At 39.9% G+C, this 115343-nt stretch carries 100 protein-coding genes and 1 tRNA gene (2 of these 101 running past the window's edge); 44 read left to right on the forward strand and 57 right to left on the reverse strand.

The annotated features are described in order from the left end of the window. A protein-coding gene (locus tag B2107_RS18300; RefSeq protein ID WP_293957182.1) for a SusC/RagA family TonB-linked outer membrane protein crosses the window boundary here: on the forward strand, positions 1-1611 show its 3' portion. Its footprint begins 1449 nt before the window's first position; 1611 of the gene's 3060 nt are visible here — the last part of the coding sequence; its start codon lies off the left edge, out of view; the stop codon is at positions 1609-1611. A 10-nt stretch (positions 1612-1621) separates the two neighbouring features. Further along, positions 1622-3292, forward strand: a complete 1671-nt coding sequence (locus tag B2107_RS18305; protein ID WP_293957183.1) for a RagB/SusD family nutrient uptake outer membrane protein — start codon at positions 1622-1624, stop codon at positions 3290-3292. 135 nt (positions 3293-3427) lie between these two features. Here B2107_RS18305 and B2107_RS18310 read toward each other — a convergent pair whose 3' ends face one another. Then, positions 3428-4621, reverse strand: coding sequence for an ATP-binding protein (locus B2107_RS18310; protein ID WP_293957184.1), 1194 nt, complete (start codon positions 4619-4621; stop codon positions 3428-3430). Positions 4622-4829: 208 nt separating this feature from the next. On the opposite strand from B2107_RS18310, the gene B2107_RS18315 reads away from it, so the two are divergent. The 4 genes from B2107_RS18315 to lipB all read left to right on the forward strand — a co-directional run bounded on the left by B2107_RS18315 (position 4830) and on the right by lipB (position 10148). Further along, on the forward strand, positions 4830-5543 hold the full coding sequence (locus tag B2107_RS18315; RefSeq protein WP_293957185.1) for a hypothetical protein: 714 nt from the start codon (positions 4830-4832) through the stop codon (positions 5541-5543). Between the two features lie 36 nt (positions 5544-5579). Then, on the forward strand, positions 5580-7685 hold the full coding sequence (gene recG / locus B2107_RS18320) for an ATP-dependent DNA helicase RecG (RefSeq protein WP_293957186.1): 2106 nt from the start codon (positions 5580-5582) through the stop codon (positions 7683-7685). A 516-nt stretch (positions 7686-8201) separates the two neighbouring features. Continuing rightward, positions 8202-9392 carry a GTPase HflX gene (gene hflX / locus B2107_RS18325; protein WP_293957187.1) on the forward strand — a complete coding sequence of 397 codons (1191 nt, stop codon included), beginning with the start codon at positions 8202-8204 and terminating at the stop codon, positions 9390-9392. 60 nt (positions 9393-9452) lie between these two features. Then, positions 9453-10148, forward strand: a complete 696-nt coding sequence (gene lipB / locus B2107_RS18330; RefSeq protein ID WP_293957188.1) for a lipoyl(octanoyl) transferase LipB — start codon at positions 9453-9455, stop codon at positions 10146-10148. 180 nt (positions 10149-10328) lie between these two features. Here lipB and B2107_RS18335 read toward each other — a convergent pair whose 3' ends face one another. From B2107_RS18335 to B2107_RS18345, 3 genes are all read right to left on the reverse strand, one after another. After that, positions 10329-11549: a hypothetical protein gene (locus B2107_RS18335; RefSeq protein WP_293957189.1), complete on the reverse strand. Its 1221-nt coding sequence runs from the start codon at positions 11547-11549 to the stop codon at positions 10329-10331. A 215-nt stretch (positions 11550-11764) separates the two neighbouring features. After that, positions 11765-12145: a hypothetical protein gene (locus B2107_RS18340; RefSeq protein ID WP_293957190.1), complete on the reverse strand. Its 381-nt coding sequence runs from the start codon at positions 12143-12145 to the stop codon at positions 11765-11767. Positions 12146-12173: 28 nt separating this feature from the next. Next, entirely contained in the window at positions 12174-12590 is a 417-nt protein-coding gene (locus B2107_RS18345; RefSeq protein WP_293957191.1) for a hypothetical protein, read from the reverse strand. 188 nt (positions 12591-12778) lie between these two features. Here B2107_RS18345 and B2107_RS18350 point away from each other — a divergent pair, with 188 nt between their 5' ends. Beyond that, positions 12779-13555, forward strand: coding sequence for a hypothetical protein (locus tag B2107_RS18350; RefSeq protein ID WP_293957192.1), 777 nt, complete (start codon positions 12779-12781; stop codon positions 13553-13555). Between the two features lie 127 nt (positions 13556-13682). Next, entirely contained in the window at positions 13683-15374 is a 1692-nt protein-coding gene (locus B2107_RS18355) for a HEPN domain-containing protein (protein WP_293957193.1), read from the forward strand. A gap of 45 nt (positions 15375-15419) precedes the next feature. On the opposite strand, the gene B2107_RS18360 is transcribed toward B2107_RS18355, so the two are convergent. The 3 genes from B2107_RS18360 to B2107_RS18370 form a co-directional block, all read right to left on the reverse strand. Beyond that, the gene (locus tag B2107_RS18360) at positions 15420-15839 is read right to left on the reverse strand and encodes a DUF4143 domain-containing protein (protein ID WP_409529645.1); all 420 of its coding nucleotides are present in this window, start codon (positions 15837-15839) and stop codon (positions 15420-15422) included. A 300-nt stretch (positions 15840-16139) separates the two neighbouring features. Continuing rightward, on the reverse strand, positions 16140-16322 hold the full coding sequence (locus tag B2107_RS18365) for an AAA family ATPase (protein WP_294185161.1): 183 nt from the start codon (positions 16320-16322) through the stop codon (positions 16140-16142). 22 nt (positions 16323-16344) lie between these two features. Beyond that, positions 16345-16542 (reverse strand): AAA family ATPase, encoded by a 198-nt coding sequence (locus B2107_RS18370; protein ID WP_293957194.1) that lies wholly within the window; start codon positions 16540-16542, stop codon positions 16345-16347. Positions 16543-17030: 488 nt separating this feature from the next. On the opposite strand from B2107_RS18370, the gene B2107_RS18375 reads away from it, so the two are divergent. Next, positions 17031-17402, forward strand: coding sequence for a hypothetical protein (locus B2107_RS18375; RefSeq protein ID WP_293957195.1), 372 nt, complete (start codon positions 17031-17033; stop codon positions 17400-17402). 2 nt (positions 17403-17404) lie between these two features. Then, positions 17405-18820: a PLP-dependent aminotransferase family protein gene (locus B2107_RS18380; protein WP_293957196.1), complete on the forward strand. Its 1416-nt coding sequence runs from the start codon at positions 17405-17407 to the stop codon at positions 18818-18820. Positions 18821-19077: 257 nt separating this feature from the next. Here the strand turns inward: B2107_RS18380 and B2107_RS18385 are convergent, their stop codons facing one another. The 6 genes from B2107_RS18385 to B2107_RS18410 all read right to left on the reverse strand — a co-directional run bounded on the left by B2107_RS18385 (position 19078) and on the right by B2107_RS18410 (position 27326). Beyond that, positions 19078-20721, reverse strand: a complete 1644-nt coding sequence (locus tag B2107_RS18385) for a PepSY-associated TM helix domain-containing protein (RefSeq protein WP_293957197.1) — start codon at positions 20719-20721, stop codon at positions 19078-19080. Positions 20722-20727: 6 nt separating this feature from the next. Continuing rightward, positions 20728-21006 carry a hypothetical protein gene (locus tag B2107_RS18390; RefSeq protein ID WP_293957198.1) on the reverse strand — a complete coding sequence of 93 codons (279 nt, stop codon included), beginning with the start codon at positions 21004-21006 and terminating at the stop codon, positions 20728-20730. 372 nt (positions 21007-21378) lie between these two features. After that, the gene (locus B2107_RS18395) at positions 21379-23805 is read right to left on the reverse strand and encodes a TonB-dependent receptor (protein ID WP_293957199.1); all 2427 of its coding nucleotides are present in this window, start codon (positions 23803-23805) and stop codon (positions 21379-21381) included. 113 nt (positions 23806-23918) lie between these two features. Continuing rightward, the gene (locus B2107_RS18400; protein WP_293957200.1) at positions 23919-24635 is read right to left on the reverse strand and encodes a DUF4198 domain-containing protein; all 717 of its coding nucleotides are present in this window, start codon (positions 24633-24635) and stop codon (positions 23919-23921) included. Between the two features lie 378 nt (positions 24636-25013). Continuing rightward, entirely contained in the window at positions 25014-25826 is an 813-nt protein-coding gene (locus B2107_RS18405; RefSeq protein ID WP_293957201.1) for an MBL fold metallo-hydrolase, read from the reverse strand. A gap of 72 nt (positions 25827-25898) precedes the next feature. Further along, positions 25899-27326, reverse strand: a complete 1428-nt coding sequence (locus B2107_RS18410; protein ID WP_293957202.1) for an L-serine ammonia-lyase — start codon at positions 27324-27326, stop codon at positions 25899-25901. A 214-nt stretch (positions 27327-27540) separates the two neighbouring features. On the opposite strand from B2107_RS18410, the gene B2107_RS18415 reads away from it, so the two are divergent. Continuing rightward, positions 27541-29088, forward strand: coding sequence for a glycoside hydrolase family 10 protein (locus tag B2107_RS18415; RefSeq protein ID WP_293957203.1), 1548 nt, complete (start codon positions 27541-27543; stop codon positions 29086-29088). A gap of 94 nt (positions 29089-29182) precedes the next feature. Here the strand turns inward: B2107_RS18415 and B2107_RS18420 are convergent, their stop codons facing one another. Together B2107_RS18420 and B2107_RS18425 are read right to left on the reverse strand one after the other, a co-directional pair. Further along, a complete protein-coding gene (locus B2107_RS18420; protein WP_293957204.1) occupies positions 29183-30889 on the reverse strand; it encodes a glycoside hydrolase family 3 protein in 1707 nt (568 codons plus the stop codon). Between the two features lie 265 nt (positions 30890-31154). Then, positions 31155-31697: a TetR/AcrR family transcriptional regulator gene (locus B2107_RS18425; RefSeq protein ID WP_201669739.1), complete on the reverse strand. Its 543-nt coding sequence runs from the start codon at positions 31695-31697 to the stop codon at positions 31155-31157. Between the two features lie 217 nt (positions 31698-31914). On the opposite strand from B2107_RS18425, the gene B2107_RS18430 reads away from it, so the two are divergent. Next, a complete protein-coding gene (locus B2107_RS18430) occupies positions 31915-34656 on the forward strand; it encodes a TonB-dependent receptor (protein ID WP_293957205.1) in 2742 nt (913 codons plus the stop codon). A 40-nt stretch (positions 34657-34696) separates the two neighbouring features. Here the strand turns inward: B2107_RS18430 and B2107_RS18435 are convergent, their stop codons facing one another. Both B2107_RS18435 and B2107_RS18440 read right to left on the reverse strand, forming a co-directional pair. After that, complete coding sequence (locus B2107_RS18435; RefSeq protein WP_293957206.1) at positions 34697-35371, reverse strand: response regulator transcription factor; 675 nt, start codon at positions 35369-35371, stop codon at positions 34697-34699. Positions 35372-35493: 122 nt separating this feature from the next. Then, positions 35494-36927, reverse strand: coding sequence for a sensor histidine kinase (locus tag B2107_RS18440; protein ID WP_293957207.1), 1434 nt, complete (start codon positions 36925-36927; stop codon positions 35494-35496). 119 nt (positions 36928-37046) lie between these two features. On the opposite strand from B2107_RS18440, the gene B2107_RS18445 reads away from it, so the two are divergent. Beyond that, positions 37047-38408, forward strand: a complete 1362-nt coding sequence (locus tag B2107_RS18445; RefSeq protein WP_293957208.1) for a DUF4270 family protein — start codon at positions 37047-37049, stop codon at positions 38406-38408. 3 nt (positions 38409-38411) lie between these two features. Then, positions 38412-39434 carry a Kelch repeat-containing protein gene (locus B2107_RS18450; RefSeq protein ID WP_293957209.1) on the forward strand — a complete coding sequence of 341 codons (1023 nt, stop codon included), beginning with the start codon at positions 38412-38414 and terminating at the stop codon, positions 39432-39434. 282 nt (positions 39435-39716) lie between these two features. Here B2107_RS18450 and B2107_RS18455 read toward each other — a convergent pair whose 3' ends face one another. The 5 genes from B2107_RS18455 to B2107_RS18475 form a co-directional block, all read right to left on the reverse strand. Then, complete coding sequence (locus B2107_RS18455) at positions 39717-40745, reverse strand: glutaminyl-peptide cyclotransferase (protein ID WP_293957210.1); 1029 nt, start codon at positions 40743-40745, stop codon at positions 39717-39719. 30 nt (positions 40746-40775) lie between these two features. Continuing rightward, positions 40776-41132: a YraN family protein gene (locus tag B2107_RS18460; RefSeq protein WP_293957211.1), complete on the reverse strand. Its 357-nt coding sequence runs from the start codon at positions 41130-41132 to the stop codon at positions 40776-40778. 9 nt (positions 41133-41141) lie between these two features. Next, positions 41142-43145, reverse strand: a complete 2004-nt coding sequence (gene dnaG, locus B2107_RS18465; RefSeq protein ID WP_293957212.1) for a DNA primase — start codon at positions 43143-43145, stop codon at positions 41142-41144. 251 nt (positions 43146-43396) lie between these two features. After that, positions 43397-43582 (reverse strand): hypothetical protein, encoded by a 186-nt coding sequence (locus B2107_RS18470; RefSeq protein WP_293957213.1) that lies wholly within the window; start codon positions 43580-43582, stop codon positions 43397-43399. A gap of 254 nt (positions 43583-43836) precedes the next feature. Continuing rightward, complete coding sequence (locus B2107_RS18475) at positions 43837-45948, reverse strand: M3 family metallopeptidase (protein WP_293957214.1); 2112 nt, start codon at positions 45946-45948, stop codon at positions 43837-43839. A 168-nt stretch (positions 45949-46116) separates the two neighbouring features. On the opposite strand from B2107_RS18475, the gene B2107_RS18480 reads away from it, so the two are divergent. Then, the gene (locus B2107_RS18480; RefSeq protein WP_293957215.1) at positions 46117-47193 is read left to right on the forward strand and encodes a DUF4407 domain-containing protein; all 1077 of its coding nucleotides are present in this window, start codon (positions 46117-46119) and stop codon (positions 47191-47193) included. Between the two features lie 90 nt (positions 47194-47283). Here B2107_RS18480 and rmuC read toward each other — a convergent pair whose 3' ends face one another. Continuing rightward, the gene (gene rmuC / locus B2107_RS18485) at positions 47284-48606 is read right to left on the reverse strand and encodes a DNA recombination protein RmuC (protein ID WP_293957216.1); all 1323 of its coding nucleotides are present in this window, start codon (positions 48604-48606) and stop codon (positions 47284-47286) included. A gap of 213 nt (positions 48607-48819) precedes the next feature. Continuing rightward, positions 48820-50007 carry a formimidoylglutamase gene (locus B2107_RS18490; RefSeq protein WP_293957217.1) on the reverse strand — a complete coding sequence of 396 codons (1188 nt, stop codon included), beginning with the start codon at positions 50005-50007 and terminating at the stop codon, positions 48820-48822. Positions 50008-50112: 105 nt separating this feature from the next. Here B2107_RS18490 and B2107_RS18495 point away from each other — a divergent pair, with 105 nt between their 5' ends. The 5 genes from B2107_RS18495 (at position 50113) to B2107_RS18515 (ending at position 58234) form a co-directional block, all read left to right on the forward strand. Next, a complete protein-coding gene (locus B2107_RS18495) occupies positions 50113-51084 on the forward strand; it encodes an NAD-dependent epimerase/dehydratase family protein (RefSeq protein WP_293957218.1) in 972 nt (323 codons plus the stop codon). A 172-nt stretch (positions 51085-51256) separates the two neighbouring features. Next, positions 51257-52549, forward strand: coding sequence for an HAD-IB family phosphatase (locus B2107_RS18500; protein WP_293957219.1), 1293 nt, complete (start codon positions 51257-51259; stop codon positions 52547-52549). 83 nt (positions 52550-52632) lie between these two features. Then, positions 52633-53217: a hypothetical protein gene (locus B2107_RS18505; RefSeq protein WP_293957220.1), complete on the forward strand. Its 585-nt coding sequence runs from the start codon at positions 52633-52635 to the stop codon at positions 53215-53217. A 291-nt stretch (positions 53218-53508) separates the two neighbouring features. Continuing rightward, complete coding sequence (gene mfd, locus B2107_RS18510) at positions 53509-56844, forward strand: transcription-repair coupling factor (protein ID WP_293957221.1); 3336 nt, start codon at positions 53509-53511, stop codon at positions 56842-56844. Positions 56845-57043: 199 nt separating this feature from the next. Continuing rightward, complete coding sequence (locus B2107_RS18515) at positions 57044-58234, forward strand: trans-sulfuration enzyme family protein (protein ID WP_293957222.1); 1191 nt, start codon at positions 57044-57046, stop codon at positions 58232-58234. 84 nt (positions 58235-58318) lie between these two features. Here the strand turns inward: B2107_RS18515 and galK are convergent, their stop codons facing one another. The 5 genes from galK to B2107_RS18540 form a co-directional block, all read right to left on the reverse strand. After that, complete coding sequence (galK, locus tag B2107_RS18520) at positions 58319-59470, reverse strand: galactokinase (RefSeq protein WP_293957223.1); 1152 nt, start codon at positions 59468-59470, stop codon at positions 58319-58321. Position 59471: 1 nt separating this feature from the next. Further along, on the reverse strand, positions 59472-60521 hold the full coding sequence (locus tag B2107_RS18525) for a UDP-glucose--hexose-1-phosphate uridylyltransferase (protein ID WP_293957224.1): 1050 nt from the start codon (positions 60519-60521) through the stop codon (positions 59472-59474). Between the two features lie 68 nt (positions 60522-60589). Next, positions 60590-61864, reverse strand: coding sequence for a metallophosphoesterase (locus tag B2107_RS18530; RefSeq protein WP_293957225.1), 1275 nt, complete (start codon positions 61862-61864; stop codon positions 60590-60592). A 12-nt stretch (positions 61865-61876) separates the two neighbouring features. Next, a complete protein-coding gene (hemH, locus tag B2107_RS18535) occupies positions 61877-62911 on the reverse strand; it encodes a ferrochelatase (protein WP_293957226.1) in 1035 nt (344 codons plus the stop codon). 91 nt (positions 62912-63002) lie between these two features. Further along, complete coding sequence (locus B2107_RS18540) at positions 63003-63851, reverse strand: 4-hydroxy-3-methylbut-2-enyl diphosphate reductase (RefSeq protein ID WP_293957227.1); 849 nt, start codon at positions 63849-63851, stop codon at positions 63003-63005. A gap of 279 nt (positions 63852-64130) precedes the next feature. Between B2107_RS18540 and B2107_RS18545 the strand changes: the two genes are divergently transcribed. Further along, complete coding sequence (locus B2107_RS18545; RefSeq protein ID WP_209578426.1) at positions 64131-64550, forward strand: nucleoside-diphosphate kinase; 420 nt, start codon at positions 64131-64133, stop codon at positions 64548-64550. Between the two features lie 138 nt (positions 64551-64688). Here B2107_RS18545 and ybeY read toward each other — a convergent pair whose 3' ends face one another. Both ybeY and ruvX read right to left on the reverse strand, forming a co-directional pair. Next, entirely contained in the window at positions 64689-65117 is a 429-nt protein-coding gene (ybeY, locus tag B2107_RS18550; protein WP_046671590.1) for an rRNA maturation RNase YbeY, read from the reverse strand. A 48-nt stretch (positions 65118-65165) separates the two neighbouring features. Then, entirely contained in the window at positions 65166-65579 is a 414-nt protein-coding gene (gene ruvX, locus B2107_RS18555; protein ID WP_209578422.1) for a Holliday junction resolvase RuvX, read from the reverse strand. A gap of 630 nt (positions 65580-66209) precedes the next feature. On the opposite strand from ruvX, the gene def reads away from it, so the two are divergent. Continuing rightward, entirely contained in the window at positions 66210-67436 is a 1227-nt protein-coding gene (def, locus tag B2107_RS18560; RefSeq protein WP_293957228.1) for a peptide deformylase, read from the forward strand. Positions 67437-67556: 120 nt separating this feature from the next. On the opposite strand, the gene B2107_RS18565 is transcribed toward def, so the two are convergent. Further along, a complete protein-coding gene (locus B2107_RS18565) occupies positions 67557-68546 on the reverse strand; it encodes an aspartate-semialdehyde dehydrogenase (RefSeq protein WP_209578418.1) in 990 nt (329 codons plus the stop codon). Positions 68547-69120: 574 nt separating this feature from the next. Here B2107_RS18565 and B2107_RS18570 point away from each other — a divergent pair. The 10 genes from B2107_RS18570 (at position 69121) to B2107_RS18615 (ending at position 78095) form a co-directional block, all read left to right on the forward strand. Continuing rightward, the gene (locus B2107_RS18570; RefSeq protein ID WP_209578416.1) at positions 69121-70068 is read left to right on the forward strand and encodes an NAD-dependent epimerase/dehydratase family protein; all 948 of its coding nucleotides are present in this window, start codon (positions 69121-69123) and stop codon (positions 70066-70068) included. A gap of 2 nt (positions 70069-70070) precedes the next feature. After that, positions 70071-70796, forward strand: a complete 726-nt coding sequence (locus B2107_RS18575; protein ID WP_293957229.1) for a YebC/PmpR family DNA-binding transcriptional regulator — start codon at positions 70071-70073, stop codon at positions 70794-70796. 120 nt (positions 70797-70916) lie between these two features. Continuing rightward, the gene (locus B2107_RS18580) at positions 70917-71954 is read left to right on the forward strand and encodes a hypothetical protein (protein WP_293957230.1); all 1038 of its coding nucleotides are present in this window, start codon (positions 70917-70919) and stop codon (positions 71952-71954) included. A gap of 64 nt (positions 71955-72018) precedes the next feature. Continuing rightward, positions 72019-72762 (forward strand): DeoR/GlpR family DNA-binding transcription regulator, encoded by a 744-nt coding sequence (locus B2107_RS18585; RefSeq protein WP_046673148.1) that lies wholly within the window; start codon positions 72019-72021, stop codon positions 72760-72762. Between the two features lie 23 nt (positions 72763-72785). Next, a complete protein-coding gene (locus B2107_RS18590; protein WP_293957231.1) occupies positions 72786-74246 on the forward strand; it encodes a lipopolysaccharide biosynthesis protein in 1461 nt (486 codons plus the stop codon). Beyond that, positions 74247-75119, forward strand: coding sequence for a glycosyltransferase family 2 protein (locus tag B2107_RS18595; protein ID WP_293957232.1), 873 nt, complete (start codon positions 74247-74249; stop codon positions 75117-75119). A gap of 3 nt (positions 75120-75122) precedes the next feature. Beyond that, complete coding sequence (locus tag B2107_RS18600) at positions 75123-76037, forward strand: glycosyltransferase family 2 protein (protein WP_293957233.1); 915 nt, start codon at positions 75123-75125, stop codon at positions 76035-76037. A 5-nt stretch (positions 76038-76042) separates the two neighbouring features. Continuing rightward, positions 76043-76798: a glycosyltransferase family 2 protein gene (locus B2107_RS18605; protein ID WP_293957234.1), complete on the forward strand. Its 756-nt coding sequence runs from the start codon at positions 76043-76045 to the stop codon at positions 76796-76798. Continuing rightward, positions 76798-77013: a DUF3820 family protein gene (locus B2107_RS18610; protein WP_293957235.1), complete on the forward strand. Its 216-nt coding sequence runs from the start codon at positions 76798-76800 to the stop codon at positions 77011-77013. Before B2107_RS18605 ends, B2107_RS18610 begins: the two co-directional genes overlap by 1 nt. 95 nt (positions 77014-77108) lie before the next feature. Further along, a complete protein-coding gene (locus B2107_RS18615) occupies positions 77109-78095 on the forward strand; it encodes a rhodanese-related sulfurtransferase (protein ID WP_293957236.1) in 987 nt (328 codons plus the stop codon). Positions 78096-78223: 128 nt separating this feature from the next. Here the strand turns inward: B2107_RS18615 and B2107_RS18620 are convergent, their stop codons facing one another. The 5 genes from B2107_RS18620 to trmB form a co-directional block, all read right to left on the reverse strand. Continuing rightward, a complete protein-coding gene (locus B2107_RS18620) occupies positions 78224-78919 on the reverse strand; it encodes a DUF937 domain-containing protein (RefSeq protein ID WP_293957237.1) in 696 nt (231 codons plus the stop codon). A gap of 129 nt (positions 78920-79048) precedes the next feature. After that, positions 79049-80311: a DUF5689 domain-containing protein gene (locus B2107_RS18625; RefSeq protein ID WP_293957238.1), complete on the reverse strand. Its 1263-nt coding sequence runs from the start codon at positions 80309-80311 to the stop codon at positions 79049-79051. 3 nt (positions 80312-80314) lie between these two features. After that, positions 80315-81784, reverse strand: a complete 1470-nt coding sequence (locus B2107_RS18630; RefSeq protein WP_293957239.1) for a SusD/RagB family nutrient-binding outer membrane lipoprotein — start codon at positions 81782-81784, stop codon at positions 80315-80317. 12 nt (positions 81785-81796) lie between these two features. Then, on the reverse strand, positions 81797-85048 hold the full coding sequence (locus B2107_RS18635) for a SusC/RagA family TonB-linked outer membrane protein (protein WP_293957240.1): 3252 nt from the start codon (positions 85046-85048) through the stop codon (positions 81797-81799). A 438-nt stretch (positions 85049-85486) separates the two neighbouring features. Next, on the reverse strand, positions 85487-86143 hold the full coding sequence (gene trmB / locus B2107_RS18640; protein WP_120335169.1) for a tRNA (guanosine(46)-N7)-methyltransferase TrmB: 657 nt from the start codon (positions 86141-86143) through the stop codon (positions 85487-85489). 203 nt (positions 86144-86346) lie between these two features. Between trmB and fcl the strand changes: the two genes are divergently transcribed. Continuing rightward, positions 86347-87270: a GDP-L-fucose synthase gene (gene fcl, locus B2107_RS18645; protein WP_293957241.1), complete on the forward strand. Its 924-nt coding sequence runs from the start codon at positions 86347-86349 to the stop codon at positions 87268-87270. 28 nt (positions 87271-87298) lie between these two features. Here fcl and B2107_RS18650 read toward each other — a convergent pair whose 3' ends face one another. Together B2107_RS18650 and B2107_RS18655 are read right to left on the reverse strand one after the other, a co-directional pair. Then, on the reverse strand, positions 87299-87802 hold the full coding sequence (locus tag B2107_RS18650; RefSeq protein ID WP_293957242.1) for a hypothetical protein: 504 nt from the start codon (positions 87800-87802) through the stop codon (positions 87299-87301). After that, entirely contained in the window at positions 87792-88211 is a 420-nt protein-coding gene (locus tag B2107_RS18655; protein WP_293957243.1) for a hypothetical protein, read from the reverse strand. Before B2107_RS18655 ends, B2107_RS18650 begins: the two co-directional genes overlap by 11 nt. Between B2107_RS18655 and B2107_RS18660 the strand changes: the two genes are divergently transcribed. Further along, positions 88210-88347, forward strand: a complete 138-nt coding sequence (locus B2107_RS18660) for a hypothetical protein (protein WP_293957244.1) — start codon at positions 88210-88212, stop codon at positions 88345-88347. The genes B2107_RS18655 and B2107_RS18660 overlap by 2 nt on opposite strands. A gap of 49 nt (positions 88348-88396) precedes the next feature. Here B2107_RS18660 and B2107_RS18665 read toward each other — a convergent pair whose 3' ends face one another. Continuing rightward, positions 88397-88666 carry a YtxH domain-containing protein gene (locus B2107_RS18665; RefSeq protein WP_293957245.1) on the reverse strand — a complete coding sequence of 90 codons (270 nt, stop codon included), beginning with the start codon at positions 88664-88666 and terminating at the stop codon, positions 88397-88399. A 234-nt stretch (positions 88667-88900) separates the two neighbouring features. Between B2107_RS18665 and B2107_RS18670 the strand changes: the two genes are divergently transcribed. Beyond that, on the forward strand, positions 88901-90445 hold the full coding sequence (locus tag B2107_RS18670) for a YifB family Mg chelatase-like AAA ATPase (RefSeq protein ID WP_293957246.1): 1545 nt from the start codon (positions 88901-88903) through the stop codon (positions 90443-90445). Here the strand turns inward: B2107_RS18670 and B2107_RS18675 are convergent. From B2107_RS18675 to rsfS, 4 genes are read right to left on the reverse strand one after another with little or no spacing between them, the layout of a single operon-like run. Next, the gene (locus B2107_RS18675) at positions 90442-91065 is read right to left on the reverse strand and encodes a rhomboid family intramembrane serine protease (protein WP_293957247.1); all 624 of its coding nucleotides are present in this window, start codon (positions 91063-91065) and stop codon (positions 90442-90444) included. The two genes, B2107_RS18670 and B2107_RS18675, sit on opposite strands and share 4 nt — an antisense overlap. An 8-nt stretch (positions 91066-91073) precedes the next feature. After that, a complete protein-coding gene (locus B2107_RS18680) occupies positions 91074-91721 on the reverse strand; it encodes a LutC/YkgG family protein (protein WP_293885165.1) in 648 nt (215 codons plus the stop codon). A 53-nt stretch (positions 91722-91774) separates the two neighbouring features. Continuing rightward, the gene (gene ftsH / locus B2107_RS18685; protein WP_293957248.1) at positions 91775-93856 is read right to left on the reverse strand and encodes an ATP-dependent zinc metalloprotease FtsH; all 2082 of its coding nucleotides are present in this window, start codon (positions 93854-93856) and stop codon (positions 91775-91777) included. A gap of 44 nt (positions 93857-93900) precedes the next feature. After that, positions 93901-94275 (reverse strand): ribosome silencing factor, encoded by a 375-nt coding sequence (gene rsfS / locus B2107_RS18690; RefSeq protein ID WP_209578394.1) that lies wholly within the window; start codon positions 94273-94275, stop codon positions 93901-93903. A 47-nt stretch (positions 94276-94322) separates the two neighbouring features. Here rsfS and B2107_RS18695 point away from each other — a divergent pair, with 47 nt between their 5' ends. From B2107_RS18695 to pfkA, 4 genes are all read left to right on the forward strand, one after another. Next, positions 94323-95093, forward strand: coding sequence for a biotin--[acetyl-CoA-carboxylase] ligase (locus B2107_RS18695; protein WP_293957249.1), 771 nt, complete (start codon positions 94323-94325; stop codon positions 95091-95093). A gap of 156 nt (positions 95094-95249) precedes the next feature. Then, entirely contained in the window at positions 95250-95699 is a 450-nt protein-coding gene (locus B2107_RS18700) for a protein-disulfide reductase DsbD N-terminal domain-containing protein (protein ID WP_293957250.1), read from the forward strand. A gap of 86 nt (positions 95700-95785) precedes the next feature. After that, positions 95786-97492: a protein-disulfide reductase DsbD family protein gene (locus B2107_RS18705; RefSeq protein ID WP_293957251.1), complete on the forward strand. Its 1707-nt coding sequence runs from the start codon at positions 95786-95788 to the stop codon at positions 97490-97492. 201 nt (positions 97493-97693) lie between these two features. After that, positions 97694-98668 carry a 6-phosphofructokinase gene (gene pfkA / locus B2107_RS18710; protein ID WP_209578388.1) on the forward strand — a complete coding sequence of 325 codons (975 nt, stop codon included), beginning with the start codon at positions 97694-97696 and terminating at the stop codon, positions 98666-98668. 190 nt (positions 98669-98858) lie between these two features. Here pfkA and B2107_RS18715 read toward each other — a convergent pair whose 3' ends face one another. The 5 genes from B2107_RS18715 to B2107_RS18735 all read right to left on the reverse strand — a co-directional run bounded on the left by B2107_RS18715 (position 98859) and on the right by B2107_RS18735 (position 102735). Beyond that, positions 98859-99305, reverse strand: coding sequence for a hypothetical protein (locus tag B2107_RS18715; protein WP_293957252.1), 447 nt, complete (start codon positions 99303-99305; stop codon positions 98859-98861). A gap of 113 nt (positions 99306-99418) precedes the next feature. Then, positions 99419-100558, reverse strand: a complete 1140-nt coding sequence (locus B2107_RS18720; protein WP_293957253.1) for a TlpA disulfide reductase family protein — start codon at positions 100556-100558, stop codon at positions 99419-99421. Between the two features lie 74 nt (positions 100559-100632). Further along, the gene (locus B2107_RS18725) at positions 100633-101436 is read right to left on the reverse strand and encodes a TPM domain-containing protein (RefSeq protein WP_293957254.1); all 804 of its coding nucleotides are present in this window, start codon (positions 101434-101436) and stop codon (positions 100633-100635) included. 139 nt (positions 101437-101575) lie between these two features. After that, positions 101576-102004 (reverse strand): TPM domain-containing protein, encoded by a 429-nt coding sequence (locus B2107_RS18730; protein ID WP_293957255.1) that lies wholly within the window; start codon positions 102002-102004, stop codon positions 101576-101578. A 152-nt stretch (positions 102005-102156) separates the two neighbouring features. Continuing rightward, positions 102157-102735 carry a LemA family protein gene (locus B2107_RS18735; RefSeq protein WP_209578555.1) on the reverse strand — a complete coding sequence of 193 codons (579 nt, stop codon included), beginning with the start codon at positions 102733-102735 and terminating at the stop codon, positions 102157-102159. Positions 102736-102901: 166 nt separating this feature from the next. Here B2107_RS18735 and B2107_RS18740 point away from each other — a divergent pair, with 166 nt between their 5' ends. Both B2107_RS18740 and B2107_RS18745 read left to right on the forward strand, forming a co-directional pair. Continuing rightward, positions 102902-104446: an NAD(P)/FAD-dependent oxidoreductase gene (locus tag B2107_RS18740; RefSeq protein WP_293957256.1), complete on the forward strand. Its 1545-nt coding sequence runs from the start codon at positions 102902-102904 to the stop codon at positions 104444-104446. A 59-nt stretch (positions 104447-104505) separates the two neighbouring features. Beyond that, positions 104506-104578: transfer RNA gene (locus B2107_RS18745), tRNA-Gly, on the forward strand. A 558-nt stretch (positions 104579-105136) separates the two neighbouring features. On the opposite strand, the gene sufD is transcribed toward B2107_RS18745, so the two are convergent. The 3 genes from sufD to sufB form a co-directional block, all read right to left on the reverse strand. Beyond that, complete coding sequence (gene sufD / locus B2107_RS18750; protein ID WP_293957257.1) at positions 105137-106444, reverse strand: Fe-S cluster assembly protein SufD; 1308 nt, start codon at positions 106442-106444, stop codon at positions 105137-105139. Positions 106445-106503: 59 nt separating this feature from the next. Then, positions 106504-107262: a Fe-S cluster assembly ATPase SufC gene (gene sufC / locus B2107_RS18755; protein ID WP_293957258.1), complete on the reverse strand. Its 759-nt coding sequence runs from the start codon at positions 107260-107262 to the stop codon at positions 106504-106506. A 63-nt stretch (positions 107263-107325) separates the two neighbouring features. Further along, complete coding sequence (sufB, locus tag B2107_RS18760; protein ID WP_293957259.1) at positions 107326-108777, reverse strand: Fe-S cluster assembly protein SufB; 1452 nt, start codon at positions 108775-108777, stop codon at positions 107326-107328. 331 nt (positions 108778-109108) lie between these two features. Between sufB and B2107_RS18765 the strand changes: the two genes are divergently transcribed. After that, entirely contained in the window at positions 109109-109579 is a 471-nt protein-coding gene (locus B2107_RS18765) for an Lrp/AsnC family transcriptional regulator (protein WP_046673117.1), read from the forward strand. 130 nt (positions 109580-109709) lie between these two features. Here B2107_RS18765 and ung read toward each other — a convergent pair whose 3' ends face one another. Next, positions 109710-110384, reverse strand: a complete 675-nt coding sequence (gene ung, locus B2107_RS18770; RefSeq protein ID WP_293957260.1) for a uracil-DNA glycosylase — start codon at positions 110382-110384, stop codon at positions 109710-109712. Between the two features lie 205 nt (positions 110385-110589). On the opposite strand from ung, the gene B2107_RS18775 reads away from it, so the two are divergent. Beyond that, on the forward strand, positions 110590-111129 hold the full coding sequence (locus B2107_RS18775) for a DUF2892 domain-containing protein (protein ID WP_209578373.1): 540 nt from the start codon (positions 110590-110592) through the stop codon (positions 111127-111129). Positions 111130-111197: 68 nt separating this feature from the next. Here B2107_RS18775 and B2107_RS18780 read toward each other — a convergent pair whose 3' ends face one another. Together B2107_RS18780 and B2107_RS18785 are read right to left on the reverse strand one after the other, a co-directional pair. Beyond that, positions 111198-111662 (reverse strand): hypothetical protein, encoded by a 465-nt coding sequence (locus tag B2107_RS18780; protein ID WP_293957261.1) that lies wholly within the window; start codon positions 111660-111662, stop codon positions 111198-111200. A gap of 66 nt (positions 111663-111728) precedes the next feature. After that, entirely contained in the window at positions 111729-112211 is a 483-nt protein-coding gene (locus B2107_RS18785) for a DUF4293 domain-containing protein (protein ID WP_209578370.1), read from the reverse strand. A gap of 187 nt (positions 112212-112398) precedes the next feature. Here B2107_RS18785 and B2107_RS18790 point away from each other — a divergent pair, with 187 nt between their 5' ends. After that, positions 112399-112920 carry a hypothetical protein gene (locus B2107_RS18790; protein ID WP_293957262.1) on the forward strand — a complete coding sequence of 174 codons (522 nt, stop codon included), beginning with the start codon at positions 112399-112401 and terminating at the stop codon, positions 112918-112920. Here the strand turns inward: B2107_RS18790 and B2107_RS18795 are convergent, their stop codons facing one another. Next, a complete protein-coding gene (locus B2107_RS18795; protein ID WP_293957263.1) occupies positions 112921-114684 on the reverse strand; it encodes an ABC transporter ATP-binding protein in 1764 nt (587 codons plus the stop codon). Between the two features lie 24 nt (positions 114685-114708). Beyond that, positions 114709-115343, reverse strand: partial view of a tRNA pseudouridine(38-40) synthase TruA gene (gene truA / locus B2107_RS18800; protein WP_293957264.1) — the 3' portion only. Its footprint extends 121 nt past the window's final position; only the last 635 of its 756 coding nucleotides appear in the window; its start codon lies off the right edge, out of view; the stop codon is at positions 114709-114711.

Genomic DNA, 115343 nt, shown 5'->3' on the forward strand with positions numbered 1-115343 from the left:
GTCGATCGCACCTCAGAGGTTTGGGACCGTAAAGTCTATGCGAGCACACCAAATCCCCTTGGGAAAGTAAATGGTAATTACAATTATACAAATACCACCATTACACAACAATACGGTGATGTCGTTGCCAACATGAACTTTAATGTCAGCGATAAGTTTCAGATCACAGGATTGGTCGGAACAAGTATCACCGACTGGAAAACCGAAGGTGTGGATTTTAACACAGGTATTGACGGGTTAAAAATCCCAAATCAATTCTTTATCCAAAATACAACAACGCCTGTCACATCTACATTATCGGCTAATCGTAGACAATTACAATCGGTATTTGCATCAGCAAACTTAGCCTACGACAACTGGATTTATTTGGATCTGACGGCGAGGAATGACTGGTCCAGTACATTAGCTTTCACAGGTACAAAGTCTTTCTTCTACCCATCTGCAGGATTGGGTATTGTATTGAATGACAAATTAAACTTACCTGAGTTTGTCAATATGGCCAAGATTCGTGGTTCGTATGCAGTAGTGGGCAATGATTTGCCTCCTTACACGAGTTTATTAACAAACACGGTGAACCCGTACGCTGTATTGACAGTAAATGACATTGCGTTCTTGAAAACATTAAAGCCCGAAAAAACGAAATCTTTTGAAATTGGAACGGAATGGCGCATGTGGAACAATCGTTTGAATGTGGATGTTACGTACTACAAAACAAACACAACGAACCAGTTCTTCAAAGTCGCTGCGAGCCAAGCTTCGTTAAACCAACAGTATGCAATTAATGCCGGTGACATTCAAAACCAAGGGGTAGAGGCGTTGGTATCATTGGATGCGATCAAAAATGAGGATTTTAAATGGACAACAAGTATCAACTTCACCTACAATAAAAACAAGATAAAAAAGCTAGCTGATGCTGTTCCTGAGTTTAGTTTAACTGGTGAAAATCAAAACAACTTTGCTTCCAAACTTGAGGTAGGCGGTTCTTTTGGCGATATCTATGGACAGGATTTTGTACGGGATGCTGAAGGAAGGATTATTATTTCAGAAGATGGTATTCCTCAAAAAACCAACGCTTATACTAAGCTAGGAAATTCGAATCCAATTTGGCAAATGGGCTGGAACAATAGTTTCAATTATAAAAACTTCAATTTAAGTTTCTTGATTGACGGCAAGTTTAATTACGAGGTAATGTCAATTACACAATCTGTCATGGATGGTTATGGCGTATCAGAAGCAACTGGAGCCGCTCGTGCAAATGGTGGCGTTGCCGTAAACGGTGTTACACCGAATGGAACTCCTGTTGCTGTCGTCGATGCAGAGAAATGGTACACATTAACAGGAGGTATAGGTCCTGTCAGTAGCCAATACATTTACGATGGAACGGTCGTGAGACTGCGTGAATTGACTTTCGGCTATGACTTCAATATTAAAGACAGTTTCTTCAAAAAATTGCGCGTCAATGCTGTAGGAAGAAACCTATTCTACATTTCTAAAAAGGCTCCATTTGACCCTGAAGTAACGATGTCAACAGGCAATTCGCTGAGTGGTGTAGATATCTTTATGATGCCTGCAACCCGCAATTACGGACTTACACTAAATGCAACTTTCTAAACGATCAACAATGAATTTTAATATCAAATATATATCCAAATTCTCCCTGGCCATGTTACTTCTTGGAGGAACGATGACCAGCTGTACAAAGAATTTTGAGGATTACAACAAAAACAATATTGGGCTTACAGATGAAGATTTAAAGGGGGACGGACAAGATCTTGTGCTTTTTTTAAAAAATGCACAAATGTCTATTTACAATTTCTCTGGTGCGGGAGACCCTAATTCTTATCAAGTACAACAAAATCTGAATGCAGACGTCTTTTCGGGCTATTTCATGTCTCCTACGCCGTTTAATAGCGGTCAGAACAACCTGAATTATGCAATGGTAAATGGCTGGAACGGTGAACCATTTAAAGTGCTTTATCTTAACGTTATTAAATCCATTGAAAAATTAAAAAGCAATGGCCTTGCAGAGACCTATCCAGCACTATGGGGTTCAGCATTAGTGATCAAAGTGGAAGCGGCGAGCCGTGTTACAGATATCTATGGTCCTATTCCATATAGTAAAGTAGGCACCTCCAATACCGTTCCATACGACAAACAATCCGATGTATATGCTGCTTTCTTCAAAGAGCTCGATGAGGCTGTAACCGCGTTGAAATCGTACAAAGCAGATAGTCCAATGGCTGCTAAAATCGATCAGATCGATCTTGTATTTCCGAATACTGATAATCAGGTCAGATTTGCAAATTGGTTGAAAATTGCCAATTCACTTCGCCTGCGTTTGGCAATGCGTTTGGTTAAAGTCGATGCTGCTTTAGCAAAAACACAAGCCGAAAAAGCATTGGATCCAGCAAATGGTGGTGTATTGGAAAGTAACACCGAAAACTTCAAGATCACTATACCGGCGGATGGAACCTACAGCAACCCGCTTTGGTTTATTTCCAAAAACTGGGCCGATACCCGTATCAATGCGACGCTTTCTTCCTATATGACAGGATTGAACGACCCGCGTATCTCTAAATACATGGCACCTGTCATTAAAGATGCAACAACAACGGCGTTCGCTGGTAAATACATTGGAATCCGTGCAGGTGCAGATGGTATCGAAAAAGACAAATACCAAAAGCTATCGGCATTGAATACCGAGGGTACAACACCAACTTTCGTGGCAACAACAGCACCGGTATTAATGACCGCAGCTGAGGTTTACTTCCTTCGTGCGGAAGCAGCATTGAGAGGTTGGAACAATGCCGGTGGAACAGCGCAATCACTTTATGAAAAAGGAGTGGAAACTTCCTTTACGCAATGGGGTGTAACATCAGGATTGAGCACTTACCTCAATGATAATACCAGTAAGGCTGCAGCTTACAAAGATCCTTTCAATGCGAAGAATAACGCCAATTCACCAAGCGCACTGACCATCAAATGGAATGAGGGTGCTACCAATGAAGAAAAATTGGAACGTATTATCACACAAAAATGGTTGGCGATCTTCCCTGAAGGACAAGAGGCTTGGAGTGAATTCCGCCGTACCGGTTATCCACGCCTATTCCCGGTTGTGGTCAACAATAGCGGTGGACTGATCGATACTAAAATACAGATCCGTCGCTTACCGTTCCCACAAAATGAATACAATACAAATGCAGCTGAAGTACAATCTGCAATCTCGTTGTTGGGCGGACCTGACAACGGCGGTACCAGACTTTGGTGGGATGTAAATAAGGGTAATTTCTAATCAAGAGATCATCCGGGATAAATTCTCAAACGGGGCTATTCAAGTTTTGAATAGCCCCGTTTTTATATAATTTTTACTGTCCTGTTCAACGCAAGATCCCAATGTGGGAAGCGGGTCAATGATCCAGCGGGAATACTAATATAAAAATCCGAATAACCATAGCGGAATCTTTGCGCCAAAACCTGTTTCTATACCATCTGCCGCAATCAAGTAACGATCGGTATCTCGAACCTGCTGACTACCTTTATTTTTACCGCCCACTTCGATATGAACCTGCTCGACTAAAAAGTCGCCAGTCTGCGGTTCGGATACTTCCAGCCCTGCATGAAGCAATTGATTCAATAAAAAAGTTTCCCGTAGATTTCCTTGGTTTGGATCTGGGTGAATTGCATAAGAAAGGTTCGTATTTTCCAAGAAAAGTTTGTCCGGCTTTTGTAGCCGCGATACGCCTTTCCCTTGTGCGGATAAAACATTTAAGAGTCCTGCGTCCTTCAATTGATAGATGTATTCTAATATGCGATCTCTGGAAATATCCATTTTGGCTGCTAAGGCGGAAATATTAGGCTTGAAAGGAGCGGATTCTGCTATTACTGCTAATAAGCGTTTTACTTTCACAGCCGTACCAGCATTGTAAGACGCAATGTAAGCAAGATCAATATCAACGACCGCACCTATAATTTGCTCTAGTTTAGGCAAATATTCGTTTTCACCTTCGGTAAATATAGGCAGATAACCCGATCGCAGATACTTTGCAAATAGTGGCAGCGGTCTTATGGAGGAAGTAATATTCACACTGATCTCGCGATGTTGCTTTTGAATGTCTTCAAATGTTATCGGAGAGAATGAGGCCACTCCCGAGAACTGGAGATATTCTCTAAAAGAGAGTCCTGCCAATGTATAGCTCACCACTCGCCTGCTTAAATCGGCTTGACCACGATAGATGTCTAAAGCCGATGATGCCGAAAATATAACGCGCATACCGGGAATCCCATCATAAATATTTTTGAGTTCCCTGGACCAGTTAGGATACTTATGTACTTCATCAATCAGAAGGAGTTGCCCCCCCTGTTGATACCAATCCATTGCAGTATCTAATAAACTATGGTTGTAAAACCAGGTATGATCAGCGGTAATATAGAGACTTTTATCTTTTAATGCGCCCAGGTCATATTTCATATGCTGCAATAAAATCGTCGTCTTACCTGCCCCACGTGCACCTTTGATCCCTATCATCCGTTGATTCCAGTTAATTTTTTCATGAAGGTATCTCCTGAAATCATTGTTGATGCCCTGCAAAAGAATATCTTGAAAATTGATCAAAGTTTCCATATTGTCGTTTCTTTATTACAAAAATAACTAAATTTTGTTGTTTTAAAACTACATTTTTACCAACATATTGTTGTTTCAAACCTACAATCTAAGGAAAATTATGCGCAATAGAGTTCAAAATCAAATTTCTCTTAACAAAAATTTAGTGGAGATCTTGTAGCAGAAATCAAAAACTACCCGTTTAGTTAAAAAACCAAAAAAACCAAACATGAAGAAAGCAATCTTTATACTCCCGATTATTGGATTTATACTTTTCCTTGCCTGTTCGAAAGACAATTCTAAATCTTACGAGTATTGGAATGAGCAAGTCAATGCAAAAGCCAAGGAACTTAACACGTTGCTTGAATCTGTTCCCTGTACAAATATTGAAGAGTTTGAAATTGTACAGCATCCATATTATACATATTTCCTAGTGCATTCTTCACTAAAAAACCAATTCGAAAAATTGAAGCTCGAATTAGATCATTATCAAGATGAGCGAAATAAAGCAGCTGAACGTGAAGGTATATTTACTCCAGTGCTCCAAAACTCATTTATGCCAGCTCCCAATCCGCCGCTGGGAAAATATTGTCATAATGGTAAAGCGAAGCTCCGGTTTGCAAACGATCTATCCCTTGCGGAAATCAATATAGAACTTCCCAAACGATACAAGGAGCTGCAAGAGTTCTATAAAGATGTGTCCTGTTCGAATCCAAACGATTGGACCAGCTATTTTTTACGCACAGGCTGCTGTATGGAAGGAATTGCGGTACACAAAACCATTCGATCAACCGAGATGAAAGAAAAAATAGCGCTCTATAACCGTCTCATGGAGAACAAGCTGCGTTTGGAGAAAACAACCTGTCAAGGCGGCTGTGCAAATATGGCCAGACCAGTTCAATGCAAGGATGGAAAACCTTTTGTAGAAGTATATAAATCGTAAAAATTAAATTTTTCGTAATTTAGCCATTCAAGAAGAATGGCTGAATTAAGTTTAATTACCCCCATAGAATACCTCAAAGGTGTAGGTCCACAAAAAGCAGATGTACTCAAAAAAGAGCTACAGGTGTTTACCATTGGTGATCTATTGACGCAATATCCTTTCCGTTATATCGACCGTACGGAGTTTCATAAAATCCGGAAACTTCATCCCGATATGATGGCGGCACAGGTACTGGGGCGATTGGTTTCGCTACAACTCGTGGGCGAGAAAAAAACGAAACGTCTTGTCGGTTCTTTCAAAGACGAAACGGGCTCCATGGAATTGGTCTGGTTCCAGTCCATCCCATGGCTCCAAAAATCATTAAAAGTCGGCTCAGCCTATATTATTTACGGCAAGCCGAGCGAATTCAATGGGCAGCTTTCCATTACGCATCCCGAAATGGATTTATATAATCCGCAGGTTAAACAGATCGGCAACATGAGTTTACAGCCGGTGTATTCGTCGACAGAAAAACTCAAAAAGTTCAATCTAGATACCAAAGGGATCCAACGCTTGCAGCAAACTGCATTGGAAACCGTATTCCGTAGTATTGATGAATCGCTTCCCCAGAATGTGCTTGCTAAACATGGCCTCATTTCCAGGCAACAGGCGTTCGCTTCCATCCATTTTCCAAGCGATCAAAAGGAGCTGAACCAAGCCATCAAACGCATCAAATTTGAAGAGCTATTCTTTATTCAGCTCAAGCTGCTCAACAACAAGCAGCTGAATACACAGAAATTCAGAGGCCAGCGGTTCAATAAAGTCGGTGAAAAATTCAACACGTTCTTTAATGAACGTCTTCCATTCCCTTTGACAGGAGCGCAAAAGCGCGTTGTGAAGGAAATCCGTATGGATACCAATACAGGTGCACAGATGAACCGCCTGGTACAGGGCGATGTTGGATCCGGGAAAACGGTTGTTGCCCTCATGAGCATGTTGCTTGCTGTCGACAATGGATTTCAGGCCTGTATGATGGCTCCGACAGAAATCTTGGCGACCCAGCATTATCATGGACTTAAAGATCTTGTTGGCGACGATATTGTTACGATAAAGCTTCTCACTGGCTCCACTAGTACGAAAGAACGCCGTTTGATCCACCAGGCACTGGAAGATGGCAGCTTAAATATTTTAATTGGCACCCACGCCCTAATCGAGGACAAGGTAAAATTCAACAACCTGGGCTTCGTTGTTATTGACGAGCAGCACCGTTTTGGTGTAGAACAGCGGGCCAAACTCTGGCGCAAGAATGTCATTCCACCACACATGCTGGTCATGACAGCAACACCAATTCCACGGACATTGGCGATGACCATGTACGGCGACTTGGACATCTCCGTGATAGACGAATTACCTGCGGGGCGTAAACCCATCAAGACTGTCCACTTTTTTGAAAGTTCGCGTTTGCGAATGTTTGGTTTTATGCGTGAGGAGATTGCCAAAGGCAGGCAGGTTTATGTAGTGTACCCGCTCATTAAGGAAAGCGAAAAACTTGATCTGATATATTTAGAAGCAGGACTAGAAAATTTGCAACGCGAATTTCCGCTACCTCAATACAAGGTCAGCATTGTTCATGGTAAAATGCCCGTAAAAGATAAGGACTTTGAGATGCAGCGCTTTGTCAAACACGAAACGCAGATCATGGTTGCTACCACCGTTATTGAGGTCGGAGTGAATGTTCCCAATGCCTCGGTCATGGTCATTGAAAATTCCGAACGTTTTGGGCTATCCCAGCTGCACCAATTGCGTGGCCGCGTGGGCCGTGGTGCTGAACAGTCTTTCTGTATCCTGATGTCGGGGAATAAACTAAGCAAAGAAGGACGTTTAAGGCTGGATACCATGGTGCGCACCAACGATGGATTTGAAATTGCAGAAGTGGATCTGCAGCTTCGTGGGCCGGGCGATATATCCGGGACACAGCAGTCGGGTGTGCTTGACCTTAAAATGGCCAATCTGGCCACCGATCAAGCGTTGCTAACGGAATGCCGCAACACAGTCATTGAAATCTTCAACGAAGATCCAACACTCCAGAGCGAAAAAAATCAGTTGCTCCGAAGCTTCCTCGCAAGAAAATCAGATGGCATTGCCTGGGACAAGATTTCTTAACCGCATGTCATTTTCGAAATAAAAAACGGGGCCAACAAATAAACTAATAACGTATTTAAGTGAATAAACAGAGCGCAGTGGAATCTTAAGGCCGATTATCAACATACATAGGATACGAATTGGTATTAATTAGCGTTTGAAGACAATTTAACTTTTTTGTATATAAAACCAAATTTATTTACTTTTGCATCATTATGAACATGATATAGAAAAATATCCCTTCTTTTACTAGGCAAAAGATGGCGACCGAACGCTTACATATTTTGAGTTGCCCTGGTAAGCAAATCACAGGAAATTTATTGGTTAATGGAGAATTATGTCATAATCGGCATCAGTCTTGTGTGGTGTACAAATACATAAATTCTTAAATTTACCTTTTCAAACAAACATCGAGCTTTCGGGCTCATTGAACAATAATTAAAAAAGTGAATGAATAACAAGAGTTAGGTAATAAATAGCTTGCACAGCACTGTTCAATCACCTTTCGATTTCACTTAAAAGACTTAATAGTACAAAATGGCCAGATTTAAAATACACGATACAGCTATAAAACCCGAAACAGCCGTCTTGGTGAGTGTCATCACCCCAAGCGTAACGGAAACAAAAGCAAAGGAATATTTGGAGGAACTTGAATTTTTGGTGCAGACTGCCGGTGGGGAGACCAAAGGCATGTTTACACAAAAACTGGGTTTTCCTGACCGAGCTACATTTGTGGGCAGTGGAAAGCTGGAAGAAATAAAAGCATATGTCGAAGCCGAGGAAATTGACATCGTTGTTTTCGACGATGAGCTTTCACCTTCACAATTGCGTAATATTGAAAAAGAACTGAAACGCAAAATATTGGACCGCTCCAATCTCATCCTGGACATCTTTGCCCGACATGCCAAAACCGCACAGGCGAAGACACAGGTGGAATTGGCACAGCTGCAATACCTTTTACCTCGTTTGACCCGTATGTGGACCCACTTGGAACGTCAGCGCGGGGGTATTGGTATGCGTGGTCCGGGTGAGTCACAGATTGAAACCGATAGACGGATCATCCTGGACAAAATTTCTTTGTTCAAAGAACGCCTAAAAGCAATCGACAAGCAAAACGAGACGCAGCGGAAAAACCGTGGTGAGATGATCCGTGTAGCCCTTGTAGGTTATACCAATGTCGGAAAATCGACAATCATGAATATGATTTCCAAGTCTGACGTACTGATCGAGAATAAACTTTTTGCTACACTCGACACTACAGTTCGCAAAGTTGTGATCGACAACCTCCCCTTCCTGCTTTCAGATACCGTTGGTTTTATCCGTAAACTACCACACCATTTGGTGGAATGTTTCAAATCCACATTGGATGAAGTTCGGGAAGCCGATGTCCTGATCCACGTAGTCGACATTTCACATCCGAATTTTGAAGATCATATCCAGGCGGTAAACGAAACATTGAAGGACCTTAAAGCGCTGGACAAACCGGTGATTACGGTGTTCAACAAAATTGACCTTTATAAACCGGCTGTCGAAGAAGGACACGATGGCGAGGAGATCGAGGTCACGTTGGATGATTTCCGCAAATCATGGATGGCAAAAAATTCAGACCCGGCGATCTTCCTGTCAGCAACAAATAAAACGAATATCGAAGAGTTCAAACAAAAACTTTACGATATCATTGTGAAGATGCACAATGAACGTTACCCATACAATAACTTATTGTATTAATTTTGACAAATAACCCTGTGAATGGGCCTCATGCCCATTCACAGTTTAAAAAAATACGAAATGAACAAAGAGGTGCAGTTTCAAGATTGGGGTCTTGTCGATTACCAAGAAGCATGGGACAGACAAGAATCCATCTTTAAGGGAGTATTGGATATCAAGCACGACAATAGGGTCAATGCGACAACGACCATTACCCCAAATTACTTGATCTTCACAGCACATCCGCATGTTTACACCTTGGGGAAAAGCGGGCACGAGGAATACTTGCTGTTAGATGAAAAAGGGCTCGAAGAGAAGGAGGCCAAATTCTACAAGATCAACCGCGGTGGTGACATTACTTATCACGGCCCCGGGCAGATTGTCGGTTACCCAATCCTGGATCTTGATAACTTCTTTACTGATATACACCTTTACCTGCGCACACTGGAAGAAGCGATCATATTGACCTGTGCTGATTTTGGTATTGAAGCCGGAAGATATCCTGGGTTTACCGGTGTATGGATTGAACCGGATAAGCCAACAGCGCGCAAAATATGTGCGATGGGAGTACGCGCTTCGCGCTGGGTGACCATGCATGGCTTTGCCTTCAATGTCAATACAGATCTTGACTATTTTAGCAATATCATTCCTTGTGGCATCGACGATAAAGATGTTACGTCATTAAAGCGGGAACTTGGCAAAGAAGTCGACATGGAAGATGTGAAAGAAAAACTGAAGGGTCATATTGCGAACCTATTTGAAATGCAAATAGTGTAATTTTAGTTTTCAACAACATAATAAGGGCCTTTGGAGCAGAATTTTAATTCCGCTCCAAAGGCCCTTATTTCTGAGCTTCCCTGTTGCTCCTGTTTAATAAAACTCCTGCTAAGGACACAAACAAAGGCCATTTTCAGACACTTAATGGTCTTTACGTGCCCCCGACCCTATTTCCGAACATTAACAGTAAAACATACATTCGTAGCTGGCGAGTTTTCCTTCGACAAATCTGAAAATAAATAACCCGGCATCGCCATTTTGAATATAGTACGTATGTGGCGTTGAAATCCAATCTGCCGAAAGTAGTTCACCAAAGTGGTCTACAAAGTCTTTTTCTGCGTAATTAGCATCCATCCGCTCATTGCCCATGACAATGGTTTCGCCCTCACTAAGAAATAGCCGATAAAAACTACCCGCCACTCGCCCTTTATTATTTTCTTCAAAGGCGACAATCATATTGGGTGTTTTATAATAGTACTGTGGCTCCCACCCACATTCGGGCATATCTGGGATTTCGGAAACCCGTTGTAAATCCAGTTGCTTCATTTGAGCATCTGTGATCTTTCCGTCAAATAAAGACACGCCTTTCCATTCGAAATGAAAGTTTAAAGCTTTTAGTTTCTTGGCATAAACTTCGGACTGGAGCTCATTTTGGAATTTATTGGCCAAGACCAATTCAAAATCGATATCAACTTTGGGATCCACCACTGCTGCTTTGGTGTAGGTTTCCTTCCAATAAGTAAGGGCTTCTTTCAATTTGAAATACTTGGTCCAGCCTATTTCCCGCAGACGACCTACCGCCGCCAGCTCCTTTTCCTGATCCTTTCCTTTGACGTCCAAGTAATCTTTTAAGACCTTTTCATAGGTGAGTTGGGCACCCAGATATTTCATTTGAATATATTCAGGTCGCTTATGAAAGTGGTCACCAATATACACCCATCCGTCAGCATACAGCGGCACATAATCGACACATACCATTTCATTGGGCCTCGCCCTACGCACAGCGGTACTTGTTGTATTAGGAGCCTTACGCACGCGCAATTGTGACACCTGCACATAGAAATGTGGGCATTGGGCATCTGTTGTTCCACGATAGAAATATTGTTTTGGCTCGCCAGCAGACCTTTTTCCATTCATGGCACTTTTTAGAGGCTGACGGTCTATAAATCCGATATCTCCATTACTTACTTGCACCTTATATTGCATATTGGTGGAGTCCAATAGATATACTGGTGCTTCTGTCGGAAAGATTCCTAAGAGGTCTTTACTGTTTCTTTCTTCACGGTAGAGGTGGCCCCATGTTGAGGTATACATTGGTCGCTGACCTGCTGATTGTGCTACTGCCTGATGCACAAAACAAGCTAAAAGCAGATAGCATATAACAAATACTTTTTTCGACATAAATTAATTCTTTGAATAGTAAAGGTTGATCATTGTATCGCGATCAACAGCAGGCAATATCCCTTTTACAAATGCACCAGAAGCCTTCCCAGTTGTCAGTTAAACAAACACCTTTTCGATAACCAAATTAAACAAAAAAGGGGCCAATGAAATCACGTGAATCAGGTATTTTTTTGAGGTAGGGAACGATCAGATGTATAAACTACTGGATGTCATTATTTGCGTTGCAGTAAGCTCACCTGTCCTTCCAATGATAGGATTGTTTTTTCTTGTGCCTTGACCGTTTGCTCTAAGGCATTAACCAGCTGCTTATAAATACCAAGGCCTTCGGCAGTGACATGCGCTGTTTCTGCAGGTAGAGCACTGAGCGCTCTCTTCTCATCCTTTCGCATCATAGTTCCTTCGCCCATGAGCAACCATGCGGGACTAATATCGGGATGTTTGGACAATATAGCGATCATGGCATCGGAACTGAGTGCGGTATTTTTCTGCCCTCCCTTGAAGTTTGCATAGGAAAGTTGTAAGTCTTTGAAAAATTCGGTTTTGCTGATGCATTTGGTTTCGGCGATCAGCAGCACACGTTCCTTTACATTCACTTTTGCCTCTTTTTAAAATGTTTGTGGTTTACTTGTTTCTTAAAGACTTTATTTCCTTTTCTTGGATAGACAATAATCGCTCTAGCGAAATAATTGTCTTCTCCTGAGACTTAATAGTGATATTTTGTGACGATATGACCTGTTTCAATGAATTGACCACTGCATTAGTTAAACCATCTGCCTCATTAGCTACATAGCCTCCCTCATCTTCTTCCTGAGCATGAATAGGTTTTAACATCTCACCTTCGCCTTTTAATAGCCATTCTGATGAGTAGGCTGGAAATTTTTCAACAATACTCACTAGCCACTTTGCCTGTACGTCTGTGTTATTACTTAAAGCACGTGTAAATACACCTCTACTTGCTCCTACGGCACTTTCGAAGGCTGTTACACTCAGTCCTTCTCTATCTGCTATAACTTTAATTCTCGTTAAAAAAGAACTCATAATCAATAATTATCAATATAAAATTTGTTTAATCGAAAATTAGTGTTTAAATTAGCTTCACTATTGATAATTATAAACACAACATTTTAATCAAAAACCTTAAATACGAAACCAAAAAGGCTTTAGATCAGTGCACGGATCAATATATGCCCTAGTATCGGTTTCATCGACTAAAAAATTATAATCTGATGAAAAATACGGAAAAGAAACTAAAAGCGAAACATTTTCGCTATTTATGCAAGGATATAGTCAAAAATCCAATGATCTATATCAGGGATTTCTATCGCTATGAAACGGATATTATTTGTTGGATGAATAATATTCAGCTTTTTGTCAACGCAGCAACTGCCCCCGAAATGGGAAACCGCAATTTTGCTGAAAACGGATACCATTGCAAAGAAATGATCAAACAGATTGAGGTGGCTTATGTAATTTTTCACCAATGTCAACTCCCGATACAAAAAAAGCCATTGAATTTCTTTTCGACAAAAGAAGACTACCACAACTACGTATTTAAACTGGAATACACGACCCATGGACATATAGATCCTTCTGACACCATCAGCAAGTTCTTCTCGTACCAATCTCTTCAAAAATGGTACGATACAATGGATGATATCATGCACTATCTAACGGTATCCGACTCTCGTAACTACGAATATTTTGGTGATCAAATTATGGCCATACGAGAATTGCTGATGCGACTTGCATTTGCCCTATACTATATCTATAAAGATGAGGGAATATCCTTAAATGTTCCATGCTATGTAAAAGCTATCAATGATGAACCTCATCATTCTACCAAAGAGAAAACTATATTACGGCAAATGATGGAAGAAAGTATTGATAAAAAATATGCTAAAAAAGAAGCGCAGAAAAGTAGTAATGATATTGAAGACAGCCAAGGCTTGGGCACATCAGAAATCCCCGTAAGCGAAAATAGCAACTTAGAAACGATTAACTAACGCATTTTAAGTACCAAAGATCGATGAAACCCGCATAATCTATAATACCAAATTGTAACGAATTCATGAATGCAGTGAAATGATAAACTATTCATGATGAGTTACAACAACACCAAACCAATTAATTATGAACACCGATATTAACCCTATTATCGAAGCAATCCTTCGTGCTGTTGCCGTCGATGAAATTTACCAATGGACTTTTGACCACGACGGTAAAAAGTATCAAATGTTACAGGTCAATCTTACCTCAAATGCCGGAATTCGATTTTCCGATGCCAACAGCCTTATAAACAAAACTGTTGGCACATACCCCAATGTATATATCAATGTGAACTTTACGCACGAAATACAACAAAAAATAGATCAAGGTTTAGGTCGGGCATACCTTATTTGCCAACCTGAAAATCGCATTTATCAGAATCCTGTGCAAGACATCCCCCTTGTCTTACCAGATAATAAAAGTGACGAAGTCGTGGAAAAAACACGAACATATATCGAAAAGGAAAAGGGCAAGATTCGATCTTTTATAGATGGTTACAATTTCTATTTCGAGCATAAAAATCATGCACACGCAGCATTTATGCTACACCAAGCTCTAGAACTTGCATTTCGAACAGCAGAAAACATCCTCGTCGTTGAGGATAAAAAGTCGCATTCGCTAAAAAATCATATAAACTATCTCAAAGCTTTCGACGATCGGCTCGGCACACTAGCTGATAATGACGAAAACAAACAGGCTTTGGGGAAAATTAATAAGGCTTACATTGACTATCGATATCACTTTGACTATTTTATTGACGAAGATGTATTAGAAACAGCCTATCAGATTGCTATCAATACATTAAATTGGATCTACGATTATTCCACTATTTTGTTCAAAGAAATTAAGTCAAAACTTAAACCAATCGTAGTGACCAATATCGAAGTTGAAAATTCCAAAAATAACAATGAAATATACAAGAAAAGTTATTGTAATGCCAATTATCGAGACCTCATTTTAAACGCTATCGAGCGCTATTGCACTCCTGCGTTAGTCGTATGTTTCGGTTATGATTCTGATCATCACAAATATCATAATGCGCTCCAAAGAGCTAAAAAGAACCATATCACCCATTCCTACTATATTTTTGTTGCTTATGAGACTTTAAATGGCGAGATCAATAATCTAACGCAGCTCATAACAGATATGCTTCCCAACAATGTATCGCTCACGCTGGCCCTGGAAAACTCAGCTGTTTTCAGCAAACAGTTTTCAAAGGGTCATCCCTTTTTTCTTTCGCTCCTGAAAGCGGGCGATATCTGGTTGCAAAATACATCCATGGCCAATATCGATCTGGAAAGCATCGTTGCCCCACAGCTAAATCTAGGTTATGTACGTCAACAATGGAAGACGCGCTATAATAACGCGCGCACATTATATTTACCTTGTGAGGAAGACTACTCAGCAATAAGCATCGAGGCCATATATTATATGCTATCTCAAGCGCTGCAACAAGTTTGTCTTGGCGTAATCAATACCGTACTTCAATACAAACCGCAACGGATCAATCTCACTTTCCTCATGCAACTCTGCAAATTGATAGTTCCTGATGCCTACGCCACATTTTGCTTGGACCATGAAGAGCCACTTAAGGCCTTTAAAAATATTACGGAAGCACAACAACAATTTACGCACAATGCAAATTATAAAGGAGATCCACTAACAATTATAGAATTGCAAAAACGCACAAAAACGTTTATGGAAAGATGTAACCAAGAGATGGAAAGCTATTTTGAAAAAATTTCTAACCAACAGCTGGTCGAACAAGTTGAATAGAAGGGGTTATTAAAAATAGAAGCTTGAGCACCCTTATTTCAACGATTATTCAAGACCAATAAACGCTCTAAAATTATCCTTTGAGATTACCTGAACATCTGCGCTATAGGCTTGTACAAAATTTGACGGTATTTTTGCTTTCGCCTTAGGATTCCATTTAAATTCGTAACCAGTTATTTTGCCGTCCGCTTCTTCTACATAATCGATTTCTTGCTGCTGTTTAGTCCGCCAAAAGTATTTGTTGACAAAACGTCGGCTATAACTATTGTTCTTTAAGCGTTCTAAAATCAGAAAATTCTCCCAGAGTGCACCCACATCATCTCTTAATTCTATTGGATTAAAGTTTTGTATCACAGCATTGCGGATTCCGTTGTCATAAAAATATATTTTTCGATTTGTCTTTATCTCATTACGCAGATTTCGGCTAAAGGAAGTCAAGGGGAATATAATGTAAGAAATTTCCAAGAGATGAATATAATTGGCAACAGTGTTTTTATCAACTCCTGTAAGCTGGGCAATTTAATTATAGCTCACTTCGGATCCAATTTGAAAGGCTAAGGCTTGAAGGATCTTCTCGAGAACTTCTGGTTTTTTTATATTCGCTAAGGTCAAAATATCCCGATACAAATAACTTTAAGAGATCTCATTGAGTACTTCCCGTTCGTCACCGCGGCTAGTAATCGATTCTGGATAAAATCCATAAACCAGTCTAGTTTCCAGATCGCCTGCAGCATTAAGAAAGCCAATACTATGCTCATATTCTGCCTAAGAAATAGGGAAAAGATTGAACTCTCTCTTACGTCCTGTCAATGGCTCATGTGTATGGGTTTTCAACTCAAGCGCCGAGGATCCGCTGAGGATAAGCTGTACATCTTTACATTGGTCATGTATAATTTTTGCTGTTAAACCAATATTTTCGATACGCTGTGCTTCATCAATAAATACCACTTTAGCTTGACCAATAATTGTTTCAATCTCTTTTGGTGTTAGGACTGTTGAGATAAGTCCTTACCAAGGGATCATCCCCATCCAAAAATAAATAATCGTCACCAGAAAGTATCTCTTTGATCAGGGTAGTTTTACCTACTTGCCGCGGACCAATTAGTAGGATAGTTTTCCCCTTAAAAAGTGCTTGCTCCAACTTATTTTTGATTAATCGCTGTATCATAGTACATTTTGTATTCACCAAAAGTCATGCTTTTCGGTGAGTATATTCACCAAAAGTCATGCTTTTCGGTGAGTATATTCACCAAAAAGCATGACTTTTGGTGAATTATAATATCATAAAACTTTTGTATACTATTAAATACTGCCTTAAATACGATGAGATCCCCAGAATTCATCAGTCGAAGCCTAAAGAAATCACCAAAATATTTATCGAAGAATGTAACTAGGAGATGGAAAGCCACCATTTCTTCATCTCCTTAAACAAAATTGACCAAGAAGCCTCGCAAAGCAAGGGCGGCAGAAAAATGAGAAAGATGACATCCGGATCAATCGTAACTACGGGTAAAGTGGGAATAGTGTAAAGATCTCAAATGGAAATTACAAAAATCACAGGACAACCTAATTTTTTTCTGTACCCCTATTTTAACGGCACTCTGTACCTAAACAGCATCCTGTACCCTTCTTAAATTAGCAAAAAGATTTATTCTAATGGCGACAACTGCACATCAACCGTATCTGATCAGACAAGTGGATCTTTCTGATTTAGCGTTTATCAAAGAAATGCAAAACAAAAAGCAGGTAGATACAGCACGCATAAGCATGCCTTTCCTGGTGCTCGACCAAGGCAATCAATTAAAAGCCTTTTCATCTGTAATACTCTGCAAAAAGAATTTACTGTCGGTCGAAATGACCTACGAGGGTCCTATTTCGGATACGCTTTCCATCGTATTTATGGACAAAGCGCAATCCTTCTTTGAGCAGCAGTTGATGGACCTATTTGGTTCGGAAGAATCGCTCAGAAAAGGAATCCACCGATATAATAACTGGTTAAATCAAAACAGAAACAGTAAATTAGCATAAGGATGGAACAGCAACTCTTATATAAAAAAATAGCCAATATTGTCGAAAACCAGATCAAAAATGGTTCCTTGGTATATGGCGATCGTTTACCTTCTGTCCGCAGCGCTCAGAAATTATACAATGTAAGTTTAAATACGGCAAAAAGTGCCTATATGGAACTAGAGAGTCGATCGCTCATTGAATCACGCCCTAAATCAGGTTATTTCGTTAGCCGGTCTGGTCTTCGTCGGATGGCGATTCCCTCCATTTCTACATTCAAAATCGACAAAAAGAAACAAGATCCCGCGGCATTGATCGATAAAGTTTTCCACTCCTTGGAAGACAAGGAAATTACACGCTTTTCACTGGGTTTACCGAGTGCATCATTACTTCCGATTCAGAAACTCAATCGATGCATTATAGAGTCGGTTCATGAACTGCATGATTATGGTGATCAATATGGACAGGTACAGGGAAGTCCGAGCTTACGGAAAGAAATTGCCAAATGGTCATTGGTACTTGAAGGAAAAATAAGTGACGAGGATCTTATTATCACGTCGGGCGCCATGAATGCCATCTACAGCTGTCTTCGTGCCGTCACTAGACCCGGCGACACCATAGCGGTAGAAAGTCCCCTTTATTTCGGCTTTATTCAGGCTTTTCAACTACTGGGTCTCAAAACCATCGAGATTCCTACCCACCCTATTACGGGAATTGAATTGGATGCACTGAAAAAAGTTATTCATAAAATTGATGTCTGTTGTTTTGTCACCAACTTTAGCAATCCATTGGGCGCACTAATGCCTGAAGAACACAAGAAAGAGCTTGTGAAACTGCTGGCACACCACCATATTCCATTGATTGAAGACGACCTCTATGGTAACATCTATTTCGGTTCGTCGCGGCCAAGACCATGCAAATATTTTGACGAGGAGGGACTAGTGATGTGGTGTGGATCATTTACCAAAGTATTAGCCCCCAGTTTTCGGCTCGGATGGGTAGAACCTGGGCAATACAAGGATAAGATCCTAAAACAAAAACTCATACAGACGATTTCGCAGCCTGCAATTTATCAAGAGGCGGTCTCTAAATTCTTACAGATTGGCCGTTACGACCATCACCTTAACAGCTTGAGAAAAAAACTGTACAGCAATTATGTCAATTTCAGAAACAGCATTGAGGCCCATTTCCCGGAAAACACCAAAATGTCGCAGCCAGAAGGTGGCTTTGTACTTTGGTTAGAGCTGGACAAAAAGATAGACTCAACGGTACTCTACGATTATGCGCTCAGGCAAAAGTTGAGTTTTGCACCGGGAAGGATGTTTACGCAGCACGATCAGTTTAAAAACTGTATTCGGCTTAACTATGCGGTGGACTGGAACGAAAAGACGGCACAGGATCTGATGCGCCTCGGCCGATTTTTTAAGGCTGTATTGTAAGAGGAATACCATTGAGACCTTCTTTGGGAAAATAACTACGTTTCCATCACGGGTCAACACTGTATTAAACATTTCCGCGATCATCAGTTTGGTATGATTGGATAAGATTTGCTCTGCGCCGCGCCGCGTTGTCTACCCAGATCTTGACCTTAAAGGTATTTAACCTGTATCCTATAAACGTTCGAAGGGCACCTTGTGGGCGCGCTGGGAATTAAAAAACAAAGTGTACTCACCTCGCAGAGAGAAAGGAATCCTTGTTAACGAATCGGCTCAAAGAATTTTTTAGTCTTGTTATAGGCGATTACACCAATTATACCGATCATCAGCCATAAAAAGTCGACGACAAAAATATCCCGCTGTCCATTGCGGAAGGTATCCCAGATCCAGTTACCACTCATAAAACCGTTGACAAGTGGAATAAAAAATGCCAATATGCTTCCAACCAGTAAGGTTTCGCGATTGGTTCTGCGTATGCTTCTCCGGATAATGTAATACAGTGAAAATAGGAGCCAGCTGTAGAAATAAACGCGGTAAATAAAATCCTGATTGACTTCTGGGCTCAATTTAATAGCAATGAAAGTCAATGCAGTGACAGGTAACATCGTCAGACATATTGCCGTGAAAATATTGGCCGCCCAGAAATTGAATTTTCGTTTTCGTGGAATTACGTTGTTTTTGTCACGCGCTACCAACCAGATCAGTATACCGGAGATAATAACGAGACAGCCCATAGCTCCTAAAATAAAGTACACCGTCTTTAGCGGGTAGCCTCCATAATCGCCATAATGCAGCCGATATATAATGCTACGGACCCCGTCTGCATAGGTAGCTTGGCTTACAGGGGATTTTTCGGTAACAATTGTATTATCGGCAACTCGCACGGATAATATACCCGAACCAGCAAAACTTTTATTGAAATGCGGCTCAAGCTCCATGGCAACATGCATATTGGAATCTGCGTAATTTTTGATCGTGATGCGCTGAAAATCGGATTCTGGCCATTTATATTTTGCCAGATCCAAAAATGGAGCGATCTTAACATGTGCCTCAAGGGGCTTATAGGTATATGGGAAATTTGTATCCGCACTAACACCTATATCTTGATACATTTTTTGTTGATCACCGTCATAAAGTAGCTTACTAAGTGGTAAAGCCAATACCGAATTGATAATCAAAAAGGTTCCGGTCACGGCAAAGATAAATTGGAATGGGAAACCGATAACACCCAATGCCGTATGCATATCGGTCCATACTGTTTTCCATTTGCTGAAAGGCCTGAATACAAAGAAGTTTGATACAATCTTATCCCAATGTAACAATAACCCAGTGATAAGAGCAAATAGAAAAATAAAAGCGGTTATGCCTGCAATAAGATAACCAAATGGTGCTATGCCTACCCTAATCGGTACTTGATTGAGCTGGGCCAAGAAATGTAAACGGAATAAAAACTCTCCCATATCGTAATTCTGCACATAATCACCATATTTTTTGTTGGCGAAATTGTAGGTAAAGTTTTTCGAATCATCCTCTCCTCCTCTTCTTCGGCTATTTTTCTTTGCAGCTTTTTGTTCAGGCGTTATCTTGGCTAAATTTTCTTTGTTTATGATTGTGTCGTTAGATGCACTGAGTGCCACATAAGCTGCGGTGCCTTCGCGGTGCATATAAAAGGTGACATCACGTCCGTGTAAATTGGTCTGCCCCTTGATTGAATCTAGCAATCGGTCAAAGTTTTGATGATCTTCACGGTAGGTTTTATAGGATGTATTATTCTGCCAGGCAGCAATTTCATGTCTAAAAAATGCAAATGAACCCGCAAAGAATATCACATAGAGGATAGCACAAATGGTAATGCCACTGATCGTATGTGTATTGAAGTAAATATTATAATTTCGGTTATTCATGACGAATTACATTTTAAAGAAATAAGGCAAAGAGAAAATTGCTGCCAAAAGCAAGTATATCCCCCATATCTTCCATCCGTTCTTAGCAAGGAAGGCCAATAAAAGCAATATTGCCCATAATAGATAACCGGTGAGACACGCTGTAGCAACAACATCTTTTTTCTCAAAAATATGTGTGACTAAGACATGAAATGAGAGCATCACAACATAACCACCGACAAAACCGGCTGTAATTTTCAGGAACCGTTGAAAGGGTGTACTGAGATATTTTTTATTGGCAGGCATATTTTATCGGTTAGGAAATTAACAATTCAACACAAAGGCTAAACAAATAGAGGCCCAATATCGGATACAATTTAAAATAGCGGTAAGGATTCAAAAAAACCACGAGACTCATCATGCACATGAAGTAAGCAAAAAAAGCAAAAAAGCCCGCTCCGAAACCTTGCAGATAAAGCACGACGGCAAATGGAATGAGTAGCAGTAATATGCTTAAAATGCGCACAAACTTCGTTTGTGCGCACATTCTTTCTAGCCAAGGTGGTCTAGGCCCGAACTTCACTTTTTTACTTGAACTGTAAAAAATATATTTTCCACAAAGTATCACGATAAGCAATGTACTATACATCAGTTTTATATTTTAGCTAGATCGTTTGTTTAAAACTTATAGGTAACTCCCATACGGAAATTACGTCGCGCTTCTACGATATAGGTATAATAGCTCACACTTTCTGCTATTTTAGCATTTTTTGCTGTGATAGAGCCTGCTGTAAGTAGCTTTCTTTTGTCCAACAAGTTATTAACCATTACAGAGATACTATATCTGCCTTTTTGGTAACTAATACCACCATCAGTTCGCAAATAATTCTTGAAATTACTTTCTTTTGTGGTTCCGATAGCACGATCAAACATTCCTTGAACGCTACCGACAAAGCCGATACCTTTCAACGGACCCTGCTGCAAACGATAGGATACCCAAGTGTTGGCAGTATGTTTTGCAGTATTTGGCGTAATATCACCAATCTTCTCTTCTCTTGAATCTTTTGATATTTTAGAGTCCGTCAACGCATAGTTGGCATTCACATTTAATCCGGGTAGCACTTCGCCAGTTACATCAAACTCGATACCTTTCGATGTTGTCTCACCTAAAGCTATTTTAAAGAAACTATTTGTACTTCCTGGTATTGGATGATCAAAATCATCAGCTAGTGCATTTTTTCTTTTTATCTGATAGGCACTTAAAGTCGATATCCACTTTCCACCTCCCCATTCTTTTTTCACACCAGCTTCAAGATCGTTCCCACGAACCGGCTTGAAAGGATTTCCTTCCCAATCAGAACCAGCCTGAGGAACAAAAGATTGATCAAATAACCCATAAACACTTGTCGATTTGTCAATAGAATAACTCAACCCGACACGTGGAGAAAATGCCTTATCATTTTGGTCTGGTATTACCTGCGTGCCCACTGTTTTTCCCAGCGTTTCTGCCACAGTATAACGCAATCCTAAAGAAAGACGTAACTTTTCATTTAAAAAAGCCATCTCATCATGTGCGTAGAAAGACATATAGCTAGTTAAATTCACATAGTTGGAACCTCCGGCGCGCACCTTGATATTCTTTGATCGGTCAACAACAGGAAAAACTGTTCCCGGAATGTTATATTGTGGATTATAGACGTTCAAAGGTGTACCTGGAATTTCAGCGAGTAAAGTTCCAAAATCGCCCCAAAACTTCTTATTTCCATAATCCGCTCCGACCAATATTCGGTGACGAACACTACCGGTATATTCTTCTCCATTTAAAGAAACCTGACCGAAGCGATTTTCTCCATGCTCGTCCGCAATACTGTAATAACGAGGCATGTCACCATTCGCTGTCATGTAATTCAACCAAGTACTTGTCGCTTTCATATCAAAATTGAAATAGGCCATCTGCGCATGTAATTTCCAGCGATCGTTCAACTTTCGATCTAAATAAACATATGCACTGTGGTCCTTAAGCTTACCTGGTTCCATGGAAGGGTCACCATAGAAAAAATCATTGGAAATATCTGGATCAGCAAATCCCTTAGGCGAAAAAGTATAATTACCATTTGCCAGATAAGTGGATCCCTGATAGGTGTATTCAAATGTTAAACTCGTCAAAGAATCGACCTTATAAGTCACAACTGGTGCCACAACAACACGATTGTTGTAGTTGTATTTTGTAAAATAATCCTTTTGCTGCGCAGCCATATTTAAACGGTATAACAACTTGCCATCTTTCCGTAATTTACCATCAAAATCAACCGCGGCGCGATAGGTACTAAAACTTCCCACATTAAATGTCGCCGATCCCTTAGTATTTCCTGTTGGTTTCTTGGTAACTACATTATAGAAACCTCCTGGTTCGCCATTCGCTAGCATAAAACCTGCTGGTCCTTTTACAAACTCGATTCGTTCGATCATGCTCGCATCTTCGGCAGTTGGGCCCCATGATGCCTCGATATTCATACCGTTACGAAATGCTGGAATCTTAGATCCGCGCATGCGAATGTTAGCGTACTGGTTGTCCCAGTGACCTTGGCGTGTAGCTCCGCTTATATTACGGGTGATACCATCGACAATGTCAAATACTTGCTGATCGGCCATTAAATCGGATGAAATAACCTGTATATTCTGCGGCAACTCCAAGATTGGTGTTTTAAGACGCAAAGACCCCGATATACTATCGAATTTATAGTGTTCATAGTATTTACCATAGACCGTTACCTCATCTATAGACTCGAACTGATCCTTCATCCTAATTTGCCCCAACTGTATATGCTCATCATCCAATACAACTTGCATGGTCTGCTTGCTATAACCGATCGCTTTAACCTCCAAATGGTAGGTCTTCGAAGCAAGCTTATCGAAGATAAAGTGTCCCTTACTGTCCGTACTTGTCGTGACACCAGTATTCGTCAATTTTACGGTCGCTCCGGAAATGGGCTCAGATTTTTCATTGATAAGAAATCCTTCAATAACTTTGTTCGTCTGTGCCTGCGCAACAGAGAAAACCGAACTTATCAAAGGAATGGCTAAAAAGGATAAAGTTTTATTCATGAATGTAGTATGGTAGATGTTTTTTTAGATCTTCTTTTTTCAAAAGGATCCATTACTGTTTCGATGTTTCAAATGGATCCTTTTTAATTATTCAGCATATTTCGGGTCTGCAGCTATTTTACAGTAATAAAAGTCGTACTACCCTGCCATGCAGACGCATAGGGTTTCCCTGCATGTTCACCCGCCACCTCAGCAAATGTACTTGCTTCCAAAACATAAGGTCCTGACCAGAGGGCATCAAATGTTAGCAGTCCATTCTCATCGGCAACAAACTCTTTCCCCCAACCTGTCGCAGAAAAAACGGATACTTTGGCTTGAGGCACAACTTTGCCATTACTGGTGATCTTTGCTTGTAAGCTTTGACCTTTTCTTAAGTTATTCGCTTTTAACAGCTCAATCTGCAATGGATTTTTTACGACGCTATAATCAAGTACTGTCGGCTTTCCAACGATAACCGGTACAAGCGAAGAAAATTCATATTTCGTTTTACCACCCAAATCTTTAGGTGCCTTGACAATGGATAGAAAATAGGTTCCGGTTACGTCAGGTTGAAATGAACCGCTAAAATGATCACCTTTGTTTGTCAGCTGAAGCGTAACGGATTCCTTTCCCGGAGCATGCAATTGGAGCGAAAAATCTTTCACGTCGGAATACCATTTGTCGACCTGATCTCTTTCGTTTGTTGCAAATTCACCATAATATACTTTTACTTCATGGGCTTGATTGATTATCCCATAAGAAGATGCTTCAATCCAGAGTGCGTGTGCATAACCATTATTACTACACAGCAGTACCGCTAAAAAGGTAAAGAATGAAATTAAAATTTTCATAATATGTTGATTGATGTTTAGTTTTTCTTCAACTTATTATGGGAGAATTCCAGGTTTTGTTGGAGTCCAACAACGAATAAATGATAAAATTCGTTATCTTGTAAATTCTTCCATATCGTATATCGGGAGTAACTGATACAGCGTGCTGTTTCAGTCACCTACATGCAGTTGCCGCTGTATGTAGATTTGTACCATGTAATAGATTGCCGTCTATTGCATGGTATTTGTTAGCAGTCTTTTATTATACCGATGTAATTTAGACTGATTAAAAACAGAGCAAATATAACAGGAAATCTTTTTAAATCAAGTATAATTTTTATTTTACAGTATTTTATCTTCTTGGGTTAAGAAAAACTGCGGGGCGAATGGAGGTAAAGTTTAAGAAGAAAGAGCCGCAGGCATTGAAAACGCAGCTAAATGTTGTTCGAGCACATGTTTTAGGTCGAACAACTCAGTTTCCTGATACCGCGTTGCGACATGGAGCTTGATATGTTCGCAATGCGGTTCGAACGTTTGCTGTACAAGATCAACCGTATTGTTTTCACCCGAGAGGTGAGTAAGAATAAGATGTTTAAGACGTTTTGTTTTATGGGCATTAAAAAGTTCAACGGCAACCCGATTTGAAAGATGGCCCCATCCACTACTAATCCTATTTTTAAGAAAATAGGAGTATCGGCCTATCCGCAACATATCTTCATCATAATTTGATTCCAGAAGCAATACATCAGAATGCTGGATAACATGTTGTACATTTTCACAGGGGCGTCCTATATCGGTCAATATCCCAATATTGTATGTTCCATCCGAAACAAGAAAGCTGCACGGTTCTTTGGCATCGTGATATTTGGGAATACCATACACTTTGAGCCCTCCTATTTCGACAACTTCATCGTGACTTATGAGATTTACCAAATGAGATGGAAGTTGCAGCCTGGTACCCTCATAACTACCTTTAGTGATATAAACCGGTAGATTATACTTTTTAGCGAATACGGATAGCCCCCTTATATGATCAGAATGCTCGTGTGTAATGAAAATTGCTTTGATCTGCGTGGGTAAAATACCCAGATTATACATCCGAAGGTGAATATGTTTACTGTTGATACCAGCATCTATCAAAATGGCAGAATCGTCTTTAGCGACATAATAACAGTTTCCATTACTTCCAGAGGCGATTGCGCAATATTTCATTCGTAGACTTTATTTTTAAGAATATATATTATCGCCTCAAAGATACAAAAAACAAAAAGACTCAGCCAATCATTAACATTCGGGCAAACTCAAAGGAATATTGACAGCAAGTCCGCCATCGGCTGTTTCTTTATATTTAGCGTTCATATCAAGAGCCGTCTCCCACATCGTCTTAACCACAGTATCCAAACTAACCTTTGCTTTATCCGGGTTCGATTGTAAAGCCAATTGTGCAGCAGTGATCGCTTTAATAGCACCCATTGTATTGCGTTCAATACATGGGATCTGAACCAACCCACCGATTGGATCGCATGTCAATCCGAGATGATGCTCCATAGCAATCTCGGCAGCCATCAGCACCTGTCGCTGCGATCCACCCAGCACTTCGGTCAACGCTCCGGCAGCCATGGCCGAGGAAACGCCGATCTCTGCCTGACAGCCTCCCATTGCAGCAGAAATGGTTGCATTTTTTTTAAAAATTGAACCAATTTCAGATGCTGTAAGAATAAACTGTATAATTTTATTTTCACGCATTCCGTCGTGGAATGTGATATAATACTGCAATACGGCCGGGATAACACCTGATGCGCCGTTAGTAGGGGCTGTTACCACACGTCCGAAAGATGCGTTTTCTTCATTGACGGCAAGCGCAAAACAACTTACCCAATCCAGAATATATTGAAAGTTTTGTCCTCCTTCACGAATTGCGCCTACCCAAGACGTATAATCCTGATAGGTACGCCCCTGCATTAATTTCTTATTTAGCTTAGCCGCTCTTCTTTCGACATTTAGTCCTCCGGGCAATGTCCCTCCTGTATGGCAGCCACGGTAGATACACTCCTGTATCGTTTGATAAATAGTTAATACCCCCGCTAGCGTTTCGCTCTCTTCGCGCCATGCACATTCATTTTCAAGGACCAGCTCGGAAATTTTCAATCCAGTTTTCATTGTCCAATGTAGGAGTTCCTGCGCAGTATCTACAGGAAATGGAAGGTCTACTTCCGATAAAACACCTTCAGTATCATTTTCTTGCACGACAAAACCACCACCTATAGAATAATAGGTTTCACTAATTGCTTTCCCATTGGATAGAAAAGCCTGAAAAGTAACAGCATTCGGATGAAAAGGTAAGCTTTCGGCATATAAAAAAAGTAAATCTTCCGGGTAGGAAAATGGAATGGTTCGTTCCCCAGCGACTTGGAGTTCACCGCTTGCCTTGATATGGTCCACTTTAGGCGTAACTTGATTAACATCAAAGGTGACGGGATCATCTCCGCTCAATCCTAATAGAACAGCAATATCAGTACCATGCCCAGCCCCCGTCTTAGCTAAAGAACCATAAAGCAAAATTTTAACCTGTTCGATGTCGTTTAATACACCATTTGACTTGAGTACTGCGGTAAATTGCTGCGCTGCACGCCACGGTCCTAAGGTATGTGAACTAGAGGGTCCTATACCAATCTTAAACATATCAAAAACGGAAATCTGTTCTTTGCTCATAATTTTTTTATTGCGGTCAGCCGATCAAGTTACTGCTTTATTAAAAACCGCATCTAAATTAGTACAAATAAAGTACAATGTTACCTGCAATTGCATTATTATCAATTTGAAAACCAAGCTCACATTCTTTTAGCAAGTATCCAACAAACATCTTACATTTTTTAGCGAAAAAGTAAGAAATGCTTCCCTATCTTTGTTGGCTATAATTTATAGGATGACGGGAAAAACAGTTTTATATTCTTTTTTTACTTTTTTTATTTGTTTCTTTTCGATTAGATCGTATTCTCAGCAGCTCCCTAAGCGGGAGTTTCGCGGTGTGTGGGTTGCAACGATAGGTAACATAGACTGGCCCTCCGTGAAGGCTGGCAATAATGTTGCAAAGCAAAAACAGGAATTTATTGATTTATTGGACCAACATCGTAGTGCGGGACTGAATGCGATTATTCTGCAAGTGCGTCCTGCGGCAGACGCCTTCTATGCAAAAGGCAGAGAGCTTTGGAGTAGATACTTAACCGGAAAACAGGGATTGGCACCTTCTCCATTTTATGATCCTTTGGAATTTGCAATCAATGAGGCACACAAGAGAGGAATGGAACTTCATGCCTGGTTCAATCCGTATCGTGCTTCAACTACGTTAAATCCCGCTCATTTTTCGGAAGACCATATTACCAAGCGTCACCCTGAATGGTTCTTCACTTATGCAGGCAAAAAACTTTTCAATCCCGGGATTCCCGAAGTACGTAAATATATTATTGATGTGATTATGGATGTGGTAAAGAACTACGATGTAGACGGAATCCACTTCGATGACTATTTCTACCCCTATCCTGATAACAAAAATACGCCCGTACCGGATCAGATTACTTTTGGTCAATATAATAATGGGATTGAAAAAATTGACGACTGGCGACGCAACAACGTCAACCTGTTGGTACGCGACCTTGGTGTTGCTATCAAAAAGGTAAAGCCCTATGTCAAATACGGTATCAGTCCTTGTGGTGTATGGGACAACAAAGAAAACAATAGTGCTGGCTCGGAGACCCGTGGGCTGAGTGCTTATCGGGAGTTATATGCTGATGGCGTCAAATGGATGCAGGAAGGTTGGATCGATTATATTAATCCGCAGATCTATTTTCCTTTCAAAAATCGAGCAGCGGCGTATGAGATCTTAGTTGACTGGTGGCAGAAACACACCTATGGCCGCCATTTTTATGTGGGCCATGGAGCTTACCGTGTTACCGAAAATAAGATCGGGTGGACAGACCGAAGCCAAATTCCGAGACAGGTACGCCACTTAAGGGAGGAACACAATGTGGAAGGAAGTATTTATTTTAGTTCCAAATCGCTTACTGATAACCTTGCTGGGTTGCAGGACTCTATGCGGAATGACCTATACCGAAGCCCTGCTTTACCGCCTGCGATGCCTTGGCTAGACAGTATTCCACCGAATGCACCTTTTGGTCTTTTAGTGAAAAAATCGCCCAATGCTAGAATGAACACCCTATTTTGGCAAAAGCCAGATATGGCAAGCGATGGGGAGTCTGCCTATGGTTATGTAATCTATCGATTCAACCTCGATGAAAAAGTCGGTATCCAGGATCCGGGAAAAATTATTTTTATCACCTTTGACGGAGATAAGCTTCAGTATACCGATGACGACATCAAACCGCACCAACAGTATAAATATGTCGTGACGGCAATAGACCGAATGAAAAATGAAAGTAAGCCGTCTGATAGTAGGACAGCCATCGAAGAGAATTAAACCAACCCTTAAAAAAACACCTCTTCCTAAATGGTTTTGCTTTGCAGGGAGACCATTTTGGGAAGAGGCGCTTTTGGGTGTGATGCTATAAACTTTATTTTCCCTGCCCGTATTTAAATTTCTTATTAATTGTTACAGGGAGCTTGCCTTTCGGGATATTTTGCCCTAAAATCGTTTTTACTGCTGCTTTCTGCATGAATGCATCATTCTGATAGGCAAGCAAAATGGTCTTCGCCTTTTTTGAAGCTTCAAAACCATCTAATGCATAAGCGTTAGTGAATAAGGTCAAGATTGATTTTTTTGCAAATTTCTTCATCAACCCTTGCACATCTTTATTCAACACCATCGTTGGGCGCGGACGAAGTCTTGTATCGTGTACAGCGATAATAAACTGCTTATGCTTTTTAATTTCTTTTGTCAAACGCTTAATCTCATCTTTACTCATGCTATCGGTGATGAAATATTGTGTTTCATTGGTCAGCGCTGCTCCTAATTCATTTTGAAAAGTTTGGTTGGCGGTGATTCCGATATTGATAATAGCGGTGGGTAAATCTTTCTTGAATGACTTTAATTTTTCTGTCGAATTCAATGCGGTTATTGCTGCATCTGAAAGTTCATCAATAAGCTGAACTGCCGAGGCACGGTGTAGATCACTATATAGATTCTGTAAAGCAGTTGCCTGGTATTTATCTAAACCAAGCCATAATTTAGCGGCGAGCACTCTTTTGACGCGCGCATCAATATCGGCCTGGGAAATACGTCCCGCTTCAATCGCTTTTATTATTAAATCGATTGCGCGTTTGCTATTTTCCGACACTTCAAGTAAATCATGGCCTGCAATAATGGCCTGTACATCAGCTTCACCGTTTGGAAAAAATTTTTTCACACCTTTCATGTCCATTGCATCTGTAACCGTTAGCCCTTTGAAGCCAAGTTCATTGCGTAAAAGATCGGTAACAACTTTCTTGGAAATAGAGGATGGCATATTAGGAGTGTCGTCCAAACTCGGAATATTCATGTGAGCCACCATAACAGCGGGAGCACCAGCCTTGATCAACTCTTTGAAAGGATACATTTCAAGGCTATCCAATCGCTTTTTATCAAAAGGAAGCTGCGGCAGATCGTAATGTGAATCCACGTCGGTATCACCATGGCCAGGGAAATGTTTGATGGAAGCCAATATTCCGCCATCCACCATACCCTCCATATAAGCCTTTGCCTTTTGCGTCACATTATATTTATTATCACCAAAAGAACGGATACCTATTACTGGGTTTTTGGGGTTATTGTTGATATCTACGTCGGGCGCAAAATTAAAATGCATCCCTATGCGATGGAAATCTAAGGCAACCTCACGTCCCATACGATAGATTAACTTATTATCCTGCACGGCGCCTAATGTCATTTGATAAGGGAAAGACAAGGTAGAATCCGGCATGCGCATACCCAAACCCCATTCGCCATCAAATGTCATCATCAAAGGAACCTTAGCTAGTGACTGATACCGATTAAACATGTCTACATGTCGTACTGGACCGCCCTGGAATACGACCAGCCCACCTAAATGCTCATCTTGTATCACCTGTGCGACGGAGTCAATATACTTTTGGCCCAGGTTGGTGTGTGCACGAACTAAAAATAACTGAGCAACTTTTTCTTTTGGTGTCAAAGTATTGAATACCGAATCTACCCATTCATGCTGAGAGTTAATATAGGGCACAAAATCTTTTTTATCCTGAGCTTTCAAAAAAGGAATTGTGCCGACTAATGCCAATATTGCCAGACCGAATTTTTTGAACATAAATTAGTTTGTATAATGTATTTAAAAATACTAAGAACGCTATTATTTTGGAGAATAAGAAATTGTTTCTGCAACATTTTTATATAAAAACGCATAAAACGGCATTTTCATAAGATCATTAGCTGTAAAAGAGTTTCCACAAGATTTGGAGGGGAAGCAAAGGTACTGACGCGACGAATTAAGGAAATAAAATGCGAGGCGACAATTGAATCCCACGATCAACAAAACAGTTTTTTGGCAAAAGCCAATCATTGAATTTTATATGCTAAATCAGATTATACTTTTTCTCTAAAAACAGGGTCAGTTCCATGGTATTCTCCAATTCTCCGATAGCTTCTTTTTTCCATAAGGTATCTATGATCAGCAATAAGAACTCAGTTTCAAACTCAGGACTTTCATAACCTAATTCTTTAAAAGCACGATGAATAATGGGCTGGACCGGTTTCATAAACTGTTCATGCTGCTGTTTTGAAAATGGATGATGAGACAAACGCTCCTGCAATCGCCAAAATATGGGTTCTGCACTCACCAGCTTACCTGGAAGATTGATCATTGTGCGCAGAAATTCTTTTGGTTCACGATAGGTCATCATGCCGCGGTGGTGGGTAAGCACTTTGCGATATCCTGATTTAATCAAATAAACCAGCAACGCATCTTTGTTTCCAAAATGTTTAAAGATCAAGGCTTCAGAAACTCCAGCATTTTGGGCAATCGTTTTGGTAGAGGTATTCGTATAGCCTTGATCTGAGAAAAGCAGCAATGCTTCTTTCATAATACGCTCTTTTCTACTCAAAACACTTTCTTTCATCTTTTATTCCTTTTATCAAAACCATATAACACTACATCTGCTATACGGTTTTGTTTACCTGACTTTTAATTCCACTGCAAATATATCTAATCTTTCCATTCCCTTGGGGGTATTGTAACCAAAATGATAATAATTCGTAACAAATAGTACCCTATTTTTGGCAAATCAATTTATGTAACCATTAACCGAATATTAAAACACATTCGCTGCTCAATCAATGAAGATCAACTTGTGGACTATCTCGCTCCTAGCGATCAGTATGTTGTTATTGGGAAAAAATGTCTTAGCCCAGCACTATATTATGGGCACGCTGCTGGATGATAGAACATCACGCCCTATCCAAGCTGCAAGTATCACGTTCATCGCGGTGAAAGATTCAATTAAATTTCAGGTTCCTACAGATATTTTAGGGAAGTTTAGCAGCAGCAAACTTTCCGACGGCGACTATTTGGTTACAGCACAAGCGATGGGCTATACGACAGACCTTCGGCGCGTTAAGCTGCTTGGTAAAACCGTTGACCTTACGTTTAAACTCAGTAGCACTGAAATTGTATTGGATGAAATCAGTATCGCCGCGAGCAGTATACAGGTTAAAGGAGATACGCTCGAATTTGATACGAAGAAATATGTTACACAAGATTTTGCAGATGCCGACGAATTGATCAAACAGATTCCTGGGGTTGAAATTGATGACGATGGCAATGTTAAAGCTCAGGGTGAGTCCGTCAATAAGATTATTATTGATGGTCGGGAGTTTTTCAGCACAGATCCTAAAGTGGCGTTGAAAAATCTTCCTGCCGATGTTATTGCTAAGATCCAAATTATCGATGATAAAACAGAACAAGCGAAATTTAGTGGTTTTGATGATGGAAAACGGATGAAAGTGATCAATATTGTCACCAAACCCGATAAAAGAAAATCCTATTTCGGTAAGCTCTCTGGGGGGGCAGGTCCTGACCGAAAATATGTCATCAATACACAGGTAACCAAAATGAATCCTAAACGGCAATATTCAATTGACATTAATACCAACAATGTCAATCAGCCCAATGGTTTTGCCCCTCGCGGAAACACAAGGGGCCGCACCGGACAGGGAGTGACCACACGTTTCAATGCGGGGTTTAATTATTTGGACCGTTTTTTTGATGACCGGATGGACTTCAATGCAAATTACACCTACAACTATACCGACAACAATGTACTCAGCCAAAGCAAAACAGAATATACTGCAGGCAACCGGGCCAACCAAATCAACAACCAGAATCAATTTAACAATACTTACAGCAACAGCCATGCGCTGTCGGTCCGCGCGAACTGGAAGATAGATTCTATTCAAAAGCTGGACTTTCAACCTAATTTCTCCTATCAGAATAATGACAGGAACAGTAGCTCCACGGGCAATACCTTATTAAATCTTGCCGAGATGCTAAATAGTTCTGACCGCAGGAATAAGAGTTTTGTAGAAAATTTCAACTGGGGCGGAGACCTCACGTATATGCGAAGACTTAACAAACCCGGTCGCACGATCAGTTTTAATATCAATGGCTCGTTTAGCAGCAATAAAAGCCATGCTGAAAATTTCGCGCTAAACTCGTATTATAAAGATGGGCTATTCAGCCGGGTCGATACGGTCAACAATAGAAATTATTCCCTTGGTGACAATAATGGTTTTCGTTCCAAAATTGCCTATACAGAAATCTTAGGTAAATATTCCCGAGTGCAGGGGAATTATACTTTTCGGAATACTGCACGTTATTCGGACCGGAAGACCTATGAATTCCTAGCTGAAACAGGTCAGCTCGGGGAATTAAAAAACCGTCTTTCCAATGAATTTCGAAATGATTTTGTCTACCATAGCGGTGGTGTCTCCTACTTATTTAGCAAAAAAGACAGCATAAGGTTTCAGATTGGCTTAGATTATCAGACTGCAGCGCAAGTCAATGACAAATTATTCCCCAATACGCTGACAACAAAAAGTCACTTTACCAGTCTGCTGCCTAATCTGAACTTCCAGTATAATTTCAATAAGGACACACGGGTTGAGTTTCGGTATAATACAAAGACAAACACACCTTCAATCGAGCAATTGCAGGATTTTATAGACAATCAAAACCCACTTCGTATCAGCTCCGGAAACCCAAATCTCAAACAGGAGTATGACCATAACCTTGTTTTGCAATTCAGATCAATCAATAAGGGCACGGGGAAAAGCTTCACCTCTGATTTTACAGCAGATTTTATTCAACATAAAATCTCCAACACCATTTTCACCACAGATTCGGCATTCACAATTGCGGAGGACGTCGTATTGGGACCAGGAGGACAGTATATCAGGCCAGAAAACTTCGATGGAGTTTATAACCTGAAATGGCAGAACAGTCTTGGGTATCGCTTTGAACCGTTGAAGCTCAACTTAAACCTGAACAACAATATGTATTTCAACCAGAATTACACTTTGTTAAATCTCGAAAAGGTCAACGCGCAAACATATGGAATGGGTCAACGCGTTGGCGTCAATACAGCATTCAGTAAAGACGTTATCATTGGATTGGATTACAATGGAAATATAGCATTTTCCAAGAACTCAGCGACCGAGAAGTCCAATTATTCAGTCTATAAGCATACCATCGGTAATTCTATCGCTTTAACCCTGTTAAAAACCTGGACGCTCAATTCAACGTTCAACTACCTCTACAATGGTAGTATCCTGAATTCACCGAGTACAAAAAGTTTGCTATGGAACGTTTCTGTGGGCAAAAAACTATTTAAGCGCAGGAACGCTGAAATCAATCTTACGGTATTTGATCTATTTAATGACAATAAAAATATCAATCAGCAGGTCAACGATCTTTGGATACGCGTTTCGGAGTCCAATGCCATAACGCGCTACGCGGTATTAAGTTTTACCTACCATATTCGGGGACTTGGCGGAAAAGGAGAGATGAAAACTCGTCGTTAGCGTAAATGCCTATTAGATCAATCCACGTGGAACACATCAGTCAATCGACGGTAAGCATATACCCCACTCCTCTGACATTGGTAATCTTGATCCGTTCATCCTGACTGAGGTATTTGCGTATGCGACTGATAAACACGTCTAAACTCCGCCCCGTAAAATACTTATCATGGCTCCAATAAGCCCGCATAATATCCTCCCGTGGAATGACTTTATCTTTATGCTCGTATAGCTTTCGCAGCAGTTCACTTTCGCGGAAAGATAGCTTGAGTACCTCACCCTGATAAGTTAACTGATGCTTTAGGCTATCTAGGCTATAGTCTCCGATCATAAGTTTCTGACCGAATAGCATCTTTGGGCTATTTTTTAATAGGGATTCTATGCGTACGACAAGTTCTTCGATTTTAAATGGCTTTTTGACATAATCATCTCCTCCCAAACGAAATCCCCTTACCACATCCTCTGTCTGTACTTTGGCCGTCAGGAATATAATGGGCACCTGGGTATCAGATTCTCTTATCTTTGTCGCCAGTGTAAAGCCATCCATGACGGGCATCATGACATCTACAACCAAAATATCTGGTCTTACTTCTATAAACGCTTCCAAGGCCTCGTGCCCATTACAACAATGGGTGACATGGAAACCATTGGCTTCTAGGCTATCGGCAACGATCATTCCGAGGCTCGGCTCATCCTCTACATATAAAATTTCAATCATAGCGTAAATGATTCAATCAAAATAAATTTTGGTTCTCTTTCAAAAACTCATTTAGTGCGATCGACCTGAAAACAGCCAATTAAATAATGGCATTTGCTTTCAGACCTATATATCACTACGTATTAATGAGGTAAAAGAATACGAAAGGTACTTCCTTTGCTAAGCTCACTGTCGACAGTAATTTTCCCATCGTGTCTTTTGACCACCTGCTTGACATAGGCAAGTCCCAAACCAAATCCCTTTACATCGTGTAGATTACCGGACGGGACCCGAAAAAACATATCAAAAATCTGATTATGGTATTCGGAAGAAATCCCTTTGCCATTATCGGTAATACGAATATGGATATTTTCCTTCATTTCCTTCACTTCCATCTCAATATAAACTTCTTGTCCAGCATATTTTATCGCATTTTCAAGCAAATTATTAACCACATTTTTTAAATGGGCTTCATCGCCATTGATCATGATCTTATCCGGTATCACAATAAGGTTAAAATCAACATTTTTAGCTTTATTCAGCTGGGCAACTTCAATAGCTCCTTTCACCATAGCGACAAGATCGAAATCCGAACGCTGTAGAACAATCCCTCTGTTGGCATCAATATCCATCTGAAGCACCTTTTCGATCATATTGGACAGATGTTCAAGCTCTCTTTTGGAGATATTCAGATACCGGTTCATCTTTTCCTTGTCATCCTTTACACCATACATTTGTATAGCTTCTATGGCTGCCATAACGGTAGATACTGGTGTTTTAAGCTCATGTGTCATGTTATCGACAAAATTCTTACGGAGTTCGGCCATCTTATTTTGGGTAAGAATGGTTTTCATTAAATAGAAGAATGTGCCCAGCAGCAGCCCTATCAATAGCAACGAGATGAGTAGCTGCCAGCTCAAGCTATACAACAGATACTTCCAATCCTCCTGAAATTTGATAACAAGAAATTCATTTTTAAGCGGATTGACCATCATCGGTCTCGTCCAAGCGAGATTTGCTTCACGGTACTTGCGGCGCACGTCTTTGATTTGATCATGAGGAATCGTAACAATAGCCATTTCAAATGGCACTGATATGCTCTTATTGTTTAAAGATTCTTTGAATTTTGTTTCGATCAAATCGAGATTGGCTGTATTCATATCAAAGTCACGGAACAAAAAGGGCGGAATAATTGCGCCCTGTCCTTCGCGATCTTTAGGAAATATTTTTTCTCGCCTATTGTGGCTCTCACGATCAAAACGCTCGTTTTTAGGCCTTTCGGTATTTACTCGTTGTAAAGCCTTATCAAGCTCTGAAGCGGGTAATAATCCCGAAAGCTCTTGTTTTACATCCTGGAGCAAGCGGTTCCGATCAGCCTCGGGGCCATCTAACTGCCGATCTCCATTGCGTGCTTGGTACGCCTCCTGAACAGCGTTGAAGAGTGAACGCTCAGCAGTGGATAGGAATAGATCCCGACGATTGGTATAACTTCCATAGAGCCAAATCCCCAAAACTACAGTAATTCCTGACCCGATTAAAACGATCAAACTGATCAGTAATTTAAATCTTCTACCCATAACTAAAACAAATTTAAATTACTAGATTTGCAATCGCTGTGGTAATTAACCATATTTAACAAAATATAACACTGATTAACAGTTGTCATTGATTACTTTTGCACTATTCAAAAATTAATATGATTAAAGACTTTAAGAGACGTAGTATTCAATTTTTACTTCCACTTTTTACATTGGCCGCTTTTGTTGCTTGTAATAAAGACGTTTCGCTCTCCTTGGATAGTTCGAGAAATGAAACAATCGGCTTAGTACCCATTGATAGCGTTTCCGTCAAAGTTTCTACTTATCAATTGAATATGGTACCATCGTCTGCTACCGGGATGATTTTAGTCGGGAAGAATAAAAATGATATCACAGGAAATGTGAAATCGACTTCTTATATGCGTTTGGGAATAGGTACTATTAACAGTGCTATCTTACCTGATGATGCGGTACTGGATTCTGTTTCATTAGTGATGCCGCTCAACAAATATTATTATGGCGATACGACTCAAATGCAAAAAATTTCGGTTCACCGTGTTTCCGAAGATATCGTGCAAACTCAACTCGACCCTACTAAACCTATTTATGAGCGTCCTTATTATCTTCCTTCACTAAGTATTGCAAGCACTAAAAAATTTGCTTATGAGACTAATAAGCTAGCCGAGATTTCTTTTAGACCGCGTGTTAAATCTATTGATTCACTTCATTTTAGATTCAATGATGTGATCAGCAATGAATTGTTCTCACTGATCAAAAATAAAGATAATAGAATTTCGAATAGTTCAAGTTTTCAAGAATATTTTAAAGGTTTAGCGCTTGTTCCTGATGCAGGGAACACAACAATGATCGGACTTAAAGATACAATTTATCTACAGGTACATTACTCCTTCATGAATGCTCAGGGCGCAAAGACTTCAGGGAAACAATATTTTAATATTGATAATAGAGGGTTTCAGTATAATCATGTTGAAGCGGATCGTTCAGCAACCAAGTTTGCTTCATTGACATTATCAAACCCTGAGGTAGCTAGCGGCCAAACAGATGGACATACCTTTATAGAAGGATCTACAGGGGTTGTAGCAAAAATAGAATTTCCTACGTTACTACAGTTAGCGAATGATCCGACGATTGCAATCAATAAAGCTGAATTAGTCATTGAGGCAGAAAATAGCGCTCAAACGAATTTTGCGCAACCAAGAAGTTTGGTACTCATGATTGCAAATAGTTTAGGTAACCCAATTGGTCTACTGCATCCACCTTTCGGTAATCCTAATGAAGTTCAACAAGCAGTTGCTGTCTCCGACAATACAAATTATGGTAAATATACTTTTAATTTGATTGAATATTTAACCAAATTTAAGACAACTTATAAAAATACGTCGTTATACGTATCTCTACCGTTGCAGAATCTTTTTGCGACAGGCGACAGACTGATCTTGTCCAAACAGGGTAATGAACCAAAAATTAAATTAAACATCCTTTATACTAAATTTCAATAATTTATGAACAAGAAAAATTGGCTACTCATTCTATCAGCTCTTGTATTGACCGTTTCATCTTTTTCTTCTTGTAAAAAAGATAAAAACGATGAAACCGACAAAACTACAGAGTGGTCTGCTCAAGCTGCATTTAGTGGTGATCCTAGATCTGGTGCTGCGAGTTTCGTGATCGATAATAAGGTATATGCAACGACTGGATTAATCAACAATAAGGTTAGAGCAGTTGATGTGCAAAAATTTGACGCAGATAAAAAATCATGGATATCTCTTCCAACTTCGTCTAATTTCCCAGGTATCGCAAGAAGTGGCGCAGTAGGGTTCTCTATAGGAAAAATTGGCTATGTCGGTAGCGGAACTGATGATGGTACAAACGCTTTAAGTGATTTTTATTCATTTGACTCCGCAACGGAAACATGGAAGAAAATAGCTGATTTACCAATCGCATTAAATGGTGCAGTTGCTTTTTCGGTAGGTGGAAAAGGATATGTAGGTACTGGTGCCACAAATGGTACGCAAGGTGGTTCAAAAAATGAAAATAGATTTTTTGAGTATAATCCAGCAACCAACGTATGGACAGAAATTGATGCTGTCACTTTTCCTAATAAAGTAACTGGTGCATTTGCTTTTGTAATCAATAATGTAGCTTACGTAGGTGGTGGTGTTTCTTCTTATGGTTATGGAGAAGCTCTTCGCCAATTCGACGGCAAAAGCGGATGGATTACTAGAAATTCACTTAAACGTTCGGACGGAACTTATTCATACGATTTGACGCGCTCTAATGCTGCTACATTTGCGATTGGTGACAATGGATTTTTAGTAGGTGGATTGAGGAACTCTGTTGCTCAAAACACAACATATAAATATGTAGCAAGTGGAGACTATTGGACGACAGAAAATACTGCTTTAGCTGGCTCCGCAAGGTATAACGCAATCAGCTTTGCTATTGGCTCAAATGGATTTATCTCTACCGGATTAAATGGTACAAATCCACTTGATGATACATGGATGTTTACACCTGTGTACTAGTAAATAATTACAAATCAAGAGAAAAAAGGAATGTAGTCTATCTGCATTCCTTTTTTAATGTCGGTGCGTTTTTACATTAGCTTTACCTATCAAGTGGTATATAGGCGACTTTTTAAGGGAATACCAATATCATGATGAATGCGAAACTTCTCCAAGTAAAAGGGGTTATCCAATCCCATTTGGATAACCCCTTTTACTTTTTTTAAAACTACACCTCCATTCCGTTATTATAACTTGATTGCATCACATAATGTTTTATGAGGAAATTATATTGTTGGAAGGCTATTTTTCAACGGTTTTGATTTCGTACAACGTATTCCATAGCTTACCTGTAACAAACAGGCGTTTGCCGGCCTCATCATAAGCGATGCCATTCAATTCATTATCGTAAGCCGACGTATGCTCATAAATACCCACCAAATTAATCCGCCCCTCTACGGCTCCGGTTTGTGGGTTGATGATAACAATAACATCTTTCTGATAGACATTTGCGTAGACTTTTCCGTCTATATACTCTAGTTCGTTAAGTTCATCCACTGGGCCAGCTTCGTCGTAAACTCCGATAGCATTCAACTCCTTACCGGTTGTTGCATCTAAAAAGTATAGCTTATTGGAGCCATCAGATTTAATCAAGTGCTGTCCATCGTAGGTTAGACCCCAACCTTCTTTACTATCTTCATATTTAAAGGAGCTTTCTTTTACAAAAGAGTTTTTATCAAAGACATACCCTTCTCCTTGTTGCCAAGTCAACATAAATAACTTATTACCAACCAATGCCATTCCTTCGGCAAATGTCTTTTCATCAAATTTAATCTCTTTCAGTACTTTACCTGTTTTTAGATCAACTTTTCTCAGGTTAGACTCGCCATAGCGCCCATTCGATTCATAGAGAATACCATCTGCAAACTGCAGACCTTGTGTAAATGCTGTAGTATCGTGCGGGTATTTGTTCACTATCTCAAATCCATAGTTTTTTGCACTTGCGGGCACAACGTAAAAGGTACTGGAAACGGAATCAGGCTTTCCGGCGTTATACACCAAAGCGGAAATATTCCGTGTACCATAAGCCATGTCTTTTGTATCTACTGTAATCGCTGTGGTGTCGGTTGATGAGCCCACGTGTTTATCGTCTACAAAATAAGCTACAGAGTCCATTGTCACTGATTCAAATTTTAGTTTCAATTGCACTTGAGCACCTTTTAAAACAGCTTGATTTGCTCCAGGAGATGCAAATTCCAAACTGGATTTTTTTGACTTACAAGAAGCAAAAGCAAGTGCTGCAATTGCCATAAAATAAGTGATTTTTCTCATCTATGTATAATTATTTATAAGTACGTATTATCAACTATCCCAAAACGCATCTTTGATATAATGGAGTGCAACTTTGTGGGTTCTCGTTATGGCGACTACATCAAATCGAAGCTCACCGGTGTAATGGGTTTTAAGGATATAAGCCTGTGCAGCACGAATCAGTCGACGTTGCTTTTTTATATCTACAAATTCGTAAGGTTCGCCGAAATCAGTTCCCGACCGTGTTTTAACTTCAACAAATACTAGTGTATCCTTGTCCATCACGATCAAATCTACTTCTAAATTCTTAAATCGCCAATTTCTTAACACTATTTTATAGCCTTTCTCTATGAGGTATTCCATCGCCATCTGTTCACCCCAGTTGCCCGTTTCAAGATGCTTGGCCATAACAGTTGATCACTTTACAATGGTATTTCCCAGAAACCCGCCCAACAGCCTTTCGGCTTCTTTTAGCTTCTGATATTTAAAAATAAGGACTTCCAAATTTGCTTCATCTTTTTCGTGTTTCATCTCTTCACGAATATGATGCATTTCGGTTTCAATTTTACGTTTTTTAATTCGATAGATCGCGGTAACAACAAGCGGTTTTAAATGCTCATATTCTTGCGTTACATAAATTTTACGTTTATCGTCATTCCAATTTTCACTAAGCGAATATTTACTGGCAACACTATTGATTGCCAAATCCGAGATTGACGGATCCGGGTTGGAATAAAACTGCTTAGCATCAGGAATCTCGTACTTTGCTGCAGCCTCTCGATACACTTTCAAAATATAGGCTGCTGCTTTGTCTTTAAACTCAATGTCGCTTATATTTCCCAATAATACGCCTGCTATAGGAATATCTCCATCGCCTTCCCAAGTAGCTAGATAGTCGCCATAGTTGATTAAAATACGTACAATTTCGCGTTCCTGGAGAATTTCCGACGTCAGCTGTACCGGCTGCTCAATGGACTCCATAGGGGCAACTCCACCCCGCTCGTCGTCGGTCATGAAGAAATCAGGCGGTGGGCCATCCATCCCCATGGGCGGCATACCTGCATTTGGTGGCGGTGCCTGGGTTTTGCGAGCGGCATCCTTATCTGCTTTCTTTGCTCTATTGAGTCTTATCTTATTGAGCTCGGCCAATAAAATGCGCTCTTCGATATCCAATAAGCTGCTACACTCGCGTATAAAAACAGAGACCTTGATCTCATCAGGAATCAATGCAATACTTTCGACCACATCACGAATAACCTCTGCTCTTTTTATTGGATCGTTGCTGGCATCGCGAAGCAGTATATTCGTTTTATAAAAAATGAAGTCCTGCTGATTGGATTTGACATAATCCTTAAAAGCAGCGGCACCAAACTTCTGCACGTAAGAATCGGGGTCATTTCCATCAGGAAAAAGCAATACTTTGACGTTTAAGCCTTCCTCGAGCAGCATATCTGTACCGCGTAGAGAAGCTTTAATACCCGCTTCATCTCCGTCATAAAGAATGGTCACATTCTTTGTAAATCTCGAAATAAGTTTGATCTGACCGGTTGTCAATGACGTTCCAGAGGAGGAAACAACGTTTTCTACTCCAGCTTGATGCACAGAAAGAACGTCGGCATAGCCCTCTACCAAATAGCAGTTGTCCTCCTCCATAATTGCCTTTTTGGCAAAATTCAATCCATACAGCACATCGGATTTATGGTAGATTTCGCTTTCAGGAGAATTTACATATTTGGCAATCTTTTTATCGGTCTTTAGCGTCCGCCCTCCGAAGCCAATGACACGGCCCGTCAAGTTATGTATAGGAAACATAACCCGACCACGAAAGCGGTCATATAAGGATTTGTCGTCACGTTCAATGGCCAGGCCACTTGCTGCTAGATAATCTGGATGAAAACCGGCTACTTGTGCTTTTTCGACCAATGCTGTCCATTCCTCCGGCGAATAGCCCAATTCAAATTTTTTGATGATATCCTCAGTGTAGCCCCGCTCCTTAAAATAGTTAAGTCCAATGACCTGCCCCATTTCAGTTTTCCAGAGCTGCTCGGCAAAAAACTTACCGGCCCACGCACTCAGTACATATAGACTTTCCCTTTTATCTTGTGCTGCAAGCTGAGCAGGAGAACGCTCAACCTCTTCTATTTGAATCGAATACTTATCGGCTAAATAACGGATGGCCTCCGGATAAGAAAACTTTTCCAGTTCCATCACAAATTTAAGGGAATCTCCACCAACACCACATCCAAAACACTTATAGATACCCTTCGAAACAGATACGTGAAAGGACGGTGTCTTTTCATGATGAAAAGGGCAATTTCCTATCAAAGACGTACCCCGTTTCTTTAAATCAACGAAGTCGCCCACCACCTCTTCTATCCGTGCTGTTTCCAGTACCTTGTCAATAACTTCCTGCTTTATCAAACCGTTTGCTTTTTAATGTAAAATTAGATAAAAATGTTTTAAAAAGCTATGCCATTATATTGAATGGCACCATTAATCTGCTTACAGATTGATACTTCGGAAACATAAAAAGAATTACAGTTATAAATAAGAACCCCCAGGATATATTCGCATCAACTTATGCAAGTATAACTGAGGGTTTTGTTTGTGCCTGTTGTCAACGCATAAGGAAAGAGAGATGAAACACAAGCGATGCAACAGGACTTTTTACGTTAATTATTCAGCATTCCATAAAACTCGTTCATGTAATAAGATTCTTGGAGTGCATCTCGAAAATTTTGCCATTGTTCCTCGTCAAATGAAAATACAATATCTGGATAGGGTGTCTTCATGATCAATCGAAATTCGCCGTCCGGAAAAGAACTAAAAAAGAGCTCATCACCCGTAGTTCGCGCCATATTCAAAAAATCAACAAACTTATTCCTTGTAAATGTCAGTACAAAACTTTGTTGCCAGATGTAATAGGTTTGACACTTGAGACAAACACTGATATGGGTATTCCCTCTTTGGCTTAGTATCTTCGTATCACACATATCTATTTATTTAGACTTGTTATAAATAATATTCAAATGTAAGAATAGTTTTTATAATAACAAGTGCATCCACAAAAAAAAGGCGATATATTTCTATATCGCCTTTTAGTTATTAAAGATTAGTTTAAACCTCTCTTCTTCAATAGATATTTTGGATCTGGATCCGCCCCCCTAAACGTGCGGTACATTTTGGCAGGGTCATCTGTACCGCCTTTTTCAAGAATGTTTTTGCGGAAAGAATCTGCTGTTACCTGATCGTACAATGATTTTTCCTTGAAAGCTGCAAAAGCATCCGAGTCTAATACTTCAGACCAAATATAGGCATAGTAACCGGCTGAATATCCACCTGCGAAGATGTGTTGAAAGTACGTGCTTCTATAGCGTGGGATAATCGCATCAATAATACCTATTTTTTTCATTGCTGCTTTTTCAAAACCATTGATGTCTTTTGAAATCTGCTTGGTCGTAGCATGGTAATCCATATCTAACAACGCGGCAGAAAGATATTCAACGGTTGCAAATCCCTGATCAAAAGTACCGGCCTTTTCCATTTTCTGAATCAATGAATCTGGCATTGCTTCTTTGGTTTTATAATGCTTAGCATATGTTTTTAACACCTCTGGGTCAGCTGCCCAATTTTCCATCACCTGCGAAGGCAGTTCAACAAAATCACGTGGTACGGAAGTCCCGGCCATCGATCTGTACCTCACATTGGAGAGGAGCCCATGTAACGCATGCCCAAATTCGTGAAACAGCGTAGTAGCCTCATCAAATGTTAAAAGTGCTGGATTCTTTCCTACTGGCTTTGTAAAGTTACATACGATAGAAATTACTGGCGCGACGCGTTTTCCGTCTTCTGTTGACTGGCTACGATAAGTGGTCATCCAAGCTCCACCGCGTTTAGACTCGCGCGGAAAGAAATCAGCGTATAGAAGACCTAAATGTGAACCGTCTTTATCTTTTACTTCATATACTTCCACATCTTTATGATACGTTGGGACATTGTTTAAAGCTACGAATGTCAAACCGTACAATTTATTAGCTACACCAAATGCGCCTTCACGGACGGCAGGCAAACTTAAATATGGTTTAATCTCATCCTCATCCAAGGCAAAACGCTTTTTGCGAATAATCTCGGTATAATATCTCCAATCGTAAGGTGCAACTGCAAAATCCCCACCTTCAGCGGCTATTTCTTTCGCAATATCTGCTTCCTCACCTTTTGCTTTCGCCAACGCTGGACTCCATAACTTATTTAACAACGCGTATACATTGGCTGGATTCTTGGCCATGGACTCCTCCAGCACATAGGCTGCATGGGATGAATAGCCTAACAATTTTGCTTTCTGAAGACGAAGGTTGACAATTTTTTGAATAATTGCTTTGTTATCGTTTGTATTATCTTGATTTCCGCGAAGCTGATATGCTTCCCAAAGCTGCTTTCTCAACTCGCGATTTTTTGAATATTGTAGGAAAGGCATAATGGAAGGATTCTGTAAAGTGAAAACCCACTTGTCCTTCTTACCTTTTGCTATGGCCTCCTCTGCAGCCGCTGTTTTCAACGACTCTGGCAATCCTTCCAATTGACTAGCTGAATCAACGACGAGCATATACGCATTTGTTTCAGCAAGCAAATTCTGTCCGAATTGGGTTGTTAATGTTGAAAGTTCAGCATTAATCTTTTTCATTTTTTCCTTATCGGCATCTTTAAGATTTGCTCCAGAACGTACAAAGCTCTTATAAGTTTCCTCCAGGAGCTTATTATCCTGTTCATCAAGTCCCAATGTATTTCGACTACTCCATACGGTTTTAATACGGTCGAATAATTTACTATTCATCGAGATTTCATCTGAATGACTGGATAAAATAGGCGCTAGATCTTTTGCTATTGCCTGAATACTGTCATTTGTATTGGCGCTATTTAGATTATAAAATACAGTAGATACATTGTTCAACAACCTACCTGCATTTTCAAGTGCAACTATCGTATTTTGAAATGTTGCTTTATCCGAATTATTGACTATTGTGTCAATTTCCAAATTGTGTACTTTTAAAGCTTCATCAAAAGCTGGCCTAAAATCCTCTGTTTTGATCTTGTCAAAAGGAGGGACATTAAATGGGGTCTCATAAGCCAATAAAAGAGGATTATCTGTCATCACTTTTTTTTCCTCACAACCAACAAATGCAGTTGCCACTATCGCAAAGAAGGGCAAAAGTTGTCTTTTCTTCATATTATCTGATTATTCCTGTTATTTTTCAAAGATAATAAAATTAGACAAATGAATGGCTTCGAACGCGCACTGTAAAATGAGGAGGGAAAAACGTCATCCTATTGTAAAACAAAAACTTATTCGCAATCTTGTTAAAAATAATATGTCAATTTGAGTAAAAATATTTTAATGAGCGATATTAACCGTTTCTTTTGGAGATGTGCCGGAGTGCATCAAGAAACTCTTGAAAAATATCCAGAAGAACATAGTAAGTACACAGCCATAGGTGCTACTATTTTTTTCACGGGATTATTTGCCAGCCTTTCTGGTGGCTATGCCATGTATTTTGTATTTAGTGGGGGAGCATTTGACTGGCTATTAGCCCTTGTATTTGGTATCATTTGGGGATTAGCGATATTTAATATGGATCGCTATATTGTCCTGAGTATAAATAAATCGAAAAGTGGCGTTATGCAACTGTTACAGGCTCTCCCTCGAATTCTATTGGCTATTTTGATTGGATTGGTAATCTCAAGGCCATTAGAGTTAAAAATCTTTGACAAAGAAATCCGGGAAAACCTCCGAGTACGGTTTCTCGCCGATCAACGCGCTAAAATCGACACGCTCAACAGTACTTTCAATAAGAAATATGCCAATGAGGTTTCGCTTTTAAAATCGATCACGACCGAACGTGATTCATTGGAAGCCAGTATTAAAAATGATCGTACAAAATTGAATTACGAGATATTCGGGAACAAAACAACTGAAACATCCGGTGTCATGGGATATGGCCCTTATGCCAAAATGAAAGAAGAAGAGCTGAAGAAAAAAGAGGGCTATTTGGACACTTTACGGAACAAGATAACGACCCAGCAAAATGCAATACGTCAGAAACAGAAATTTGAAGGGATATTAGACCAAAAAGTTTTATCGAACGCTTCGCTGGACAGCGCTGTCAATGTCGCTGGTTTTGCAGACCGTAATTCTGCGCTGGGCAATCTAAGGTACGATGCCAATGGAAAGGTCAACGAATCTAATGCAAATGCTGTGTTTTTTATTGCGCTGCTTTTTGTCTTCCTCGAATGTCTTCCGGTAATCGTCAAGCTCTTGGCAGGAAAGGATCCTTATGACAACGAAGTCCAAAACCAAAGGACTATTCATGATTACGAATCAGACACCAATGTCACTGTTCAAAAAGAAGCTGTAGATCGTTTAAAGGATACCTATGTGGATGTTTCCATCAATAAACGGATGAAAGAGCTTTAGCAAAACCTCTAGCATAAGTTAGCAGAGCAGGCTTTGCTTTGCACGGTTAAAAATTATAAACGGGCTTACCTTTCGGCAAGCCCGTTTTTGTTAATCTTCCTCATCTAAAAATTTGGAATCGATCTGTTTATTTGCTTTGGCTCCTAAACGTTTTAATTTCTCCACTTTTCCGATCACGTTCCCAGCGCCTGTAGAGAGCTTTTTAGTTGCATCTTCATGGCTTTTTAATGCGCGCTCCAACTGATTTTGCACCTGTTCCATATCGTTCAGAAAGCTCACAAATTTATCGTAGAGGCTCCCTGCTTCTTTCGCTATTTCAATTACATTCCTGGTCTGACGTTCCTGTTTCCAGATACTGGCGATTGTACGCAATGTCGCCAACAATGTCGAAGGGCTAACGATGACAACCTTACGATCCCAAGCATCGCTGAATAGATCCGGTTTTTCAGCGACGGACATACTCAATGCAGATTCAATCGGCATAAACAGCAGGACAAATTCCGGCGATTCTATACCATATAACTCGTGATAGTTTTTTGCGGAAAGTTCTTTTACGTGATTTTCCACAGACTGTACATGTTGTTTTGCGAAAATTGCGCGGTCCTCGTCCGTCTCAGCATTGACCCAACGTTCGTAGGCAATCAGCGAAACTTTTGAATCCACAATCAGATGTTTATCTTCAGGAAGGTCGATAATCGCGTCGGGTTGCATTCTTCTTCCTTCGGCATCCATCAGAGAGACCTGTAATCTAAATTCGCGATCGCGCATAAGTCCCGAACGCTCCAAAACCCGCTCTAAAATTACCTCACCCCAATTGCCCTGCTTTTTGGTATCCCCTTTTAATGCCTTGGTTAAGCTATTGGCTTCGTCTTTAATTTTAAGACTCTGTTCGACCAGCTGAAGGACAACTCCCTTTAAAGAATTTCTTTCCGCGGCCTCTTGATTGTAATTTTTATCGACTTTCTCTTCAAACAATTTGATTTTTTCCTTCAATGGATCCAAGATCAAGCCCAGTGAACGATGGTTAGTTTCTGTAAATTTCTGTGTCTTTTCTTCCAATATTTTATTGGCTATAACCTGAAATTCATTATTGAACTGTCGTTTGATTTCGGCGATTTCATTCTTTTGCTCTTGGTATTTATCAAGCTGCGCTTCATAAAATGAACGTGTACTTTCTAAAGAACGTTCGGCAATCAAAAGATTTTCTCGTTCCTTTTCCAGTTCATTTCTTAGCATCGAACGCTCTTCCAACAAGCTTTGCTCCCGCTGTTGGGATCTAGCGAGGTCAATTTTCAGTGTTTCCACTTCTTTACTGTATCCAGGCCCAATAGTGGCTTGGTTATTCCTTTTTAGCACCAAGACAATCAAAATGACTAACAACAAGACGATTCCTGCGAAGAAAACTATTTCCATGATTTGTATTTCTTAAGATGGCTAAAATTATCCTTAATCATATTTTGCCATCACGTTTAATTACATATAACTGACCATACCCTAAGGGTTGGGCACGATTGTAAAGAGCAATAAAGTTTAGTCGTTTATCAGCGCACACAGCGTGTCAACAATTTTCATAATCGAAGTTGCCCTCTATCGGAAAGTATAATAGCGAGATTTCATTCAAAGCCATTATTGCAATTTTTGATGTGTTTTCCACCACAAGTCGGGCATTTCGCCAGAAATCGCCAATTGGTAGTCCTCATACCGGCATGGGACTAGATAATAGCGTTCATTGACCGATTTTGAACCAAAATAGGGAACTTGAATCCACCAACGGTCTGATTTTTTACTCTTTACAAAGACCAATTCGTGCGCTTCGTGTTCCAGTGTCGTACGATAGATGATATAAGATGATTTGGGATACAAAGGCGTATCTTGCTTACGGTTATAGTAGCCATCAATAAAGCACCATATCATTTGAGATACTAACATCGCTGTTTGCTCCATTGGATCAAATGTTGGATTAAATTCATAAAAACCAATGGAAGAACATTTATCTGACATCCCAGCATAACGTGCAAGTTGGCAAGCTTCATCGCCATATAAGCCATTCGGAATCGCATTGGCATTCCCTGGCGCTTCGGAAGATCGAATAGCACCAATGTCAAAGCTAATGAGGTCGGCTGCGCGAATGAGTGGCTCTGATTGATCCATTTTACCAGCAATCATCCCTACTCGTGTTGCGTTGAAGAATAGCTTATCATACATATTAATAGATTCTTTACTGACAAGATAGGTCTGATAGGCTATGGAATTCAAATTAAACAAATAGTCTGGCTGATGTAGAATAATATGATTCACATAAGAGCGAGAGGTTAAGCTTACATTTTCAGCATTTTCCTGATCAATATCAAAACGTGCATCGATAACCGCTAGCTCTATTTTCCGTTCCAAATTTTGATACCCCAAATATTGGGCATAAGTAAGATCCTGCCCTCCTCCAATGATAATGGGGACAATATTTTCTTTCACCAACTCTTCAACTACGGATTTTAAAGCAATATAGGTATCTTGAATTGTATTGCCGGCTTTGATATTTCCCAGATCAACGATGTTCATCTTATAATCTCCCTGATAGAGCGCATATAGATGTTTTCGTACAGCATCTGGCGCTTTATCTGTTCCGTTATTATTCAGTGAAGCCCGGTCTTCTTCTACCCCAACAATAGCTAAGTGTGGCTTTTTATCTCCTTCCCAATTTGGGAATTCTGATTCATAGGCTTGAATAACGTTTCCTAATTGAGAACTTAAGAAGCCATGCTCGGGTGCAAAACTTATAACTGAAATTGGACGAAAGAATACGGACAGTGATGACATAAGCTATAATTTGTAAAATATCTTATTTTTCAAGATACAATTCACACAAATATCCATTTATTAACTAACTTTTGAAAACATTATTTTTAACAGTATCTTTATCAAGTGATATTAATAACTGGAGGAACAGGTTTTTTAGGGTCTACACTAATTAGGCAGTTGATAGACCAAGGAATTGACGTAATTGCCATTAAAAGAGCTCAATCGACTATTCCTACCCCGTTGTTATCTTCTTCTTTGATTCAGTGGATCGACGCAGATATCAACAACTATTTTGAACTCGAGGATGCTCTCGAAGGGGTCAACAAAGTGTATCATTGTGCTGCAATGGTTTCCTACCAAAAAAAGGATGCTAAATCACTCTTTAAGGTGAATGTTGAAGGTACGACAAACGTAGTCAACCTTTGCCTTGAAAAGGGCATTCGTCTCTTACATGTAAGCTCTATTGCCGCTTTGGGTACAAATAGGAACAACATTCCTGTATCCGAAGAAGATCAATGGGAACACAATTCACTGACATCTAACTATTCGCTATCCAAATATCAGGCAGAGATGGAGGTGTGGCGCGGTATAACAGAAGGTTTGAATGCAGTTATTGTGAATCCTTCTTTAATTTTAGGAGCCTCCGCTAGCGATAAAGGCTCTGGAGCTATATTTTCGAAGATCGATAAAGGCTTACGATTTTATCCTACAGGAAGCGTTGGCGTTGTTGATGTAGAAGACGTTGCTTCAATCATGATTCAGTTGATGGAAAAAGAGGATGTTACTGCGGAACGCTATATCATCAATAATCTGAATATTAGCAACAAAGATCTTTTGAGTGTGGCAAGTGTATTAATGAACAAGCCTGAACCGACAATCGAAGTGTCAGAAACGATGCTTCAAATTGCGTCTACAGTATCCAGCTTGCTTTCCGTATTTAAAAAATCAAATGCAACCTTAACAAAAGAAACGGCAGTTGCTTCCAGCGCTAAATTGCAGTATTCCAATGCTAAAATCCAAGCACTTCTTAATCACAGTTATCGCCCTTTGGAACAAACCTTAAAAGAAATTGCAGCATTATATAACAAACAGTAAACTATAACATATTAACAACCAAACCTTGATTCATCGTGCGTAACAGACATCCAATAACGATCCCCTAACTAGTTTTTATTTCCTTTAATCAATATTTTTTAAGGGAAATGCCGATATGGGAGATCAGTATTTGGATGCATTATTCACCATTGTTTCATAAAAAAATAATACAATGAAAAACTACTACATCATTGATTTTGATAGTACATTTACGCAAGTAGAAGCGCTTGATGAACTTGCACGAATCTCTTTGGAAAATCATCCCGATCGCGAGGCTATCTACCTGGAAATCGAGCGGTATACCAATCTCGCGATGGAGGGTAAACTATCTTTTCGCGAAGCTTTGGCCGGCCGCGTAAAACTCTTAAATGCCAATAAAACTCATCTAGATAAACTTGTTTCACATCTTAAAAAGAAGGTATCAACTTCTTTTTCGCGAAATCGTGAATTCTTCAAAAAAAATGCTGATACCGCATGGATTGTTTCAGGAGGTTTTAAAGAGTTTATAACACCTGTCGTTACCCCTTACCATATAAAGACGGAAAATATCTATGCCAACACATTCAGATTCGATGAAAAAGGCAATATTATCGGTTTTGACGAAGAGAATCCACTATCAAATGAAGGTGGAAAAGTGCAATTATTGAGACAATTAAAAATTGAAGGAAAATTATTTGGCATAGGCGACGGATATTCCGACTTCCAATTAAAAGAGTCGGGATTAATTGAAAAGTTTTTTGCATTCACTGAGAATATTCAACGTAAAAGCGTGACTGATAAAGCCGATTTCATTACACCAAGTTTTGACGAGTTCCTGTATGTCAATGATCTTCCCCGTGCAATATCCTATCCCAAGAATCGTATCCTATGTTTGATCGTGGGCGATGTACCAGAAATAGCAGCGCATATCTTGAAAAGAGATGGCTTTTCAATTCGGATAAAGGATACCATTGAAGAAAAGTATATCAAAGATGTCGGTATGCTACTATTGGGCGGCAATATTGACATCAGTGATGAGCTGCTTCAGCAGGCTGACAAATTAAAAACGATCGGGTATTTGGGCGATATCAAAGGTCACATCAATAAGGAGATCTGTAACGCCAAAGGTATTGTCGTTTTCGACGACAAGAAAAATAAAAAGAAGAATTCAGAGTTTATTCCTCGTCGAATGGCTGAATTTATTAATAATGGCGACACGTACCTTAGCCGTAATTTTCCGAATCTGATTCTACCCAAAGTGAAACAGGTAACCAGATTGCTCCATATCCATAAAAACGTTCCTGGAATCATGGCACAAATCAACAAGGTATATGCTCAAAATAACATCAATATTGTTGCCCAATTTCTAATGACCAAAAGTGACATCGGATATGCGGTAACAGATATACAAGGAGAATACGATAAAGATCTTTTGAAACAACTCAAACAGATCGAGAATACAATAAAATTTAGAATCTTATATTAAACGATTGCTATAATTCAGGCTCCCCATATCGGTGCCTGAATTATATTTTCAACCGCTCTCTTTCACATAAAAAAAAACGCGTTATGTCCTTACATCAGGATCCCGAATTAAAGAAGGCTGTTCTTGACTTGCCACAAAAGGAGAAAGACAAGCTTCTCGTACGTCTGATAAGCAAGGACAAAATGCTGATCAAACAATTGCATTTCCAATTATTGGAGAATGCAGATGACTTGGAGGAACGTATTGAAAAACTACGCAAGCAATTGGCACAACTGTTCGATACTAGTGTAAGCCAAATTGGCAATACGCCCCATCACAGTAATTTTATTGGGCTCAGTAAACTTGTCAAACAGGCTAGTGGCCTAGTCAATGAACACGAAAAAGTCACTAAGGATAAAGTTAGTGAGGTGGAATTTCGGATCTATATCCTGAAAAGAACGATCGTGGATTACGACAGACTTTTTGATTCCTCTTATCAATCTGCTGCGCACAAATTACATAAATATATCACAGGCCGTATAAAGCATGCGGTCGGCAAATACAGTAAACTTCATGAGGACTTTCAGTTCGACTATCGGGAATATTTCCAAAATACATTGAATGCCTTTGGTAATACGACGCTAAAAAGCTATATTAGTGAACAGAAGATTGATATCGACCTAAGTTAATTATGAGAAATAGCAAAAACCGCGTTAAAATTGGATCCTTCCACGTTACTGCTTACGAGCAATATAAATTAATTTATTTAGCTACATTGCTAGTTTTACTCGCTTTCGCCTATACCTTTTACCTAGCGAGATAACGTTCGTCAAGACTCATCGATTAGTTAATCTAGTCCGGACAAAAACCACACCCTTATCACGAGCAGACCTGCTATTTTTTTACCAAAAAATTTAGCACTTCATACCTAATACTTAATAGTATTTCGCTAAATTCGCAATTATTCGAAATTTTTGCTCGTGGGAATTCAAGAAATATTAGAAAAATACAGTCAAAGCGAATCCGTCCAGTCGCTAACCAAGGCTATGCAATCCAAAAATCCGAAGATTCAGCTTAAAGGACTTATTGGCTCATCTGATGCATTTATAGCGGTATCTTCTTACAACTTACAGGAACGTCCAATGGTGTTTATCTTACCGACCCATGAAGACGCATCTTATTTTTTAAGCGATCTGGAAAGCCTGCTGGATAAGCAGGTCCTTTTTTTTCCTTCGTCTTATCGAAAAGCATTTGATTTTACTCAGACCGACTCTGCCAACGTATTGCAGCGTGCAGAGACTTTAAGTTCGCTTAATCATACCTCAGAATTACCTAAAATGGTTGTTACGTACCCTGAGGCCATTGCGGAGAAAGTAATCAACCGAAGTGATTTGGATAAGAATACGTTGGAAATAACAGAGAATACTGCTTTAAGTATTGATTTCATCAATGAATTCTTGATTGAATATGATTTTGATCGCGTAGACTTTGTGTATGAGCCTGGACAGTTTGCGATACGAGGAGGCATCGTAGACATTTTTTCTTTTTCGAACGATCTTCCTTACCGTATTGAATTCTTTGGCGACGATATTGAAAGCATACGGACATTTGACATTGAGTCGCAGCTTTCCGTCAAAAAGATCCACAAAGTAACCATTGTTCCTAACGTTCAGGCTAAATTCTTGACATCACAGCACATTTCGCTGCTAGAATATATTGATCAGGGCGCCACGATCTGGATAAAAGACGCTCAATTCACTTTAGATATTGTAAAAGATGGGTTAAAGAAAGCGGAAAAATTATGGGTGGGGCTAACAGATAAGCAGAAAAAGGATAATCCCGAATGGCATAACCCAGCCCATGAGTTTACAGATGAGAAGAATCTCAATGCCTTATTCTTTGAATTCCCGATCGTCGAATTCGGCAAACAATTCTTTTATAAAGCAGAGAATACCTTTAAGTTCGATATCCATCCGCAACCCTCTTTCAATAAAGATTTTAATCTTTTAATCCATAATTTCAAGGAGAATGAAGACCAACGCATCCAAAACCTTATCTTTTCAGATTCAACGAAACAGGTTGAGCGTATTTATACCATTCTAGAAGATCTTGACAAATCGGCAACCTTCATCCCGATTCATAAAGCCTTACGGGAGGGCTTTAGAGACGACAGTTTAAAACTGGCATGCTATACGGATCACCAAATATTTGACAGGTATTATAAATACAAACGTAAGAAGGCTTACGAGCGTTCGCAGGCAATTACGCTGAAGGATTTAAGAGATCTCAAACCAGGCGATTTTATTACCCATATTGACCACGGTGTCGGCCGATATGGAGGTTTGGAAAAAGTGGATGTTAACGGTAAATCTCAGGAAATGATCCGTCTGATCTATGCAGATAATGATCTTTTGTATGTAAACATCAACTCCTTAAACCGCATCTCAAAGTATTCAGGCAAAGAGGGCACAGTCCCCAAAATGAATAAATTGGGTACGGATGCTTGGGACAAACTCAAGAAGACAACCAAGAAAAAGGTCAAAGATATTGCGCGGGACCTGATTATGCTCTATGCCAAACGCAAAGCGCAGCACGGAAATGCTTTTTCACCCGATAGCTACTTACAGAATGAATTGGAAGCCTCCTTTATTTATGAGGATACACCCGATCAGGAAAAGGCTACTGCTGATGTAAAAAAAGATATGGAATCGCCACATCCAATGGATCGATTGATCTGTGGGGACGTCGGGTTTGGAAAAACGGAAGTTGCCATCCGTGCGGCTTTCAAAGCTGTAGCAGACAGTAAGCAGGTTGCCGTACTCGTACCGACGACAATTCTTGCACTGCAGCATTTCCGTACATTTTCGGAGCGACTGAAGGGTCTTCCATGCAATATAGACTACATCAATCGTTTTAAAACGACCAAACAGATTAAAGATACCTTAGCAAGGCTTGCCGAAGGAAAAATAGACATTATTATAGGCACACACCGTCTTGTGAGCAAAGATGTTAAGTTTAAAGACCTCGGCCTGATGATTATTGATGAAGAGCAGAAATTTGGCGTTGCTGTAAAGGAAAAATTGAAAGTTATGCGTGCGAATGTAGATTCGCTAACACTGACAGCAACACCAATTCCAAGAACATTGCACTTTTCATTGATGGGGGCCCGCGATTTAAGTATTATCTCCACTCCTCCCCCCAACCGGCAGCCTGTACAGACAGAACTGCACGTTTTCAATGAAACATTGATCGGCGAGGCAGTCAGCTACGAACTTGATCGAGGTGGGCAGGTATTCTTTATCCATAATCGTGTGGCGGATCTTCCGCAGCTGGGCAATTTAATCCGTAAACTGGTCCCCGGAGCCCGGGTCGGTGTGGCTCATGGCCAGCTTGAAGGCGATGAACTTGAGGATGTAATGCTCAAATTTATCAACCATGATTTTGATGTCTTAATTGCAACTACGATTATTGAAGCGGGTCTTGATATTCCAAATGCCAATACGATCATTATCAATCACGCACATATGTTTGGCCTGAGCGATCTACACCAAATGCGCGGTCGAGTAGGTCGTTCCAATAAGAAAGCATTTTGTTATCTCCTCAGTCCACCATTGTCAACCTTAACACCGGAGGCTTACAAACGACTTTCAGCGATAGAAGAATTTTCGGAACTGGGCTCTGGATTTAATGTTGCCATGCGCGATCTGGATATACGCGGTTCGGGAAACCTCCTAGGAGGCGAACAATCTGGTTTTATTGCCGAAATCGGTTTCGAAATGTATCATAAAATCTTAGACGAGGCCATTCAGGAGCTTAAAGAAGACGAGTTCTCGGAAGTATTCGCCGATGAAAAAGAACGAAAATATGTCTCCTTTACACAGATTGATACAGACCTCGAGGTATTGATTCCCGACGAATATGTGACAAATATTACGGAGCGATATAATCTGTATACCGAACTGTCCAAACTGGAAAACGAGCAGCAATTGGCAGCCTTTGAGCAGGAGCTTGAAGATCGCTTTGGTCCTATTCCACGTGAAGTATTTGAATTATTCAATACACTCCGTTTGCAGTGGTTTGGTAAAACGATCGGCTTCGAAAAAATAGCGTACAAAAAACATACGCTGAAAGCTTACTTTGTCAGTAATCCTAAATCAAGCTACTTTGAGTCAGACCAATTCGGCCGCGTATTATCTTTTGTACAGAGCCATCCAGAGATCAGCAACCTGAAAGAAGTTAAAGGCCAGCTCCGTTTGGCGTTGAACAATGTGAATACCATTGGATATGCACTGAACCTCTTGAGAGAAATGTTATAAGACATTTAAATGTCTCAGGTATAAATAAAATCTACTCCTTCTGTAGATTTTATTTATATTTGGTATGCAGGAAACGCCTTATTCTTTCCGACTAGTACCAAAAGTACTTCCACACAAATGGGGATTTACTTACTCTCGCTATTGAGCAATCTTGTTATGGAGGAATAAGGCATCATAAGCATCAATAAACACCATTAGCATGACAAGCAATACTGAAACAATCCTCGTTCATGAAGGACAGCAATTCAACCAGACATCTGCAGTAACCACTCCAATCTATCAGACATCAACCTACGTTGCAGACCCAGATCCAATGGAGTATATTAAAGCCGCTACCGAACCAAAGCATCCTTATTTTTATCATCGCCATGGCAATCCAACGAATAGTCAAGTGGCCACCATCTTAGCGAAGTTGGAAAAAACAGAGGATGCACTAGTATTTGCAACTGGTATGGCAGCGATCAGTACGGCCATATTGGCTATCGTTAAATCGGGAGATCATATTGTCGCCCAGCATGCACATTATTCCGGAACGGCTATTTTCTTTAAGGAGTTCTTAACGGATTATGGGATTACAGTTACTGCTGTGGATCAAACAGATGTTTCAGCTTTTGAAAAAGCTATTCAGACAAATACCAAGCTGATATATATAGAGACTCCATCCAATCCCAACCTCTATATCACGGATCTAAAAGCGATCGGAGAACTCGCCAAAAAGCATGGGATTCAAAGCATGGTCGATAATACCTTTGCCTCCCCCATTAACCAAACACCGACAGATTTTGGAATTGATGTCGTTGTCCATAGCGCTACGAAATATTTGGGTGGACATAGTGATCTCACTGCAGGTATCGTGTGCGGCACACGGGACTATATTGCGCATGTATGGAAACGGTCTGTCGCTTTAGGGGCATCACTTGCACCTCTTGACTCCTGGTTATTGTTACGCGGATTAAAAACACTAAGTCTACGGGTCAAACAGATCAATACCAATGCGCTGAAGCTGGCCGAATTTTTGGATCAACATCCAAAAATAAAAAAGGTCAGTTACCCTGGATTAGCCAACCATCCACAACATGAGCTTGCAGCCCAACAAATGAAAGGCTTTTCGGGCATGCTTTGCATCGATGTTGATGGTAAAAATGAGGAGGAGGCATTTTTAAATGCACAGAAACTCATCAATGGCTTGCACATATTTATTAATGCTGCCAGTTTAGGTGGTGTTGAATCCCTTATTGTACACCCTGCGAGTATGTGGGGACGCCATCATACAAAGGAACAGAAAGAAGCTTCGGGAATCACACTTGGAATGCTACGCATCTCCGTTGGGATCGAACATATCGATGATTTAATCGCCGACTTAAAACAAGCCTTGGACCAGATTAACTAGGATCTATCCATTAGATCGTTATCGCGGAGAACAAAAAAAAGGGGATAACATGAACTTGCTATCCCCCTCTTTAATACGATCCAATCACAGTACACGAGTACCATCCGCAATCCTGACCTGAATCACAGAGAGTTCTTTATCAAATTTCTGCTTGTACTCCTTTTCGAGTGTTGGCAAAATGGAAGGCAGTACTCCCTCTTTAATGATATTGATGGTACAGCCGCCGAAGCCGCCGCCCATCATTCGGGCTCCGATCACTTCCGGAAACTGCTTGACATAATCCACTAAATAATCCAGTTCCGCACAACTGACTTCATATACTTTGCTCAAACCTTCGTGGCTTTCGAAAATATATTGCCCCAACTGAACAACATCGCCAGAACGTAGTGCATCGCAAGATTTCTCTACACGCTCATTCTCACGGACAACAAAACTTGCTTTCGCATAAATATCAGCATCTTTTTCTTTCACCAATTCATCTAGCATCTCGACAGTTACGTCACGCAAGTTTTTGACTTCAGGGTATTTCTCCTGTATCCATGCAGAAGCCTGCTCGCACTGCTCTCGGCGTGTATTATAAGCGGTAGATGCCAATGAATGTTTTACGTTGGTATTCAATAATACAACTTCATATCCTTTCAGATCTAGCGGAACATACTCAAATCCTAACGTACGGCAATCTAGCTTAATAACATTTTTTTCTTTACCAAAAGCCGACGCAAACTGATCCATGATACCACACATCACGCCGGCATATGTATGTTCAGCCTTCTGCGCGATCTGAGGAATATCAAGTCGCTCTACCTGCAGATTGAATAATTCGCTTAGGGCCAAGGTAACCGCACATTCAACAGCTGCCGAAGATGATAAGCCTGCTCCTAGCGGCACATCACCATCGATATAAAGATTAAATCCACCTAATACTGCTCCGCGTTTCTGATACTGATCGACCACTCCGAGGATGTAGTTTGGCCAATGTTTTTCCGAAATAGCAATCTCTGCTATTTTCACTTCGTGCCGTTCCTGATAGTCTTCTGCATACAATACGATCGTATCATCCGATCGCTTACTTACAGCAACATAAATTGCCTTATCAATCGCTGCAGGCAATACAAAGCCATCATTATAATCGGTATGTTCGCCGATAATATTAATGCGTCCGGGGGAAGTAACCACTAGTGGTTCTTCTTGATAGTGCTCTTTAAATTTGTTTACAATTGTATCTTTTGTTATCATCTTATTTAGCTTTATAATGTACTGTCGAACAATTTCGCAACTGTTCAGCGGCAACTTCTGGTGTAATATCACGTTGGGGGTTTGCTAACATCTCATAACCGACCATAAATTTTTTCACTGTTGCAGAACGCAGCAATGGTGGATAGAAGTGCATATGCCAATGCCACTCGGGATGGTCGCCGTCATTGACTGGAGCCTGATGCATTCCAGCGGAATAAGGGAAAGATGTCTTGAAAAGATTGTCGTAACGTGTCGTCAAAAGCTTGAGTATAACCGCAAAATCGGCCTTTTCTTTATCGTCAAAGCCAGCAATATTCTGAATAGCCCGTTTGCTGACGATCATCGTCTCATAAGGCCAAGCCGCCCAAAAAGGAACCAGGGAAACAAATGAATCATTTTCGTCGATAATTCGTTCTTCCTTACTTAGTTCAGCTTTAACATAATCTGACAGGATGGTGCGCTGATATTTATCGAAATACTTCTGTTGCTGAACACATTCTTTTTGAATTTCTACAGGCAAATGGTTTTGTGACCAAATCTGTCCATGTGGATGTGGGTTACTGCATCCCATAATTGCACCTTTATTCTCAAAAATCTGAATGTATTTGATCCATTCAACCTTGGAGAGATCCACAAATTCCTTTTGCCAAAGATCTACCACAGCTTTTATTGCCTCTTGATCCATTTCTGGCAGAGTGAGATCATGGCGGGGCGTGAATGCAATGACTTTACAGATCCCTCTTTCAGTCTCTGCGACAAACAATTCGTCCTCATTAAATTCTTGCTGGCTTGTATCTTTTAATAAAGCTGAAAAATCGTTCACGAAAACGAAGCTTTCTTTATAGTCTGGATTGATATCACCATCTGCCCGTTGATTGGTGGGACATAAGTAACATTTCGGATCATATTCAGGTCTGTTATCTCCCGGAAGATCTTCCACTTGTCCCTGCCATGGTCTTTTACTACGATGTGGAGACACAAGTACTTTTTCCCCGGTAAGAATATTAACGCGTGTGTGGGGAGAGTCCCCAAAGTTTAAAGTTGATTGCATGTCATGTATAACTGGTGTACAGAATACACAATTATAGCTATATTAACTGAAAAGTCAAAGGGGATTTTTTATGCTTTAAACTTCGGGTCCTGCGCTTTTAACAATTCGAATATGGTAATTTCAGGAAGAATGCCAACACGTCCTGGGTAGCCTAAAAAGCCATAGCCAACATTGACATATAGTCGTTTGTTCTGTTTTGCACGGTACAATCCCGCCCATTCTTTATAGATGTATTGTACCGGGCTCCATTGCAACATTTCAGACCTGACACCAAATTGCATACCATGCGTATGACCGGCAAACATCACATCCACATCTGTGTCCAATACCTGAGCACGCCAATGAGAAGGGTCATGCGACAACAATAATTTAACAGACTGTTCTTCGGTGCCCATTAAAGCTTTCTGAATGTCTCCGTGCTTCGGGAAGCGGCCTGTACCCCAATTTTGAACGCCTACGATACAAAGTTCTTCCCCATCTACTTTAATTTTACGATTTTCATCCATTAAAAGATCCCAGCCCATGATTTTATGAACATCGATCACATCCTGGAGGTTCTTGCGCTTTGCAGGAGAATCTTCTTTACCATAATAATAGTCGCCATAATCATGGTTACCCAGTGTAGAAAATACGCCTAAATCAGATTTTACACGTGCAAAAATATCTTGATAACCGCGCATTTCGGAAGCTTGTGCATTCACAATATCACCAGTAAAAAACGTCACATCAGCCTTTTCTTTCAATAGCATATCAATCCCTCCGTTGACAGCCTTCTTATTGTAAAAAGATCCAGAGTGCACATCCGATATCTGCGCTATCGTCATACCGTGAAATGCCTTCGGCAAATTAGGCAAATACAAAGGAACTCTTCTGACACGATAATCGTAAGCTCCTGAAATAATACCCCAGCTCAGCGGGATCAAGGGAGAGGCACCTACTAGAATACCTGCTTTGGTCAAAAACTCCGATCGGCTAATTCCTTTGACTGGATTTTCTGGTAAAGGGTCTCCGGCATCTTCGACTAAATCCTCCACTGATTTCTTCCTTACAAAAAGACGTTTTACCCATACACCGCCACGTCGGATATCATCAATTAACAAAATCAAAAAGAAAAATATCTTGGATGCCGCCGTTAGAAAAAAGGCCACCAAGATCACCGACCTTACGATTAAAGGAATACTATATTTTGCGGAGATAAAAACACCTAGTAGAAGCAAAGCAGAATAAGACCACCACAAGATCGAAAATACTTTTGTTTTGGGGAACTTAATCTTCGTTGCACGGAGCGCAAAGAAAATATAAAAATCTAATAGGAGTAATACACACGCGTTTATTAACAACATCTTTTACTTGTTTTAATTTTTGGCATTGAGTGCCATTTGTTTTAAAGATTCAATCCATTTGGGATCATCATTAAGACTTTCTACCAAACACACTTCTTCTCCGCCCAACTGTTTAAATTCATTAGCATATTCCACGCCAATTTCATCAATGGTCTCGATACAATCCGCCACAAATGCAGGACTGAAAATTAATAATTTCTTATATCCCTTGGCGGCAAGATCATGCAATAAATCGGAAGTATAAGGCTGTATCCAGGGTTCTTTACCCAAACGGGATTGAAAGCACTGCGAATATTGCTCCTTTCTTAAACCTAGTTTGGTAGCAATAGCACGTGTTGTTGCATAACATTGAGAAAGATAGCAGTATGAATTAACTGTAACTTTACAGGACTCACAGCCTGATTCGGGACATTTTAGCTGACCTGTAGGATCAACTTTTCCAAGTTGCCGCACAGGAAGGCCATGATAACTAAAAACAAAATGATCAAAACTTTCTAAATCATGCCTGTGGGCATGATCTGCGTAGGTCTCTACCATTAAATCATTCGTACAAAAATTGCTCACAAAACTGATTTCTGGCAAATAATTCCATTTGCGAATCAATTCCATCACACGGTCTATCACTGATCCCGATGTTGCTGAGGCATATTGAGGGAATAAAGGGATGACCCTAATAGATTCCAACAATAGACCTTCCATATTTTTCAAAGCAGACTCAATCGATGGATTCTGGTAGCGCATCGCCAATTCCACATGGTAGTCATCTCCCAACGCTTTTTGAAGCAGGTCACGCTGCAAGATACTATAATGCATCAAAGGTGATCCAGTTTCTTTATCCCAGATTGATTTGTATACCTTTGCGGATTTCGGAGCACGTGTCAGTGCTATAATTCCTTTTACTAACAAGGTTCGTTGGACGTAAGGGATATCAATTACACGCGGATCCATTAGAAATTCCGTTAAATATCTTCTAACATCAGGAGTAGTGGGACTATCAGGTGTACCCAATTGTACCAAAAGAATACCTTTTTTGCCTTTATTGCTCATAGCTTACAAAGCTACACAAAAAGAATACACCAAGAATACACCCGGGATCTAAACCTTGGAATTATGAAATATCTGTGACGGGTAATGGCCCTTATAAGGCTTCTAAAGTTGCCTTTACATCTTTCATCAACCACATTGGCGTTGATGTGGCACCACAAATACCAATACGATCGTTCTCAGCGAAGACCGATGCATCCAATTCGGCTGGATCAGAAATAAAATAACTTGCTGGATTTGCGTTTTGACAGACTTCAAACAGCACTTTTCCATTGGACGATTTTTTGCCTGACACAAAAACGATTTTGTCATATTGTTTCGCAAAAGCACCCAGATCTTCATATCGATTGGAGACCTGGCGGCAAATAGTGTCATTTGCCTTCACTTCATACCCACGTTTGATAAGCTCGTCTTTGATCGCATAAAATTTATCCACACTTTTTGTTGTCTGGCTATATAGTGTAAATGAAGATGGCAACTCGACTTGATCCAGCTCGGAAATATCCTGAAAAACCAGGGCTTCATTATTCGTCTGCCCCTGCAAACCAATCACTTCAGCATGTCCATGCTTACCGAAAATCAAAATCTTCTCCTTTTGATCGAAGGACGTTTTTATACGGTTCTGCAATTTAAGGACTACTGGACAAGAGGCATCTATCAAAGTAATATTATTTTGCAAAGCAATACGATAGGTCTCTGGCGCTTCACCGTGGGCACGGATCAATACCTTTTCATTGCTCAAATTGGGCAGAGCAGCATGGTCGATAATTCGTAGACCTTTTGCTTTTAATCGAGTAACTTCCTCATCATTATGAACAATATCACCCAAACAATAAAGATAACCATCCTCTTCTAAGATCTCTTCCGCCATATCAATAGCGTATACTACTCCAAAGCAAAAGCCTGAATCCTTATCGATGTCTACTGTTAGATTTAATGCCATAATATCACAAAGTTACATATTCATATTGAACTTAGATCAATTGTTCTTTTACTTTTCTACAATCGATAAATTGTAAAGCTTGTCACCGTCTGCGCAAAAAAGACAATGGTAACGGATCAGAAAGAAACATTTATCTCAATATCAATAGCGATCGGAAGTGACACACAAAGATTTCAACCGTAAGAACCTATTAAGTTTAATAAGAATTGTGTATATCTGAATCGTAAGGATATTGCATATGAAATGCAATTTATCTAATTTTGCATAAAAATTAAAATAATGGCAACTAACAGAACTTTTACGATGATCAAACCTGACGCTGTAGCGAATGGTCACATCGGTGCAATCTTAAACGATATCATTGCTGGTGGTTTTAAAATCATCGCAATGAAATACATTCAACTTTCTAAAGAGACAGCTGGTGCATTTTACGCAGTACACAAAGAGCGTCCTTTTTATGGTGAATTGGTGGAATTTATGACCTCAGGTCCTATTGTTGCTGCCATCTTGGAAAAAGACAATGCTGTTGAAGATTTCCGTACTCTGATCGGTGCAACTAACCCTGCTGACGCGGCTGAAGGTACAATTCGTAATAAATATGCAAAATCAATCGATGCAAATGCTATTCATGGATCTGATTCAGATGACAATGCTGCTATCGAAGGTAACTTCTTCTTCTCGCAATTCGAAAGATTTTAATCTTTAGAACAACATAAAAAAGGGTCTTTACNNGTAAAGACCCTTTTTTATGTTTTGCCTTTCGTCTCTCGACAAGTTATAGCGTTTAATTACGATGTCATGCCGGTAGCCTCAGTTTAAAAAGCCGCGTAGAAATCTTTAAAAGTTTCTTTTACCAAGATACTCATCCTCTTTGGCGGTCATCTTGGCTTTATCTGCCGGTTTTTTATCAGGATAACCGCACAGGTGCATGACACCATGAATAATAACCCGGTGAAGCTCGTCACGCACATCAACCTTAAACTTTTCAGCATTCTCCTGAATACGCTCCACACTAATAAAAATATCGCCGGCGATGGTGTCATCATATTCGGAAGAATCAAAAGTAACGATATCAGTATAGGTGTCGTGATTTAAATATTGCTTATTGATTTCAAGCAAGTAAGCATCCGAGCAAAGGATAAAGCTCAATTCGCCAACACGTTTAAATCCTTCTCCTTTGATGGCATCAGCAATCCATTGGCGAATCTTTCCCTTTTCTTTTAATTTGAAATCCGTATCCTCGGTAAAAAATAATATGCTCTTCATCCTTCTATTTTTTATTCATTCTTGTTTGACGTATTAGTCGTTGTGTATCTAAAAATTGCGGCTATCCATGTAGCTTTGCAAAATGATTGTTGCAGACACGGTATCAATCAACCCTTTCTGTTGACGGTCCTTCTTTTTTTTCCCACTTTGCGCGATCGCCGCAGAAGCCATTTTAGAAGTAAAACGCTCATCTATTTCAGCGACAGCAATGGCTGGATAAGTCTTTTTCAGTTTTCGAATAAAACCGACGACATGCTGTGCGGATTCAGAGTCGGTACCATCCAACTGACGCGGCTTGCCGACAACAAAAGTTTCTACCTGCTCTGTCTGTAAATACGCTGCTAGAAATGTCCAGATATCCTCCGGATGTACAGTCGTCAATGCCGTCGCAATAATTTGCATTGGATCGGTCACTGCAACCCCTATTCGTTTCGTACCGTAATCAAATGCCATCAGTCTCATGGATATGTTTTTTTTACAAAAGTACAATTTAGATATGAGTATTGGGAGATATATGCATGAAGTTCCATTTATACGTTAACAAAATCGGATTAAATTACTTACACTAAAATAACATTCTTATGTGTCCTATTTAATTCCACGTTTACTTAGGTTTAGTTTAGGGTTTAGTTAGGGTTAGTTTAGGTATAGTATAGGTAAAACCTAAGCAAACCCTAACTAAAATCTAACTTATAGCCATACAAATCCTAAGGTAATGTAGAAACATACAGATCTTTATTATACCAGTATATACCTCATCAAATCCCAATGACGATTTTAGGCTTGGAGACATCGATCTTGAGAGCGAAATTGACTCACTGGGCAAATGATCACAGCTATTGCATGGAAATGGATAGTTGAATACGTCAAATTTCAACTCATTAAGATTGGGCACAACGGTGTTAAACAATGAAAAACAACGTTTTGAATAGTCGAAATCAAGTAATAACTTTGATTGTCGATTTTGCTACGACAAAAGATATTGATTTTTGAAACTATAATCTCTTCCTTTACGCTTAGTCAAATTCTAATGTTGGCAAGAAGTGGCACAGTATTAAATCATAAAAATCGGACAGAAAGATATTTAAACAAATGAAAAGAACACTTGTCGCCAGTTTCCTGTTGGCCTTATGCTTAAATACGCATGCACAAACTAAATACGAGCAATACATTACCACTCTTCGTGAAGAAAAAGCCGCTGAATTGGCGAAAGAACAATATGGTCCATTGAAATCAGATCAAGTGGCATTTTTGGATTACTTTCCTGTAGACGTCAGCTACAAAGTCAAGGGCAAAATTGATGTTCTGTTTGATGAACCAGTTTTTCGGATGCCGACCTACGACGGCACAAGCAATGAATACAAAAGATACGGAATCATAACATTTATCCTTCAAGGTAAAAAACGTGTACTGAATGTCTACCAAAGCGTCGCATTATTTCAAAACCCAGCATACAAAAAGCATTTATTTTTGCCATTTCTAGATTTAACAAATGGCCAGGAAAGTTATAGTGGTGGCCGATATATTGATCTATCCACAGAAGATATAAAAGGAGACAACGTTGAGATAGATTTTAACCAAGCATATAACCCCTATTGCGCTTATAGTAACGGTTACCGTTGTCCGGTTCCCCCAGTTGAAAACAATTTAGAAACAAAAATTATGGCAGGAGAAAAAGCATTTCAAAAGTCAAAAAACGAAAGGCCGGTCAATCTTAATGCAGGCCAGGAATTCAGTGCTGCCGACAAGAAAATCATTTCATCTGGAGGTGAAAATGCAATTCTTCGTGTATTGCAGACAACGGACGAAAAAGATCTGAAAGTTTTAAAAGCGACAAGCACTGATCTCAAATACAACGACCCATTGATTGAATCACTTTCCAAAAGAATGTTTGCGACGGTACGTGATCCCAATCACCCTGGAGTAGGCATCGCTGCGCCACAAATCGGTATAAATAAAAATCTAATCTGGGTACAGCGATTTGACAAACCAGATCAACCTTTTGAGTTCTATATCAATCCTAAAATTCTATGGCGCTCCAAATTAAAACGTACGGGTGCCGAAGGTTGCCTTTCTATTCCTAACCGTAAAGAAGACGTATTGAGGAGTTACGCGATCCGCTTGCAATACATCAATAAAGAAGGGAAAGTGATCGAAGAAAATATCGAAGGCTTTACTGCTGTTATTTTTCAACACGAAACCGATCATCTCTTCGGCATCTTGTTTCCGGATCGACTTGAGGAGCAAAGTAAAGAAGTATACTCACCATTAAATGATAAGATTGAGTTTTCTATCAAGCCCAGCACATTGATGCCGTAAACTTTTAGGACACGATTCAGAGTCAACAAGTAAGTGCACTAAATTATTAAACGTTTATAAAAAAGAGCCCCCATGAACGTAATCATGAGGGCTCCATATTTATTATGGAATCTACTTGAGTTAGATCAATCCTTTTTCAGCTAATAACTCGGCTACTTGGACTGCGTTGGTTGCAGCACCTTTACGTAAGTTATCCGCTACTACCCACATATTAAGGGTATTAGGTTGAGATTCATCACGACGTATACGTCCAACAAAAACTTCATCTCTACCATGTGCATCTTTCGGCATCGGATATTGGAGTGAAGATGGGTCGTCAACAACAATACAACCACTTTGTGCCGCTAAAGCTGCACGTACATCATTCAAATCAAAGTCATTTTCAAATTCGATATTCAACGACTCAGAGTGTCCACCCATTACAGGAATGCGCACTGTCGTTGCAGTGACTTTAATAGAATCATCACGCATGATTTTATTTGTTTCAAGAATCATTTTCATCTCCTCTTTTGTATAGCCGTTTTCTTGGAAAACATCAATATGAGGGATTACATTGAGATCAATCTGATAAGGATAAGCTTTCTCACCATCTTTTCCGGCACGCTCATCCATTAATTGGTTGACGGCTTTTACACCCGTACCTGTCACAGATTGGTAAGTCGAAACTACCACACGCTTAATTTTATATTTATCGTGTAATGGCTTCAATGCCACTACCATTTGTATCGTCGAACAGTTTGGATTTGCAATAATCTTGTCGTCAGCAGATAACACATCACCGTTTACTTCCGGAACCACCAGTTTTTTTGTAGGATCCATACGCCAAGCCGAAGAATTGTCGATCACCGTAATTCCAGCTTCAGCAAATTTAGGCGCAAATTCTTTCGATGTATCACCGCCAGCGGAAAACAAAGCAACATCAGGTTTCAAAGCAATAGCCTCAGATGGAGTCACCACCTTATACTTCTTTCCCTTGAATTCAATTTCCTTACCCTTGCTACGCTCTGAAGCTACTGGAATTAATTCTGTTACTGGGAAATTTCGCGCCGCCAACACGGTTAGCATTTCAGTACCTACAAGGCCTGTTGCGCCGACTACTGCCACTTTCATTTTTGTCTGTGTTTAAATTGTGTATATAAAATTTGTTATTTGATTTTGTTTTAGTTGATTCTCGAAGAATGAATTCTTCAAATTTAAAAAATATTCAGCAATTTCACTATTAAAATAACAAAATATTAGTCCCTCTACTAAAAATGTCACAACATTTAGAGTTTATTGGCGCTAATTGCCTAAGAACGATCTCTACATCACGTACCAGCCGATAAAATTTAATATTAAAGCAATTCAAAAAAAGTAAAAATTTTCGCTGCTTATTCAAAAAAAAAGAACAAACGATTGAAACAGTTTAAAATCTCATAAAAACAGCCCCAAGAGTCTATAAATTAACGTTTTTTACACACATCATCCAGCATCTAACAGTTGATAGATACTGAAAAGCCTTTATATTTGCATCATAAACCGCCATGGTTGAAATTTCATTTTCATTACACGATGAAACGTAAATTATGTCAGGCTAGATCCTGTCCTAATCGATGGGAACAAATGAGCGGAGCGATTCCTTTATACTGTTGAGCATGGACACTCAAGATGGTAAAAGTAGTAGCTTCATAAATTAAACTTACAAATGAAAGAAAGCATTATTATCATTGGTGCAAATGGCCAGATCGGCACTGAATTAGCTATCGCATTGCGCAAAAAGTTTGGTGCAGAGAATGTTGTAACCACTGACATTAGAGAACCACAGATTAAAAGCCCTGACGAAAATTTCGAAATCGCTAATGTTCTTGACAAAAATGGACTTGAGAAATTATTTCAACAATATAAACCTACTCAAGTATACCTACTAGCGGCTATGCTTTCGGCTACAGGAGAGAAGTACCCTGAAAAAGCTTGGGAATTGAATATGAATGGCTTATTAAATGTTCTTGATTTAGCTGTGAGCTATAAAGTTTCGAAGATATTTTGGCCAAGCTCAATTGCCGTTTTCGGACCGCATTCTCCAAAAAATAATACCGAACAATATTGTGTAATGGATCCAAACACAATTTATGGTATCAGCAAACTTGCAGGCGAGCGCCTCATAGAATGGTATCAAGAACACCGTGGTCTTGATATTCGCAGCCTCCGTTATCCTGGCATCATTTCTTGGAAAACTGAACCAGGAGGTGGTACAACGGATTATGCGGTAGACATTTTTTATGAAGCATTAAAAACCGGTTCCTATGCTTGCTTCCTATCTGAAAACACAGCATTACCGATGTTGTACATGGAGGACGCCATTCGGGGTACACTCGAATTAATGGATGCACCAAAAGAAAGACTAAGCATTCGCCACAGTTATAATCTTGGAGGTATCACATTTACTCCAAAAGAACTTGCACAAGAAATTAAAAAAATTCTTCCTAATTTTGCAATCTCTTACGTAGAGAACGATCCGAGACAACAGATTGCCGATTCATGGCCTGCTAGTCTAGATGACTCCTATGCAAGAAAAGACTGGAATTGGACGCCAGAATTTGACATCCAAAAGATGACGGTCGACATGATTGAAAATCTTAAAAACAAAATATAACAATGGGAAGAGCTTTCGAATTCAGAAAAGAGCGGAAATTCAAACGCTGGGCCAAAATGGCCGTTCAATTTACACGTTTAGGTAAAGAAATCGCTATGGCGGTTAAAGAAAGCGGCCCTCATCCCGAAACCAACTCGAGACTTCGTACAGCAATACACAATGCCAAGGCTGTTAATATGCCCAAGGATCGTATTGAAGCTGCAATCAAACGTGCTTCAGAGAAAGATTCCAAGGGTTATGAAGAATATGTATACGAAGGCTATGGCCCTCATGGTGTACCTGTTTTAATTGAAACTGCGACAGATAACACCAACCGCACCGTAGGAAACATCCGCAGCTATTTTACGAAAGCAGGTGGTTCACTAGGAAAAACAGGATCACTGGATTTTATTTTCAACCGCAAATCCATTTTCCGTTTTGCTGCAACAGAAGAACTGGACTTAGAAGAGTTGGAATTAGAGTTGATCGACGGAGGCTTGGAAGAATTGTATATAGAAGCTGATGAAGAGGGTAATGATGTTGCAGTTGTTCAAACTTCTTTTGAAGACTTTGGTAATATGCAAAAATTACTGGAAGAGAAAGGAATTGAGGTGAAATCTGCGAAATTGGAACGCATCGCCTTATCGCATTCAGATATTACCGAAGAACAAGCAGCGGATGTCTTAAAGATGATCGATAAAATCGAAGAAGATGATGATGTTCAAGCTGTATACCATAATATGGCATAGTTAAGTAATCTATCAAATAATAAAAAAGAGCGCTAGTCGCTCTTTTTTATTTAAAACCCCACCCAGCACCGTCAGAAAAATTACTACATTTGTAATAGACTAAATCAAACTCGTATCAGAATGACTTTTGAAGAATTTTTCATAAAAAAGAAAATTGATTTAAAAGCTTTACAAGCTGCAGATAAACCTTTATTTGAAGAGTTTAAAGCGCATTATTCTGCTATGGGGGAAAAGAGTTTTGACCACAGCAAAAAGTTTTGGTTCAATAAACTCCGAAAAAGTTTCCATCTAGCAGAGGAGGAAACTGTCATTGCAAAACCTATTGTAAAGCAGGTTATCACTGATACAGCATCCGAGACCTCCAGTATTCATACCGCAAAACCAGCAGGCTTTAAACCGCGATTCAAGGCTCCGTCTACAGCCGTAGAAGATGAAATCAACGCAACATCCAAAAAGGAAATAACTGATTCAGCGGAATCCACTCCTGATTCAATACCGACAGGATTCAAACCGAGGTTCAAAGCAGGAGTTACTAAAGCTCCTGACGCAGCCGCAAACACATCTGTACCAGAAGAAAAAGCCGACGAGGCAATAACAGCCGCTCCAAAACCCACAGGCTTCAAACCAAGGTTCAAAGCTGGAGTAACAAAAACGGAATCTTCTGAACAGGCAAAACTGCCCGATACGAAAGACGAAATTAAGCTAGATAACAGCGTAAAAACTGAACCTGAAAACAGCAGCACAGAAACACAGGAATCCGCTGCCAGTAAACCCACGGGCTTCAAACCAAGGTTCAAAGCTGGCATAACAAAAACGGAAACTTCTGAACAGACACAACTGCCCGATACGAAAGACGAAATTAAGTTAGATAACAGCGTAAAGACCGAACCTGAAAACAGCAGCACAGAAACACAGGAATCCGCTGCAAGTAAACCCACGGGCTTCAAACCGAGGTTCAAAGCTGGCATAACCAAAACGGAAACTTCTGAACAGACACAGCTGCCCGATACGAAAGACGAAATTAAGTTAGATAACAGCGTAAAAGCTGAACCTGAAAACAACAGCACAGAAACACAGGAACCCGCTGCCAGTAAACCCACAGGCTTCAAACCGAGGTTCAAAGCTGGCGTAACAAAAATTGACAAAAAGGAAGAATAATTTTCACTACATTTAGACTGATTTTTTTAATTATTTTTAAATTCCGATTAAAAACCAAAGACCAATGTTAAAGGAAGAAAGACAAGCATTCATTATACATCAGATTAACCTACATAACAAAGTTTTATCGTCAGATCTAAGTGTTCAACTGAATGTATCTGAAGATACAATTAGACGTGACTTAAACGAACTCGCCGAGAATGGAAAAGTTCTAAAAGTCTATGGTGGGGCATTATCAAAATCTTTTCAATTCCCTTTTCAGGATGGAAACGTATATGCCAAGGAGGCAAAAAAAGAAATTGCTAAGAAAGCAAGCACATTAATCTCAAATGGCATGACAGTCTTAGTCGGCGGCGGGACAACATTAATCGAATTGGCAAGAACAATACCTGATCACCTTCAGTGTACATTTTTCACTATAAGCCCGTTAGTTGCATTAGAACTGGCAGAAAAACCAAACCTGGAAGTCATTTTGGTCGGCGGAAAGCTTTCACGCAACACAAACATTGTTTCTGGAGCTCAAGTAGCCAATGAATTGGCCGATCTTAAAGTCGATCTTTGTTTGTTAGGAACAAATTCTCTTTCGGTAGAAGACGGGGTTACTGACTCCGACTGGGAGGTTGTACAAATCAAACGCGCCATGATTAAATGCTCAAAAAAAGTGGCTATTTTAAGTATTGCTGAGAAACTAAATTCAGTTCAAAAAATGAAAGTCGTCCCTTTAAGGGATATCTCTTATTTGATTACCGATGTCAATCCAACTGATGTTTCACTAAAAGAATTTGCGAATACAATTGCAATACTTTAATATTGCCGCTCATTTAATTTAGCATGTCATCTCATCAGGAAAAGGACTCTTTAAAATCAAAAACGACGAAAGGACTCTTATGGGGTGGCATGGCCAGCATCATACAGCAGCTTTTGGGATTTGGTTTCGGTATCCTACTAAACCGTAAACTAACAGCGGAAGATTACGGTTTAGTAGCGATGATCACTATCTTTTCCGTTCTAGCTTCTGCCTTTCAAGAAAGTGGGTTTGTTTACGGTATCGTCAATAAAAAGCAGGTTGAACATAAGGATTATAATGCTGTTTTCTGGACAAGTGTCGGGATTGGAACATTTATTTATATTGTTTTATTTTTTGCGGCTCCTCTTATCGCCTTATACTATAATCAACCAGTACTTGTAGAACTTAGTAGATTTACCTTTTTATCCTTTTGGCTAGGCAGCTTTGGTATTGCGCACAATGCTTACCTCTTCCGGAATTTAAAAATCAAAGAAAGAGTCATCACAGGCACTTTTGCACTTATTGTATCCAATGTGGTCGGGGTTTATCTTGCTTATAAAGATTATGCTTATTGGGCGTACGCTATTCAAATTGTATCCTACAGTGGCTTTAATATGCTCGGATTCTGGTATTTTTCCAAATTCAGACCTACTTTCCAGTTCGATTTCCGACCCATTCGTGACATTTTAGGATTTAGCAGTAAAATACTGGTTACCAACATCTTTATCAACCTGAATAAAAATATCTATGCGGCAATCTTAGGACGTCATTATACCGCAGAAGAATTAGGTTACACCGTTAATCCAAATCGCTGGAGCATCATGGCCCAGAATATATTGACCAATATGGTCAATAACGTGACACAGCCTATTTTAAAGGAGATAGAAGATGACAAGGATAGACAAGTTCGGGTTTTTCGCAAACTAATTTCTTTTACTGCTTTTTTGGCATTTCCCATGTTATTGGGTTTAACCACTGTAGCACAGGATTTCATTTCCATTGCGATCACCGACAAATGGGCGCAAAGTGCCATATTTCTTCAAATATTTTGTATTGGAGCGGCATTTGATTCTGTTAGCAACGTTTTTTCTAACCTCATCATTAGCAAGGGAAAACCTCAAGTATATATGCGAAATATAGTCATTTTTGGTTTGCTGCAAATCGCTATCCTCTTCTTTGGCAAATCCTTAGGTTTAGAACTGCTCATTGGATTAACCTCGGGATTAAACGCCCTTTGGATATTTGTTTGGTATGCATCAGCCAAACCGTACATGAACTATTCAGTCCGTTACCTTCTAGGGGATATTTTTGCTTATGCACTATTGGCGACCATCAGCTGCCTAACAGCTCATTACGCCACCGCCGCTATTCCTAACCTCTATCTTCGTTTTGTCAGTACAATTGGAGTTGCTGTAGGTATCTACATCATCGTTAATAGAATCTTTAAACCCAGCATTTTGTTGGAATTATTCCACTATTGCCTAACAGTTATCCGAAAAAAATAGATGGCCAGGATTCTCACCATAATCGTCTCTTATAATTTTGAGCCTTGGATCCACAAGTGCTTACCAAGTCTATTGGATTCGAGCTACCCTACAGATATTTTAGTTGTCGACAACAATTCGGGAGACCATACCACTCAGATCATAAAAGAAACGTACCCGACAATAAGACTAATAGAAAGTTCCAAAAATCTGGGATTTGGAAAGGCCAACAACATCGGACTTGACATTGTATTGAAAGAAGAATATGATTATGCTTTTTTGGTCAACCAAGATGCCTGGGTGGATCGGAACTGTATCGCCAATTTAATCAAGGTTAATACAAGCAATATCGGCATTATCTCACCGATTCACCACGATGGTACAGAAGCCACATTGGACCATGGCTTTGCTGATTACACAAAAGATGCCATCACCAAAAATTCGTATCGGATCTGTCCTTTTGTCAATGCCGCCTTTTGGTTTATCCCCAACAAAGTTATCAGAAAAGTCGGCGGTTTCGCACCGATCTTTTTTCATTACGGGGAAGATAAGGATTATGCCAACCGCATCAATTACCACGGATTAAACATTGTTTTGGCAGAAGAAGCTAAAGCTTATCACGATAGGCAGCAGCGCAAAACAGACCGTAAAGCTTTTATGAAAAGCGAATATGTCTATCATCTGACTGAATATTGCAATATCAATTATACTTTTGTAATAGCTTTTTCGATGGCGGTATTGGCAAGCCTGAAGAAAATGGCATCTTCATTTTTTAAAGGAGATCTTTTTGAAGCAAAGAGCTATTTAACTATTGTTTTTAGATTACTTGGAAAAACGAGTGCTGTTTATCGAACTCGTCAGGCCAACCAGAAAGCATTCAACACAATCTTTTGACACATGAATAGTATTGCTCCAGTCATCCTTTTTGTCTATAATCGTCCTGATCATACGATAAGAACGCTTACAGCATTAGAAAAAAATAAACAGGCAGACCAAACTATACTTTACATCTATTCGGATGCTGCAAAAAATGAAAAGTCTGTGCAAGCAGTCGCTGAAGTCCGAAAAATTATCCATAAGCCCTGGAACTTCAAGCAGGTTGTCATCGTAGAACGAGCGGAGAATTGGGGGCTCGCCGCCAATGTGATCGATGGTGTTACAAAAGTGGTCAATGCACATGGAAAGATTATTGTTTTAGAAGATGACCTGGAAACTTCTGCGTTTGCCCTGGATTATTTTAATCAAGCCCTTACGCGTTATGAAGATGAAGATCAAGTGATGGAGATCAGCGGTTATGGTTATCCGCTAAAAGATTTAAATAAACTGCCTGAGACCTTCTTTTTTCGCGTCGCCAATAGTTGGGGCTGGGCAACCTGGGATCGCGCCTGGCAACATTTCAATCCTAATATTGATGAACTTGTATCGGATTTTACCGCCGAGCAGATACACCAATTCAGTATCGAAGGAAAAGAAAACTTCTGGAAACAAGTGCAGGAATTTAAGGCCGGAAAGATCAACTCCTGGGCGATACGCTGGTATGCTTCTGTATTCAAAAGAAATGGATTAGTTTTGTATCCAAGGAATTCAATGACGCAGAATATAGGCAATGATGGTTCGGGTACACATACAGCTTCGGAATCAACCTATCAGGTTACACTAGCTGAACATCCTGTAGCGTATTTTCCGACGGAAATTTCGGAAAACAAACAAGCCTACGAGGCCATAAAGTATTTCTACGCTCATCGGAAAGGATCGTTATTTAACCGTGGCATCCGATTCCTGAAAAAGAAAATGAATAAATTCAATACATAAAAAACATGTCTGCTCATCCAAAATTTTCGATCATAACTGTCGTTTACAACAATGTGCGTGACATAGAATACACTCTTAAATCTGTTGTCAATCAAAGCTATGACAATATAGAGTATATTGTCATAGACGGGCAATCAACCGATGGTACATTAGATGTTATCCAAAAATATAGCGATAAAATCTCTGTCGTGTTATCCGAGAAAGATAGGGGCATATATGATGCGATGAATAAAGGGTTATCCCTAGCAACAGGCGATTATGTTCTTTTTCTAAATTCCGGTGATGAAATATATGATCTCAACAGCATTGAGAACCTAGCTAAGCTGAGTGACAACGCCGATATTCTTTATGGCGAAACTATACTTATAGACGAACACCGGAATATTGTTGGTGAACGGAGACATAAAGTCCCAGCTCATTTTAACTGGAAAAGCTTTCGCTATGGTATGAATATATGCCATCAGGCCATCTATATCAAACGCGACATTGCCGAGCCATACGATCTCAATTATAAATTATGTGCTGATATTGACTGGGTTATTCGTTGTGCCAAAAAGGCTAAAAAATCAGTCAATGCACAGCAATATGTAGCCCGGTATCTTGTGGGCGGGATGTCAAAACAAAGACATCAGGAATCTTTGAAAGAGCGCTTTGCTATTTTCAAACACTACTATGGGACCATTCCTAATCTATTCAATCATGGGATCATTGCGTTAAAAGCTCTATGGCACCGTCTTAATTATGGAAAACCTCAAGACTAATGTTAAATTCTGAAATTTTAACCGAACTTGTTACAGTCAAGATGCCCTTTGGCAAATACCTGGGATATACCTTATGTAATCTTCCTGAACCGTATTTAGTTTGGTACAACCAAAAAGGTTTTCCGAAGGGAAAACTAGGCCAGCAGTTAGCTACGCTCTATGAAATAAAACTCAACGGTTTGGAGTATCTTCTTGAACCTTTGAAGAAAAGGTGACGAGGGTCATTTTATTCCACTTATTATTTTTCGTAGCTTTGCACTAAATTTATTTTTAGCATTAAACGCCGTTTGCAGCGGTATCAATGAATATCATGACACAATATCAAACTTTGCTGTACTATTGTTACAGCCCTATTGAGGATGCCGAAAAATTTGCATCAGATCACTTAGAATTTTGTAAATCACTGGGTTTAGTTGGCCGTATCATTGTAGCTGACGAAGGTCTTAATGGAACTGTTTCCGGCACTATTGAAGCATGTAAAAGCTACATGGATGCAATTTATGCAGATGGACGTTTTAACAAAACAGAATTTAAAATTGACGATGTCGAAGAACCGTCATTCATTAAAATGCACTGCCGCTACAAAGCCGAAATCGTTCACTCTGGTTTGCGTGATCCGAAAGAAATTGACCCCAACCGTCAAACCGGTGTGCACCTCGAACCTAAGGATTTCTTGGCCATGAAAGACCAAGAGGATGTGGTTGTATTGGATGTACGCTCAAATTACGAGCATAATGTTGGTCATTTTAAAAATGCTGTTACCCTAGATATTGACAACTTCCGCGAGTTCCCGGAGAAAATCAAAGAGCTCGAACAATATAAAGGAAAAAAAATATTAACGTACTGCACAGGCGGTATCAAATGTGAGAAGGCATCTGCTCTCTTGTTAAAAGAAGGCTTCGAGGATGTTTATCAATTACATGGCGGCATTATCAAATACGGAAAGGAAGCCGGTGGTGAAGATTTTGAAGGTCAATGCTACGTCTTTGACAATCGCGTTACTGTCGATGTAAATTCTGTCAATCCATCCGTGGTATCAACTTGTTTTAACTGTGGCAAGCAAACCACCAAAATGATCAATTGTGCCAACCCGACCTGTAATGAGCATTTCACACAATGTGATGAGTGCGGCTGGGAAATGGATGGATGCTGTTCGTCAGCATGTAAGGAAAATCCCAATAAGCGTGAATATGACGGAACAGGATATTATGTCAAGGTTCCTCAACCCGTCAATATTGATAAAATCAGCAAAAGAAAACATAAAAATTTTCCACCGAAAGTATCGGCCGAAGATTAATACAAATTGAACAAACAAGAAGCGGTCGGAAGTGTAGAACTTCCGACCGCTTCCTGTTTAGGATCTGCACCATCTTAGCTTAATCCCATACAAGCTTCTTATCATGACGAATAATAGTCGAACACAGCTTACTTGCCAAACATACCGGCGATCGAATCAAGAATATTTCCCTTCGCCTGTCCATCGTTATTTTTATCAAAAAAACTACCTGCCAATCCACCCAACATGTCGGTAACACCACCTCCCGATGCCGGTTGCTTAGTTGCTTGCGCTTGTTCTTCTTGGCTACCGCCTAAAAAAGAGCCTAATATACCACCCAACATACCGCCACCTGCATTTTGTTGTGTTCCACCTCCTAGCACAGAACCTATCAGATCGCCAATACCACCGCCACTTGAAGCCTGCTTTTGTTGCCCCAAATAGCCCATTACGATCGGAGCAAGTGTGGCCAGTACCCCCGTAACTTGAGAAGAACTCAAGCCTGCTTTATCCGCTATATGCTGTGTCACGACTTCGGTATTTTGGCCGAACATATGGTTAACAATTTTATTACCGTCTTCAGAAACTTTTTGATCCGCTCCTCCCTGTCCAAATAAATCTCCAATTTTATCGAGAATCCCGCTACTGCCATGCTGGTCAATAGCCTTATCAATATTTTCCGCCTGCCCCTTGTTTTTCGCATTGTAATTCAATGCTGCAATCATCAAAGGAACTGCCGCCGCTACAATCCACTTGGCTTTAGATTCACTGACACCAGTAATTTTTGAAATTGTCTCTATCGCTTTAGAGCCTACTCCACCTGTAACTAAATCTGTTAAGTTCATAAGTCTTCGTTTATAGTTATATCATGAAGATAACGATTTTTTCCGTGAGCTGAGATAATAGCTGATGATAAGAAAGCCGCATTGGAATTACACAATCCAATGAGGCCATTTGAAAATCGATTTTTTAAATCAATAACTTTTATAAATAGCGATATCATCCAATCCCAACCTTCCGTTATTAATCACATTGTTACTTGTCCCTAATCCAAGTTTGGTAAGTCTAAAACGAACCGGCCCCTGAATATTCATTAAGAATACAGCCTGTTTTGAATTCATGCTCTCTGTCGTTGTATGCGCGTCCGAAATAGGCTCGCCTGTCTGCTTCCATGTCGTTCCTCCGTCGGTCGAGTATTCCAACTTGAACGTACACGAGCGATCGGTGTAATACGAACCATACCAAAGCGTTACTTTTGAGGCCCCATTCGGCACATCAAAATTCATTTGCACATAACCATCAACACTTAAGTTCTGCTGCATACGGATGGCATTTTTTCCAGAAACGATACGATCACGACCAGCAGTTGTTCCTAGAATAGCCTGATACAGGTTCCATTGCCCCGTTGGAAAGGAGACCGCGTTTTTATCCTTCATATCATAGCTACCTTTCACACTAGCATCTACAGCATCAAAAGTTTCAGGCCAACCTGCATATAACTTACCGCTGGCATAAGCCATATCAGCATAACTCTGCATCCTAACTTGTAGCTTTTCGCCCTCCTTGAATGCAATTCCTCTGAATGATGCACTCGGAGCGATAGACTCCCCCGCAAATGTCGCATTATCTTGTGTATGCAATATAATCTCATTTTTATCACCATCCATCAAGATTTTATCTCCTTTCAACGCTGTCCCAGCTGCGGGTTCAGGTTCAACATCGGCTGTAATATCGATATAGGTTGATTCAAACTCATCAAACTTCGACTTTAGACTGGAAACAGCAACAGGCAATGGGGCAATAGTATTACCAGACGAGTAGACTTTAAGCTGTTGATTATTATCGACTGAAAGAACTAATAAGCCATCTTTTTTAAACAGTTTTGAACCGCTAATATTGATCTGAACCGAATCTCCAAATTTAAATTCAGACGCATTGGGTACCTGAACTAATATTCCACGGCGTTGATTTCGCCAAATATTCTGTACAGCAAGTGTATTTTCCGGTAAATTCTTATTTTCCGCATGCGAAACGACCACTGCTTTGATATATTCTGCCCCTTGTAGCGAAGACGCATTAAGCTGTAAATCGGCATTTTTATATAGACTGCGTAGCGCATACAACGATATTTCAGGATTTAGTGTACCTATCGATTCATTGACGTTGTCTTTGATACAGCCGGACAGCAATGCTGACATCGCCAACATACTGCATAGTATTGATTTTAACTTTTTCATTGATTAGTTAATTGAAGGTTGCCACCACATTTTTTCATTTATCCCGTCTCCCCCCATACGATTCACAGCATCCTGATAATTTACTTTGTTTAAAGATTGTACAATTGTTGGATAATTTAAACGTACTGGCATTTTCCCTTGATTCAACAAGCCTGGACCTTTGTATAAATCCAATAATTGGGTTCTACGGTATTCGTACCACTGTTGGAAATCCGTAAATAGCATCGCATAGTATTTTTGCAAATGCACCTTTTTCAATTTCGCATTATCACTATCTGTGGGCAACAATTGAACCTTTGCACTGCTTAGGTAAGATGCTGGCGCTGTTAGCCCCCAGTATTCCATAGCCGCGTTCACCCCCTTTAAATAGGCGCCAGGCGCATCGACCTGAGCATACCCTCTCATACCACATTCAGCAATAATAAATTGCAACTCGGCGTAATTCATGATATTTCCCATATGAGAGTCGGCTTTTAGACTTGTTAAAAGCGTTGATTGGCGCTCGGGGACATTTCCTCTCTGGTATCCGGACTGCATACCGCCATATACACCTAATGTGGCTTCAGTGGCCCAGATTTTTAATCGTGGGTCTGAAAGGTCCAGCAGATTATTGATAAAAAACTCTGAATAGCCTTTGCTTCCATTAAAATCGATGTCACGGCTATTAAAATAAGGATTCATGTAAGGCTGTACATTTGTGTAATATAAAGCAGCTGTCTCCGCATTGCTCTGCATCACCGGATATTCAGTGGCATTTGTCTCTAATATTTCTTTGATCTTAGCAACAGCATTGGTTTCTGACTTATGCGCTATACGCAGCAACAATCGCAGATATAAAGAGTTGCCGAATTTCTGCCATTTTGCAGGATCTGAATTAAATATGGGATCCATCGCTAAATTGGTCGATTCGACAGCAACCTTACCTTTCAAAAGCGTATTGGCCTCTTCTAATTTTCTAAAGATATCCGCATAAATATCGGACTGTTTATCAAATACAGGAGTTAAATTACTATCACTATACCCTTTATTGCTGTCCGTATAAGGTACATCGCCATACATATCAGTTATTAACGAACTCACCCAAGCATCCAATATAAGCGAAATACCCTGGTATGTCTGGTAACCCTTCTGCTGCCCTTCCCCTGCCTTCCGATAAATGTCGCGTATATTCGTCAACTGTAAGTACCATCCGGACCAGGTAGATTCCGCTTCTGACGGCCTGATTTCATACCGTTGAATCTCCAATGCATCATTCACCGTTACAGTCACTTGCATAAGCTCATTGTTGATGCGCATATTACGTGATAAATTTGTGTTTAACATATTGAGTAAAGCTGGCGCAATGAGACTTTGTGGCGCAGCCGCAGAAATTGCATTTGGATTTGTATTTATCGCGACAAAGTCTTTTGTACAGCTCTGTAGCATCCCACAGGCTGCCAAAAAAATAAAACCTTTTCTTATATTCTTTTTCATAATAGTCTGGAATTAAAATGAGAATGATAAATTGACACCCATTGTGCGGGTTGAAGGGAACTGGGCAATTTCTGCGCCTTTCTCAATGCCACTTGAATTTAGCGACCCAAACTCTGGGTCAAATGAAGGCCATTTGGTCATGACAAATAGATCTCTTCCGTACACCCCAATTGATGCGCGCTCAATTTTCAAACGTTCAACAAAAGACTTCGGTAATGTATAGTCAAATCTGACCTCACGAAGCTTTATAAAGTCCGTGGAAAACGTATTTGATTCTATATTATCCCGGTTAAAATGTTTAGCATAATAATCTCCAGCAGACGCAACAACTGTATTCTTGCTGTAGCTTCCATCACTATTCTTCACAACACCATCGCCGATAATACCATTATATCGTCCCGGAATTGTCTTTTTTAATTTTCCCTCTTCCATCAATACGGCATGCGTCAAAGAATATCCCACTCCGCCGAATTGACCATCAAATAAGAAATTAAATCTAAATCCTTTGTATTTAAATTCATTCCCCCAACCAAATTTGGTCGTTGCGTTTGGATTACCGATATACATGTTCTGTTGGGACAATACAGGAAGTCCATTTTCGTAAACAATTTGGCCATCCTGATTCCGCTCATAACCAAGTCCATAAATATCACCAAATCGTTTACCGGGGATGGCCACAATCGATCCTCTGCTACCAAACAACGTAGACAGCACTAATTCTCCTTGCAGATCTGCAGGTATAGAAATGACTTTCGAATCATAGCTCGTTAAATTTCCATACATATTCCAATTTAACCCATCTTTCTTCTTCATGATATCGCCAGAAAGCGCAATCTCTATCCCCTTATTACGTACCTCTCCAGCATTCGTAATTTGATTCCTGAAACCACTTGAAGGATCTACTGGAGATTCAATAATCTGATCAAATGTAGAATTTGAATACACGGTGAGATCCAGCTTGAGCCTATCTCTGAACATTCTAAAATCTGTCCCCAATTCGTAGGAACGTGTACTTTCAAAGGTCAGATTTTCAGCTGGAACGGTAGTTGGATTCGTAAGCCCCCCCGTAGTCCCCTCAACACTACGGTAGCCATAAGAATTTAGATACGGACGTGTACCCCCGCTCCCGACTTGAGCAAAAGACGCTCTTACTTTCCAAAAATTTATCGCTTTTGGCAGGTTTAGCAACTGGGAAATAACAAAACTTGTATTGAGCGAAGGGTATACAAATGGCCTAACTTCGTTTCGTTTTGGAGAAGCTAATGTACTCGCCCAATCGATACGATTCGTGGCGTCGACAAAAATCACATCCTTATAGCTATAATTTAATAAGGCATATAAACTATTGACCGCATTTTCTAAGCGATTGGGTAAGTATACGACTTTTTCCCTAGCATTTGCAAAACTATACTGATTCGGATAGATCAGGCTGTTAGCGTAAGCATCATCTTTAATATACTTATTGTGCATCAATGAACCACCAACAGACGCACCAAATTTATGTTGAGTGTTACGCTGATTGTTATATTGCAATAAAAAGTCCGAGGTAATTTCTTGGTTGTTAACTGATTGCTCCCTGTAATAGCCATAAGCGTACTTATAGGTATCAAATGGTCTCGATTGTTTGCGCTTATCATAGCTCCAATCGATTCCCGTCCGCACCATTAAGTTCAACTCTTTATTGAATCTATAATCGGCCTGTAAATTTCCAATAATATTGTTTTTATCCTGCGCATTGATCATATCATAAGATATGGTTCTTGGATTATCCAACAGGTTAGAAAACGGAGTCATCTGTTCAATACCTTCCTTTCCTGGAATCCAATTCTGCTCTAGCCAAGCCGCATTCACATTCGGTACAATACCGCGTACAAAATACATGTAACTTTGGTTGTTATACCCGCTGTTTGGCAAATTATCCGACCCTCTATTATTGAAATTAATTTTTGTTGAAAGACTCAACTTATCCGTAATCTTATTATTGAACTGCATCGCGATGGTATTCCTATTATAGCCCATGTTGGGAATAATCCATTTATTCGTCACATTCGTATAAGAAAACCTTGAGCTGGTCTTTTCGGTGGCACCAGAAATACTGATCGAATTGGTAGACGTGAGCTCCGTTTGGAAAAGATCCTTTCGGTTGTTTTCATAGGGTCTCCACAATGTCCGCTCCGGAGGTGTCAAACGGTAAAAATTCGGGTCGTACTGATAGTAATATTGTCCATCAAATTTGGGGCCCCATGCAGATGAAGTGCTGAAAGTACTTGCCCCATCCTCTGACTGTCCATAGGAATAATAAAGATCCTGATCAACAGCACCCTGACCATATTCATATTGATAGTCAGGCCATCGATTAATCGTACCTATCGCCGTATTCGAATTAACCGATATACCAATCCCTTTCTTAGAACCTTTCCCTTTTTTTGTCGTAATAATCACGGCGCCATGGGCACCACGGGCACCGTAGAGTGCTGAGGCACCAGGTCCTTTCAGTACAGAAACGGATTCGATATCATCCGGATTAATATCCGCCAATGATGTTCCAAAATCTACAGGAGAATCACTATCCAAGTAATTCGAATTACCATTACCAGTCATCCGTGCACTTGCCCCCATGACAACCCCATCCACAACAATCAATGCGGAATTGTCACCTGTAAAAGATGTTTCCCCTCTTAGAATAATCTGATTGGATCCCAAAGGTCCCGCACCCGACTTTACCAAATTCAAACCAGCGACTTTTCCTGTGAGGGCATCTGTCCAGTTATTTGAAATTGCATTCGTCAATTCCTCGCCTTTGACCGTGCTTATGGAATAGCCAAGTGCCTTCTCTTCACGCTGTATGCCAAGTGCTGTCACAACGACTTCATTGAGCGCCTCCGATCTCGCACTCAGAGAAATTTTAGCATTCAATTGGGCAGACGAAAAAGTTTTCGTTTCAGCTTCATAACCGATCAGCTGAAAACGGATTGCTATTCCTGATTCAACTTCAATATCGAAATTACCATTTCGGTCAGTCGCTCCTTTAACTACACCCGCTGCAAGAATTGATACGGATGCCAAAGGTTCTTTCGTCTGATTATCGACAACTTGCCCTTTTACTCTAATCTTGGTCTGCTTAACTGCATGCACAGCTTGATCAGATCCTAGTGAAGCCGCCATTGCCGTAAAATCCATATTACAGGCAATTGCTAGTGCTGCAAATAGCACTTTCGAGGAGGAGTGCCGCAGATTAATTTGGATAGGGTTAATACTAAACATAGTTATTGGTGTAAATTGTTAATTTTCAATTTGGCACAAAAATATATCCCTAACAAAAAGTTTGCTTTAACTTAATGTTTTCTTTTTGTTAACAATTATTTCGAATAGCATTTCTTTTAACAACACTATTACGATTTAAAATTTTACTAAAATGCCTTGAAGTCCACTAAAAAAGGATTTTCACACATTAGGCACGCTTTTGAAGCATTGTTTCCTTGGTTATCTTTTATTTTCAAATCGAAAATAATTAATAATACTTAAAAAACGAAATAAATCGAAATTATTTAAACATCGGAGTAAACAAAAAAATAGCCTAAAAAAAATGACCTTGAATCATCTGAAAACTAATAGAATACAATAAAAAAACAGTAAAACCCCATAAAACAAAAAAAGCCTAAACTTTCGTTTAGACTTTCTATTTTGAAGTAAATTTATTCGTTATCGTTTTTCAAAACTCCACTTCACATAGTTAATGTTCTTGTCATGCGCCAAATACTTCCGCTCGTAGTATGTTTTAATGGATAATACGTTATCCACCAAGTCTGAATGGTAAAGATCCGTCGTTTCTTTATATTTTTTAAAGTTCTGTAGCTCAATCTGCTCCAGTGTGTAAGCATAGAAACCATCGTTATCTGTTTTCAAATTCATCATCCCCTCAGGTTTCATAATGATTTTATAACGATCTAAAAACTTTGGCCCTGTCAATCGTTTCTTTTCACGACTATCTTGCGGTTGCGGATCCGGAAAGGTAATCCAAATTTCATCAATTTCATTTTCAGCAAAATGTTCAAGAATAGTCTCAATTTGTATTCGAAGAAAAGCAACATTCCGAATGCCATCCTCCAAAGCTGTCTTGGCTCCACGCCAAATACGATTACCTTTAAAATCGATACCGATGAAATTTTTTTCCGGAAACAATCTTGCTAGATTAACAGTGTACTCACCTTTACCACAAGCAAGCTCCAAAACAACCGGATTATTGTTACCAAATTGCTTCTCAGCCCATTTTCCTTTATATTCTTTGCCTGCGTCCAGTTGAATTACATTTTCAAAAGTAGCAACTTCAGCAAATTTACGTAGTTTGTCCTTTCCCATTTTCAATAAATATCCCGCAAAAATAACCTTATATTCCCGCTTAAAAAAATAAATCTTATCCTAGGAAACATACCATTGATTGGCGAAAAATCATGAAGCCAATAGACTAAAGAGAGAGCAATCAATAAATCACTTTCATACGGGCGATTTATATTGCATATAAAAAGCAATTTATCTAAGTTTGCAAAACTCAATAACTTATCGTGGAAAAAGGCGCTAAAATTTACGTAGCAGGCCATCGAGGAATGGTCGGATCAGCAATACATCGCAAATTAATAGAACTGGGATACAGCAACATCGTTACTAGGACATCTCAAGAATTAGATCTGCGCAATCAACAAGCAGTAGCTGACTTTTTCAAGGAAGAAAGACCTGATTATGTTTTTCTCGCTGCCGCTAAGGTTGGTGGGATTATGGCTAACAATACCTATCGCGCTGATTTTATCTACGAAAATATAGCCATTCAAAATAACGTCATCAAATCATCCTACGACAATAATATTAAAAAGTTAATGTTCTTAGGATCCAGCTGTATCTATCCAAAGATGGCCCCCCAGCCTTTAAAAGAAGACATGTTGCTAACAGGCACCCTAGAGCCGACGAATGAACCCTATGCAATCGCCAAAATTGCAGGTATAAAAATGGCAGAAGCATTCCGGGATCAATACGGCTGCAATTATATATCCGTAATGCCAACAAATCTTTACGGAATTAACGACAATTACCATCCGCAAAATTCACATGTGTTACCGGCGTTGATTAGAAGATTTCATGAAGCGAAAGCCAATAACTTAGATGAGGTTGTTATCTGGGGTACAGGAACACCTTTAAGAGAATTTCTATTCTCTGATGACCTAGCAGACGCTTGTGTCTTCTTAATGAATCATTACAACGAAAAGCAATTTGTAAATATCGGTATAGGTGAAGATATAAGTATAAAGGATCTCGCAGAAATGATTAAAGATGTAATTGGGTACACAGGTAATATTACTTTCGACAGTTCCAAACCCGATGGTACACCGCGCAAGCTCATGGATGTATCAAAGCTACATGCACTCGGATGGAAGCACAGAGTCAACCTTCGGGAGGGTATTCAACTCGCTTACACTGATTTTTTGCAAAAATAAGTCGCCAAATAGCAAAAATAACACCTCATTAATAAGTCTCACTATAAGAAGGAATGCCGTATTCATTGACTTCATCGTTTATCGCTGAATTTTGCGCTTGAGCAAATTTATTCTTTTTCTTCTTTTTAGGTCGAATAAAACTCGTTAACTTTCCAATAAGACCACTAATCTTATCTTGATTGATTTGGCCTACTGCACGTTCTGATAACAGCAACATGAGCGCCTTTTTAACAACACCTGTATTTTTTAGAAACAATCTGTTCATTACAAAGGGTACCCCGATACGTAAAATCTTTGTTAACCAATCAGAATCTGGATTATTACTCTTAGCAAACATCTGCTGTATAATATTCGCGCCAGGGATATTATTTTTCAAAGTATTGAAAAAACGGATGGGGGCCTCTATTTTATTATTAAGCAAAGTAAACTGAGCCTTTAGGTAGATTTCCTGCTCGTTCTTTAATGTTTTTAATCGCAATATTTCAGCTTTAAGTTCCTGTAAATTACGTATTTTGGTCTGTTTATTGTTCATTTGTAGCCCTTTCTCTATCAAATTTTTCTTTACGTATTTCTTCCTCTTCTTCTTCAATTTCATCGTTCCATTTAGCCAAAAAACGTCGAATGGAAAGATCCATAAATTTTGATTCCAGCATAGGCTCAAAAACCCGTATTAAGATAATGATCACTAAAAAGATACCCGCTGTTGCCAAAAAACCCAATGAATAACTGCCCAATAACTCACCGAGCCAAAAACCTAACGCTAAACATAAGAAAAACAGAACAAATAAGCTAAAAATAAGCTTAGTTGCATCCACCACTAAGCTCGCAATTAAACGAGAAGAACGTTCAATGGTTTTTAATTTGACAAGTTTAAATTGGGAGTCAATATACTCCTTGGTCTTTTGAAACGTACCACTAAGTGAAAATTTTTCTTCTTCCATGCATTTAAAATTTATTCAGGCTACTTCAGCCCATAACGAAAAAAACGAAAACGCTGTATCTGATTACCGCAGCACAGCACTACTCTATACTTATAAAGAGCGTGCAGTTATCGTAAACAGCTATGTCGCGAAATAGCCTGATAATATGTACTCTACACCAATTATTCTTTTGAATAATCTGCAAATTAGGCATGTTCGATGATATCATCATCCAGCACATCTTCTGCCTGATTCAACTTACCTTTCAATGTAGAAACAATTTTCTCTTTAAAATCATTCAACTGATCAAATTGCTCCTCCGCTCTTTCCCGAATAGCATCACTCAAATCGCTCAATGAATCATTTATTTTATCTCTTGTATCTGATCCCTTGTCTGGAGCAAACAAAACTCCCAAAGCGGCACCCGCGGCAAGACCGGCTAACAACGCCAAAGCTACTTTACTTGTGTCATTCATTTCTTTTTGTTTTAAAGTTCTAATTCTATTAAGACGAATATAGTCCTCGTTAATAATACAATTATCAAAGCAAATCGTTTGCCAAACAATGCTTTTTATCTATTATTAATAGGGGACTATATGAACAATATAATGATTTTTTTGGTAATCTTATATCTGATATCAATATTTCACCCCACAATTACTAACTTACTCAATTTTTTAGTATCTTTAAATCAATCGATTATAAAAATTATGCTAAATAAGACCTATTGCAGCGCCGTCTATGGGATAAATGCCTGCACAATTACCGTTGAGGTAATCGTATCTACTGGCCTTCATTATTATATCGTCGGCCTGCCTGACAATGCCGTTAAAGAAAGCTTAAGACGCATCGAAAGTGCCATTAATTCCTGTCAACTTCACATGCCTCGCCAAAAGATCGTTGTCAACTTGGCACCCGCAGATATTCGTAAAGAAGGTTCAAGTTACGACTTATCAATCGCAATCGGCATATTAGCATCTTCTGGGCAGATTACAAATATCCATCTGGAAGACTATCTTATTTTAGGCGAACTATCGTTAGACGGAAGTATTAAACCCATACGTGGTGTTCTACCAATTGCATTACAGGCGCGCAAAGAAGGATTTAAAGGAATAATATTACCTAGATCCAATGCAAAAGAGGCAGCTATAGTCACTGAAATCGATGTTATTGGTGTAGAAAATCTGACCCAAGTAGTGGGATTCCTCAATAATACAGTAACAATCGAGCCTACAAAAGTTAACATACAAACGTTTTTCCAGGATGATACGGCCATTTACGATGTCGATTTCTCTGATGTACAAGGACAGGAGAATATCAAACGAGCGCTGGAAATCGCAGCAGCCGGTGGACATAATCTTATTTTAATAGGTCCGCCAGGCGCAGGAAAAACCATGTTGGCAAAAAGACTACCAACGATCCTTCCCCCGCTCAATATGGACGAATCGCTAGAAACGACCAAAATACACTCTGTCTCTGGAAATCTAAAGGCGAAAGACTCTCTCGTCACTGCACGGCCTTTTCGCTCTCCGCATCATACAATATCCGATGTAGCCATGGTAGGGGGCGGCTCAAATCCATTGCCGGGTGAAATTTCTTTATCTCATCATGGCGTATTATTCCTTGACGAATTGCCAGAATTTAAACGGAGTGTCCTCGAAGTCATGCGTCAGCCGCTGGAATCCCGTCAAATTACGATATCAAGGGCTAAACTTACCGTCGAGTATCCCGCAAGTTTTATGCTGATTGCTGCCATGAACCCTTGCCCCTGTGGATATTTCAATCACCCAGAGAAAGAATGCATCTGCGGCACTAACACCGTGCAGCGTTATCTAAGCAAAATATCAGGGCCACTTTTAGACCGTATAGACCTGCACATCGAAGTCACCCCCGTGCTATTTGACGAACTGAGTAAGACACGCTCTGTAGATGATAGCCGTACGGTGCGCCGTCGGGTCATTCAGACACGCGAAATCCAGAAAGAACGTTTTAAATCCTTCCCAAACGTACATTGTAATGCGCAAATGAGTACCCGATTAACGCGAGAAATATGTCAGATTGATGAAGCCGGAAGGAAATTGCTCAAAACTGCAATTGAGCGTCTAAGCCTATCCGCAAGAGCATACGATAGAATACTGAAGGTTGCCCGCACAATCGCCGATATGGAAAATAGCGCTACAATCGACAACCACCATATTGCTGAAGCTATCCAATACAGAAATTTAGATCGGGAAACCTGGAACGGAAAATTTTAGAACTGTGCCAGACAATGTTTGACAACCCAAGGAAAACAGATGATCGTCAGGATTAGTCCCGACAGCGCACCAAAGAAATGAGCATCGTGATTAATACCGTCATGTCCCTTCTTGGAGGCCCATACACAATAACCTAAAAACAGAAATGCAAATAAGTAAGCTGGCATTGGAATAATCATCATAACCCCAATGGTCACCTTAGGATCGAAAAGAATATAACTAAACAGCACCGCACAGATAGCACCTGAAGCACCCAAGCTATAGTAACCTGGATTATTTTTCTGCTGTACGATCGTTGGTATATCGCTCAGAATCAAGCTGCCTACATAAATAACAGCAAATAAGATATGACCAAAGGGACTTGCAGCAGCAAGTATACCTTCTAAACCAAATCCAAAATAGTAAAAAGTAAGCATATTAAACAGCAGATGTCCCCAATCCTTGTGTACAAAACCACTGGTCAGGATCGTAAAGACATTGCGGTTGCGGGCAATACTGTAGGGATGCAACATCAGTTTGCCGAAAAGTTGTTCGTGTGAAAAAGTATAGACGCTAATGGCGATCGTAAAAAAAAAGATAATACTCGCAACAGGCGTTTCTGTTAAATAAGTTAATAGCATAATAATTTCTAGAATCGATCCTCTAAAAGTAAAACATAAAGTTCTTTTGGGCCATGTGCTCCCAAAACCAACCTCTTCTCAATATCAGCCGTTCTGGACGGACCAGTAATGGTAGAGATCATTGTCGGAATCTCCTGACCGTAACGCTTCTGCATATAAGCCAAAGCATCTTTCAAATCCCAGACCAATTGCGAAGCCTTGGCAACGACAATATGAATGGGGGGATATATACTCAGCCGACGTCCGGAAGCATTTGCATTACTCACCATAACACTTCCATTACGAGCTATTAAAGCCTCACAGGAGGTGATACTGGCATTTGCCAATTCAAAATCCTTCTCTGTTTTCAAAAAGGGAAAACCATAAGGACTGAGTAAATTCTGAATACCTTGTTCCCAAGCATAGATATTTTTAATGCTATTTACTTCGGTCAACGAAATCAAATTTTCAATCAGACCAATCTCGCCATCACAATATAGAAATTTGCCTCCCGCAGCGGTCAATTCACGCACAAAAACAAGATCCACTAATTCATCTTCATCATGGTAAAGAGCAGTTTCCTTAAAGTTCGGATGGGGATTATCATTTTTTTGTAGTAATGCCTGACGTACCCGTTTTAACATTACCTCCTTTGCAGTTGCGTTCTTCACGTTCATGGCGCAAATATATAAATGCAGCGCTAGAATCATCTAGCGCTGCAACATTCAAATTAATTCAATTTTTTTGACGGATTGTCTGAACTCGGACCATCGCTGGATCGCGCTTCGTCAGGATGAATATCTAAGGGTAAATCTGTTTGTGGCACACCACCACCATCGGCACCATTCACAAACTCCTCGTAAGTAGTTTTGGTTTCAAATGGACGCTTCCCTAGTATCTCTTCTAAATCCGATTGAAAGAGGATTTCCTTTTCCAATAGCTTCTCGGCTATTTTGATCAGTCCTTCACGTTTATCCAGCAATAACTGTTTAGTACGTGCATAAACATCGCTGATCAAGTTACGAACCTCTGCATCAATCAACTCTGCCGTTTTGTCAGAATATGGCTTTTGGAACGATGCCTCCGAGCTGTCTCTGAAAGAAACATTTCCCACTTTATCATTCATACCGTATATCGCAATCATTGCATACGAAAGCTGCGTAATACGCTCCAAGTCGTTTTGAGCACCAGTTGAAATCCTTCCAAAAGTAATATCTTCAGCTACACGACCACCCATGGTCATACATAAGCTATCAATAAGCTGCTCGGTCGTATATAAAAACTGCTCGCGGGGAAGATATTGTGCGTATCCCAAAGCAGCCACACCGCGTGGAACAATAGATACTTTAACCAAAGGATCTGCATGTTCCAAAAACCAGCCAGCAATAGCATGCCCAGCTTCATGATAAGCCACAATACGTTTCTCTTCCGGAGAGATAATTTTATTCTTTTTCTCAAGACCACCGATCACGCGATCAACTGCATCCTGAAAATCTTGCATATCAATTTCCGGTTTATTTTTACGGGCAGCAATAAGTGCGGCCTCATTACATACATTGGCAATTTCTGCTCCTGCAAAACCAGGAGTCTGTGCAGATAATTTTTTGGCATCAACCTCAGCCGACAATTTCAGCGGCTTAAGATGCACTTTAAAAATTTGTTCACGTCCGATCAAATCTGGCTTATCAATCGAAATTTGACGGTCGAAACGTCCCGGACGCAACAATGCGGTATCCAATACGTCGATACGGTTAGTAGCTGCTAAAATAATAACACCCGAATCCGTGCCAAAGCCATCCATCTCAACCAACAATTGATTCAACGTATTTTCACGCTCGTCATTTCCACCCATCATTGAATTCTTGCCACGGGCGCGGCCAATTGCGTCAATCTCATCAATGAAAATGATACAAGGCGCTTTCTCTTTAGCTTGTTTAAATAAATCACGAACACGAGATGCACCCACTCCCACAAACATTTCCACAAAGTCGGATCCCGAAAGTGAAAAGAATGGCACTTGAGCCTCACCAGCTACAGCTTTCGCTAGCAATGTCTTACCTGTTCCTGGAGGCCCTACAAGCAATGCTCCCTTAGGAATTTTACCTCCAAGATTTGTATACTTACGCGGATTTTTCAAGAAATCGACAATTTCCATCACTTCCTGCTTCGCCTCTTCAAGACCCGCCACATCATTAAATGTAATATTGATCTGAGCCTCTTTATCAAATAATTGAGCTTTTGATTTACCAATATTGAAGATAGCACCGCCACCACCGCCGGCACCTCCGCCCATACGGCGCATCAAGAAAATCCAGATCGCAGCCAACACCAATAATGGCAACATAAAGGTGATAAACCAGCTAGCCCATGGATTAGAACGGTCATCATACGTTAATTGTACCTTTGGTGTACCAGGTGCTAACTCAGCTTGCGAGGCAGCTAACTTTTTCTCCAAAACATCAGGAGAAGCATCTTTAAAAATATATTGTGGTCCTTTGTCCTCTTGCCCAGATAAACTTGGTAAAGGATCGGAGGTCTTTACAGCATCCTTAAAACTAGGGTTATCCTTCCAGCCTTTCTTCAGATACACCTCAACCTCTACAAGATCATTCTTCTTATAAGCGACAAGGCGCTCTACAGAGCCCGTGTTCAACATGCGTGTCTCAAAATCGCTATAGCTAATTTCCTTAGCTGGGTTTTCTCCAAAAACGTACTGTAAGGCAAAAAAACCTAAAAACATGGCAATCATAAGCCACACAAAATTAAATTTTGGCGGTTTTGGGCTTACCTTACTACTCGGGATTTTTTTCATTATATCGTAATTATATTTTCTTGATAAATTTTAATTGAAGACAATTAGGCGCTTTGGAAATGCTGAATCTCTGCATCTCCCCATAAATCTTCGATACCATAATGCGCTCGCTTTTCGGTCTTAAAGATATGTACAACCACATCCACAAAATCTAAAATCAACCACTCACCATTTGATTGTCCTTCTTTATACTGGGGTTCTTGACCAAATGTCTTGTAAACTTCGTCTTCGACACTTTTTGCTATCGCATTGACCTGAATGTTGGAATCAGCATGACAAATAACAAAATAATCAGAAACAGAACTGTGAAGATCTCTTAAATCCAAACGAACAATCTCGTTTGCTTTCTTTTCTTGCATACCGTAAACGATAATTTCTGATAGACGTTGGGACAATTCTGTACTTTTATTTTTACTCATTAAAAAATATGATAGTTTTGACTTAATATTTATTTAATACTTTCAGTTTGCAAAATAACAATATTTCGGGACTTATCATTGGCCAAAATACAATATATCTTGACAAAGTCGCCTCTACAAACGATTATCTCAGGGAATTATTGTCAAAATTCAAGCCACTAGCGGAAGGGACTGCCATTTTAGCAGAAGAACAGTTCCAAGGTAAAGGCCAGCGAGGAAGCTCATGGATCAGTGAACCGGGGAAGAATCTCACGACATCTATCCTTTTAAGGCCCTATTTCTTACCAATAGCGCAACAATTCTCACTTTCGGCTAGCATTGCCATTGCAACCGCCAACTGGTTAAAAACTAAAATTGAGCAGCCTGTAGCCGTAAAATGGCCCAATGATATTTACATCAATTCAAAGAAAATAGCCGGCATTTTAATTGAAAATTCATTAAAAGGCCATAATATCAATAGCGCTATCATAGGAATAGGGATTAATATTAATCAAACTAATTTTGACACAACATCAACAATAACTTCTTTAGCATGCCTAACCGATCGAGCCGATTACGACATAAAGAATTTAGCGCATGAGTTGTATCTAAGTATACAACAGGAATATTTGAACCTTTTTAACAAAGGATCCCACTATCAACTAAACAAATACAACGAATTATTATTCTGGAAAGGCGAAGAAAAACCATTTTTGATCGCAGGAAGCGAGCGAAAAGGGATCATTCAGCAGGTATCTGCCGAAGGTAAACTAAAGATTTTATTAGATAACCGATTACAAGAATTTGACATTAAAGAGATTACACATCTTATCTCTTAATCTTTTACAAAAAAAGGAGAACCCATTTTAGAAATATCAAAGCTTTGTTCTAACTTTGTCAAAAGCGTGATTAAACCTTTATTCACCCAGCGTATCTAATAAAATAACACACTGCAATAATTGTAGCGGAAAAAGGAAAGAACAAATTAAAGTCTGATGAAAAAATTAATACTGTTAATGACTGCAGTGATTTTTGCAGTTACGGGAGCATTCGCTCAAATTCACAAACCAGTAAAATGGACAGTGGCCAGCAAAAAGTTAAATAACAAAGAAGCTGTCGTATATGTAAAAGCTACCATCCAAAATGGATGGCACATTTATTCACAAAATATAAAAGATGGTGGACCTATTCCAACTTCTTTCACCTTTGCTAAAGCGGCTGATTATACCGTGGTTGGCAAAACTGCTGAGCCAAAACCAAAAATCAAACATGAAGACGTATTTAAAATGGATGTAGGTTACTTTACAAATGAAGTGATATTTCAACAAAAAGTAACTTTAAACAAAGGTACTGCAACAGTTAAAGGTACAGTCGAGTGGCAAGCATGTGACGCTTCACAATGTCTTCCTCCAGATGAATATGCTTTTGCTGTGACAATCAAATAGTAAAAATGATTCTATACGGATAAATTAATAAGGCGATTCTCATCGCCTTTTTTTATTTTTGAACCTAACATCTGAAATACATACACATGTTAAAAAATACATTCATTTTACTTCTTATTGCATTTTTCAGTCTTTCATTAACAAAAGCGGCGCTTGCATCGACTCAAGATAGCTTAGTAAGTACAGAAGGACTTCAATTTGAATCATCACCGGATACATCTAATGCAGTTGAAGCAGTACCGGAAGACCTTAATTTTACAGCCTCACCCGACACGATGGTTAGCCAGGATAGCAGTAAAATCGCGCCAGCTAAAATAAACGCCTCCTCAGGCAATTCAGAAACGGGAAAGAAATCACTTTGGAGCATATTTATTGCCGGCTTAGTAGGAGGTTTTGCAGCGCTGCTCATGCCTTGTATATTTCCAATGCTCCCCCTTACCGTAAGTTATTTCACAAAACAGGCTGGAAGCCGCGCAAGCGGTATCAGTAAGGCTCTCCTTTATGGCCTCTTTATTATTGTGATTTATGTCGCATTGGGAATGATTATTACGATTTCCTTCGGTTCAGATGCCTTGAATGCTTTATCGACAAACGGGGTATTTAATTTCCTATTCTTCCTGTTATTGGTTGTTTTTGCCGCGTCCTTTTTTGGTGCTTTTGAAATCACGCTACCAAGTTCTTTCGTCAATAAAATGGATGCCAAATCCGACAAAGGCGGTCTTGTGGGACTTTTCTTTATGGCATTTAGCCTTTCACTGGTCTCTTTCTCCTGTACTGGCCCCATTATTGGCACCTTATTGGTCGAAGCAGCTTCAAAAGGAGAACGCTTAGGTCCAGCAGTCGGTATGCTTGGTTTTTCTATAGCTCTTGCAATTCCTTTTGGTTTGTTTGCGATGTTCCCATCGATGCTAAAATCCCTACCCAAATCAGGCGGATGGCTAAATTCGGTAAAGGTTGTACTTGGGTTCTTAGAGCTCGCACTGGCGCTGAAATTCTTATCAAATGTAGATTTGGCTTACCATTGGAATTGGCTGGATCGAGAAGTATTCTTATCGCTATGGATTGCTATCTTTAGTATGATGGGCTTATATCTTATTGGAAAGATCAAGTTTTCACACGACAGCGAATTAAAATTCCTCTCTGTACCGAGAACTATTCTCGCAATCATTGTATTTTCCTTCGTTGTCTATATGGTTCCAGGCCTATGGGGAGCTCCGCTAAAATCAATTTCAGCCTTCTTGCCACCTTCGGCAACACAGGACTTTGACCTGTCGGCAGGAATGGCAGCCACTCCTGCACACAATGATGGCAAGGTTAAAAAATACGCTGAGATCTTTCATGAACGGGGCACACCAAAAGGATTTGATCCTTATTATGATTATGAAGAGGCTCTCGCAGCTTCAAAAGAACAGAATAAACCGGTATTAATTGATTTTACAGGCTGGAATTGTGTCAATTGTCGAAAAATGGAAGCCAATGTATGGACTGATCCCGCAGTTGCCAAACTATTGAAAGAAGAGTTTATTATGGCTGAATTATTTGTCGATGATAAAACAGAATTACCGGCAAACGAACAATTCGTTTCAAAATATAGTGGCAAAAAAATCAAAACTATAGGAAACAAAAACAGTGATTTCCAAGCATCAGCTTTCGACAGCAATTCACAACCACTATACGTGATCGTCGATTCATCTGGAACCGTATTGGTTCCGAAAACAGGCGCAAACTATAACGTTACAGAATATATTGCTTTCCTTCAAAGTGGAATTGACGCTTTTAAGGCAAAGAAATAGTCGGTATACGATTGGAGAGATTCGAAAAGAATAGCATACATGAGCAGATTAGGTAATTATTAAATTTGCATTATCTTTAGCTTAACCCGAACTAAAGTGGTTGAAAAAAGCCATTACCAGTTGCCAATAGCATTATTGGCAACTGGTAATAAAGGAAATATAATTGTATATACGCTTGAAAATAGCTAAGTTTGAGTACGTATGAGTAACATTAAAAAAATTGCTGTTTTGACATCTGGAGGAGATGCTCCAGGAATGAATGCTGGTATCCGCGCTGTTGTTAGGGCAGGAATCTACAATAATCTTGAAGTATTTGGCGTAAGAAGAGGTTATGATGGCCTTGTTAATGGAGAGATTGTCCCGATGGATGCCAAATCTGTAGCGAATATCATACAACGTGGCGGCACTATCCTTAAAACTGCCCGTAGCGAAGCCTTTAAAACGATAGAAGGACGTAAACAGGCTTATGAAAACTTACGCAGCCACGGTATTGATGCCATGGTGGTTATCGGCGGGGATGGTACATTTACGGGCGCATCCAAATTTATTGAAGAATTTGATTTCCCTATTATTGGCCTTCCAGGAACGATCGATAACGATTTGGCCGGCACAGACTTTACTATTGGCTATGATACAGCTATTAATACTGTTATACAAGCCGTAGACAAAATTCGAGATACTGCCGAGTCTCACGATAGACTATTTGTGATAGAAGTAATGGGACGCGATTCAGGTCTTATTGCCGTCCGTTCAGGAATCAGTACCGGCGCCGAAGCAGTCTTGGTTCCTGAGTTTGAAGTGGACTATGACGCAATCATGAAAAGGCTCGACAAGACGCGTAAAAATAAATCATCCCGTATCATTATCGTTGCTGAAGGTGATAAAGAAGGCGGTATGGTTGTATCAGAAAAAATCAAGGAAAATTTCCCACATTACGATGTTAGGCTTTCTATTTTAGGACATATTCAACGTGGTGGAAGTCCAACATGTATGGATCGTGTTTTAGCAAGCAGGCTTGGCGTAGCTGCCGTAGAGGCTTTACTACAAGGCCGCAGAGGTGAAATGGCCGGACTAATCTGCAGTGAGGTAAGATTTACTCCTTTTAAAAGCGCCATCAAACACCATGTAAAAATGAACGAAGATCTGCTTCGTATCATCGAGATCCTTTCGCTGTAAGAGATATCGTTTAGTCTTGGCTTAATATAAAAAAAAGTGGCTGTCCAACCTTTTGGATAGCCACTTTTTTTTGACTTTATACAGATCTCCTCAAAACACTATTGCAACTATAGAGGAACTTACTTGCTTCTTAATTACTTTAGCTTTATTAACACAAAACGTACTATAGCACACGATCTTATAAAAACGACTACTTAAGCAAATTATTTAGATATTGCTCAGACACAGGGGGCAATTGTATGGCCTGACCTGCTTTTGCCATCGAGTCAGCAAAATGATTCGTATTACTTATAGCTTGTTCATAGGCTCGAACCACCTGATCAGATAAGTGCAAAACCTCAGGATTTTTAAGGTTAACGCGATATTGATTATCTTCTAAGGTGACATGCTGATAAAAGCGATAGGCAGCAGCTTTTAGTTTTCCCAGTTCATCTTGGGAGAGCTGATCGATTCTGGCATTTGGTGGAAGCGTAACGTCAATAAAGGTCGTGTCCTTCGCCAATTGATCAATAGAATGATCCAGAGGAATGGCGTGAAGTGCTTCTAAGTTGACAACAGGAACACCCTTAACTTTATCACCACTACACGAGGCAATCACACTCCACAAAAATATAATCAGAAATACTATCTTATTCATTATTATAATTTTTTTGTTTCCTTAAGAAGAAACCCCTAATTGCATCCTCATATCACGTGAGTTTAACAATTAGGGGCTATTAAAGGTCTCATGGCGACCGAAAACAAAATAAGTTATTTCAATAATTCAGCCAGCTTCGTCTCCAACGCTTCACCTCTTAGATTTGATGCGACAATTTTGCCCGACGGATCGATCAGGAAGTTTTGTGGAATACCACGCACTTCATACAATTTGACCGGAGCAGATTTCCAGCCCTGTAAGTCTGAAACATGTGGCCATTGCTGTAAATTATCATCATGGATGGCTTTCACCCATGCATCCTTTTTACCAGGATTATCTAAAGATACACCAAATACTGTAAAACCTTTGTCTTTAAATTTATTGAAAGCTGCGACCACGTTCGGATTCTCATGACGGCAAGGACCGCACCAGCTTGCCCAAAAGTCCAACAAGACATATTTACCCCTTAAAGATGATAAGGAAATATTTTTCCCTGTGGTATCCGGCAACGTAAAGTCCGGTGCTATGGCACCAACAGCCACGGCTTTCAATTTCTGAATACGATCAGCCAACTCCTTCCCTTTTTCAGAACTTTTTAATTCCGGAGATAATTTCTCGAAAGAGGTTACATACTCAGTAACATTCTCCCCATTGAGATTGTCAGACAATAAATCCAATGTATACCAGCTCTTCGGGTTTTTGCTTATAAATTCTGCATCTGATTTTTCCATTTTTTCAGAAATCTCACCAGCTTGCTTTTGCAAACTTTCAATGAAACTAGGATCCTGTTTTTGTGTATCAGAAGCAGCATAATATTGTTGATTCAACGCTTCGAATGCATCCGAATAAGGTTTTACAAAAGCCCTATACTGCATGAGATCATCGTTGAGCGTTGTACCCGAAATAGTTGCATCTTTAAACCCTTTGGTTGCATCGACTTTGATAACTCCCTTAGAAAGATATAGCTGTGCCGTTTCAGGCTGCTTTTGACTATTTCTAAGTTCAGCAAAAGATAAGCCTTCTGGTGAATAGATCATCATACCTTTGGTTGGTGAGGCCACCTGCCCATTGAACTTAAACTCACCTTTTACGACCATCGCAGAATCTGTCTGCCGGGTTGCATTGGTAATGTATTGCATAAACACCTTCGCTTTATCCGAAGTAGCGTTTACTTTCCCTGTCACTGTGTAGCTTTCTTGCGCCATTAATATGGCTGGTAAAAAGCTTAAACCCATTAATATTCTCTTTTTCATAATTATATACTCCACATAAATGTAAAACATTTCCAGTTCATGGAAGCGCTATTTAACATTTTTTAGCAAAGATGTTACCAACGGCCAGATGCACCGCCACCGCCAAAATCACCACCGCCGAATCCGCCAAATCCACCGCCCGATCCACCACCGAATCCGCCGCCACCACTTCGTCCGCCGCCACCACCAAGGCCACTCAGCAATGTCCACCAAAATACATCAGAAGCACCACGCCCATTCATGACGCGCCGGCCACCACCGCCGCCGCCACCTCGATTCGAGAAAATAACAATTAAGATGATCACAATAATGATCACGAACATAACAGATCCCGAGCTTTTTCCCTTTGGTTGCTTTGGATCAGCTTTATATTCACCCTTTGTATAGGATATTAATGAACTGATCGCGTCATCTACACCCTTGTAATAATCTCTTTGACGAAATGCAGGCTTAATATCATTCTCGATAATACGGTAGGCAATCGCGTCGGGAACAGCTCCCTCTATCCCATATCCAGTCTGAATGGTCACCGCGCGATCCCCAAGTGCGACCAACAATAAGATACCGTTATTATATTTTTTATTGCCAATACCCCATTTCTTCGCTAATCGTACTGCGTAATCAGAAATATCATAGCCTCCCGTAGAATTCATCATAACCACCGCGATTTGCGTAGATGTAGAATCCTCAAAAGCCAGTAACTTTTGTTCCAATAATTGCTTTTGATTCGCTGTCAACGTATTGGTATAATCATTGACAAGTCTGTTTGGTGCTTCCGGGAAATCTTGGCCCAATACGGAGGCTATCGACAACGTGCAAAGCAATATTGCCATAGCAGGTATTCGAATCAGGGAAAATAATTTCAATACAAATTTCATCCTATTTTTTTTTGTGCGCCTTAAGCAATTCTTCGTGCTTCTATCGGCAATCGGTAAACCTCGAAATTTCGGGGCTATTTATATTTATTCATTTATGCCACAAGCAGTAGGTGCGTTGCTGTTGCCTGCTAATTGACGATTAACGATCCCCAAACACCACATCATTGGGCAGTTCATTGATATCATCATGCTCTCGGGGAAAGAATTTTGCCAACTGTTTGCCCGCATGTTCGATCCCGCTAACCAAGCCCTCAACAATACGATCCTCCCTAAACTCAGCCACCATCAGATCTTTGGTACTGTTCCAAAAATCACTTTCCACGCGCTGGTGTATTCCTTTATCTCCAATAATGGAAAACTTGTGATCTTCCAACGCGATATAAATAAGGACACCGTTTTTCAATACTGTTTTATGCATGCCTAATTTGGAAAAATAATAAGTTGCGCGATCATGTACCTCATCGGGGCAATGATTTTCTACTACCACACGAATTTCACCGGAAGTCTCATTTTCGGCCACATTAATGGCGTGGACGATTTTGTCTTGTTCTTCAGAATTTAAAGCCATAATCTATATATACATGTGTATTCTTTGATGAGACACCAAAGGGTTGATCGATGTCCAAAAAATATTTCCTAATTAAAAAACGAAAAAAAATGGATGATGAGCTTCTACGAAAGCCGCATCATCCATCATCCCATTCATTGCTGTCAATTTGCTTAGAATGATACCGTTGGTGCTTTATCCGAACCTGGGGCAGCAGTAAATGTACCTTTTGCCTTAAATCCAAACATGCCGGCCATTAAATTGTTGGGAAAGCTACGTACTGTTGTGTTATATTGCTGTACAGCTTCATTATAGGCTCTACGTTCTGTCGAAATACGATTTTCAGTACCTTCTAATTGCGCTTGAAGTTCCAAAAAGTTTTGGTTCGCCTTCAAGTCAGGATAAGCCTCAACGGAAGCCAAAAGGCGACTCAATGAGCCACTGAATTCGTCTTGAACTTTTTGAAATTTAGCGATATTTTCTTCAGACAGATCATCAGCATTAATCGTTACAGAGGTTGCTTTAGCTCTTGCTTCGACCACTGCGGTCAAGGTACTTTCTTCATGCTTTGCTGCACCTTTTACGGTATTGACCAAATTCGGAACAAGATCCGCACGACGTTGATACGCATTTTCAACTTGCGCCCATTTTCCTTTAACATTTTCATCCTGCGAGACCATTGTATTATAGCCGCAGGAGTTTAAGGATACTAATGCAAATAAACCACATAGGGCGACCAAAAATCTTTTAATTTTCATTGTTCAAAGAATTAAATACTATTCAAATTATACGGTTACACTATCAAAGCATATACCAAGCTCTTACTAAGATAAGAATATTTTTATTTCCAAATCCCCAAATAGTCAATATTCATTAACTTTGTATCGGTTTTGGGATAAAAACTCAGCCCCTTATACTATGCAAAAAGAAATCGAAATTGCGATACCACCTGAAAAAATGGAGGATGAACACTATATTCTACAACAAGGTATAAAAACCCTACGCGTTCAACCCCAGCAAATCAAAGGATACAAAATCAGAAAACGTTCAATTGATGCCCGCAGTAGACAGGTAGTCTACCGCACCCGCATTATTTACTACATCGATGAACTGCCTATCCCTGAAATCTACGAAAATAATTTCAAGTCTGTCAAAGATGGAAAATCAGTTATCATTGTAGGCGCAGGGCCTGCTGGTATATTTGCCGCGATCCGCTGCATTGAACGTGGCCTCAAACCAATTGTCATTGAGCGTGGTAAGAAAGTACAGGACCGTAGACGTGATCTTGCGAAGCTGAACCGTGAAGGCATTGTGAATCCCGAATCGAATTACTGCTTTGGTGAAGGTGGCGCAGGGACATACTCGGATGGAAAACTATATACACGTTCCAATAAAAGGGGGGATGTAGACAAAGTGCTCAAGCTTTTTGTCTCTCATGGTGCCACCACAGATATTCTAGTCAATGCCCGACCACACATTGGCACAAACAAACTACCGCATATTATTGAAGCCATGCGCGACAGTATCCTTGAGTTTGGTGGTGAATTTCACTTTGACCAGCGTGTGGACGACATTTTAGAATCTTTTGGGCAGGTTCGTGGCGTTAAGTTAGCCAGTGGCGAACACATCAAAGCCGATCACGTTATCGTAGCGACAGGACACTCTGCTCGCGATATTTTCGAGCTTTTCCACCGTAATAATTGGCTGATTGAAGCCAAACCATTTGCTTTAGGAGTGCGCATCGAGCATCCTCAGAAAATTATTGATCAGGCACAGTACCACTGTCAGGTTAGAAGCGAGCATTTGCCGCCTGCCTATTACAGCTTGGTAGAACAGGTTAATGACCGTGGTGTATTTTCTTTCTGCATGTGCCCTGGAGGTGTCATTGCTCCCTGTGCGACTGATTTAAACGAAATTGTTGTCAATGGATGGTCCCCATCTAAACGAAATAACCCGCACGCTAATTCAGGCACTGTTATCCAAATAAACCTAGCGGATGTTGCCGACGCACAAACAGATCCGTTTGCATTACTCAATTTTCAGAAGGAGATTGAACAAAAAGCTTTTGCGATAGGCGGTGGCAACCTGGTTGCTCCAGCACAACGCATGGTTGATTTCGTCGAAGGTCGGGTGTCTTTCGACCTACCAGAGAATTCTTACAAACCCGGAACAGCCTCCGCAGACCTAACCGAAGTATTGCCGTCTTTTGTTCACAAAGCCTTACAAGGTGCCCTGCCTATCTTTGGCAAAAAGATGAAAGGTTATTACACCAATGAAGCTATTTTGGTTGGGGTCGAATCCCGTACGTCTTCACCGATCCGTATTCCTAGAAATAAAGAAGATTTACAACATCCTCAGGTCAAGGGGCTTTATCCGTGTGGTGAGGGTGCTGGTTATGCCGGAGGTATCATTTCTGCTGCAATAGATGGTATTAATTGCGTTGATGCGATCGATTTAAGTTAACATTTTTTGCTTTTTCTCTTGCAGAATAGGAATGAATGCGTTATTTTTGTAGCATCAACGCGAAAGTAGCTCAGTTGGTAGAGCACAACCTTGCCAAGGTTGGGGTCGCGAGTTCGAATCTCGTCTTTCGCTCTAAAAAAAGCTTCCAAAATTTGGAAGCTTTTTGCATTTAATAATAGTCTCCTTTCCCTTCTATTTACATCCAGTAACGCTTTATCGTTTCTCTCCTTGCCAAATTTGAGTTTAAAATTTACAAAAGAAGTATTAACACAACTTCGACCGGATACCAAAGAAAGTATAATTTCAATTGTGATTCTATCCAGGGAGGAAAGAAAGACCTAATAGGTATCAGGTTCGACACTTCCTCGGTGCTTCTTCGGTACTTGCTCGGTACTTCTTCGGTTACAAGCGAACAAGTAACGTTAAAACTCCGACTAAGATCCGTTGTAACACCGTGAGAAGGGCGAATTTGGTTCCTATGGATCATACCATATATACCCCGCGATGTACAACATCTTTTGGGCATTTCTTCTCAATACAATTAGAAGCTCTTACATCCAACTAAAAGCAACAAGAAGGAAAATGTCAATTGATATAATGACTACGATTCCATCGGTCGCATAAAAAAAATATGGCGTCTACTTCATTAGTAAACGCCATATTTTAAAATCAGTATAATCCAATATGGATTTAACTTGTTCTCAGGCTTTCCTCTACAAGCTCTTCAACATATTTCCGAACAATTTCGTTAGAGAAACGTGTGGTTACATCAAATGCAAAGGCATGAACCAACAGGATACGCGCAGATTCTTCACCAATCCCTCTTGCTCTTAGATAAAACAGCGCTTCGTTGTCAAACTGACCAATCGTACACCCATGCGAACATTTTACGTCATCTGCAAAGATCTCCAACTGTGGCTTAGTGTACACAGCTGAATTATCTGACATCAACATGTTATTGTTCTGTTGAAAAGCATTGGTTTTTTGAGCATCTTCGCGAACAAAAATTTTCCCATTGAAAACAGCAACGGATTTATCCTGCGTAATATTCTTATACCATTCGTAAGACTCACACTGCGGCTTAAGATGATCTACAATAGTATGATTATCGACCAGTTGCTCTCCAGCAGTTAAGTTAATGCCATATAAATGGCTTTCCACATTTTCTGCATCCAAACGTACATTGATATTATTACGAATAAATGGTGCTCCAGGGAAATTACAATTGTAATTATTATAAAGGCTATATTTTTCTTGGTGTACCTCTGTATGATTAAAGTATCGGCTTACAGATCCAGCGAGTTGCAAATAATAATGTTGCATCTTTGCATTCTCTTTAACGATAATCTCAGAAACCTTATTGTGAACGTTATTTGCAGTACCATCTGCAGTGATGAAGCTTTCGATCAACTCTAGCTCTGCATTTGGTTCGACAACAATCAAATTACGTGTTTGTGCAAAGAAATCCTCCTTACCTGTTGCCACATGAATAATCTGAATGGGTTTATCAATTACGGTGCCTTTCTTTACATGGATAAAAACACCATTCGTGAAAGCAGCGGTATTCAGCGCTACCATAATATTGTCTGACTTATCGGCATACTTGGCAAAATGCGCTTCAAAAGCAGGGTCCGACACGGCCTCATCCATAGGAACAACCGAAAGTCCTTTCACACTCTCTAGTTCGCTTACTGCCAATACATATTGGCCATTTACCAAGATAATGCGATAGGCATCCAGCTTAGGGATCTCACCAGCACTAAAGTCTAAACCTTCGATATCCACATCAACATCAAGCGCATAGGACTTATTGATAATACTGTGGATGTTTGTATATTTCCATTCTTCATTCTTAACGGTGGGAAAGCCTGCTGCTTCGAAACGCTCGAATGCAAGTTGACGGGCCTGTACAAAAAACGAAGGTTCGTCCGAAACGCCTTGCTCCTTATATGCTCCCAACACTTGTTGAAGTAATGATTCTGAAACTAATGTACTCATGTTATTTTTTAATCAAATCGCCAAAATTCTCTTCCAATCCTATTTACTCAGGTAAAAGATTAGGCGTTTTGTGTATCATATTCTTTTAACCAATCGTATCCTTTTTCTTCGAGCTCCAAAGCCAATTCTTTAGGTCCCGATTTCACGATACGGCCATTATACAATACGTGAACAAAATCTGGAACGATATAATCCAACAGACGTTGGTAATGTGTAATAACAATAAAAGCATTGTCTTTAGAGCGCAATTGATTCACACCGTTTGCAACGATACGAAGTGCATCGATATCCAAACCAGAATCCGTCTCATCCAAAATAGACAATTTTGGATTTAACATGGCCAATTGAAAAATCTCGTTACGCTTTTTCTCACCGCCGGAAAACCCTTCGTTTAAAGAACGGTTAGCTAAATTAGCTGAAAACTCTACTAATTTTTGCTTGTCTTTAACCATCTGTAAAAATTCCTTTGCTTCCATCGGAGGAAGCCCTTTGTATTCGCGGATATCATTTACAGCTGTCTTCAAGAAATTGATATTCGATACACCCGGAATTTCAATAGGGTATTGAAAAGCCAAGAACAGCCCTTCACGTGCACGATCCTCGGGTGAGAGATCCAATAAATCTATACCATCCAATAGTGCCGAACCTTCACTTACTTCATACGATTCACGTCCAGCCAATACATTGCCCAAAGTACTTTTACCAGCACCATTTGGCCCCATAATCGCGTGAATTTCTCCAGCTTTTACTTCTAGGTTTAACCCTTTTAATATTTGTTTGTCTTCTACAGACGCATGTAAATTTTTAATGCTTAACATTTTATTCGTATTGAGTATGGTGCAATGCAGTATTATTAAACTACATTTCCAATGTTTTTTTATCTATCCTACTGAACCTTCTAATGAAATTGCCAATAATTTTTGAGCCTCTACCGCAAACTCCATCGGCAACTGATTTAATACTTCCTTCGCATAACCATTGACAATTAGACCAACAGCTTTTTCTGAATCTATACCACGCTGATTCAAATAGAATACTTGGTCTTCACCAATTTTAGAAGTAGTCGCTTCATGCTCTAACTTAGCCGTCTTGTTTCTATTTTCGATATAAGGGAACGTATGCGCTCCGCATTTATCACCAATCAATAAGGAATCACATTGTGTAAAATTACGCGAGTTGTCTGCATTCGGCCCAATCTTGACCAAACCTCTATAACTGTTGTGGCTCTTACCGGCAGAAATACCTTTAGAGACAATTTTTGATTTTGTGTTCTTACCCAAATGAATCATTTTAGTACCTGTATCGGCCACCTGATAATTGCGGGTCATGGCCACAGAGTAAAATTCGCCAATCGAGTTATTACCTTTTAAAATGACCCCCGGATATTTCCATGTAATTGCAGAACCAGTTTCTACCTGAGTCCAAGAAATTTTACTGTTATCCCCTTTACAGATTCCACGTTTAGTCACAAAATTATAAATCCCGCCTTTTCCGTCCTTATCACCAGGATACCAGTTCTGTACTGTTGAATATTTAATCTCGGCATCGCGTTCTGCAATCAGTTCAACGACTGCAGCATGCAGTTGATTTTCATCACGCATAGGCGCTGTACATCCCTCCAAATAAGATACATAAGCCCCTTCATCCGCAACAATCAACGTACGCTCAAACTGTCCAGTATTTTGTGCATTGATACGGAAATAGGTTGATAATTCCATCGGGCATCTTACTCCTTTTGGGACATAAACAAATGAACCATCGGAGAAAACAGCAGAATTCAAGGCCGCATAGATATTATCGGTCTGCGGGACAACTGTGCCTAAATATTTTTTTACCAACTCTGGGTGCTCTTGCACAGCTTCACCAAATGAACAGAAAATGACTCCTTGTTCTTTTAACTTCTCACGAAACGTTGTTTTGACGGATACTGAATCAAAGACAGCATCTACGGCAACAACCCCAGCTAATACTTTCTGCTCATCCAAAGGAATCCCCAATTTCTCGAAAGTAGCAATTAATTCAGGATCAACTTCATCCATTGAATTCAGCTGTGGTTTTGCTTTAGGAGCTGCGTAGTAAGAAATCTCTTGAAAATCTATTTCAGGAGCTTTAAAATTTTGCCAAGTAGGCATTTTCAACGTCAAGAAATGACGGAAAGCTTTTAATCGCCACTCCAATAACCATTCAGGCTCATTCTTCTTTGCCGAAATAAAACGCACCGTATCCTCACTAAGGCCTTTGGCTGCAATTTCCATTTCGATATCTGTCGTGAACCCGTATTTATATTCTTCGAGCTCCAGCTCTTTTAACAAATCGTCGTCTTTAGTACTCATATTGCGCTCTCACGGTTTAACTAATTTGGGAGGGCTTCACCTCCCCACCTATCGAACTGCAAAGTTACAATTTCAAAGCCAATAAAACAGCATTTTATACGGCTATACGCTGGCTTTTTTAATAAAAAATGATATTTGTCACTCTATTTAATTAAAATGAACACATTTCAATCGATTATGACAGTCAAATGATTTTCAATCAATTAAAGCTATAAGTCAATATTAATTATATAACTAAAATCTATTAATCATCAATAATTTCGTATATTTGCAAATTTCCAAATTTAATTTTGTATATTTACAAATAGTATTGATTATTAAGACTTAAGATATGCCCTTTGCACCGGACAAAACTGATTTAAAAATTCTTAAACTATTACAAGAGAATGGTCGTATAACAAATTTGCAGCTTGCTTCCAGCATTGGACTTTCTCCCGCTCCAACATTAGAACGTGTGCGAAAGCTGGAAAATTCAGGCTTCATCAAAAGTTATCATGCATTTGTAGACGAAGAGAAGTTAGGCCTTGGAATCAAATCATTCATCCAAATTTCACTCGACTTCCATACACACAATGCGATACCGGAGTTTGTTGCCGCAGTAAAAATGATACCTGAAGTCACCGAGTGCCACCACGTTACAGGAAATTGCGATTTTATCCTCAAAGTTTACGTGAAAGATATCAAAGCTTACGAAGGTGTTATTATGGAAAAAATATCCAAAATACCTTTTGTAAAGACATTCCAAACCATGATGATTATGTCTACAAGCAAAAAAGAGCCTATTATTCCTTTGGAATATTAAGTGGTATATGAATGATTAGGCAAAGACGCCTAGTCTCTATCAAAAACATCTTTACCGGCAGCTTACCTTTAGAAAACATTTACTCTTCTAAGCGAACGTGGGCAATGGTATATGAAACTCCTCGCAAAATTTAAACCAGGCGCCAATCAATTGGAGTTTTACCCTGCGCAACCAAGTATTGGTTTGCTTTCGAAAAGTGCTTGCTACCAAAAAAGCCGCGATAAACAGATAAAGGTGAGGGGTGTACCGCCGTTAGGATAAGGTGTTTTTTCGCATCAATAAGCACATTTTTCTTTTGGGCATAACTTCCCCACAATAGAAATACGACGTGATCACAATGCGCTGAAATGGCGTAAATAATGCTGTCTGTAAAAATCTCCCAACCTTTCTTTTGATGGGATGCTGCGCGATGCGCTTCTACGGTCAATGTCGCATTCAACAGCAGCACTCCTTGTTTCGCCCAAGAAGTCAAATTGCCAGATTGTGGCTCAACAAAACCAGGTATGTCATCTTGCAATTCCTTGAAAATATTTTTTAAGGACGGCGGCACCGCAATTCCTTCCGGAACGGAAAAAGATAGACCATGCGCCTGTCCGTCATTATGGTACGGATCTTGTCCTAAGATGACAACTTTCACTTGATCCAGTGGTGTCAGTTTAAAAGCATTCATCACAAGACCTGCCGGTGGAAACACTTTCTTTTGTCGACGCTCCCCTTGTACAAAAGTAGACAACTGTTTCATATAAGGTTGGGCGAACAACGGCTTTAACACAGGCGCCCAAGAATCATCATATTGCTTTTCCATAATTCAAACATAGATAAAGTTCAATACAAAGGCAAATTTATCCGCCCCCCTCCTTTTTCTTTCGAGATGCCTAACTGATTTTGGGCCGCTGACTTCTATAAAAATACATTTTTACAAAATAACCACCTGAACAAGTTGCTTAAACGGTGAAATAAACGGATATTTGCAAGATTAAATTGAATAAAAATATTTTAAACAAAGATTTATGTCAAATCTCGTTAGAATCATTATTTGCAGTGCATTGCTTATCGGAACAGTTGCCTTATTCTGGACTGGGAACTGGGGCTGGGGAATATTAGGTATTTTCGTCACGATTTTAGGCTTCGTTACTGTATTTTTCCATGAATATATGCTGATTGCGCAATGGCATATGCGTAAACAAAATATGGTCGCAGCAGAAAAATGGCTAGGAAAAATCACCAACTACGAAAAGCAATTGATTCCACAACAGCACGGTTACTACAATATGCTGATTGGGCTGATCGAATCACAACGTGCACCCATGCAATCTGAAAAATATTTTAAGAAAGCATTGGCGCTGGGTTTACATATGGACCATAATATTGCTTTAGCAAAATTAAGCCTGGCCGGGGTAGCAATGGCAAAACGCAATAAGCGTGAAGCAGAAAAACTTCTTCAAGAAGCGAAAAAAGCAGATAAAAACAAATTATTGGCGGATCAGATCAAGATGATGAAAGATCAGATGGGCATGATGGACAGGCAGCAGATCCGATATAATCGATAATATTAATCAAATAAAAAAAGCTTCAAAATTATAACTTCGAAGCTTTTTTTTAACGATACATCAATCAACTAATTCTTTAATAGAATAGGAACATCTAAAAACTCGCCTTCCTCTGTACTGCTCTCGAACACCAGCTTGATCATAACCGGCTTATCCGTTTTCTTCCAATCCTTAACAACCACCTGTATATCCACAGGCTTATCTTCTTCTAATAAATAATGCAGATAATTCTGTTTATCTTCGAACTTAACCAAAACATTGCCCATTTGGATCTCTGAAAAAAAATGAGGCTGTTTTTTCTGATCGAACACTTGCGTTGAAAACGTATTCATTTTATATTCCCTCGGATCAGTACTGTACGATATAGCAAATAGATTAACCACCAATTCTTTCTTAGATTCATCTACATAATATCCCTTGACATCAAACTGAATATCGTCAACAACCAGCAAGGAATCTGCAGACTGCGCATGTACTATTCTGCCCCCAAGGAAAAGTATGAAGATGGAAATATATCGAACAAAAATATTCATATCATATATACTTAAAAAAGCCACGAAGACCGTAGCTTTGATTATTATTGTATTATTATTTTAAAATTATGCCCGTAAGCGATCCGCAGATCGGATTAACTTTTCATCTTTACGCACGCCTCCCATGGCTAACGCACAGAAAATAATCGAAATTGGCAATAAAAAGAATCCCACGCCGATATTTCCAGCACCCAAAAATTGGCTTACTGTAGCTAGATGGGTACTTGCAGATGAATATAACCATATTGCAAATAATATAATCGCCACAATCTCCACCCAGATTAGCAAAAGTTGAACTTTACGTTTTTTAAACTTAAATATCGTAAATATCGGGAGCCCTCCCAACAAAACGGTTGCTACAGTCTGAAGGATATACCCGAAGCCCCCTTCATGTACAGACTGGCCTGCAGCCACACCATACACGCCAGTTACTTTTACATTTTTTCCTAAACCCACTAAATCACTATAATTAACATAGGGAAATAGAAACAAGCCGAATATAACTAGTCCTGCTATCAGCAAATAAACAGTTTGGATACGTTGAATCATAGTTTAATTTTTGTATAGCAACAAACTTAGATAAATTGATCTTTATATGCAATATAATTGCTTGCGAAAAACAATCAACTTTATAACTCTTTAAGTAGAAAAACAATCAAATCTCCATTTTGTTGTAATTTTTTACCGGATACCAAAGGGCATCTTTATAGAAAGCTTTATCTTTGCGAAAAAAAACATGTTATATATTTACGGCGCAACTGCCCACGCAAAAACTGCAGTCGATGTAGCAGAAGACCTCGCGATTGAAATTGGTGGCCTTATCGACAAATCGCTGCTCATTGAAGATGTATTTGATTATGAGGTTCAACTTCATCATCAAGTTAAAGAAACGGAAGAAGATTTCTTTATTGCAGTCAAAAATCCGGGTCTTCGTCAACGGATTGTCTCGGAAAATGCTGGCTGGAACTACAAGACGCTCATACATCCGAAAGCGTTCGTATCAAAGAGAGCCGAAATTGGAGAAGGTACCATTATCCTTCCTGGCGCTTCTGTCGCTCCTGATGTACAGATAGGCGACCACTGCGTTATCTCGGGCTCTGCAGTTATCGAAAGTAATACCATTATTGAAGATTTCGTTAATATCGGACCAAATGTTTCAATTGGATCAAATGTTCTTGTAGGACGAGGTTCCGAAATTAAAGCAAATACACGTATTGAGGATGAAGAAACTATTCCTAAAGAGAGTATTATTGTTTAATTAAATTCCTGCGGAATGAAATTGCAAGTCGTATAGTTTCTTATAGTAACCATCAAAAGATAACAACTCTTGATGTGTTCCGATTTCTTTTATTTCGCCTTTATCCAACACAATAATCTTGTCCGCCTTCTGAATGGTGGACAAGCGGTGAGCAATAACAATTGATGTTCTACCCTTCATTAAATTGTCAATTGCATACTGGATTAGCTCTTCCGTTTCGGTATCTACCGAAGAGGTCGCTTCATCCAAGATAAGAATCCGGGGATCGTGCACCAGCGCCCGTATAAAAGAAATCAACTGTGCCTGTCCGGCAGACAAAGTCGCTCCCCGCTCTTTCACATCATAATCATAGCCCCCGGGCAGCCGCATAATAAAATTATGCGCTCCTACTTCCTTCGCGGCTGCGATGACCTGCTCCCTAGAAATCGTTGGATCACCGAGGGTAATATTGTTGAGAACACTATCTGAAAAAAGGAATACATCCTGCAATACCGTTGCTATTGTATTTCTCAAATAATCAAGGTCATAATCGCGGATATTACGGCCGTCCAACAGAATTTCACCTTTATTTATTTCATAAAACCGGCTCAGAATGTTGATCGTCGAAGACTTTCCGGCACCAGTAGCTCCCACTAAAGCCAAAGTCTCCCCTGGATTGACATTGAAATTCACATCCTTCAGCACCCAGTTTTCTTCATTATAGGCGAACCAAACTTGCTTAAACACAATTTCTCCGTTGATATGACGGGGTTTCAAGATTCCTAAATTTGGTGTCTTTTCGTCAGTGTCCAGGACTTCAAAGATGCGCTCAGCGCTCACCATCCCCATTTGAAGGGTATTAAACTTATCTATAAGCTCCCGAATGGGTCTAAAGATCATATTGATATACATGATAAAAGCGACCACGACACCTGGAGAGATCACATCCCCCATAATCTGCTTGGAACCGAACCAGACCAATAACCCCAGGGCAATGGCCATGATAATTTCCAATACGGGGAAAAAGATGGAGAAGTACCAATTCGTCCGGATATGTGCATTTCGATGTTGTGCATTAATCTCCTTAAACTTATCCATTTCTTGCCTTTCGCGCGCAAAATATTGGATAATACCGACTCCCGTAATGTGTTCTTGCAGAAAAGTGTTCAAGTTGGAAACCCATTTTCTAACATCAATAAAAGCAGATTTCATCGCCTCTTTAAACACATAAGTCGCTCCCACCATCAAAGGCATTGGAATCAAAACAATCAATGTCAGTTTCCAGTCGGAGTAAAACATGACAACTAGAATAACAATCAGCTGTAATAGATCACCAATAATTTGAATCAACCCTTCAGAAAAAATATTCGAAAGGGTTTCCAGATCAGAGATGGTACGTGTTATCAATTTCCCCAATGCCGTACGATCGAAATATTTCAACCTGAGTTGTACGATGTGATTAAATACCTGAATTCGGATATCGCGAATTACGGACTGCCCCAAGGTATTCGTCATTAGGGTATGATAATAACGGATCAAAGTCTGCAGGATGACCAGGGCCAACATCGCTATCAACATAAAAGATAATCCGCTTGTATCGAAGTTTAAGATATAGTTATCCAGTGTATGCTGAATTAGCATGGGCAAAGCGGGCGCCACAGCGGCTAACAATATCGTTAGAACGACCGATATCCAAAATGCGACATGATACGGCCGCATATAGCGACTCATGCGCTTTACCAAATTGATATCGTAGGTTTTACCAGTTATTTTATCTTGACTCACGTTAAATTCTATATGTATTAAATACTATAAATAAGGATATGCTACTTCTGTTAAATACAAGCCATGTGCCGGCACGGAAACGCCAGCTTTCCCTCGGTTCTTGCTATGAATTACCTCTTGCATAAACGAAATTGGCTTCCCTTTTATTCCGATTTCTAACGATGTGCCCACAATAGCACGCACCATATTACGCAAAAAACGATCTGCTGAAATGTGGAAAACCAATTGTTGCTCATTATGCCATACCCATTCTGCTCTACGAATATCGCAAATATTTGTAAACACCTGCGTATGAGACTTACTAAAGCATTCGAAATCTTGCTTACCCAATAAAAACTGTGCCGCTTCATTCATCTTTTCTACATCGGGGCGATCGCGCATAAAACATGAATAGGGATATAGGAAAGGATCTTTATGAAAATGAAGATGGTACTCATATGATCTTTGTGTCGCATCAAAGCGTGCATGCGCTTCAGGCTCCACTTCAATCAAGCGCTTTACTGCCACATCAAAAGGCAATAAGGCGTTAAGTGAATGAATAAATCGATCTGCTTTTTGCAAAATGCCCACAGGAACAACATCAAAATGTGCATACAATTGTTTCGCATGAACACCGGTATCTGTGCGGCCAGCACCAGTTGTTTCGATGGGTTCCCGCA

Source organism: Sphingobacterium sp. UBA7855, from assembly GCA_002500745.1.
In the GTDB taxonomy this organism is placed as follows: Bacteria; Bacteroidota; Bacteroidia; order Sphingobacteriales; family Sphingobacteriaceae; genus Sphingobacterium.

Coding starts and splice junctions, on each gene's coding strand:
- def (WP_293957228.1), top strand. CDS start 66,210: ATGAAAAGAACACTTGTCGCCAGTTTCCTGTTGGCCTTATGCTTAAAT.
- B2107_RS18415 (WP_293957203.1), top strand. CDS start 27,541: ATGACGGGAAAAACAGTTTTATATTCTTTTTTTACTTTTTTTATTTGT.
- B2107_RS18455 (WP_293957210.1), bottom strand. CDS start 40,745: ATGAGAAAAATCACTTATTTTATGGCAATTGCAGCACTTGCTTTTGCT.
- B2107_RS18575 (WP_293957229.1), top strand. CDS start 70,071: ATGGGAAGAGCTTTCGAATTCAGAAAAGAGCGGAAATTCAAACGCTGG.
- B2107_RS18405 (WP_293957201.1), bottom strand. CDS start 25,826: ATGAAATATTGCGCAATCGCCTCTGGAAGTAATGGAAACTGTTATTAT.
- B2107_RS18630 (WP_293957239.1), bottom strand. CDS start 81,784: ATGAAAAAGAATATAAGAAAAGGTTTTATTTTTTTGGCAGCCTGTGGG.
- B2107_RS18565 (WP_209578418.1), bottom strand. CDS start 68,546: ATGAAAGTGGCAGTAGTCGGCGCAACAGGCCTTGTAGGTACTGAAATG.
- sufD (WP_293957257.1), bottom strand. CDS start 106,444: ATGAGTACATTAGTTTCAGAATCATTACTTCAACAAGTGTTGGGAGCA.
- B2107_RS18625 (WP_293957238.1), bottom strand. CDS start 80,311: ATGAAAAAGTTAAAATCAATACTATGCAGTATGTTGGCGATGTCAGCA.
- B2107_RS18440 (WP_293957207.1), bottom strand. CDS start 36,927: ATGGGTAGAAGATTTAAATTACTGATCAGTTTGATCGTTTTAATCGGG.
- ruvX (WP_209578422.1), bottom strand. CDS start 65,579: ATGAGACTGATGGCATTTGATTACGGTACGAAACGAATAGGGGTTGCA.
- B2107_RS18725 (WP_293957254.1), bottom strand. CDS start 101,436: ATGAAATTTGTATTGAAATTATTTTCCCTGATTCGAATACCTGCTATG.
- ybeY (WP_046671590.1), bottom strand. CDS start 65,117: ATGAAGAGCATATTATTTTTTACCGAGGATACGGATTTCAAATTAAAA.
- B2107_RS18785 (WP_209578370.1), bottom strand. CDS start 112,211: ATGATTCAACGTATCCAAACTGTTTATTTGCTGATAGCAGGACTAGTT.
- B2107_RS18470 (WP_293957213.1), bottom strand. CDS start 43,582: ATGGCGCGAACTACGGGTGATGAGCTCTTTTTTAGTTCTTTTCCGGAC.
- B2107_RS18315 (WP_293957185.1), top strand. CDS start 4,830: ATGAAGAAAGCAATCTTTATACTCCCGATTATTGGATTTATACTTTTC.
- B2107_RS18665 (WP_293957245.1), bottom strand. CDS start 88,666: ATGAATGACACAAGTAAAGTAGCTTTGGCGTTGTTAGCCGGTCTTGCC.
- B2107_RS18375 (WP_293957195.1), top strand. CDS start 17,031: ATGGCGACAACTGCACATCAACCGTATCTGATCAGACAAGTGGATCTT.
- B2107_RS18610 (WP_293957235.1), top strand. CDS start 76,798: ATGTTAAATTCTGAAATTTTAACCGAACTTGTTACAGTCAAGATGCCC.
- B2107_RS18490 (WP_293957217.1), bottom strand. CDS start 50,007: ATGTCATCACTGTCCGTATTCTTTCGTCCAATTTCAGTTATAAGTTTT.
- B2107_RS18660 (WP_293957244.1), top strand. CDS start 88,210: ATGCATTTAAAATTTATTCAGGCTACTTCAGCCCATAACGAAAAAAAC.
- B2107_RS18370 (WP_293957194.1), bottom strand. CDS start 16,542: ATGATACAGCGATTAATCAAAAATAAGTTGGAGCAAGCACTTTTTAAG.
- B2107_RS18775 (WP_209578373.1), top strand. CDS start 110,590: ATGTCAAATCTCGTTAGAATCATTATTTGCAGTGCATTGCTTATCGGA.
- B2107_RS18720 (WP_293957253.1), bottom strand. CDS start 100,558: ATGAAAAAGAGAATATTAATGGGTTTAAGCTTTTTACCAGCCATATTA.
- B2107_RS18670 (WP_293957246.1), top strand. CDS start 88,901: ATGCTAAATAAGACCTATTGCAGCGCCGTCTATGGGATAAATGCCTGC.
- B2107_RS18740 (WP_293957256.1), top strand. CDS start 102,902: ATGCAAAAAGAAATCGAAATTGCGATACCACCTGAAAAAATGGAGGAT.
- B2107_RS18650 (WP_293957242.1), bottom strand. CDS start 87,802: ATGAACAATAAACAGACCAAAATACGTAATTTACAGGAACTTAAAGCT.
- B2107_RS18400 (WP_293957200.1), bottom strand. CDS start 24,635: ATGAAAATTTTAATTTCATTCTTTACCTTTTTAGCGGTACTGCTGTGT.
- sufC (WP_293957258.1), bottom strand. CDS start 107,262: ATGTTAAGCATTAAAAATTTACATGCGTCTGTAGAAGACAAACAAATA.
- B2107_RS18570 (WP_209578416.1), top strand. CDS start 69,121: ATGAAAGAAAGCATTATTATCATTGGTGCAAATGGCCAGATCGGCACT.
- lipB (WP_293957188.1), top strand. CDS start 9,453: ATGAACAAAGAGGTGCAGTTTCAAGATTGGGGTCTTGTCGATTACCAA.
- B2107_RS18445 (WP_293957208.1), top strand. CDS start 37,047: ATGATTAAAGACTTTAAGAGACGTAGTATTCAATTTTTACTTCCACTT.
- B2107_RS18450 (WP_293957209.1), top strand. CDS start 38,412: ATGAACAAGAAAAATTGGCTACTCATTCTATCAGCTCTTGTATTGACC.
- B2107_RS18790 (WP_293957262.1), top strand. CDS start 112,399: ATGTTATATATTTACGGCGCAACTGCCCACGCAAAAACTGCAGTCGAT.
- B2107_RS18310 (WP_293957184.1), bottom strand. CDS start 4,621: ATGGAAACTTTGATCAATTTTCAAGATATTCTTTTGCAGGGCATCAAC.
- B2107_RS18780 (WP_293957261.1), bottom strand. CDS start 111,662: ATGAATATTTTTGTTCGATATATTTCCATCTTCATACTTTTCCTTGGG.
- B2107_RS18615 (WP_293957236.1), top strand. CDS start 77,109: ATGACACAATATCAAACTTTGCTGTACTATTGTTACAGCCCTATTGAG.
- B2107_RS18715 (WP_293957252.1), bottom strand. CDS start 99,305: ATGAATAAGATAGTATTTCTGATTATATTTTTGTGGAGTGTGATTGCC.
- B2107_RS18655 (WP_293957243.1), bottom strand. CDS start 88,211: ATGGAAGAAGAAAAATTTTCACTTAGTGGTACGTTTCAAAAGACCAAG.
- B2107_RS18525 (WP_293957224.1), bottom strand. CDS start 60,521: ATGCAATCAACTTTAAACTTTGGGGACTCTCCCCACACACGCGTTAAT.
- B2107_RS18540 (WP_293957227.1), bottom strand. CDS start 63,851: ATGGCATTAAATCTAACAGTAGACATCGATAAGGATTCAGGCTTTTGC.
- B2107_RS18605 (WP_293957234.1), top strand. CDS start 76,043: ATGTCTGCTCATCCAAAATTTTCGATCATAACTGTCGTTTACAACAAT.
- hemH (WP_293957226.1), bottom strand. CDS start 62,911: ATGAGCAATAAAGGCAAAAAAGGTATTCTTTTGGTACAATTGGGTACA.
- B2107_RS18420 (WP_293957204.1), bottom strand. CDS start 30,889: ATGTTCAAAAAATTCGGTCTGGCAATATTGGCATTAGTCGGCACAATT.
- hflX (WP_293957187.1), top strand. CDS start 8,202: ATGGCCAGATTTAAAATACACGATACAGCTATAAAACCCGAAACAGCC.
- galK (WP_293957223.1), bottom strand. CDS start 59,470: ATGATAACAAAAGATACAATTGTAAACAAATTTAAAGAGCACTATCAA.
- pfkA (WP_209578388.1), top strand. CDS start 97,694: ATGAGTAACATTAAAAAAATTGCTGTTTTGACATCTGGAGGAGATGCT.
- B2107_RS18335 (WP_293957189.1), bottom strand. CDS start 11,549: ATGTCGAAAAAAGTATTTGTTATATGCTATCTGCTTTTAGCTTGTTTT.
- B2107_RS18620 (WP_293957237.1), bottom strand. CDS start 78,919: ATGAACTTAACAGATTTAGTTACAGGTGGAGTAGGCTCTAAAGCGATA.
- B2107_RS18475 (WP_293957214.1), bottom strand. CDS start 45,948: ATGAAGAAAAGACAACTTTTGCCCTTCTTTGCGATAGTGGCAACTGCA.
- B2107_RS18355 (WP_293957193.1), top strand. CDS start 13,683: ATGAACACCGATATTAACCCTATTATCGAAGCAATCCTTCGTGCTGTT.
- B2107_RS18765 (WP_046673117.1), top strand. CDS start 109,109: ATGCCCTTTGCACCGGACAAAACTGATTTAAAAATTCTTAAACTATTA.
- B2107_RS18350 (WP_293957192.1), top strand. CDS start 12,779: ATGAAAAATACGGAAAAGAAACTAAAAGCGAAACATTTTCGCTATTTA.
- rsfS (WP_209578394.1), bottom strand. CDS start 94,275: ATGAGTAAAAATAAAAGTACAGAATTGTCCCAACGTCTATCAGAAATT.
- B2107_RS18480 (WP_293957215.1), top strand. CDS start 46,117: ATGAGCGATATTAACCGTTTCTTTTGGAGATGTGCCGGAGTGCATCAA.
- B2107_RS18530 (WP_293957225.1), bottom strand. CDS start 61,864: ATGTTGTTAATAAACGCGTGTGTATTACTCCTATTAGATTTTTATATT.
- B2107_RS18395 (WP_293957199.1), bottom strand. CDS start 23,805: ATGAATAAAACTTTATCCTTTTTAGCCATTCCTTTGATAAGTTCGGTT.
- B2107_RS18460 (WP_293957211.1), bottom strand. CDS start 41,132: ATGGCCAAGCATCTTGAAACGGGCAACTGGGGTGAACAGATGGCGATG.
- B2107_RS18635 (WP_293957240.1), bottom strand. CDS start 85,048: ATGTTTAGTATTAACCCTATCCAAATTAATCTGCGGCACTCCTCCTCG.
- B2107_RS18700 (WP_293957250.1), top strand. CDS start 95,250: ATGAAAAAATTAATACTGTTAATGACTGCAGTGATTTTTGCAGTTACG.
- B2107_RS18425 (WP_201669739.1), bottom strand. CDS start 31,697: ATGAAAGAAAGTGTTTTGAGTAGAAAAGAGCGTATTATGAAAGAAGCA.
- B2107_RS18390 (WP_293957198.1), bottom strand. CDS start 21,006: ATGCCTGCCAATAAAAAATATCTCAGTACACCCTTTCAACGGTTCCTG.
- B2107_RS18305 (WP_293957183.1), top strand. CDS start 1,622: ATGAATTTTAATATCAAATATATATCCAAATTCTCCCTGGCCATGTTA.
- B2107_RS18675 (WP_293957247.1), bottom strand. CDS start 91,065: ATGCTATTAACTTATTTAACAGAAACGCCTGTTGCGAGTATTATCTTT.
- B2107_RS18545 (WP_209578426.1), top strand. CDS start 64,131: ATGGCAACTAACAGAACTTTTACGATGATCAAACCTGACGCTGTAGCG.
- recG (WP_293957186.1), top strand. CDS start 5,580: ATGGCTGAATTAAGTTTAATTACCCCCATAGAATACCTCAAAGGTGTA.
- B2107_RS18595 (WP_293957232.1), top strand. CDS start 74,247: ATGGCCAGGATTCTCACCATAATCGTCTCTTATAATTTTGAGCCTTGG.
- B2107_RS18345 (WP_293957191.1), bottom strand. CDS start 12,590: ATGAGTTCTTTTTTAACGAGAATTAAAGTTATAGCAGATAGAGAAGGA.
- rmuC (WP_293957216.1), bottom strand. CDS start 48,606: ATGGAAATAGTTTTCTTCGCAGGAATCGTCTTGTTGTTAGTCATTTTG.
- B2107_RS18600 (WP_293957233.1), top strand. CDS start 75,123: ATGAATAGTATTGCTCCAGTCATCCTTTTTGTCTATAATCGTCCTGAT.
- sufB (WP_293957259.1), bottom strand. CDS start 108,777: ATGAGTACTAAAGACGACGATTTGTTAAAAGAGCTGGAGCTCGAAGAA.
- B2107_RS18730 (WP_293957255.1), bottom strand. CDS start 102,004: ATGGCTTTAAATTCTGAAGAACAAGACAAAATCGTCCACGCCATTAAT.
- B2107_RS18705 (WP_293957251.1), top strand. CDS start 95,786: ATGTTAAAAAATACATTCATTTTACTTCTTATTGCATTTTTCAGTCTT.
- B2107_RS18585 (WP_046673148.1), top strand. CDS start 72,019: ATGTTAAAGGAAGAAAGACAAGCATTCATTATACATCAGATTAACCTA.
- B2107_RS18430 (WP_293957205.1), top strand. CDS start 31,915: ATGAAGATCAACTTGTGGACTATCTCGCTCCTAGCGATCAGTATGTTG.
- B2107_RS18580 (WP_293957230.1), top strand. CDS start 70,917: ATGACTTTTGAAGAATTTTTCATAAAAAAGAAAATTGATTTAAAAGCT.
- ung (WP_293957260.1), bottom strand. CDS start 110,384: ATGGAAAAGCAATATGATGATTCTTGGGCGCCTGTGTTAAAGCCGTTG.
- B2107_RS18680 (WP_293885165.1), bottom strand. CDS start 91,721: ATGAACGTGAAGAACGCAACTGCAAAGGAGGTAATGTTAAAACGGGTA.
- B2107_RS18505 (WP_293957220.1), top strand. CDS start 52,633: ATGTCCTTACATCAGGATCCCGAATTAAAGAAGGCTGTTCTTGACTTG.
- B2107_RS18500 (WP_293957219.1), top strand. CDS start 51,257: ATGAAAAACTACTACATCATTGATTTTGATAGTACATTTACGCAAGTA.
- B2107_RS18380 (WP_293957196.1), top strand. CDS start 17,405: ATGGAACAGCAACTCTTATATAAAAAAATAGCCAATATTGTCGAAAAC.
- B2107_RS18590 (WP_293957231.1), top strand. CDS start 72,786: ATGTCATCTCATCAGGAAAAGGACTCTTTAAAATCAAAAACGACGAAA.
- trmB (WP_120335169.1), bottom strand. CDS start 86,143: ATGGGAAAGGACAAACTACGTAAATTTGCTGAAGTTGCTACTTTTGAA.
- B2107_RS18435 (WP_293957206.1), bottom strand. CDS start 35,371: ATGATTGAAATTTTATATGTAGAGGATGAGCCGAGCCTCGGAATGATC.
- ftsH (WP_293957248.1), bottom strand. CDS start 93,856: ATGAAAAAAATCCCGAGTAGTAAGGTAAGCCCAAAACCGCCAAAATTT.
- B2107_RS18385 (WP_293957197.1), bottom strand. CDS start 20,721: ATGAATAACCGAAATTATAATATTTACTTCAATACACATACGATCAGT.
- B2107_RS18515 (WP_293957222.1), top strand. CDS start 57,044: ATGACAAGCAATACTGAAACAATCCTCGTTCATGAAGGACAGCAATTC.
- B2107_RS18410 (WP_293957202.1), bottom strand. CDS start 27,326: ATGAGCAAAGAACAGATTTCCGTTTTTGATATGTTTAAGATTGGTATA.